The 115,343-nt window shown below is 67.6% G+C and carries 94 protein-coding genes, 2 tRNA genes, 3 pseudogenes and 1 riboswitch (1 of these 100 running past the window's edge); of the genes and pseudogenes, 28 read left to right on the top strand and 71 right to left on the bottom strand.

The window, feature by feature from the left end:
* The 9 genes in view from E0T84_RS11370 to E0T84_RS11330 are tightly spaced (at most 52 nt apart) and all read right to left on the bottom strand, a layout consistent with a single transcriptional unit that may run on beyond the window.
* Window positions 1-114: the 5' portion of an MbtH family protein gene (locus tag E0T84_RS11370; RefSeq protein WP_070943440.1), read on the bottom strand. Its footprint begins 105 nt before the window's first position; only the first 114 of its 219 coding nucleotides appear in the window; the start codon lies at window positions 112-114; its stop codon lies beyond the left edge, outside the window.
* Complete coding sequence (gene mbtG / locus E0T84_RS11365) at window positions 92-1,393, bottom strand: NADPH-dependent L-lysine N(6)-monooxygenase MbtG (RefSeq protein WP_070943441.1); 1,302 nt, start codon at window positions 1,391-1,393, stop codon at window positions 92-94. The genes E0T84_RS11370 and mbtG overlap by 23 nt, the downstream gene beginning before the upstream one ends.
* Window positions 1,390-5,823, bottom strand: coding sequence for a non-ribosomal peptide synthetase (locus tag E0T84_RS11360; protein ID WP_138744502.1), 4,434 nt, complete (start codon window positions 5,821-5,823; stop codon window positions 1,390-1,392). The genes mbtG and E0T84_RS11360 overlap by 4 nt, the downstream gene beginning before the upstream one ends.
* On the bottom strand, window positions 5,820-11,315 hold the full coding sequence (locus tag E0T84_RS11355) for a non-ribosomal peptide synthetase (RefSeq protein ID WP_249383620.1): 5,496 nt from the start codon (window positions 11,313-11,315) through the stop codon (window positions 5,820-5,822). Before E0T84_RS11355 ends, E0T84_RS11360 begins: the two co-directional genes overlap by 4 nt.
* A 1-nt stretch (window position 11,316) precedes the next feature.
* Window positions 11,317-14,313, bottom strand: coding sequence for a mycobactin polyketide synthase MbtD (mbtD, locus tag E0T84_RS11350; RefSeq protein ID WP_138744500.1), 2,997 nt, complete (start codon window positions 14,311-14,313; stop codon window positions 11,317-11,319).
* Window positions 14,310-15,638 (bottom strand): polyketide synthase, encoded by a 1,329-nt coding sequence (locus tag E0T84_RS11345; RefSeq protein ID WP_138744499.1) that lies wholly within the window; start codon window positions 15,636-15,638, stop codon window positions 14,310-14,312. The genes mbtD and E0T84_RS11345 overlap by 4 nt, the downstream gene beginning before the upstream one ends.
* On the bottom strand, window positions 15,628-16,374 hold the full coding sequence (locus E0T84_RS11340) for a thioesterase II family protein (protein ID WP_138744498.1): 747 nt from the start codon (window positions 16,372-16,374) through the stop codon (window positions 15,628-15,630). Before E0T84_RS11340 ends, E0T84_RS11345 begins: the two co-directional genes overlap by 11 nt.
* The gene (locus tag E0T84_RS11335) at window positions 16,371-17,138 is read right to left on the bottom strand and encodes an AMP-binding protein (protein ID WP_138744497.1); all 768 of its coding nucleotides are present in this window, start codon (window positions 17,136-17,138) and stop codon (window positions 16,371-16,373) included. The genes E0T84_RS11340 and E0T84_RS11335 overlap by 4 nt, the downstream gene beginning before the upstream one ends.
* Before the next feature lie 52 nt (window positions 17,139-17,190).
* The gene (locus E0T84_RS11330; protein WP_138744496.1) at window positions 17,191-20,724 is read right to left on the bottom strand and encodes a non-ribosomal peptide synthetase; all 3,534 of its coding nucleotides are present in this window, start codon (window positions 20,722-20,724) and stop codon (window positions 17,191-17,193) included.
* Window positions 20,725-20,826: 102 nt separating this feature from the next.
* On the opposite strand from E0T84_RS11330, the gene E0T84_RS11325 reads away from it, so the two are divergent.
* Window positions 20,827-22,476, top strand: a complete 1,650-nt coding sequence (locus tag E0T84_RS11325; RefSeq protein ID WP_138744495.1) for a (2,3-dihydroxybenzoyl)adenylate synthase — start codon at window positions 20,827-20,829, stop codon at window positions 22,474-22,476.
* Here the strand turns inward: E0T84_RS11325 and E0T84_RS11320 are convergent.
* From E0T84_RS11320 to hemW, 3 genes are all read right to left on the bottom strand, one after another.
* Complete coding sequence (locus E0T84_RS11320; protein WP_138744494.1) at window positions 22,473-27,629, bottom strand: type I polyketide synthase; 5,157 nt, start codon at window positions 27,627-27,629, stop codon at window positions 22,473-22,475. The genes E0T84_RS11325 and E0T84_RS11320 overlap by 4 nt on opposite strands.
* 237 nt (window positions 27,630-27,866) lie before the next feature.
* Window positions 27,867-29,258, bottom strand: a complete 1,392-nt coding sequence (locus E0T84_RS11315) for a salicylate synthase (protein WP_138744493.1) — start codon at window positions 29,256-29,258, stop codon at window positions 27,867-27,869.
* A 152-nt stretch (window positions 29,259-29,410) separates the two neighbouring features.
* Complete coding sequence (gene hemW, locus E0T84_RS11310; protein ID WP_138744492.1) at window positions 29,411-30,583, bottom strand: radical SAM family heme chaperone HemW; 1,173 nt, start codon at window positions 30,581-30,583, stop codon at window positions 29,411-29,413.
* A gap of 93 nt (window positions 30,584-30,676) precedes the next feature.
* Here hemW and E0T84_RS32705 point away from each other — a divergent pair, with 93 nt between their 5' ends.
* From E0T84_RS32705 to E0T84_RS11265, 9 genes are all read left to right on the top strand, one after another.
* The gene (locus tag E0T84_RS32705) at window positions 30,677-30,781 is read left to right on the top strand and encodes an Ms4527A family Cys-rich leader peptide (protein WP_350222970.1); all 105 of its coding nucleotides are present in this window, start codon (window positions 30,677-30,679) and stop codon (window positions 30,779-30,781) included.
* A gap of 124 nt (window positions 30,782-30,905) precedes the next feature.
* A complete protein-coding gene (locus E0T84_RS11300) occupies window positions 30,906-32,594 on the top strand; it encodes a nitrite/sulfite reductase (protein ID WP_070189087.1) in 1,689 nt (562 codons plus the stop codon).
* 8 nt (window positions 32,595-32,602) lie between these two features.
* Window positions 32,603-33,304, top strand: a complete 702-nt coding sequence (locus E0T84_RS11295) for a phosphoadenylyl-sulfate reductase (protein ID WP_138744491.1) — start codon at window positions 32,603-32,605, stop codon at window positions 33,302-33,304.
* 7 nt (window positions 33,305-33,311) lie between these two features.
* Complete coding sequence (locus tag E0T84_RS11290) at window positions 33,312-34,025, top strand: sirohydrochlorin chelatase (RefSeq protein WP_138744490.1); 714 nt, start codon at window positions 33,312-33,314, stop codon at window positions 34,023-34,025.
* A gap of 145 nt (window positions 34,026-34,170) precedes the next feature.
* Window positions 34,171-35,550, top strand: coding sequence for a rhodanese-like domain-containing protein (locus tag E0T84_RS11285; protein ID WP_075909526.1), 1,380 nt, complete (start codon window positions 34,171-34,173; stop codon window positions 35,548-35,550).
* A gap of 39 nt (window positions 35,551-35,589) precedes the next feature.
* The gene (locus E0T84_RS11280) at window positions 35,590-36,810 is read left to right on the top strand and encodes an FAD/NAD(P)-binding oxidoreductase (RefSeq protein WP_138744489.1); all 1,221 of its coding nucleotides are present in this window, start codon (window positions 35,590-35,592) and stop codon (window positions 36,808-36,810) included.
* Entirely contained in the window at window positions 36,810-37,406 is a 597-nt protein-coding gene (locus E0T84_RS11275; protein WP_070189082.1) for a rhodanese-like domain-containing protein, read from the top strand. The genes E0T84_RS11280 and E0T84_RS11275 overlap by 1 nt, the downstream gene beginning before the upstream one ends.
* Window positions 37,403-38,263, top strand: a complete 861-nt coding sequence (locus E0T84_RS11270) for a sulfite exporter TauE/SafE family protein (protein WP_138744488.1) — start codon at window positions 37,403-37,405, stop codon at window positions 38,261-38,263. The genes E0T84_RS11275 and E0T84_RS11270 overlap by 4 nt, the downstream gene beginning before the upstream one ends.
* Window positions 38,264-38,324: 61 nt before the next feature.
* A complete protein-coding gene (locus tag E0T84_RS11265; protein ID WP_036449197.1) occupies window positions 38,325-38,585 on the top strand; it encodes a metal-sensitive transcriptional regulator in 261 nt (86 codons plus the stop codon).
* 18 nt (window positions 38,586-38,603) lie between these two features.
* Here the strand turns inward: E0T84_RS11265 and E0T84_RS11260 are convergent, their stop codons facing one another.
* From E0T84_RS11260 to E0T84_RS11240, 6 genes are all read right to left on the bottom strand, one after another.
* Window positions 38,604-39,653 (bottom strand): sulfate/molybdate ABC transporter ATP-binding protein, encoded by a 1,050-nt coding sequence (locus E0T84_RS11260; protein ID WP_070189080.1) that lies wholly within the window; start codon window positions 39,651-39,653, stop codon window positions 38,604-38,606.
* A gap of 20 nt (window positions 39,654-39,673) precedes the next feature.
* Window positions 39,674-40,495 carry a sulfate ABC transporter permease subunit CysW gene (gene cysW, locus E0T84_RS11255; protein WP_070189079.1) on the bottom strand — a complete coding sequence of 274 codons (822 nt, stop codon included), beginning with the start codon at window positions 40,493-40,495 and terminating at the stop codon, window positions 39,674-39,676.
* The gene (gene cysT, locus E0T84_RS11250) at window positions 40,492-41,370 is read right to left on the bottom strand and encodes a sulfate ABC transporter permease subunit CysT (RefSeq protein WP_070189078.1); all 879 of its coding nucleotides are present in this window, start codon (window positions 41,368-41,370) and stop codon (window positions 40,492-40,494) included. Before cysT ends, cysW begins: the two co-directional genes overlap by 4 nt.
* A complete protein-coding gene (locus E0T84_RS11245; protein ID WP_070189077.1) occupies window positions 41,367-42,410 on the bottom strand; it encodes a sulfate ABC transporter substrate-binding protein in 1,044 nt (347 codons plus the stop codon). Before E0T84_RS11245 ends, cysT begins: the two co-directional genes overlap by 4 nt.
* 122 nt (window positions 42,411-42,532) lie before the next feature.
* Window positions 42,533-42,625: an Ms4533A family Cys-rich leader peptide gene (locus E0T84_RS32700; RefSeq protein WP_358024091.1), complete on the bottom strand. Its 93-nt coding sequence runs from the start codon at window positions 42,623-42,625 to the stop codon at window positions 42,533-42,535.
* 138 nt (window positions 42,626-42,763) lie between these two features.
* Complete coding sequence (locus E0T84_RS11240) at window positions 42,764-42,967, bottom strand: hypothetical protein (protein WP_070189143.1); 204 nt, start codon at window positions 42,965-42,967, stop codon at window positions 42,764-42,766.
* A gap of 115 nt (window positions 42,968-43,082) precedes the next feature.
* Here E0T84_RS11240 and E0T84_RS11235 point away from each other — a divergent pair, with 115 nt between their 5' ends.
* Entirely contained in the window at window positions 43,083-45,113 is a 2,031-nt protein-coding gene (locus tag E0T84_RS11235) for a glycoside hydrolase family 15 protein (RefSeq protein ID WP_070189076.1), read from the top strand.
* A gap of 4 nt (window positions 45,114-45,117) precedes the next feature.
* Here E0T84_RS11235 and E0T84_RS11230 read toward each other — a convergent pair whose 3' ends face one another.
* Window positions 45,118-45,675, bottom strand: coding sequence for a bifunctional 2-polyprenyl-6-hydroxyphenol methylase/3-demethylubiquinol 3-O-methyltransferase UbiG (locus E0T84_RS11230; protein ID WP_070189075.1), 558 nt, complete (start codon window positions 45,673-45,675; stop codon window positions 45,118-45,120).
* 49 nt (window positions 45,676-45,724) lie between these two features.
* Between E0T84_RS11230 and E0T84_RS11225 the strand changes: the two genes are divergently transcribed.
* On the top strand, window positions 45,725-46,639 hold the full coding sequence (locus E0T84_RS11225; RefSeq protein WP_070189074.1) for a zinc-binding dehydrogenase: 915 nt from the start codon (window positions 45,725-45,727) through the stop codon (window positions 46,637-46,639).
* Between the two features lie 12 nt (window positions 46,640-46,651).
* Here E0T84_RS11225 and lepA read toward each other — a convergent pair whose 3' ends face one another.
* Window positions 46,652-48,541: a translation elongation factor 4 gene (gene lepA / locus E0T84_RS11220; protein WP_070189073.1), complete on the bottom strand. Its 1,890-nt coding sequence runs from the start codon at window positions 48,539-48,541 to the stop codon at window positions 46,652-46,654.
* 67 nt (window positions 48,542-48,608) lie between these two features.
* Here lepA and E0T84_RS11215 point away from each other — a divergent pair, with 67 nt between their 5' ends.
* A complete protein-coding gene (locus tag E0T84_RS11215) occupies window positions 48,609-49,256 on the top strand; it encodes a type II toxin-antitoxin system PemK/MazF family toxin (RefSeq protein ID WP_070189072.1) in 648 nt (215 codons plus the stop codon).
* On the opposite strand, the gene E0T84_RS11210 is transcribed toward E0T84_RS11215, so the two are convergent.
* Genes E0T84_RS11210 through E0T84_RS11195 form a run of 4 tightly spaced genes read right to left on the bottom strand, consistent with a single transcriptional unit; the run spans window position 49,238 to window position 53,092 of the window.
* The gene (locus E0T84_RS11210; protein ID WP_070189071.1) at window positions 49,238-50,020 is read right to left on the bottom strand and encodes an ABC transporter ATP-binding protein; all 783 of its coding nucleotides are present in this window, start codon (window positions 50,018-50,020) and stop codon (window positions 49,238-49,240) included. The two genes, E0T84_RS11215 and E0T84_RS11210, sit on opposite strands and share 19 nt — an antisense overlap.
* The gene (locus E0T84_RS11205; protein ID WP_070189070.1) at window positions 50,017-51,042 is read right to left on the bottom strand and encodes an iron ABC transporter permease; all 1,026 of its coding nucleotides are present in this window, start codon (window positions 51,040-51,042) and stop codon (window positions 50,017-50,019) included. The genes E0T84_RS11210 and E0T84_RS11205 overlap by 4 nt, the downstream gene beginning before the upstream one ends.
* On the bottom strand, window positions 51,039-52,040 hold the full coding sequence (locus E0T84_RS11200) for an ABC transporter substrate-binding protein (RefSeq protein WP_070189141.1): 1,002 nt from the start codon (window positions 52,038-52,040) through the stop codon (window positions 51,039-51,041). The genes E0T84_RS11205 and E0T84_RS11200 overlap by 4 nt, the downstream gene beginning before the upstream one ends.
* Window positions 52,041-52,057: 17 nt before the next feature.
* Window positions 52,058-53,092 carry an ABC transporter substrate-binding protein gene (locus E0T84_RS11195; protein ID WP_371725828.1) on the bottom strand — a complete coding sequence of 345 codons (1,035 nt, stop codon included), beginning with the start codon at window positions 53,090-53,092 and terminating at the stop codon, window positions 52,058-52,060.
* 45 nt (window positions 53,093-53,137) lie between these two features.
* A riboswitch (cobalamin riboswitch) is annotated at window positions 53,138-53,270 on the bottom strand.
* Between the two features lie 32 nt (window positions 53,271-53,302).
* Between E0T84_RS11195 and E0T84_RS11190 the strand changes: the two genes are divergently transcribed.
* Window positions 53,303-53,551 (top strand): DUF6480 family protein, encoded by a 249-nt coding sequence (locus E0T84_RS11190; protein ID WP_138744487.1) that lies wholly within the window; start codon window positions 53,303-53,305, stop codon window positions 53,549-53,551.
* 12 nt (window positions 53,552-53,563) lie between these two features.
* On the opposite strand, the gene E0T84_RS11185 is transcribed toward E0T84_RS11190, so the two are convergent.
* Together E0T84_RS11185 and E0T84_RS11180 are read right to left on the bottom strand one after the other, a co-directional pair.
* On the bottom strand, window positions 53,564-54,172 hold the full coding sequence (locus tag E0T84_RS11185) for a GNAT family N-acetyltransferase (RefSeq protein ID WP_138744486.1): 609 nt from the start codon (window positions 54,170-54,172) through the stop codon (window positions 53,564-53,566).
* 51 nt (window positions 54,173-54,223) lie between these two features.
* On the bottom strand, window positions 54,224-54,655 hold the full coding sequence (locus E0T84_RS11180; RefSeq protein WP_070189140.1) for a CBS domain-containing protein: 432 nt from the start codon (window positions 54,653-54,655) through the stop codon (window positions 54,224-54,226).
* A 104-nt stretch (window positions 54,656-54,759) separates the two neighbouring features.
* Between E0T84_RS11180 and E0T84_RS11175 the strand changes: the two genes are divergently transcribed.
* Window positions 54,760-55,620, top strand: coding sequence for a ribonuclease Z (locus E0T84_RS11175; protein ID WP_138744485.1), 861 nt, complete (start codon window positions 54,760-54,762; stop codon window positions 55,618-55,620).
* Here the strand turns inward: E0T84_RS11175 and E0T84_RS11170 are convergent.
* A complete protein-coding gene (locus E0T84_RS11170; protein WP_249383618.1) occupies window positions 55,587-56,456 on the bottom strand; it encodes a TIGR03560 family F420-dependent LLM class oxidoreductase in 870 nt (289 codons plus the stop codon). The two genes, E0T84_RS11175 and E0T84_RS11170, sit on opposite strands and share 34 nt — an antisense overlap.
* An 8-nt stretch (window positions 56,457-56,464) precedes the next feature.
* The gene (locus tag E0T84_RS11165; protein WP_171054985.1) at window positions 56,465-57,172 is read right to left on the bottom strand and encodes a hypothetical protein; all 708 of its coding nucleotides are present in this window, start codon (window positions 57,170-57,172) and stop codon (window positions 56,465-56,467) included.
* An 87-nt stretch (window positions 57,173-57,259) separates the two neighbouring features.
* On the opposite strand from E0T84_RS11165, the gene E0T84_RS11160 reads away from it, so the two are divergent.
* The gene (locus E0T84_RS11160) at window positions 57,260-57,754 is read left to right on the top strand and encodes a MarR family winged helix-turn-helix transcriptional regulator (protein WP_070189065.1); all 495 of its coding nucleotides are present in this window, start codon (window positions 57,260-57,262) and stop codon (window positions 57,752-57,754) included.
* Here the strand turns inward: E0T84_RS11160 and E0T84_RS11155 are convergent.
* Genes E0T84_RS11155 through E0T84_RS11145 form a run of 3 tightly spaced genes read right to left on the bottom strand, consistent with a single transcriptional unit; the run spans window position 57,738 to window position 61,228 of the window.
* Complete coding sequence (locus tag E0T84_RS11155; protein WP_070189064.1) at window positions 57,738-58,577, bottom strand: transglutaminase family protein; 840 nt, start codon at window positions 58,575-58,577, stop codon at window positions 57,738-57,740. The genes E0T84_RS11160 and E0T84_RS11155 overlap by 17 nt on opposite strands.
* Complete coding sequence (locus tag E0T84_RS11150; protein ID WP_070189063.1) at window positions 58,577-59,551, bottom strand: alpha-E domain-containing protein; 975 nt, start codon at window positions 59,549-59,551, stop codon at window positions 58,577-58,579. Before E0T84_RS11150 ends, E0T84_RS11155 begins: the two co-directional genes overlap by 1 nt.
* A 15-nt stretch (window positions 59,552-59,566) precedes the next feature.
* The gene (locus tag E0T84_RS11145) at window positions 59,567-61,228 is read right to left on the bottom strand and encodes a circularly permuted type 2 ATP-grasp protein (RefSeq protein ID WP_171054984.1); all 1,662 of its coding nucleotides are present in this window, start codon (window positions 61,226-61,228) and stop codon (window positions 59,567-59,569) included.
* A gap of 237 nt (window positions 61,229-61,465) precedes the next feature.
* On the opposite strand from E0T84_RS11145, the gene rpsT reads away from it, so the two are divergent.
* A complete protein-coding gene (rpsT, locus tag E0T84_RS11140; protein ID WP_070189062.1) occupies window positions 61,466-61,726 on the top strand; it encodes a 30S ribosomal protein S20 in 261 nt (86 codons plus the stop codon).
* Window positions 61,727-61,759: 33 nt separating this feature from the next.
* Here rpsT and holA read toward each other — a convergent pair whose 3' ends face one another.
* From holA to E0T84_RS11125, 3 genes are read right to left on the bottom strand one after another with little or no spacing between them, the layout of a single operon-like run.
* Window positions 61,760-62,710 (bottom strand): DNA polymerase III subunit delta, encoded by a 951-nt coding sequence (gene holA / locus E0T84_RS11135; RefSeq protein ID WP_171054989.1) that lies wholly within the window; start codon window positions 62,708-62,710, stop codon window positions 61,760-61,762.
* Between the two features lie 25 nt (window positions 62,711-62,735).
* Entirely contained in the window at window positions 62,736-64,295 is a 1,560-nt protein-coding gene (locus tag E0T84_RS11130) for a ComEC/Rec2 family competence protein (RefSeq protein ID WP_070189060.1), read from the bottom strand.
* Window positions 64,276-65,112, bottom strand: coding sequence for a ComEA family DNA-binding protein (locus tag E0T84_RS11125; RefSeq protein ID WP_070189059.1), 837 nt, complete (start codon window positions 65,110-65,112; stop codon window positions 64,276-64,278). The genes E0T84_RS11130 and E0T84_RS11125 overlap by 20 nt, the downstream gene beginning before the upstream one ends.
* A 242-nt stretch (window positions 65,113-65,354) precedes the next feature.
* Here E0T84_RS11125 and E0T84_RS11120 point away from each other — a divergent pair, with 242 nt between their 5' ends.
* Complete coding sequence (locus E0T84_RS11120) at window positions 65,355-66,407, top strand: dihydrodipicolinate reductase (protein ID WP_070189058.1); 1,053 nt, start codon at window positions 65,355-65,357, stop codon at window positions 66,405-66,407.
* A 100-nt stretch (window positions 66,408-66,507) separates the two neighbouring features.
* Here the strand turns inward: E0T84_RS11120 and E0T84_RS11115 are convergent, their stop codons facing one another.
* From E0T84_RS11115 to E0T84_RS11080, 8 genes are read right to left on the bottom strand one after another with little or no spacing between them, the layout of a single operon-like run.
* Window positions 66,508-67,347 carry a DegV family protein gene (locus tag E0T84_RS11115; RefSeq protein ID WP_070189057.1) on the bottom strand — a complete coding sequence of 280 codons (840 nt, stop codon included), beginning with the start codon at window positions 67,345-67,347 and terminating at the stop codon, window positions 66,508-66,510.
* Between the two features lie 2 nt (window positions 67,348-67,349).
* Window positions 67,350-68,099, bottom strand: coding sequence for a diglucosylglycerate octanoyltransferase (gene octT, locus E0T84_RS11110; RefSeq protein WP_070189056.1), 750 nt, complete (start codon window positions 68,097-68,099; stop codon window positions 67,350-67,352).
* Complete coding sequence (gene gpgP, locus E0T84_RS11105) at window positions 68,089-68,769, bottom strand: glucosyl-3-phosphoglycerate phosphatase (RefSeq protein ID WP_070189055.1); 681 nt, start codon at window positions 68,767-68,769, stop codon at window positions 68,089-68,091. The genes octT and gpgP overlap by 11 nt, the downstream gene beginning before the upstream one ends.
* A 7-nt stretch (window positions 68,770-68,776) precedes the next feature.
* Window positions 68,777-69,163, bottom strand: a complete 387-nt coding sequence (rsfS, locus tag E0T84_RS11100) for a ribosome silencing factor (RefSeq protein ID WP_070189054.1) — start codon at window positions 69,161-69,163, stop codon at window positions 68,777-68,779.
* Window positions 69,160-69,807 carry a nicotinate-nucleotide adenylyltransferase gene (gene nadD, locus E0T84_RS11095; RefSeq protein ID WP_075909503.1) on the bottom strand — a complete coding sequence of 216 codons (648 nt, stop codon included), beginning with the start codon at window positions 69,805-69,807 and terminating at the stop codon, window positions 69,160-69,162. The genes rsfS and nadD overlap by 4 nt, the downstream gene beginning before the upstream one ends.
* Window positions 69,808-69,840: 33 nt before the next feature.
* Complete coding sequence (locus E0T84_RS11090) at window positions 69,841-71,292, bottom strand: VWA domain-containing protein (RefSeq protein WP_070943467.1); 1,452 nt, start codon at window positions 71,290-71,292, stop codon at window positions 69,841-69,843.
* The gene (locus tag E0T84_RS11085) at window positions 71,293-72,183 is read right to left on the bottom strand and encodes a MoxR family ATPase (RefSeq protein WP_070189051.1); all 891 of its coding nucleotides are present in this window, start codon (window positions 72,181-72,183) and stop codon (window positions 71,293-71,295) included.
* Window positions 72,184-72,214: 31 nt separating this feature from the next.
* Window positions 72,215-73,480, bottom strand: coding sequence for a glutamate-5-semialdehyde dehydrogenase (locus E0T84_RS11080; protein WP_070189050.1), 1,266 nt, complete (start codon window positions 73,478-73,480; stop codon window positions 72,215-72,217).
* Window positions 73,481-73,553: 73 nt separating this feature from the next.
* On the opposite strand from E0T84_RS11080, the gene E0T84_RS11075 reads away from it, so the two are divergent.
* Entirely contained in the window at window positions 73,554-74,414 is an 861-nt protein-coding gene (locus E0T84_RS11075) for a ribokinase (RefSeq protein ID WP_070189049.1), read from the top strand.
* A gap of 44 nt (window positions 74,415-74,458) precedes the next feature.
* A complete protein-coding gene (locus E0T84_RS11070) occupies window positions 74,459-75,283 on the top strand; it encodes an enoyl-CoA hydratase/isomerase family protein (protein ID WP_070189048.1) in 825 nt (274 codons plus the stop codon).
* Window positions 75,284-75,308: 25 nt separating this feature from the next.
* Here E0T84_RS11070 and E0T84_RS11065 read toward each other — a convergent pair whose 3' ends face one another.
* The gene (locus E0T84_RS11065) at window positions 75,309-77,360 is read right to left on the bottom strand and encodes an NAD(+) synthase (RefSeq protein WP_138744483.1); all 2,052 of its coding nucleotides are present in this window, start codon (window positions 77,358-77,360) and stop codon (window positions 75,309-75,311) included.
* A gap of 57 nt (window positions 77,361-77,417) precedes the next feature.
* Here E0T84_RS11065 and E0T84_RS11060 point away from each other — a divergent pair, with 57 nt between their 5' ends.
* Window positions 77,418-77,957, top strand: a complete 540-nt coding sequence (locus E0T84_RS11060; RefSeq protein WP_070943468.1) for a cysteine hydrolase family protein — start codon at window positions 77,418-77,420, stop codon at window positions 77,955-77,957.
* 3 nt (window positions 77,958-77,960) lie between these two features.
* Here the strand turns inward: E0T84_RS11060 and E0T84_RS11055 are convergent, their stop codons facing one another.
* Window positions 77,961-78,893 (bottom strand): phosphotransferase, encoded by a 933-nt coding sequence (locus tag E0T84_RS11055; protein WP_138744482.1) that lies wholly within the window; start codon window positions 78,891-78,893, stop codon window positions 77,961-77,963.
* A gap of 69 nt (window positions 78,894-78,962) precedes the next feature.
* On the opposite strand from E0T84_RS11055, the gene E0T84_RS11050 reads away from it, so the two are divergent.
* Complete coding sequence (locus E0T84_RS11050; protein WP_070189045.1) at window positions 78,963-79,802, top strand: NAD-dependent protein deacetylase; 840 nt, start codon at window positions 78,963-78,965, stop codon at window positions 79,800-79,802.
* On the opposite strand, the gene E0T84_RS11045 is transcribed toward E0T84_RS11050, so the two are convergent.
* Complete coding sequence (locus tag E0T84_RS11045) at window positions 79,774-81,057, bottom strand: cytochrome P450 (protein WP_138744481.1); 1,284 nt, start codon at window positions 81,055-81,057, stop codon at window positions 79,774-79,776. The two genes, E0T84_RS11050 and E0T84_RS11045, sit on opposite strands and share 29 nt — an antisense overlap.
* A gap of 66 nt (window positions 81,058-81,123) precedes the next feature.
* On the opposite strand from E0T84_RS11045, the gene E0T84_RS11040 reads away from it, so the two are divergent.
* Window positions 81,124-81,759 carry a TetR/AcrR family transcriptional regulator gene (locus tag E0T84_RS11040; RefSeq protein WP_070189043.1) on the top strand — a complete coding sequence of 212 codons (636 nt, stop codon included), beginning with the start codon at window positions 81,124-81,126 and terminating at the stop codon, window positions 81,757-81,759.
* A 48-nt stretch (window positions 81,760-81,807) separates the two neighbouring features.
* Here the strand turns inward: E0T84_RS11040 and proB are convergent, their stop codons facing one another.
* The 13 genes from proB to E0T84_RS10975 form a co-directional block, all read right to left on the bottom strand.
* Complete coding sequence (proB, locus tag E0T84_RS11035) at window positions 81,808-82,908, bottom strand: glutamate 5-kinase (protein ID WP_070189042.1); 1,101 nt, start codon at window positions 82,906-82,908, stop codon at window positions 81,808-81,810.
* A complete protein-coding gene (gene obgE, locus E0T84_RS11030; RefSeq protein ID WP_070189041.1) occupies window positions 82,905-84,353 on the bottom strand; it encodes a GTPase ObgE in 1,449 nt (482 codons plus the stop codon). Before obgE ends, proB begins: the two co-directional genes overlap by 4 nt.
* A 90-nt stretch (window positions 84,354-84,443) precedes the next feature.
* Window positions 84,444-84,710 carry a 50S ribosomal protein L27 gene (gene rpmA, locus E0T84_RS11025; protein ID WP_003879727.1) on the bottom strand — a complete coding sequence of 89 codons (267 nt, stop codon included), beginning with the start codon at window positions 84,708-84,710 and terminating at the stop codon, window positions 84,444-84,446.
* A 47-nt stretch (window positions 84,711-84,757) separates the two neighbouring features.
* Window positions 84,758-85,069: a 50S ribosomal protein L21 gene (rplU, locus tag E0T84_RS11020; protein ID WP_029367319.1), complete on the bottom strand. Its 312-nt coding sequence runs from the start codon at window positions 85,067-85,069 to the stop codon at window positions 84,758-84,760.
* Window positions 85,070-85,234: 165 nt separating this feature from the next.
* Window positions 85,235-88,195, bottom strand: a complete 2,961-nt coding sequence (locus E0T84_RS11015; protein WP_138744480.1) for an Rne/Rng family ribonuclease — start codon at window positions 88,193-88,195, stop codon at window positions 85,235-85,237.
* Between the two features lie 288 nt (window positions 88,196-88,483).
* Complete coding sequence (ndk, locus tag E0T84_RS11010; RefSeq protein ID WP_070189039.1) at window positions 88,484-88,906, bottom strand: nucleoside-diphosphate kinase; 423 nt, start codon at window positions 88,904-88,906, stop codon at window positions 88,484-88,486.
* 84 nt (window positions 88,907-88,990) lie between these two features.
* A complete protein-coding gene (locus tag E0T84_RS11005; RefSeq protein ID WP_083284534.1) occupies window positions 88,991-89,329 on the bottom strand; it encodes a DUF4233 domain-containing protein in 339 nt (112 codons plus the stop codon).
* A gap of 77 nt (window positions 89,330-89,406) precedes the next feature.
* The gene (locus E0T84_RS11000) at window positions 89,407-90,813 is read right to left on the bottom strand and encodes a folylpolyglutamate synthase/dihydrofolate synthase family protein (protein WP_070189037.1); all 1,407 of its coding nucleotides are present in this window, start codon (window positions 90,811-90,813) and stop codon (window positions 89,407-89,409) included.
* Complete coding sequence (locus tag E0T84_RS10995; protein ID WP_171054983.1) at window positions 90,810-93,476, bottom strand: valine--tRNA ligase; 2,667 nt, start codon at window positions 93,474-93,476, stop codon at window positions 90,810-90,812. The genes E0T84_RS11000 and E0T84_RS10995 overlap by 4 nt, the downstream gene beginning before the upstream one ends.
* A 100-nt stretch (window positions 93,477-93,576) precedes the next feature.
* Window positions 93,577-94,197 carry a DUF937 domain-containing protein gene (locus tag E0T84_RS10990; RefSeq protein ID WP_070189035.1) on the bottom strand — a complete coding sequence of 207 codons (621 nt, stop codon included), beginning with the start codon at window positions 94,195-94,197 and terminating at the stop codon, window positions 93,577-93,579.
* A gap of 115 nt (window positions 94,198-94,312) precedes the next feature.
* A complete protein-coding gene (locus E0T84_RS10985) occupies window positions 94,313-95,608 on the bottom strand; it encodes a trans-acting enoyl reductase family protein (RefSeq protein ID WP_165617714.1) in 1,296 nt (431 codons plus the stop codon).
* Window positions 95,574-97,541 carry a S9 family peptidase gene (locus tag E0T84_RS10980; RefSeq protein WP_138744479.1) on the bottom strand — a complete coding sequence of 656 codons (1,968 nt, stop codon included), beginning with the start codon at window positions 97,539-97,541 and terminating at the stop codon, window positions 95,574-95,576. The genes E0T84_RS10985 and E0T84_RS10980 overlap by 35 nt, the downstream gene beginning before the upstream one ends.
* Before the next feature lie 64 nt (window positions 97,542-97,605).
* Window positions 97,606-98,217 (bottom strand): hypothetical protein, encoded by a 612-nt coding sequence (locus E0T84_RS10975; protein WP_070189033.1) that lies wholly within the window; start codon window positions 98,215-98,217, stop codon window positions 97,606-97,608.
* A gap of 134 nt (window positions 98,218-98,351) precedes the next feature.
* On the opposite strand from E0T84_RS10975, the gene E0T84_RS10970 reads away from it, so the two are divergent.
* Window positions 98,352-99,500, top strand: coding sequence for an FAD-dependent oxidoreductase (locus E0T84_RS10970; protein WP_138744478.1), 1,149 nt, complete (start codon window positions 98,352-98,354; stop codon window positions 99,498-99,500).
* Between the two features lie 156 nt (window positions 99,501-99,656).
* On the opposite strand, the pseudogene E0T84_RS32695 reads toward E0T84_RS10970, so the two are convergent.
* The 7 genes and pseudogenes from E0T84_RS32695 to E0T84_RS10935 all read right to left on the bottom strand — a co-directional run.
* Window positions 99,657-99,887 (bottom strand): annotated as a pseudogene (locus tag E0T84_RS32695) (transglycosylase family protein); the annotation flags it as partial.
* A 342-nt stretch (window positions 99,888-100,229) separates the two neighbouring features.
* Window positions 100,230-100,463: pseudogene (locus E0T84_RS10960) on the bottom strand (transglycosylase family protein); the annotation flags it as partial.
* Between the two features lie 349 nt (window positions 100,464-100,812).
* On the bottom strand, window positions 100,813-101,121 hold the full coding sequence (locus E0T84_RS10955) for a hypothetical protein (RefSeq protein ID WP_138744477.1): 309 nt from the start codon (window positions 101,119-101,121) through the stop codon (window positions 100,813-100,815).
* Between the two features lie 478 nt (window positions 101,122-101,599).
* Window positions 101,600-102,169, bottom strand: a complete 570-nt coding sequence (gene mobA / locus E0T84_RS10950) for a molybdenum cofactor guanylyltransferase (protein WP_138744520.1) — start codon at window positions 102,167-102,169, stop codon at window positions 101,600-101,602.
* Window positions 102,170-102,194: 25 nt separating this feature from the next.
* Window positions 102,195-103,280, bottom strand: a complete 1,086-nt coding sequence (locus E0T84_RS10945) for a 2-oxoacid:ferredoxin oxidoreductase subunit beta (RefSeq protein WP_070189029.1) — start codon at window positions 103,278-103,280, stop codon at window positions 102,195-102,197.
* Window positions 103,277-105,223 (bottom strand): 2-oxoacid:acceptor oxidoreductase subunit alpha, encoded by a 1,947-nt coding sequence (locus E0T84_RS10940; RefSeq protein WP_070189028.1) that lies wholly within the window; start codon window positions 105,221-105,223, stop codon window positions 103,277-103,279. Before E0T84_RS10940 ends, E0T84_RS10945 begins: the two co-directional genes overlap by 4 nt.
* Before the next feature lie 342 nt (window positions 105,224-105,565).
* Window positions 105,566-106,414 (bottom strand): carbohydrate kinase family protein, encoded by an 849-nt coding sequence (locus tag E0T84_RS10935; RefSeq protein WP_138744476.1) that lies wholly within the window; start codon window positions 106,412-106,414, stop codon window positions 105,566-105,568.
* 233 nt (window positions 106,415-106,647) lie between these two features.
* Between E0T84_RS10935 and E0T84_RS10930 the strand changes: the two genes are divergently transcribed.
* The 3 genes from E0T84_RS10930 to fdhD all read left to right on the top strand — a co-directional run bounded on the left by E0T84_RS10930 (window position 106,648) and on the right by fdhD (window position 110,036).
* Entirely contained in the window at window positions 106,648-106,833 is a 186-nt protein-coding gene (locus tag E0T84_RS10930; protein WP_131823175.1) for a hypothetical protein, read from the top strand.
* An 87-nt stretch (window positions 106,834-106,920) separates the two neighbouring features.
* Window positions 106,921-109,212, top strand: a complete 2,292-nt coding sequence (locus E0T84_RS10925; protein WP_138744475.1) for an FdhF/YdeP family oxidoreductase — start codon at window positions 106,921-106,923, stop codon at window positions 109,210-109,212.
* Window positions 109,212-110,036: a formate dehydrogenase accessory sulfurtransferase FdhD gene (gene fdhD, locus E0T84_RS10920; protein ID WP_070943484.1), complete on the top strand. Its 825-nt coding sequence runs from the start codon at window positions 109,212-109,214 to the stop codon at window positions 110,034-110,036. The genes E0T84_RS10925 and fdhD overlap by 1 nt, the downstream gene beginning before the upstream one ends.
* A 69-nt stretch (window positions 110,037-110,105) precedes the next feature.
* On the opposite strand, the gene clpX is transcribed toward fdhD, so the two are convergent.
* The 5 genes from clpX to E0T84_RS10895 form a co-directional block, all read right to left on the bottom strand.
* On the bottom strand, window positions 110,106-111,386 hold the full coding sequence (gene clpX / locus E0T84_RS10915) for an ATP-dependent Clp protease ATP-binding subunit ClpX (RefSeq protein WP_070189024.1): 1,281 nt from the start codon (window positions 111,384-111,386) through the stop codon (window positions 110,106-110,108).
* Between the two features lie 406 nt (window positions 111,387-111,792).
* Window positions 111,793-112,440: an ATP-dependent CLP protease proteolytic subunit ClpP2 gene (gene clpP2, locus E0T84_RS10910; RefSeq protein ID WP_070189023.1), complete on the bottom strand. Its 648-nt coding sequence runs from the start codon at window positions 112,438-112,440 to the stop codon at window positions 111,793-111,795.
* The gene (locus tag E0T84_RS10905; protein WP_070189022.1) at window positions 112,437-113,039 is read right to left on the bottom strand and encodes an ATP-dependent Clp protease proteolytic subunit; all 603 of its coding nucleotides are present in this window, start codon (window positions 113,037-113,039) and stop codon (window positions 112,437-112,439) included. The genes clpP2 and E0T84_RS10905 overlap by 4 nt, the downstream gene beginning before the upstream one ends.
* A gap of 106 nt (window positions 113,040-113,145) precedes the next feature.
* On the bottom strand, window positions 113,146-114,540 hold the full coding sequence (gene tig, locus E0T84_RS10900; RefSeq protein ID WP_138744474.1) for a trigger factor: 1,395 nt from the start codon (window positions 114,538-114,540) through the stop codon (window positions 113,146-113,148).
* A gap of 41 nt (window positions 114,541-114,581) precedes the next feature.
* A tRNA-Pro gene (locus E0T84_RS10895) sits at window positions 114,582-114,655 on the bottom strand.
* 127 nt (window positions 114,656-114,782) lie between these two features.
* Between E0T84_RS10895 and E0T84_RS10890 the strand changes: the two genes are divergently transcribed.
* Window positions 114,783-114,856 (top strand) — tRNA-Gly (locus E0T84_RS10890).
* A gap of 28 nt (window positions 114,857-114,884) precedes the next feature.
* Here E0T84_RS10890 and E0T84_RS10885 read toward each other — a convergent pair.
* Window positions 114,885-115,166 (bottom strand): annotated as a pseudogene (locus E0T84_RS10885) (hypothetical protein); the annotation flags it as partial.
* Window positions 115,167-115,343 lie beyond the last annotated feature (177 nt).

Genomic DNA, 115,343 nt, shown 5'->3' with positions numbered 1-115,343 from the left:
CACCCGCCAGCCGGCCGGCAGATCGGCGAACGCCGGCCACAGGCTGTGCTGGTCCTCGGCGTTGACCAGGACATAGAACGTGGCGTTCTCGTCATCGAACGGATTGGTACTCATCGAGTCTCCTCATCGAGGGGTGGGCCAGGTCGGCGCCCAGCACACGGTCGGACAACAGGCCGAGGCAGCTCAGGTTCGGGAAGCCCGGGCCTTGAGTGAGCCCGGCCAGCCCCGGAAGGAACAACTTGGGGAACACATCGGTGAGCGCCAGATCATGGCCGACGTTCTCCTGCAGCGTTTCACTGGTCAGCGGACCGCCGAGGCCCAGCTCGAGCAGGTCCAGCGCGTCCTGGCTGAACAACGGGGCGAACCACAACGCGTCGGCGCCGGACCCGTCGATCACCAGATCGAAGCCGTGCACGGTCTCGACCGCTTCACCCCCGGTGTTGGTAGACAGCGTCAACCGGATCCGCTCGTCACGTGCCACCGCGTGCGCCACCCGGCCACGCAGGTGCCGGATCCGGTCGTCGGCCAGCAAGGCATCCTGCACTCGTGCCGAGAACACACCACGGTCGGTGCGCGCCAGCGCATCCCGGCGCTCGGCCAGCGTCAGCCCGGTCCATCCGGTGGGATCCGAGAACAGGGTGTTCTCGAAGAATCCTTCACCACGGGTGAACAGGGTGACCGTCGGCGAGATCACCGTAATGGTCGAAACCCGGTGGCGGAAAAGCTCGTTGAGCATCGACGCGGCCGTCTCGCCGCCGCCGATCACCGCCACGCGCTCGGCCGTGATGAGCTCATGCTTGCCGGCCTGATGCCAGAACTGCGCGATCGACATCACCCGGGGGTTGCCCGGCAGCACCGAGCGTTCGGCCTGCCCGGGCCCGGTGATCATCAGACCGTCGGCGCTGACTGCGTCCTCTGCGGTGTGCAGGACCCACCGTTGTGCATCCGCGTCGACCGAGATCTGTTCCACCTCACCGGAAACCACGGTCATACCGATGTCGTCGGCCACCCAACCCAAGTACTGACTCCAGCGCTTGTGGGTCGGGGCGGGCCGGCCGCGGTCCACCCATTCGGCAAATCCTCCGGTGGCGATCAGGTAGGCCTGCCAGCTGTGCCGGGTCATCCGCTCGTCGAGTTCGGCATTGCGCCGTGGCACCAGAGACGACCGGTACGGGAAACCGACGTCCTTTTCGGGTCCGGTACCCAGACGATGGTTGCCGTCGGTCCAGCCGCCGACGGCCTGCCAGTTGGCGGCCACCCCGGACCGCTCGACGACGACGACCTCCGGTGCCGGCACGCCCATCGCCCGCAACTCAGCGGCTTTGGCCGCGACAGCGATCGCCTTGGGTCCGGCTCCGATGACGGCCAAGGTGGGGGCCGATGGGGCACTCATGTGGTCACCTCTCGCAACACCTCTCGCAATGCGTCCAGCCACATCGCCTGCATGGCGGCGATGTCATCGGCGGACAGAATGTCGGGCAGGGTCCGCCATTGGGTGCCGAGCACGGCGGACCCGTCGCGGTCGATCACCGCGGCCATGATCGTCAACTCGTGGCGCACAGCGACATTCGGTTCGGGAATCGGGGTCACATCGGTCTGCAGCGACCGGTCCTGCAGCAGCGCATGATCTGATGCATCGAGCTCGATCCGGCCCAGGTAGTTGAGCAGCACCTGCGGATCACGGTGCGCGCTCAGCCGTTCGGCGGTGTCCTCGCGCAGATAACGCAGCAGCCCATAGTCGATCGCATCGCCGGGGATCGTTGCCATCTGCGCGGTCACGCCGCGGGCGTCGTCGGCTTTCAGCCGCAGCGGGTAGATCATGCTGAGCAGACCGGCGGTGTCACCGGTGTCCACCTCGTCGTGCTGTGACACCACGGCGTCGGACCGACCGTGGGTCTCCAGCGCCAGCAGCGCCGCCGGGGTCGGCTGGTTCCGGTGGCGACGCCAATCAGTCAGGGCGCGAGCCGTAGCCGCGGCCAGCACATCGGTCACCGGGACCGGGCCGGTCAGCAGGCGGGCAGTCACCTGGGGATCGGCGAGGGACATCGTGATGGTCACGCCCGCCATCCGGTCGGTGGTGGGATCGATCCGGCGGGCACCGATGTCGGGGTCCTCGCCCTCGAACTGCCGCTCCCAGAAGTCGCAGGTGTCGAGCTCGGCCGCCCGTTCGGCGAGCAGACGCGACCACCGCCGTAACGACGTGTGTTCGCGGACCGGCAACGGAGTGCGTCCGGAAGCCAGGGCATGCCAGGCGTTTTCGAGTTCGCCGACCAGGATCCGCCACGAGGCCGGATCGAGCGCCAGCACGTGGGCGGTCAGGATCAGCAGGCCACCGTGCACCGCAGGGTGGTGCAACCAGACCGCGTCGAGCATCGATCCGTTCTGTGGATCCATGCGCTGCACCGAGAGCTCGGCCTGTTCGGCAACCGCGGCGTTGAGGTCACCGGCGCCGGTCGCTTCCGAGAGCACCTCGCCCGGCGTGTGCGCAACCAACGCACCAGCATCGCGGTCCAGCCGGGTACGCAACACCTCGTGGCCGTCGATCACGTTGCGCAACAGGGCTTCCAGGTGCGGGCGGGTGATGTCGCCCGGCAGCCGGAACACCTCGGTCTGGGCGAGCCGGCGTGGGTCGCCGTATTGGTACAGCCACCGCCCGTTGGGCAGCAGCGGGATGGGGCCCAACGTTTCCGGCGCTTCGTCGGTCGCACCCTCGGAGCGCTCGACGGCCGCCGCGTCGGCGTCGACCGCGGCCGCGAGTTCGCGAATGGTGGCGCAGTCCAGCATCAACCGGGCGCGCAACGCCACACCGCGGCGCCGCACTGCCTGCACGACCGACAGCGCCACGATGCTGTCCAGCCCGAGATCGAGGAAGTCGGCGGTGACATCGACACCGGAACCCTCGGGTGTCCCAAGAACCTCGGCCAGCACCTCGGCGAGCACCCGCTCGGTCTCGGTGGCCGGCTGTTCGGCCCCTTCGGCGGACGTACCGGTGCCGACCGCGGCCAGTGCGGCATCGTCGACTTTGCCGTTGGTGGTCAGCGGAATCTCGTCGACCGCCACGATGTGGTGTGGCACCAGATGCCTTGGCAGCGCGGTGGTCAACATGCGGCGCAGCTCGCCGGGCTGGGTGTCGGTGACCACATAGGCGACCAGTCGCGGCCCGCTGCGGTGGTGCCGTACCGCCACGTGGGCATGCCGAACCCCGGGATGGGCGTGCAGCGTTGCGGCCACCTCGCCGGGTTCCACCCGGAAGCCACGGATCTTGACCTGATCGTCGCTGCGGCCCAGAAATTCGAGGGCATTCGAGTCCGCTCGTCGGCGCACCACATCGCCGGTGCGGTACATGCGCCCGCCCGGCGTGAACGGGTCTGCGACGAACCGCGCGGCTGTCTCTCCAGGCCTACCGAGGTATCCGCGGGTCAATTGCCCACCGGCCAGATACAAGTCGCCGTAGATGCCGTCGGGAACCGGACGCAGCCACCTGTCGAGCACGTAGGCCGCGGTCGACTCAGTGGGATGACCGATGCACGGCTGCCGGTGCTCGGCGATGGTGGCCACGACGGCTTCCACCGTGGTCTCGGTCGGTCCGTAGCAGTTGTGTGCCGACATCCAGGTACGTTCACATTCGGCCTGGATCCCCTGCCAGGTCGCGGTGTCGATGGCTTCGCCGCCGAGCGCGAGCACCGCCAACGGCACGCGGCTGAGCAGGCCGGCGGCCCGCAGCGAGGCGAACATCGACGGGGTGGTGTCGATCATGTCGATCGCGAAGCGCCCGATGGTGTCCACCAGCGCCTCCGCATCGCGCTGCACGTCGTCGGAGACGATGTGCACCGTGTGCCCGGCGAGCAGGGCGGCCAGCGGCTGCCAGGCCGCGTCGAAGGTGAACGACCAGGCGTGCGCCACCCGCAGCGGGCGGCCCAGACGCTTGGCAGCGGGCTGCAACACCTGGTGGGCATGGTCGGCGCAGTAGGCAAGCAGGGCCTGATGGGTTCCGATGACGCCCTTGGGCTTTCCGGTGGTACCCGATGTGAACACTACATACGCGCCCTGCCCGGGACGTACCGGTGCGGGCCGGTAGCCGGCCTCGGGCTCGGAGTCGATGGAGGCCAGCAGCGTCTCGTCGACGACGAGCGCGCGCGGGCCCGCACCGATCTGGCGCAGGATCTCGGCCACCCGCTCATCGGGCATGGCCGGGTCGAGCGGCACGATCATCGCCCCCGCCTTGAGCACCGCGAGCATCGCCACCACGTAGTCGGGCCCGCGGCGCAACCGGATCGGGACCGGGGTCTCGTTGCCCACCCCGCGCCGGATGAGCTCGGCGGCCAGGCGATCGGCGGCGTCATCGAGCTCGCGGTAGCTGAGCTCTCCGCCGTCCCAACTCAGCGCCACCGAGCCGAGCCGCTCCTCGGCGTTCGCGCTGAAGACGGTGTGAAAGCCGGTGTGGGCTCGGTCCTCACCGGCGATGGCCGGTGCGCCGGCCGGTTGCAGATCGTCGTCGAGCGTGACAGCGACCTCGCGCAGCGGACGCTCCCAGCGGTCCAACAGCCGCTGCACCACAGCCAGCACCCGCAGTCCCAGAGCCTGTGGGTCGACCAACCCCAGTGCGCCGTCGAGGGTTTCGACGAGCACCGTGAGCCGGCCGTGGGTCGGATGCGCGGCGATGGTCACCGGGAAGTGCGACAGGCTCTCCAGGGCCGAGGGACGCAGCACCGCCCCGCCGAGCTCGAACTCGTCGCTGCCCACCAGACCGCCGGGCGGGAAGTTCTCGTACACCAGCAGCGTGTCGTACAGCTCGCCGATACCGCCGAGCGAACGCAACTCGGTGTGGCTGAGATAACTGTGCTCACGTAGTTCGGCGGCCTCACGCTGCAGCGCCAGGCATTGGCTGCCGACCGGCACGCCGGGATCCACCCGAACCCGCAACGGCACGGTGTTGATGAACAGACCGACCATCGACTCGACGCCGGCCAGCTCGTCCGGCCGGCCCGACACCGTGACGCCGTACACCACATCGGTACGGTCGGTGAAGACCGAAAGGATGGTGGCCCAAGCCATCTGGAACAGCGTGTTGACGGTGACGCCGCGTTGCCGGGCGGCCTCGAAGATCGCGGCGGACTTTTGCTCGTCGAGGTGCACCTCGGTGCGCGACGGCAGGCCCGGCTGTGTCTCCCGGCCCGCCAGCGCCGGGGACAACATCGTGGGGGCATCCAGGCCGTACAGATGGGCCTGCCAGCGCGCTCGGCTGGCCTGCTGATCGCGGCCGGCCAACCAGCCGATGTAGTCGCGGTACGGACGCACCGCGGCCGGCAATGCGGTCGCGTCGCCGTTGGCCCCGTACAGCGCGAGCAGCTCCCCGACGAAAACCGGAAGCGACCAGCCGTCGATCGCGATGTGATGGGCAACGATCACCAGACGCCAACGCAGCCCCGGCTTCTCGATGAGCAGGAAGCGGATCAGCGGCCCGCGTCCGAGGTCGAACCGCCGGGCCCGTTCCTCGGCTTCGAGGATGAGCGCCTGCTCGTCATCGGCCTGCAACTGCCGCCAGGGCAATTCGGTCGCGGCGGGAACCACCGCGACCGGGCGGCTCAGGTTTCCCTGAAAGAAGCTGGCCCGCAGGTTCGGATGCCGCACCAGCATCGCCTCGGCGCAGGTCCGCAACAGCTCGGCGTCCAACGCGCCGTCGACGTCGGCGGCCATCGCGATGACATATGGATCAGGGCCGCCGTCATCTTCGGTCAGGCCGGCCAGCGAGTAGAGCCCTTGTTGCAGGGGACTGAGCGCCAGCACGTCCTCGACGCCGGGCGGTGTCCCGGTGGTCGTCACGTCGAGGTCCCCTGGCCCTGGCCCCATCCCGCGGTCAGCGCAGCCAGTTCGTCGGGCGACAGACCCGATGCGGACATCGGCTCGTGATGCACATCTGCGGCTGAGGCCTGGGTGCCCGCCGCATCCACCGCAGTGGCCAGGTCCGCCAGCCCCGGGTGCTCGAACACCATGCGGGCCGTCAAGGCCATACCGGCGTCACGCGCCCGCGCGGCCAACTGCACGGCCAGGATGCTGTCGCCGCCCAAGGTGAAGAAGTCGTCGTACCGGCCGACCTCGGTGGCATCGAGCAGGTCGACGAGCATGGCCGCGAGCGTCTGCTCGGTGGCGGTGGCCGGCGGTTCCGACGGTGCCGCCGCGGCCACCCGCGGCCGGGTCAGGGAGGCCGACTCGATGTTGTCGACCACAGTGAGCACGGCGCCGGCGAATTCCTCGCCCAGCGCGGCCCGCACACTCTCCAGAAGAGTTTCGCCGTCGGCGGCCGTCGGCTCGGCCACCAGGTAGCCGGCCAGCGTGGTCGCGCCCCGAATGTCCCAATGCCGGGTCGCCGCGACCGCCACCCCGTCGAGCGCTTCCAGTGCGGCCTGCAGCCGGGGCTCACCGGTGGTGATCGGCTCCAGCCGGCCGTCGGTGGTCCAGCGCCCCCGGTCACCGGTGCGATACACGTGGCCGTCCCCAAAAGGATTGGGCGCGAAGCGCTGCGCGGCGAGTTCACTGGCAGTCCGGGCGGCTCCGGCTGCACGGCCGACCGCACCCCCTGCGTAATAGATGTCCCCCGTGACGCCGATGGCCACCGGCTGGAACCATTCGTCGAGCAGGTAGACGCGGTCGGCGCCCGCGGTCTGCGGCAGTCCGGCCGGCGGCACCGCTTTACGACTCCAGTCGTCGACCAGCAGGTCACGTTCGGACTCATCGATGACCGCGATGTCGCGCACCGTCTGATCGGCGTCAACGGCGAAGGCCTCGACGATGCGTTGCAGCCACTTCACCAGACGCTGCGCGGTGGCCGCCTCGTAGAGCTCGGTGCGGTAGATGACGGTGCCCTTGTAACCGGCGTCGGAGCCGGCTTGCGCGAAGAAGTTGAGCGACAAGTCGGCGTGGGCCACGTCGAAGGTGGGTTCCAGTGCGGTGAAACGGGTTTCACCGTCGGCGCCGGTGTCGATGACCTGCTCGGCCGGCATGTCCTCACGCACGTGCACCACCACACCGAACAGCGGGTTGCGCGCCAGCGAACGCACCGGGCTCACCGCGTCGACGACCCGGTCGAACGGCAGGTCCTGATGCTTGTAGGCGGCCAGCGCCATATCGCGGGACCGCCGCAGCACCTCACGCAAGGTCGGGTTGCCCGACAGGTCGTTGCGCAGCACCACGATGTTGATGAAGAACCCGATCAGCGCATCGAGTTCGGGCGCGGTACGCCCGGCCACCGGGGTGCCCAGCGCGATGTCGGTGCCCTGGCCGGCCTTGTGCAGGGCGATCGCGACGGCTGCCTGCAGCACCATGAACTCGGTGACCCCGAGTTCACGGCTGAGCTCGACGAGCTTGCCGCGCAAAGCCGGATCGATCTTGAAGTCGAGCGCCTTGCCCTCACCGGTCGGCACCGGCGGCCTCGGGAAGTCCGGCTGCAGGCCGTTCTCGACGTCTGTGTCTGCCGACAGCCCGGCGAGTTGCGTTGTCCAGTAGGAACGTTGTTCCTCGACGCGCTCGTCGTCGCCGGAGAGCAGCTGGGCCTGCCAGGCCGCGAAGTCCGCGTACTGTACCGGCAACGGCGCCCACTCGGGTGCGTGTCCGGCGCGGCGGGCATGGTAGGCGGTCAGCAGGTCGGTGAACAGCACCGTGCCGGACCAGTGGTCGGCGGCGATGTGGTGCACCACCAGCGAGAGCACGTGCTGCTCACGCGAGGAGCAAGAATCACGTGAGTATCGGGGCGACAATATCGCCGCGCGGACCGGCCACTCGTTCTCCAGGTCGAAGCAGTGTCGCCGTTCGGCATCGAGCTCGCCCTGCACCCAATCTTCACCGACGCCGTCGGCGCGACGCACCGTCACCGGGGCGACGGGATGGACCACCTGGTATGGCACACCGTCGATTTCGCGGTAGGTGGTGCGCAGGATCTCATGCCGGGCCACGATGTCGCTGACCGCGGCGGTCAGGGCCTCGACATCGCAGGGGCCGGTCAGTCGTGCGGCGAATGGCACGTTGTTGACCGGGTTGGGGCCGTCGATCCGGAACTGGAACCACTGGCGGTGCTGGGCCGCCGACATCTGCGCCGGACCGTCATGGGCGGTGGCGACGATGGCAGGCAGACCGGCGCCCAGACCCGAGTCGCGAAGCTCGTCGACCTTGGCCGCCAGGCCGGCCACCGTGGCGTTCTCGAAGACGTCGGCCACGCCGAGCTCGACGCCGCAACGAGCCCGAACGGCAGCGACAAGTTTGGTGGCCAGCAGTGAGTGACCGCCCAGATCGAAGAACGAATCGTCGGCTCCGACCCCGTCGCGCTCGAGCAACTCACCGAACAGGGCGACGATCGCGTGCTCGGTCTCGGTCTCCGGGGCACGGAATTCGGTGGCCGAACGGATCTCCGGCTCGGGCAGCGCCCGGCGGTCGATCTTGCCGTGCGCGGTGATCGGGATCTCGGCGAGCTCGACGAACGCCGCCGGGATCATGTACTCGGGCAACGCAGCAGTCACCCTGGCCCGGATGCGGTCGATCTCCACTCGCTCGGCGCCGGCGGCGGGCGTGATGTAGGCGACGAGGCTCTTGCCCAGCGACGGCAGGTCGCTGACCACCACCACGGCCTGGCCCACCGATGGGTCGACGGAGATGGCCGCGGAAACCTCACCCAGTTCGATTCGGAAGCCACGGATCTTGACCTGCTCGTCGGCGCGGCCGACAAATTCGATGTCACCGTCGGCGTTGCGCCGGGCCAAGTCACCCGAGCGATACATCCGTCCGCCGGGATTGAACGGGTCGGCGACGAACCGCTCGGCGGTCAGCCGCGGACGGTCGTGGTATCCGTGCGCCACATGTGTTCCGCCGATGTAGATCTCACCGATCACCCCGACCGGCACGGGCTGCAGCGCATCGTCGAGCAGGTGAATCGTGGTGTTGATCTTCGGCGTGCCGATCGGCACGATCCGCGCGCCCTGCTTGCCCTCCACCTTGTAGCGGGTGCAGTTGAGCACTGTTTCGGTGGGTCCGTAGAAGTTGTGCAGCAGGGAGTCGAACGTGGCCAGGAACTTGTCGGCGATCTCGCCGGGCAGTGCCTCTCCACCGATCGGCACGCGCTGCAGCGTGCGCCACTCGTTGACACCCGGCAGCGACAGGAACAGACCGAGCAGAGACGGAACGAAGTGCATCGAGGTGATGCCCTCGTTGCGCAGCAGGTCGGTGAGATATCCGATGTCACCCAGGCCGCCCGGCTTCGGGATCACCAGGCGTGCACCGGCGGCCAGCATGCCGAAGATCTCACCGATCGACACGTCGAAGCTCTGCGAGGCCACCTGCAGCAGGCGCTCGTCCTCGGACACCTGGTAGTCGCCGCCGAACCAGACGAAGTACTCGGCGATCGGCCGGTGCGGCACCGGCACACCCTTGGGCAGACCAGTGGACCCCGACGTGTAGATCAGGTATGCGGTGTTGTCCGGGCGTAGCGGCCGCACCCGCTCGGCGTCGGTGGGATCGGTGGCCGGGTAATTCTCCAGCCCGGTAACCGGCTCGCGCAGGATGGTTTTCGGGTTGGAGTCGGACAGGATGTAGGTGAGCCGGTCCTCGGGGTAGGTCGGGTCGACCGGCAGATACACCGCACCGGCCTTCACGATGCCCAGTGCCGTGACGACCAGTTCGGGCGACTTCTCCAACAGCACCGCCACCCGGTCTTCGGTGCCGATACCTTGTTTGATCAGCCAGTGCGCCAACCGGTTTGCCGACTCGTTGAGCTCGCGATAGGTGTAGTGCCGTCCCTCGTAGACCACCGCGACGGCGTCGGGGGTGCGGACGGCCTGCTCGGTGACCAGCGCCGCCAGGGTGGTCGCCGGCGTCTCGAACTGCTCACCGGTGGACACCGCGCGCAGCCACTCGGCGTCCTGGGCGGTGAACAATTCCAGCCGCGACAGCGGCCGATCGGGCTCGCCGAGTGCGCTGTCGAGCAGTACGGCGAAGTGCCGCAGCATCTGCGCGGCGAGTTCGGCATCGAGCACCTCGGTCAGGTGCTCGGCTTCCACCACCGCGCCGTCTGCGTCGAGCTCGACCATGAAGCCCAGTGGCAGCTGGGTGTGCTGCCCGCGCAGGTCGGCCCGCTCGCTTGTCACACCGTCGGGACTGAACCCGCCGCCGTCGGGCTCGCGGAACCCGAAGCTCACCCGCGTCATCCGCTCGGCGCCGTGGCGCCGGTCCGGGTTGAGCTCGGCCACCACCCGATCGAGATTGACCCGCTGGTGTGCGAACGCACCAATTGCGGTGTCCCTGGTGGCTGCCACCAACTCCCGGAACCCGGCCGAGCCCTGCGGCCGCAGCCGCATCGCCACCGTGTTGCCGTAGTAGCCGATGGTTTCGTCGGTGTCGCGATTCAGGACCGGGGTGGCGATCAGGAAATCGTCGGTGTGGGTGTAGCGGTAGATGAGTGCGCCGAAGGCGGCCAGCAGCACCATGTAGGGCGTGGCACCGGTCTCGCGGGCCAGCGCCGAAACCCGCGCAACCGTCTCGGCAGACAACCGCACGGTGCTGCGTTGTGACCGAAAACCGTTGGGTACCACCGACCCTGCCGGGCCGGGCAACTCCAGCGGCTCCGGCGGGTTCGCCAGTACCTCACGCCAGTACGCCAGATCCTCGTCGTCGTCGCCGGCTGCGGACACCGTCACGCTCGGCGTCTCGGCAAGCTGCTCGCCGGAATAGGCCCGGGTCAAGTCGGCGAAGAACACCCGCCACGATCCGTCGTCCCAGGCGATGTGATGTGCGACGAGCAGCATCACGTGTTCGGCCGGTCCGGTCTTGATCAACGAGATACGTAGCGGGGAATCGCTGCTCAGGTCGAAGGCGGTGCCGAACTCACGCTGGGCCAGCACCTCCAGACGCAGCTTGCGCGCCCGTTCGGATTTGTCGGACAGATCATGAACCGCCCACCCCGGCGCCAGGTCATCGTGGACCGTTGCGGTGGGCTCGCCGTTTTCGTCAGCGCGATAGGTGGTGCGCAGGATCGGGTGCCGCCGCGCCACGGCATTGAGGGCTTCGTGGAGCTTTTCGGGATCGATCACCCCGTGCAGCCGGTAGGACAAAGAGATGTTGAGCAGCACGCCGCTCGGGTCGAATCCCTGCACGAACCACATCCGGCGCTGCCCGTCGGACAGCACGGTCGGGTCGACCGGCGCGCTTTCGGTGCCCGTCGCTGGCCCGGATTCCGCACCCGACGCCGCCAGGCCCCGCTCGGCAAGCCTGCGCCGCATCAGCTCCAGACGCGCATCGGAGGTGCGGGGAGCTGCCGGATCGGCACTAACCATGTCAGTCACGCGAAAATGCTTCCTTTTCAGGTCTTTCCAAATGCTCGATCAATTCGGAGGCGGTGGCGCCACCGAGGATGGTGGCCAGCGGCACTGATCTGCCGGTGGCTTTCTTGAGCTTCTTGCGCAGGTCGATTGCCAGCAGGGAGTCGACCCCCAGATCCAGCAGCGACGTGTCGAGATCCAGTGCGGAGGTGTCGCTGAGCTTCAGCACGGCCCCCAGCGCAATCCACATCGCACCGGTGGCGTCGGCTGCTTCGCTGTCCGGCGCCTCGGGGGCGTCGTCGACTGCCGCAGCGGGTTCTTGCACGCCACCGAGGAAGGTCCGCAGGCGCTCGGCGTCGGCGCTGAACACCAGCGGATCGGCCGGGTAATCCCGCAGCCCGGCCTCGACCGCAAGCTCAGGGACCATGGCCCGCAGGCCGGACCGCTCGACTCGGCTGACCTCGGCCGAGTCGATGATTCCGTCGCCCTGCCACAGGCCCCACCGCACCGCGGTGCAGTGCTTGCCCGAGGCCCGAAGCTGTCCGCCGAGCGCGTCGAGCAGCCGGTTGGCCGCCGAGTACGCGGCGTGGCCGTAGCCGCCCCACAGGCCAGATACCGAGGAACACAACACGATCCGGGCATCTGGGCGCAGCGGCCAGGCCGCGGTGAGATTGGCCAGTCCGGTCACCTTGGCCGCGAACGTATCCCGCACGCTCGCGCCGGTGAGTTCCCCGCCCGGGGCGATCGTGGCCGACGCGGCCGCGTGGATCACCAGCGATGCCGGGCCGATCTCCAGTTCGGCGATGGTCGCGGCGATCTGAGCTGGGTCGGTGAGATCGCACCGGGGTGCGACGATCTCAGTTCCGCCGGCGGTCAGCGCGCAGATTTGCTGGTCGTCGAGTCCGCTGCGGCTGAGCAGCACGATACGTCGTGCGCCCTGCTCGGCCAGCTGGCGGGCAAAGTGCCGGCCCACCGCGCCGGCCCCGCCGGTGATGACCACCTCGTCGAAGATTCCCGAATCCGCGGTCCACGTCCGGGCGTCTGATGTGTCGGCACGCATCTCCCGGCGCCAGGGGGCCGGGCCGGACCCGTTGTCCCGCAGCGCGATATCCTCGGCCGCGGTCAGCATCGTGGTGAGGGCGGCGGCCGCGGTGACCGGATCCGGGACGGCCGGCGGCAGGTCCAGCTGCCGGAACTCCTGGTCGGGGTGTTCGTAGCCGAGGCTTCGGTGCATGGCCGCCAAGGCTGCGGCTTCCGGTCGTGCGGACCGCTCACCGACGACCTGCTCACCACCCACGGTCACCAGCCACACGTCGCGGGTCTCGGTGGTGATCGCATCGAGGTAGCCGAGCAGACCGTCGTCGATACGCCGGCTCAAGGTTTCTGCCGCCGCCACCGGATCGAGATCGTCGGACACCGGCGCCACCACGACCAGCAGGTCGGCGGCGCTGGGAGCGGCGGCGGTGGCACCCGGCACCTCGTCGAGGGCGCTGGTCAACGCGGCAGCCGAGCCGTGTCCGGAGGACAGGTCCAGCACCGCCACACGACGCTGTCCGACCGGCAGGTTCCGCGGCGCAGCCTTCTCCCAGCGCTGCACGCTGACTGTCAGACCGGCGACCGAAGGCAACGGTTGCGGTGTCGCCCACAGATGTTCGGCCCGCATGGGTGCGAACGGGAAATCACGCAACCGGCCGGTCGACTGGTTGGGGAGGTCGCCCCAGCGGTATCCGGCGTCGGCCATCGCCACCGAGACGATGTTGGCACTGAGCCGCTCGGTGATCGGTTCGTCGCGTCGACCCGATCCGACCATGAGCACAGGACCACCGGTGAGGTCGTCGGCGTCGTCGAGCAGGTCCCCCATGGCGAACAGCAATGCCGGGTGCGCGGACAGTTCCACGAAGATCTGCGCGCCGCGCCGCGCCGCGGCCTCGACGGCCCGGTCGAATCGCACGGTGCTGCGCAGGTTGGTGTACCAGTAGTCGGCGAAACCGGTGCCCGCCTCGACCACATCGGCGGTGGCCGAGCCGATGAACTGCACCGGCGATTCAACGAATTGCGCCGCAGGCAGCATCGATTCGAGTTCGTCGCGCGCCGAGTCGAGCGCGGTGGTGTGCGCCGGGAACCACATCTCGATTTCCTTGGCGAACGATCCGCGTCCGGCCACGGCCGCCACGGCCGCCGCCACCGCATCGGTGTCCCCCGACACCGCGACCGACGACCTCGAGTTCACCACCGACACTTCGAGCCAACCCGGCGTCTCGGCAACCACCTTCGACGCCTCGTCGGGCGTGATCCCGAGAACCGCGACCCGGTACGGCCCGGTCAGCCGGTCGAGTACCGTCGCGCGGGCAGTGACCACGGCTACCGCCTCGGACAGGGTGATGCTGCCGGCGACGTAGGCCGCACCGATCTCACCCAGACTGTGGCCCACGGTGATATCGGGCAGCACCCCGCAGGAACGCCACACCGCGGCCAGTGCCACACCGTGGACGAACTGGGCGCCCTGGATCTGCACCTGGGAGAAGTCGTTGGTAACCGCACCCGAATCCGGTTCAGCCAGCAGGTAATCCAGTACTGAGGCGGCACCGGTGGCCGCGAAGAGCGCCGCGCACTTGTCCACCTCGGCCCGGTAGACCGGCAGCCGGTCGTAGGCTTGCACGCCCATCGACGGCCACTGGCTGCCCTGCCCGGGAAACACGAACGCGATGCGGCCACTCGAACCCGATGCCGCCGCGCCGGCCTGAGCGCGGGTGACCAGCGGATGCTCGGCGTCCTCGGCCAGGGCACGCAGACCCGCGGTGAGCTCGTCGCGATCGCCGGCCCGCACCACGGCACGGTGACGACGCAGTCGGCGGGTGGCCAGCAAGGTGGCGGCGACATCGTCGGCGCTCACCGCCGGACGCGAATCCAGGTACCGCAGGATGGCCGCGGCGTCGGTGCCGACCAGTTCCTCGGTGTGTGCGCTGAGCAGGACGGGGGTCCGCGCGTCCGGCAGCTCGTGGGCTTCGGTCACGCGGCCACCTCGGGCACCGAGATGATCGCGTGCGCGTTGGTGCCGCTCATACCGAAAGCCGAAACCGCACCGACGCGCTGTCCGTCGATTGCGGGCCAATGGGTCTGCTTGGTGGCCAACCGCAAACCCTGGGCGTCCCAGTCGATCTCACGGCTGGCTTCGTCGACGTGCAACGTGGCCGGGATGGCCGCATGTTCGGCGGCCAAAATGACCTTGGCCAGGCCGAGACCACCCGCGGCAGCCTGGGAGTGCCCGACGTTGGATTTCACCGACCCCAGCATGGCGCCCGCACCCGGCGCGGTGGCCCCGTAAGTCTGTGCCAGCGAACGCAATTCAGTCCGGTCGCCGAGCCGGGTACCGGTGCCGTGACCCTCGATCATGCCGACGTCCTCCGGCCGTACGCCCGCCTGCTGGATCGCCTTGGCGAACAGCCGCTGCTGGGCATTGCCACTGGGGGCGGTCAGGCCAGTGGTCCGGCCGTCCTGGTTCACCGCGGTGGCGCGGACCTCGGCCAAGATGTCCCGGCGGTTTCGCAGCGCGGCGGATTTGCGTTGGAGCACGAACATCGCGGCACCCTCGGCCCAGACCGTTCCGCTGGCGTGTGCGCTGTAGGGCCGGCAGTGCCCGTCATCGGACAGGGCGTGCTGTTTGGAGAACTCGACGAAGTAGCCGGGTGTGCCCATCACGCAGACGCCGCCGGCCAGTGCCATGTCACAGTCGCCCGCGCGGACCGCCGTGACAGCGGTGTGGAATGCGGTCAGCGCCGACGAACATGACGTGTCGACGGTCAGTGCCGGGCCGCACAGATTCAGCGTGTAGGCGATCCGGCCGGAGATGACGCCCAGCGAGGTGCCGGTGATCAGGTGGCCGCTGTGGTGGGAGAACTCCGACAGGGCGGGCCCGTACTCCAGGCCCGACGCACCGACGTAGCAGCCCACGTCGTGTCCGGCCAGATCGTCCGGGTTGACGCCGCTGTTCTCCAGCGCGCGCCACGCGAGGCGCAAACCGACGCGCTGCTGCGGATCCATCGCCACCGCCTCACGCGGTGAAATACCGAAGAACGCGGGATCGAATGTTGCTGCACTGCTGAGGAACCCACCCAGATCGTGGATACGCTTGAATCCGTCACGGCGCGAGCCGTCGAACAGTTCGCGCAGCGACCAACCCCGGTCACCGGGAAATCGGCCGAGCGCCTCACGCTGCTCGGTCAGCAGCGCCCAGTAGTCGTCGGCGGTCTCGATCCCACCCGGAGCCTCCAGCGCCATTCCCACGATCACCACCGGATCGGCGGCGTCGAACTCGGGTGGCGTCCCGCTAGAGCTCATTGACCAGCTCCGCCACATCCTCGAGCTGGGAATTGAGATAAAAGTGCCCGCCGTCGAACATCGTGCAGGTGAAGGCGCCGCGGGTGTGGGATTCCCAGCGCCGCAACATGTCCTCGCTGATGCGGTGGTCACTCTCGCCGCCCACCGCATAGATGTCGGCCGCGATCGTCACGTCGGCGTCACACGCGTACCGGTTGAAGGCCGCGTAGTCGGCACGTACCGCCAGCAACAGCAGTTCGACGAAGTCCTCGTCGGCGAGCAGGGCTTCGTCGGTGCCACCGAGATCGACCATCTCGGCGAGGATCTCGGACTCGGCCATCGGCAGCGCCGGGGCCGCCGCCACCGCCGACGGGGCCTCGCTCGCCGACACCCAGAGGGCGTCGATCGCCACACCATGACGTTCTGCGATGCGGGCGAATTCGAACGCCACCACCGCGCCCATGCAATGCCCGAACAGCCGGATCGGTCCTACGCTTCCCCAGTCGGCCGCGTCGAACAGGTCCTTGGCGAGTTCGGCCACCGTCGGCGCGGCCGGGTGGGACAGCCTGTCACCGCGTTGCGGGTACTGCATGACGTAGGCATCGGATCCGGCGGCGGCCAGCGCCGTCCCGAACCCGCGGTAGGCCAGCGCCGCTCCCCCGGCATGCGGAAAAACCAATGTGGCTGTTGAGCTTTCGGACCCTGGATAGCGCTTCACCCAGGGCTTGACCGTGATCTGGGTATCCGGGTGCGTCACGACGGCACAGCGGTGTCGCGAGCGGCCACCGCATCCCGATGCCGCACGGCGAGGGCGAAACCGTTCATTCCCCGCTCGGGGTTGCGGCGCGGCGCATCGTCGGCGACGACGATGCGTGCGCCTGCGGTCAGCGCCACCAGCACCATGAGGATCGGCGCGGCCGCACCGGCGGCCGAGAACGCACCGATGCGGTCGTCAGCGGTGATGCCCAGCCGACCGCTGATGTCCACGACCGCCTGCCGCGCGGCGGCGTGTGTCACCACCGCGTAGCCGCTGTCGTCGACTGACCCGAGGAAGGCCGGGTCAGCCGGCCCGGACTGGACCGGGGCCACGTCACCCGTGCGTGCGCCGATCCGCAGCGCCTCGGAGACGGTGAGCGCCGGCAGCCAGTTGGGTGGCCCGTCTCCGGTGAACAACGCCATGCGTACGCCGGTGTGATCCAGGGCCGGCTCAGCCGGATCTGCGGAGTCGATCGGGACGCAGACACCGCCAGCCGCCAGGATCCCCAGCGTGGCGATCACGGTGTCCAGGCCGGTGGGCCCCACGACGGCGACTCGGTCTCCGACCCGGACACCGGCCACCGCGAGCGCACCCGAGACTGCCAGGGCCTGCTCCCGCAACTGCCCGTAGGTCCAGCGGGTGGTCGGGCCGATCACCGCGATGTCGTCGGGCGCGCGGTGTACATGCGCGAAGAACCCCTGGTGCAGCGGTTCGGCCGCCGCTGCCTGCACGGTCTGCGTAGTCGTGCGACTCACTGTGTTCACAACGACCTCCTGACGATAAGCAAAGCCTGCCCTAACTGAAGTAACTCTAACCTTAGTTGCCTAATGCGGGTTCTGGGGACGTGCGTGCCAACTCCTGGGCCACATCGGCACTGTCCATGCCTGTGACCTCGAGATACACCTCGGACACCAGCCGCAAACGGTCCGAGCCGGCCTCCCGGCCGGCCAGCAGCGCGGCCATCTGCGCGACCGTGCGGGACGCGAAGACGTCGGCGACCATGACGGTCGACGTGTCCAGCCAGTCCCGGATCCGCGCCACGAGCTGGGTCGCCAGCACCGAATCCCCGCCGAGGGCGAAGAAATCGTCGTCGACGCCGACGCCGGACTGTCCGAGAACGTCGCCGACTATCGCGCACAGGGCCGTTTCCAGCGGGTCCGACGGTGCGCGGTAGCCGCGGGCCTCAGGGGCGCCGACGGCCGAGAGCATGCGGATCACCGCGGTGCGGTCGGTCTTACCCCGCGCGTAGGGAATCTCGTCGGCGACCAGCAGAACCTGCGGGATCATGTGCGCGGGCACCAGCTCGGCCAGCGCACTGGCCACCGTCGCCGAATCCAATCCAGAATCCAGGCCGGCCTGATCTGCCCGCACCACCGCACCGAGCAGATCGTGACCGCCGTCGACCGGCACCAGGACCGCGACGGCCGCGTCCACGCCGGGTACCCGGCACAGCGCGCCCTCGACCTCGCCCAGCTCGATCCGGAAACCGCTCACCTTGATCCGGTGGTCGGCCCGGCCCACGAACTCGATCGTGCCGTCGGGCCAGCACCGCACCAGGTCTCCGGTGCGGTACCACCGGCGACCGTCGTGCTCGACGAAGCGTTCAGCGGTCAGGTCGGGACGCCCGCGGTATCCGCGGGCGATGCCGCGGCCACCGACCCACAGCTCGCCCGGGACCCAGTCGGGGCAGTCCTCACCGCGAGCGTCGACCACCCGGCAGCAGTTGTTGGTCAGCGGGACCCCGAACGGCACCGAGGTCCAGTGCGCCGGCAACGCGTCGTCGCCGAGTCCGACTTCGAAGATGGTGTTGTGGGTCGCGGTCTCGGTGGCCCCGCCCAGCCCGGCGAAGCGCACCCGCGGCGATGCGGCACGCAATGCCCGCACCAGGTCCGGGCGCACCCAGTCACCTCCGGTGGGCACCACCCGCAGCGAGGACAGCGAACCGCCATCCGCGGCTGTGCCCGATGCGCCGGCTCTGCCGGCTACGAGCATCTCCAGCCAGCCGGTCAGGAAATGCAGGACGCTCACCTGGTGCTCGTCGATCAGCTTGACCCAGACATCCGGATCGCGGCGGTGTTCCTCGTCGACGACCACCATCGACCCACCCGAACGCAGGGTGCCGTAGACGTCGATCACCGACAGGTCGCACTCCAGGTGCGACAACGCCAGACACTTGTCGGCCGGGCCGATCTCGAAGTGGTCGTTGATGAACTCGATGGTGTTCATCGCGGCGTCGTGGGTGATCTCGACGCCCTTGGGCTCGCCGGTGGAACCCGAGGTGAACAAGACGTACGCCAGGTCCGACGGAGCAACCTGGACCGGCTCGAAATGCGCTGGGTCACCGACGATCTCGGCGTCGGCAACGCTCAGGTGCGGCAGGTCGGGATGGTCCGAGCCCGAACCACAGACCAGGGCGAAGTCCACCCCGCCCGTGTGCAGGATGCGTGCGGCCCGGTCGGCCGGCTGATCTACCCCGACCGGCAGATAAGCGGCTCCGACCATCGAGATGGCCAGCAGCGCGACCACCTGGTCGACGCCCTTGGGACCCAGCACCGCGACCACTTCGCCGTGGCACACCCCGCGTGACTGCAGGGCCGCCGCCACCGCCAGCACCTTGTCCCGCAGTTCGCCGTAGGTGAGGTTGCCTGCCCTGCCGAACACCGCGGGTGCGCCCGGATCGGCCGCCGCGTTGGCCAGGAAGCCGGCGTGGAGTACGTCGCCGCTGGGAACCGACGCCGACGCATTCAGCTCGGCGCGCACGCGGCGCTGCGGCTCGGAGATCGCGGGCGGATCGGGAGCGTCCCAGGCGGCGTCGTCAGTGGCCAGCCGGCGCAGCTCGGCCAGATGGTAGGCGAACATGGCCTCGGCCACACCGGGCCGGAACGCCTCGATCCGGACATCCCAGTTGATCATCAGGCCCTCGGCGATCGGGGTCGCCTGAGCGTCGATGAGCACCTGGGGTCCCTGCGAGATGGTCCAGACCGGCGCCCCGAAGTGGTCGGTGACGTCACCGGCGAACAGATCGCCCAACCCGAGCGCGCTGGTGTAGACGATCGTGGCCAGCGTCTGACTGCCGCGATGCCGGCTCATGTCGCGCAGCACGTCGAGCCCGGACACCGAGGAATGGGCGGCGGTGGCGTGCAGCGTCTCCTGCACCACCCGGGCCCTGGCCATGGCCGTATCGGCCCCGGTCAGGTCGATGTCGAGCAACAGCGAGGAGGTGAAGTCACCGACCAACTTGTCCACGTCGGGGTGATACGGCTCCCGCCCGAACATCGGCAGGTTGAGCAGGAACCTGGACTGTGTCGACCAGCGCGCCAGCGCGTTGGCGTACGACGCACCGACCGCCATGGCCGGGGTGACGCCCCGCCGGTGCGCGGCCGCGAACAATGCGTCGCGGGTCGGCACGTCGAGGGTCTCCCACAGCCGGATGCTGCGGTGCGGGTTGCGCTGATCCGACAGCGGAACCAACGGCAGTGCAGGCGGATCCGGCAGATCCGGGACCCGGTCGGCCCACCACTGCAGATCTTCCTGCGATGGCGGTGGCACCGAGGCCGTCAGCTTGGCCCGGTACTCGCGGTAGGTGTAGCCGAGACCCGGCAGGTCGGCGCCGCGGTAGAACGCGGCCAGGTCGGCCATGAAGTTGCGGTAGCTGACCGCATCCGCGCACTGCATGTCCATGTCGACATGCAGCCTGGTGCGGCCGCCGGGCAGCAGCGACAAGCTGAGTTGCAGCACCTCGTCGTGCAGCATCTGATGCGACTTCGATTCCCGCAGCACCTCCAACTCCGCTTGTGCGGCAGCCTCATCCAGCTCGCGGAGGTCGTAGACGGTAACCGGCAACGGCCGGTCACCGATCCGCTGGGTGCCGTCGGGCAGGATCTCGACGCGCAGCATCGGATGCCGCGCGGCCAGTTTGGCCGCCGCTGCCTGTAGCCGCTGCGGATCGACTCCGGCGCCGTCGAATTCGACGTACAGGTGGGCGCCGACACCGCCGAGTTGCTGGTCCTGGTTACGGCCGACCCAGAAGGCGTGCTGGATCGGTGCCAGCGGGAAAGGTTCGCCGTCGACATCGGCGACGGACTCGGTTGCGGGGGCGGGATCGGTGGACGGCGCCTCGGGGGTGTGCTCGGCGACGAGTTCCATCCAGGCGGCAACGGTGGGATTGGCTGCCAGGGCGGCGAATCCGACGTTGATGCCCTGCTTGCGCCACCGGCCGGACAGCGACATCATCCGGATCGAATCGAGACCGGAAGCGATCAGGTCGGCGTTGGGATCGACGTCGTCTGCGCTGACCCCCAGGAGTTCGGCGACCTCGTCGCGGACCGTCCGGGAACTCGTCGCCACCACGCTTCATCCTCCAAACAATTAGTAAAGGCTGCCCTAACTTAGTGGAGGTTACCCTATATTCGATCTGCTGACACAACCACCCGACGGGAGCCGAGAACACCGATGACCACCGGTTTTGACCGCCAACAGGACGAACTGGCAAACGGATTCACCCCGTTCCCCGAGGACCGCGCCGCGGTATACCGCCAGGCCGGGTACTGGCAGGGCAAACCGCTCGACAGCATCCTGCGCGACGCCGCGCAGCGCTGGCCGGACAAGCCCGCCGTGGTCGATGCCACCGGGGCCCACACGTTCGCCGAACTGGACGCGCTCGCCGACCGCATCGGGGCAGCGCTGGCCGCGCGCGGCGTCAGGCCCGGTGACCGCTTCCTGGTGCAGCTGCCGAATACGCGCGAATTCGCGGTGGCAACGTTTGGCCTGCTTCGCGCCGGGGTGGTTCCCGTCCTGTGCCTGCCCGGTCACCGGTCGGCCGAGCTGGGCCATTTCGCCGACCTCAGCGGCGCTGTCGGCTTGGTGATTCCCGATGCCATCGCCGGATTCGACTACCGGGAGCTGGCCACTCAACTCACCTCCGAGCATCCGCGGCTGAGTCACGTCTTTGTCGACGGGAACCCTGGCGACTTCCAATCCTGGTCGGCCCTCGAAGATTTCGATCAGCCCGGGCCGCCGAACGTCACCGTCGACACCACCGGTCCGGCCGTCCTGCTGGTGTCCGGCGGAACCACCGGCCTGCCCAAGCTCATCCCCCGTACCCACGACGACTATCTGTACAACGCCACGGCGTGCGCCCAGGCCTGCGCGATGGTGCACGAGGACGTGTATCTCGCGGTTCTGCCGGCAGGACACAACTTCCCGTTCGCCTGCCCCGGCCTGCTCGGCTCGATGACGGTCGGTGCCACCACCGTCTATACCGACGACCCCAGCCCGGAGTCGGTGTTCCCCCTGATCAACTCCCACGGCGTCACAGTGACCGGGCTCGTCAACGCCCTGGCCAAGCTGTGGACGCAGGCCTGTGACTGGGAGCCGGTCCTGCCCACCTCGTTGCGGGTGGTCCAGGTGGGCGGGTCACGGATGTCCCCGGACGAGGCGCGTTTCATCCGAGAGGGCCTGAGCCCGGGACTACAGCAGATCTTCGGAATGGCCGAAGGGATGCTGAATTTCACCCGGCCGGGCGATCCGGTGGAGGTGGTGGAACACACCCAGGGCCGGCCGATGTCGCCGCACGACGAGATGCGGGTGGTCGACGAGGACGGCCACGAGGTCGCTTCCGGCCAGGAGGGCGAACTGCTGGTGCGCGGGCCCTACACGCTCAACGGCTACTACCGCGCCGAGGAGGCAAACGCCCGGTCGTTCAGCCCCGACGGATTCTTCCGCACCGGGGACCGGGTCCGGATCTTCACCGACGGGCCACGGGCCGGCTACGTCGAGGTGACCGGCCGGATCAAAGACGTCATCCATCGTGGCGGCGAGACGGTCTCGGCCACCGACCTAGAGGACCATCTGCTGGCTCACCCGGCCGTGTATGCGGCTGCGGCGGTGGCACTGCCCGACGACTACCTCGGCGAAAAGATCTGCGCTGCAGTGGTGTTCAAGGGTGCGCCGGTCACCTTGGTCGAGCTCAACGAGTTCCTCGACCAGCGCGGGGCGTCGGCTCACGCCCGGCCCGACGTGCTCGTCCCCGTGCCGAGCTTGCCCTCCACGGCAGTGGGCAAGGTCGACAAGAAGAAGCTGATCGCCACGATCAGCGGTTAATGCCCCACCGGCACCTCACGCTTCGCGGCGGGGTCCAGCAGCTCGATGATCCTGGCAGTCACGGCCGCCGCGGTGGGGTGCTCCCACAGCAGGGTCGGCGGCAGTGACAGCCCGGTCTGCTTCTCCAGCTGACGGCGCAGCCGCACCGTCATGATCGAGTCGACGCCCAATTCCACCAGCGGCAGGTCGATGTTCACGTCGGATTCCGCCAGCCCCAATTGGCCGGCCACCGCGGTCAATACGTGAGACGCGAGCTGCTCGGGATCGAACTCACCCGCGGCCGGCTCCGCTATGTCGTCGGGTTCCTCCTCGGGCGCCACCGCCGCCAAGATCGGCACGGCCGCCGCGGCAGGCAGGACCGGCAGCACCACGACGTTGGCCGTGTCCTCACGCATCGCCAGCTCCAGGGCCCGCATCGCGTCCTCGGCACCGACGGAGCCCATACCGAGCGCGTCGAGCTGCGCCGCGACGAATTCCGACGCCGATCCCATTCCCAACCCGCGCCACGCCGTCCACGCGACGGCGGTGGTGCGGTCACCGAGACTGCGCCGGTGCCGCGCCATTCCGTCGAGGAACGCGTTGGCACAACCGTAGGCGCCCTGTCCGGGGAAACCGGCGAGGTAGCCGCACGAAGAGAACAGCACCATCCAGTCGAGCCGCTCGGGTGGGAACACCTCATGCAGGACGAGCGTGCCCTGCACCTTGGGATGCATGGCGGCGGCGAACTCGTCGGCCGTCGTATTCATCAACAGCGCACCGGCTTCCACCCCCGCCGCGTGGATGACGCCACGCACCGGCGGCAACGGGCGCAGCACGTCCCGCAGGGCATCTGCCGATCCCGGCGCTCCGACGTCCACCGCGGCCACCGTGACCGACACACCCCGTTCCTCGAGCGCGGCGACCGCGCGGATCGACGTCGACTGTGGGTTCTCGGCCCAGACCGAACGGGCGGGCAAGCCCGAGCGCGACAGGAGCACCAGACGGCGCGCTCCGAGATCGGCCAGGTGCTGAGCCATCCGCAGCCCGAGCGCACCGGTGCCGCCGGTGATCAGATACGTGCCGCCCGGCACACACTGCATGGGGCTCGCAGGCGCCGCGGCAGGCGAAGTCGATCCGGAGAGCCGGGCAGCCAGCGCGACCCCGTCGCGGACCACCAGCACACCGTGTCCGGCCAGCGACCCCAGTGCGTCCAGGGGCAGGCGCCCGTCGGCCACGTCGACCACACCGCCCCACAACTGCGGATGCTCCGCGGCCGCGACACGGCCCAGCCCCCACAGCGGCGCGTGGGTGACGTTGGCCCCCTCGTGCACGCCGACAGTGAGCGCCCACAGTCGTGCCGACACCCCCAAGCGCTGCAGCAGAGCCAGCGTTCGGGTGACCAGATCGACGGCGGCCCCGGGCGCGTCGTCATCGCGCGGTAATACCAGCACCACCGCTCGATCGCCGAGACTGCTTGGCAGCGAGCCACATTCGATCACCGAATCCAGCTCCGCGGGGTCTTCCACCGCCACATACGGCACGCCCGCCGCCGTCAGATCGTCAACCGCGGCTTCCAGCCGATCGACGTCGCCGCCGACCAGCACCACCCCGCTGGGAGGCAGCTCACCGCGGGCGGACACCTGCTGCCACGACACCTGGTGCACGATCTTGCGGACGTCGGTCGCCGAGGATTCGCGACCCGGGTTCTCCAGCTCTTCGAAAGTCATCCCGCGGATCGACAACAAGACCGATCCGGTCTCGTCGGTGAGCGCCACGTCGGTGGTGGTGGTACCGAGCCTGCGGCGTACCGACAGCATCGCGGTGGCCGGCGGCTCGCCGTGCACGTCAAGCCGTTCGATCCGGGCCGGCATCCGCAGTCGCGGCGGACCGTCGAAGCTGGTCGAGGCGGCCGAAGTGGCCGCGTCCACCAGCGAGGCCCAGGTGTTCGGCCGCGTGCCGTCCGGCTCGGAACTGACCCGGGCCAGCAGCTCGCCCTCACCGCGGCGCAGATCCGTGATGTCCCAGCCGAATCCCATCGCCGCGACGCCGAGTTCAGCAAGGGTGTCGATGACGTGACGCGGACCCAGCAGCTCGGCGCACCGGCCACGGGCCGCATCCAGGTCGATATCGGCAACTGTGCAACGCTCTCGATCCGCCACCGCGCTGCTGTGCGTCAGCCACCCGCCGTCCTGATCCTCGGCGGCATCAGCCAGCCGTGAGGCCAGGGTCAACTCGCGGTCGACCAGCACCACCTGGAGGTCGCGGGCTCGGGCCGGTGCGACCGGCGTGCGCAGCCACACGTCCGAGAGCGCTGCGCCGGAGCCCGCTGCCGCCAGGAACGTGCTCAACAGCACGGCAGCAGGCACGATTTCGGTGCCCTGCACCGGATGGTCACCAGGGTAGGGCCGGGTGTCGAAGTCCAGCCGGGTCTGCCACATCCGGGTGGCGACCGTCCCGGCCACGTCGGTGCGGCCGCCCAGCAGCGTGTGACCGGTGGTGTCGTGCACCGCCCGGCCGCCGGGGGTCGCGGAGGGGACTCGCCAGAAGTGCCGGTGTTGCCACTGGGTGACCGGGAGGTCGGCGGCCCACGGATCAGCTTCGGCGACACCGTGTTCGACATCGGCACCATGGCAGTACAGCGAGGCGATCGCGGTCATGACGGCGGGCTGCTCGGAGGTTTCTCGACGCAGCAGCGGGACGACGGCATGGTCGTCGATTCCCAGGTGCAGCAGGGTCTCGACGATCGAATGCGCGACCACCGGATGCGCGGACACCTCGAGGAACAGCCGGTGCCCGTCCTCGGCCGCGGCGGTGACGGCCTCGGCGAACCGGACCTGCCCGCGCAGGTTGTGTACCCAGTAGTCGGCGTCGCGCGGCGCGCTGGAGCGGGGGTCGGCCAGCGCGGTGGTGTACAGCGGGATCACCGCGTCCCCAGGCGGATTGAGCCCGGCGACGTTGGACGCCAGAGCACCGGTCAGGTCGTCCATCGCGGGACTGTGGAATGCCACGTCGGTATTGACCCGGCGCACCACGATTCCCTGCTCACCCCAAGACCGGCAGACTTCCTCGACAGCCCCGGTGACTCCCGAGATGACGCAGGATTCGGCCGATGCGCTGATGGCGGCGACCACATCGGTGCGATCCGACAGCCGCTGTGCGGCCTCGGCGAACGGCAACCGCACCAAAGCCATGGCGCCACAACCCATCACGGACCGGAACCCACGGGCTCGGTAGCAGGCCACCGCCGCGCCCTGGCGTAAATCGAACACGCCGGAGACGACGCAGGCCGCCACCTCACCGACCGAGTGTCCGATCACCGCGGCGGGCCGCACACCCCGCTCGCGCAGGACCGCGGCCAGCCCGACTTGCATCGCGAACGTCAGCGCCTGGATCCGGTCGGTGCCGCCGAGCTCACCCGTGCTCAGCGCCTCGCGGGCACAGAACCCGAGCTCACGTCCGAAGACCTCGTCGACCTCGTCGATGACACGGGCGAAAGTTGGCTCCGCTTCGAGCAACTCGCGCCCCATGCCGGCCCAGTGCGAACCATGTCCGGAGAACACCCACACCGCGTCGGCGCCCTGCCCGCCCGGAACCGCGCCGGTGACCAGCCCGGCACCGGGTTCGCCACGGGACAGTGCGTCGAGACCGGCGATCAGCTCGTGCCGGTGTTCGGCGACGACGGCCGCCCGGACCGGCTCGTGGCTGCGCCGGGCCCACAGTGCGGCGGCCACCGGGGCCACCCCGTGATGCCCGGCCCGCAGGTGGTCGGCCAACGCTTCGGCCTGACGGGTCAGGCGCGGCTCGGACCGTGCCGACAGTGGGACGATCATCGGACGGGATGCAGCGGGTGGCGTCGAGTCCTGTTGTGCCGGAGCCTCTTCGAGAAGGATGTGGGCGATCGTGCCGCCGTAGCCGTAGCTGCACACCGCAGCCTGGCGGGGTGTGTCGGTGCGGGGCCAGGGTTCGACCTCGGTGGGCACCCGAAGCCCGCTGCCGGCCCAGTCGACCGCGCCGGTGAGTTCCCGCAGCCCGGCCGTCGGCGGGATCGCCTCATGATGCAGGGCCAGGACCGTCTTGATCAGGCCCATCACCCCGGCCCCGCCCTCGAGGTGGCCGATGTTGGGTTTGACCGACCCGATGCGGCACCGATCCGCCTCGGCCCGCCCCGCGCCGTACACCTGAGCCAGCGCCCCAACCTCAGTGGGATCGCCGGTGGGCGTTCCGGTTCCGTGCGCCTCGACATATCCGACACCAGCCGGGTCGACACCTGACATCCGGCACGCGAGCTGGAACATGTCGGCCTGGGCGGCACCGTTGGGCGACATGATGCCCACGGTGCGCCCGTCCTGTGCAGTGGCACCTCCTCGCACCACTGCCAGGATGCGGTCACCGTCGCGCTCGGCGTCGGCGAGGCGCTTGAGCACCACCACACCCGCACCCTCGCCGCGCCCGTAACCGTCCGCGGCGGCGTCAAAAGTCTTGCAGCGGCCGTCGGGCGCAGTGGCCCCGGCCTCGTCGAGCACCCGGGTCAAACCAGGGCCGATCAGCGCGCTCACCCCACCGGCCAACGCCAGTGAGGTCTCACCGGCGCGCAGCATCTGGCACGCCTGGTGGACCGCGACCAGTGAGGCCGCGCATGCCGCGTCCAGCGCCACACTGGGGCCTCGCAGATCGAGCAGATGCGAGACCCGGTTGGCGATGCCGCACAACGACGTTCCGATACCGGTCCACGCGTCGATGCCTGGCAGGTCCTCCATGATCAACTTGCCGTAATCGTCGGAGTTGACGCCCATCAGTACCGCGGTGTCGCTGCCGGCCAGCGCCCGCGGTGAGACTCCCGCGTGCTCAAGGGCCTCCCAGCTGACCTCGAGCGCGAGCCGCTGCTGAGGATCCATCACCTCGGCCTCGCGCGGTGAGACCCCGAAGAACTCGGCATCGAATCCGGCCAGGTCGTCGAGGAAGGTACCGAGCCGGGTGACCTCGCGCAGGACCGCCGCGTTGCGCGGATCGCGCCTCAGGTAGGGCTCCCACCGCTCCTCGGGCACCTCTGTGACGTTGCTGCGTCCTTCCAGCAGGAAATTCCAGAAGTCCGAAGGCGTGGCAACGCTGCCGGCGACACGGCAGCCCAGTCCGATGACGGCGACAGGTTCCGGGGTCGAGGTCTCGGATGCCATCTCAGCAGGACTCCGAGGAAAGGAGAGGAAGGTAAGTCTGGGTAGGCTTGCCTAAATACGCTGCCGACATGCGGACCATAGTGGCACACCACTCGAATGGGCATGGGCTCTACCTCAGAACCACCTGTGAATCTCCTGGAAAGCCCCCAGGCGGCGATGACGTGCATTTTTCCGGCACGACGCGGCCGTTTCGGCTAACTGTCGGGCATCGCGCGAAGCCACCCGCGACGTGTTAGCTCACTCACATGTCGGCCCGGCCTCCTCGATGAGATACGGCGACAGCGTGCTCAGCTTCTCGCACGTCTCCTCGAACTCGCGGTCGGGCGTGGACTCGGCGATGATGCCGGCCCCGGCCCGCAGCCAGGTGTGCCCGTCGGCCTCGTAGGCCGCCCGCAATGCGAGCGCCGCGTCGAGAGATCCGTCAGCCGAGAACATCGTCACCGCGCCGGAATACAGACCACGGGGCAGCTCGTCGTGGCGCAGTATCGCCTCGACGCCCTCGGCCTTGGGAATTCCCGAAGCCGTCACGGCAGGGAACAGCGCCTCCAACGCATCCATTCGATCCATCGACGGGTCGAGGCGCGCCCCTACGGTGGATCCCAGGTGCTGCACGCTGCCGCGCTCCCGAATGGTCATGAAGTCGGTGACGGTCGCGGTGCCGGGTTCGGCGACTTCGGCGATCTCCTTGAGCGAGCTGCGCACCGAGATCGCGTGTTCGACGATTTCCTTGGAGTTGGACTCGAGATCGTCACGGGCCGCCTGATCGTCGGCCGCGCCGCGACCGAACGCCCTGGTGCCGGCCAGCGGCTCGGTGACCACAAACCCGTCCTGATGCACCGCGGCGACGAGCTCGGGGCTGTAGCCCAGCGCGCGAAGCGCACCGAGCCGCAACAGGAATGAGCGGGCCGGGTTGTTGTGCCGGCGGCCCAGCCGGTAGGTCGACGGAAAGTCGAGCCGGAAGGGCACGTCGAAGCGCCGCGACAGGATCACCTTCTGATACCGGCCCCGGCCGATCTCCTCGATCGCGGACGCCACCCGGTCGCGATAGCCGCTACCGTCCTGGCGGATGTCGACGGCGCGAGGGGCCGCCGTCGACGGGGCACCCTCGGCGATCAGGCGTCGCACGACGCCGTGGTGGCTCACGAGGCCACCGAGGACCGTGACCCGTTCCGCGGTTACCTCGATCTGCGTCAGCGGACTGAACACCCGTGCCAGCGGGGTCTTCGGCGGCAACCGGTCTTCGAGTCCGAACTTGTACGCGCCGAATTCGAATGCGACCCAGCCGAATGCGGTGTCGGCACTGGTCTCGGCGTCGGCGAGCATGAGATCGACCGCTTCGCCGAGCACCGCGCCCGGCCTGCCGGTCCACGGCCGTCGTGCCGCAACCACTCCATCCCGGGTGAGGCGCAGCTCATCGCTGTCCAGTTCGACACCACACTGCGCTCCGCACGCCAGGATCCAGCGGTTCCCTCGCTCGTACACCACGTAATCACTGCCGTCTTCGGACAGCGCGCGGGCAATCTCGGCGACCAAATCGGCCGGGCCGGTCGCCTTGTCACCCACAGGCAGCTCGAATGAGGCGAGCGCGGCCGAAGCATTGCAGTCAGCTTGGTCGTTCTTGGTGAGCATTTGGCAAAGCTTAGCCTCGCCTAACTCATTGCACAGGCCTACGTCCCTGACACGAATTGGCTACGGACTCAATATCTTCCGCACACGTCCCACACATGTGTACACAGCGGACTCACAGGGTTCACACAGAGCATTCGCCCGGATCTCGCTGCTTACGCCAGCAGCTCGCGAACGACCGCGTCCGCGAGTAACCGGCCGCGGTCGGTCAGCACCAGGGCTTCTCCTTGCCGCAGGAGAAGCCCTTCGCCACGCAGATTTTCAGCCCGCTCCTGTTCGCCGGCATCGAGTAGTGCCACGGGCAGGCCGTCGCGGACCCGGACCCGCAACATCACTTCCTCGACATGGCGATCGCGGGCACCAAGTTCTTCGAAATCGGCGACAGGCAACCGATTCTCGGCCAATGCCTGGGCATAAGCGTTGGGGTGCTTGACATTCCACCAGCGGGTAGCCCCCAGGAAACCATGCGCCCCAGGTCCCGCACCCCACCACTCTCCGCCACCCCAATAACCGAGGTTGTGTCGGCACTGCCCGCCCTCGAGGCTCCAGTTCGACACCTCATACCAGCGCAGACCCGCCGCCGACAGCCGGTTGTCCAACAGTTCATAGCGTTGGGCGAGCACGTCGTCATCAGGGCGGGCGATGTCGCCGCGGCGTACCCGGCGGGCCAGGGCGGTGCCGTCCTCGACGATCAGCGAATACGCCGACACGTGGTCGACGCCGGCGCCCACCGCGACGTCGATCGAGCGCCGCAGATCGTCGTCGGTCTCCCCCGGCGTGCCATAGATGAGATCGATGTTGACGTGTTCGAACCCCGCGGCCCTGGCCTCCACCGCGGCCGCGGGCGCGCGCCCCGGAGAGTGTGTCCGGTCCAGCACGGCCAGCACCTGCGGAGCAGCCGATTGCATACCCAGCGATACCCGGGTGTAGCCGGCCTCACGCAGCGTCGCGAACATCTCCGGAGAAGTGGATTCGGGGTTCGCCTCGGTGGTGACCTCAGCGTCGACGGCCAGCTCGAAATTGTCGCGGACCGCGCCGAGCACCGCCGCCAGGCCCACCCCGCCCAGCAACGAGGGCGTGCCACCGCCCACGAACACCGTCTGCACCGGCACCGAACCGACGTTCTCGGCCGCCAGCCGCAGCTCGACGCGCAAGGCGGCCAGCCAGCCGTCGGGATTGGCACCCCCCAATTCAGCCGGCGTGTAGGTGTTGAAGTCGCAGTATCCACAGCGGGTCGCGCAGAACGGAACGTGGATGTAGATGCCGAACGCGCGGCCTGGAACGTGAGCCAACTGGGGTTGGCCGGTGAGTTCGGTGCGCGTGGTCATGGTTTGATTTTCCCAGACTGTCCAGCGACGACTTTTGCTCACCGTGAACACAAATATGGCCCGGTTAGGGCAGGTGGCGACAATCGTGGCAGAATGTCGGGCGTGACTGCCGCCCACAACAGCACCACCCGCATTGCGCTGGTGGCTCGTCGGCATGTCGATTTCAAGCGCGTCTGTAGCTGTTGCTGTCTGCCCTGATCACGCGTTGATTTCGGACCCCGCCCGCCCCATAGTTTCAGCTGGCACCGGATCTGCGCCGCCGGACAGCCACCGGTGATCTGCGCGGTCTACATGCCAGCTCCTTTATCCGAGGAGCACCACAGTGACAACCCCCGAGGCACCTGCCAAGGCCGACCGGCCCGCCAAGAAACCCCGCGACGAAGGCCAGTGGGCGCTGGGCAGCCGTGAGCCGCTCAACCACAACGAGGAGTTCAAGCAGGAGGACGACGCACTCAACGTGCGCGATCGCATCCTCAACGTCTACTCACGCGAGGGCTTCGCCAGCATCGCCAAGGACGACCTGCGCGGACGGTTCCGGTGGATGGGGCTCTACACCCAGCGCACCGAAGGCTACGACGGCACCTTCACCGGTGACGACAACGCCGATCTGCTCGAGGCCGAGTACTTCATGATGCGGGTGCGCACCGACGGCAAGGCGCTCTCCGCGCAGGCCGTCCGCACTCTCGGCGAGATCTCGGTCGACTTCGCCAGGGACAGCGCCGACATCACCGACCGGGAGAACCTGCAGTACCACTGGCTGCGCATCGAGGACATCCCCGAGGTCTGGCGTCGCCTGGACGAGGTCGGCCTGCAGACCATGGAGGCCTGCGGCGACTGCCCGCGCGGCATGCTCGGGTCTCCCCTGGCCGGCGATTCGCTGGTCGAGGTGCTGGACCCCACGCCGGCGTTGAAGGAGATCGAGCGCCTCTACATCGGTAGCCCTGAGTTCTCCAACCTGCCGCGCAAGTTCAAGACCGCGATCTCGGGGTTGCAGGACGTCGCCCACGAGATCAACGACGTGTCGTTCATCGGGGTCAATCACCCCGAGCACGGGCCCGGCCTGGACCTGTGGGTCGGTGGCGGACTGTCCACCAACCCGATGCTGGCCCAGCGCGTCGGCGTCTGGGTCCCGCTGGAAGAGGTCGCCGAAGTGTGGGCCGGCGTGGTCGGGATCTTCCGCGACTACGGCTACCGCCGGCTGCGTTCGAAGGCGCGGCTGAAGTTCCTGATCAAGGACTGGGGTGTCGAGAAATTTAGGAAAGTTCTCGAACAGGAATATCTTGGCCGGGAACTGCATGACGGCCCGGCCCCGGAGCAGGTGCCGCACACCGTCGACCACGTCGGCGTGCAGAAGATCCGCAACGGCCTCAACGCGGTCGGCGTCTCGGCGATCGCCGGACGGGTGTCGGGCACGATCCTGACCAAGGTGGCCGATCTCATGGAGGCCGCCGGTTCCGACCGTGCCCGCCTGACCGCGTACCAGAAGCTGATCATCCTCGACGTCCCCGATGAGAATCTAGCCAAGCTCAGGGAGGGTCTGGACGCCCTCGGCCTGCAGTCGCAGCCGTCGCACTGGCGGCAGAACCTGATGGCCTGCACCGGTATCGAGTACTGCAAGCTGAGCTTCGCCGACACGCGTGGTCGCGCCCAGCACCTGGTTCCCGAGCTGGAAGCCCGGCTGGGTGACCTCAACGCCGAGCTAGACGTGCCGGTCACCGTGAACATCAACGGCTGCCCCAACTCGTGCGCCCGCATCCAGGTCGCCGACATCGGCTTCAAAGGCCAGATGGTGGACGACGGCGACGGCCCGGAGGAGGGCTTCCAGGTTCACCTCGGCGGCAGCCTCGGTCTGGACAGCGGTTTCGGGCGCAAGCTGCGTCAGCACAAGGTGCTGGCCACCGAGCTCGGCGACTACATCGAGCGGATTGTCCGCAATTTTGTGAAACAACGCGAGGGTGGCGAGCGTTTCGCTCAGTGGGCCATCCGGGCCGACGAGGCGGACTTGAGGTAGATCGCGAGATGAGCACATTGACTGAAGCGGAATTGATCGAGCTCGCCGAGCGCGGTGCGGCCGAGCTGGCCGACGCCGGCGCCGAGGAGCTCCTGCGCTGGACGGACGAGCACTTCGGCGGCAACTACGTCGTGGCCTCCAACATGCAGGATGCCGTCCTGGTCGAGATGGCGGCCAAGGTGCGCCCGGGCGTCGACGTACTGTTCCTCGACACCGGCTACCACTTCGCCGAGACCATCGGCACCCGCGACGCCGTCGAGCAGGTTTACGGCGTGAACGTGGTGAACGTCCGTCCCGAGAACACCGTCGCCCAACAGGATGAGCTGCACGGTGTGGACCTGTTCGCCCGCGATGCCGCGGCCTGCTGCCGGATGCGCAAGGTCGAACCGCTGGGCAAGGCCCTGGCGGGCTACAGCGCATGGGTCACCGGTATCCGCCGGGTGGAGGCACCGACGCGCGCCAATGCCCCGCTGATCAGCTGGGATGCCGCCTTCGGCCTGGTGAAGATCAACCCGATCGCAGCCTGGTCCGACGACGAGATGCAGGGCTACATCGAGGCCAACGACATCCTGGTCAATCCGCTTGTGTACGACGGCTATCCGTCCATCGGGTGCGCCCCGTGCACGACCAAGCCGGCCGAAGGCGCCGATCCGCGCAGCGGCCGGTGGGCCGGCCAGGCCAAGACGGAGTGCGGGCTGCACGCCTCGTGAGGATTCTGTGACGCTCGTTCTCACCGCACACGGCAGCGCGGACCCGCGCTCGTCGGCGAACGCGCATGCCATCGGCGGGCATCTGCGCCGTCTGCTGTCCGACACCGAGGTACGGGTCGCGTTCTGTGAACAGAACGCACCCAACCTCACCGAGGTGCTGCCCGACGTGGAGCCGGGTGCCGTGGTGGTGCCACTGCTGCTGGGCAGCGCCTACCACGCCAGGGTCGACATTCCAGAGTTGATCGCCGACTCCGGCGCCGCGGTCACCCAGGCCGGCGTGCTCGGAGACGACCCCCGCCTGCTGCAGGTGGTCCGGGAGCGACTGACCGCGGTGGGTGTTTCCCGATTCGACGCCGATCTGGGCGTCGTCATGGTGGGGGTGGGCTCGTCGCACCCCGCTGCGAATGCGCGCACCGCCGCGCTGGCCGCGGCACTGGCCGAAGGCACCCGCTGGGCCGGCACACACGTGGCGTTCGCCACAGGGCAGACCCCGTCCCTGCCGGAGGCGGTGGATCGGTTGTACGAACGCGGCGCGCGACGCTTGGTGATCGCGCCCTGGTTCCTGGCGCACGGCCGGATCACCGACCGGGTCGCCGAATTCGCTTGCGCTGCAGGTATTCCGATGGCTGAACCGCTCGGAGCGCATCGCCTGGTGGCAGCCACGGTGCTGGATCGATACGAAGAGGCGCTGGCCGCCCGCAGCGCCGGCTTCGCGGCCTGACCCCGTCTCCCCCAGAAGCAATCTCGCCCCCGGGTACCGCCCGGGGGCGTTTTCATGAGCTTGACTCCTATACCCCAAGGGGTATATTCGAGACTATTGAGATACCCCCCTAGGTATACAGCCCGAACCGACAAGGAGCCGAACAATGAAGTTCATCCAGTACTACCTGGACTGTCTGTCGCACGCGTCGTACCTGATCGGTGACGAGTCATCGGGTCACGCCGTCGTCGTCGACCCCCAGCGCGACGTCTCCGAGTACGTCGCCGACGCCGAGCAACTCGGCATGCAGATCACCCATGTGATCGAAACCCATTTTCACGCCGACTTCCTGTCCGGCCACCTCGAGCTGGCCGAGGCCACCGGCGCCTCGATCGTGTACTCCTCGGTCGCCCAGCCGGAGTTCGACCACCTGGGAGTCGAAGACGGCCAACGCATTTCGCTCGGCGAAGTCGTGCTGGAATTCCGCCACACCCCGGGCCATACCCCGGAATCGATGAGCATCGTGGTCTATGAACACGCCGACGACGAGGTGCCCTACGGCGTCCTGACCGGCGACACCCTGTTCATCGGTGACGTCGGCCGGCCCGATCTGCTGGCCTCGATCGGTTTCACCCGCGACGAGCTGGCCGACAAGCTCTACCACTCGCTGCACGAGAAGCTGCTGCCGCTGCCCGATGCCACCCGGGTCTTCCCCGCCCACGGTGCGGGATCGGCCTGCGGCAAGAATCTGTCCACCGAGCTGTCGTCCACCATGGGCGAGCAGAAGCAGACCAACTACGCCCTGCGGGCACCGGACAAGCAGTCCTTCATCGAACTGGTCACCGCAGGACAGCCGCCGGCCCCTGGCTACTTCGTGTACGACGCGATCCTCAACCGCAAGGACCGCGCTCTGCTGGACGAGGACGCGATGCCGGAGGCACTGGATTACCACCGGGCCACCGATGCCGTCGGCAACGGCGCCATGTTGATCGACGGTCGCAGCCCCGAGGACTTCGCCCTGGGCCATCTGCGCAATGCAATCAACATCGGACTGGCCGGGCGCTACGCCGAATTCGCCGGTTCGGTGGTCAAACCCGACGCCGACATCGTGCTGGTGACCGAACCGGGCGAGGAGCGTGAGGGCAAGAACCGGCTGGCACGCATCGGATTCGACCGCGTGCTGGGCTACCTCGCCGATCCGGAGCGCACGATGTTCGAGCACTCCGACGACGTGACGGTCGCCTCGAGGTTGACGGCCACGGCCTTCGGCGAGCGGGCGGACACGGTGCCGGACCTGCAGATCGTCGACGTGCGCAATCCCGGCGAGACCGAGGCAGGCATGGTCCCGGGCGCCGTGAACATTCCGGTGGGCCAGCTGGCGGACCGGACCGACGAACTGGATCCCACCCGCCCGACCGTGGTCTACTGCGCCGGCGGCTACCGCTCTTCGGTGGCGGCCAGCCTGCTGCGCCAGCGCGGCTTCGCCGATGTCAGTGACATCCTGGGCGGCTACGGCGCCTGGGCTGACAGCACCCACGCCGCCTGAACCGCACACCCTCTAAAGAGACAGGAAAACACAACAAGCATGTCGACCCCAGTCAAGCACGAGGTCCTGATCATCGGCGGCGGCACGGCCGGGATCACCGTGGCAGCCCGGTTGCTGCGCAAGCATTACACCGACGTGGCGATCATCGAGCCGTCCGACAAGCACTACTACCAGCCGCTGTGGACCCTGGTGGGCGGCGGCCAGGCCACCGCCGCCGAAACCGAGCGCGCCGAGGCCTCGGTCATGCCGCGCGGCGCCACCTGGATCAAGAGTGCGGTTACGGCCGTCGACCCGGACGCCAACACGGTTACCTGTGCCGACGGCGCGACCTACGGCTACGACGTGCTCGTGGTGGCACCGGGCATCCAGTTGGACTGGCACCGCATCGAGGGCCTGACCGACACCCTGGGCAAGGACGGTGTGTCGTCGAACTACCGCTTCGATCTCGCCCCGCGCACATGGGAATTCATCCGCGACACCCGGTCGGGCACCGCCGTGTTCACCATGCCGTCGGGGCCTATCAAATGCGCCGGGGCACCCCAGAAAATCGCCTACCTGGCCTGCGATCACTGGCGACGTCAGGGCGTGCTCGACAATATCGACGTACACCTGGTGGTCCCGACCCCGCGCATCTTCGGCATCCCGGCCATCGCCGACAACTTGGACAAGGTCATCGCTGACTACGGCATCACGTTGCACGCCGGAAGTGAAGTGCGGGCCGTCGATTCGGCGTCCCGCAAGGTGACGGTGACCAGTGTCGGCAATGACGGCGCAGGTACCGACTCCACGCTCCCCTACGACGTGCTGCACGCGGTCCCGCACCAATCGGCCCCGGACTGGATCAAGGCCAGCCCGCTGTCGACAAGCCATGTCGGTGGAGACGCCAACGGATACGTCGACATCGACAAGCACACCATGCAACACGTGCGCTACCCGAACGTGTTCGGCCTCGGCGATGCCGGATCTTCCCCGAACTCGAAAACCGGTGCGGCCATTCGCAAACAAGCGCCCGTAGTGGTCGAGAACATCGGCGCGCTACTCAGCGGGCGCCCGCTCACCGGATCCTACGACGGCTACGCGTCCTGCCCCATCGTGACCTCCTCACACGACATGCTGCTGGCCGAGTTCGACTACGACTTCGCCCTCAAACCCTCCTTCCCCCTCCTCGATCCGGTCAAGCCGCACCGGCCTTACTGGTACCTGAAGAAGTACGGACTGCCCGCCATGTACTGGAACCTCATGTTGAAAGGTCTCGCCTGATGTCCTCCTCGCCGATCATCGACGCCGTCGAGCTCAACCAGCTCAAGCAAGCCGGCACCGGCCCGCGGCTCATCGATGTCCGCACGCCCGGTGAATTCGAAACCGCCCATATTCCAGGCGCTTACAACGTGCCACTGGATCTGCTACGGGAACACCGTGACGAGATCGCCCAGCACCTCGACGAGGATGTCGTGCTGGTCTGCCGGTCGGGGCAGCGGGCCACCACCGCCGGCCAGACCTTGCGTGAGGCCGGCCTGCCGAACGTCTCGATCCTCGACGGCGGCATGACGGCCTGGCAGGACAAGGGATTCGCGGTGCGCCGCGGCCCGCAGCGCTGGGACCTCGAGCGGCAGGTGCGCCTGGTCGCGGGGTCGATCGTGCTGAGCAGCGTCCTGGGCAGCATCGCCTCCCCCAAGCTCAAGTGGGTCGCCGCGGGGATCGGGGCCGGGTTGACCACCGCGGCGCTGACCAACACCTGCGCGATGGGCATGATGCTGGCCAAGCTGCCGTACAACCGCGGCGCGTCCTGTGATGCGCAGAGCGTCGTCGAGCAGCTGATCGGCTCCAAGCAGTCACTTTCCGGCGCGTTGGCATGATCGCCGTCGCTGTCGCGCTTGCCGTCCTGGTCGGGGTGTCACTCGGACTCCTCGGCGGGGGCGGCTCGATCCTGACCGTTCCGCTGCTGGCCTATGTGGCCGGCATGGAAGCCAAGCAGGCGATCGCCACGTCGCTCGTGGTGGTCGGGGTCACCAGCGCGGTCAGCACCCTCTCCCATGCCCGTGCCGGCCACGTGCAGTGGCGCAGCGGCCTGCTGTTCGGGGCGGCCGGCATGGTCGGGGCATACCTGGGCGGCCTGCTGAGCTACGTCGTCGCCGGATCGGTACTGCTGATCGCCTTCACCGTGGTGATGACTGCCACCGGTATCGCAATGATCAAGGGCCGCAACGCATGCACACCGACCGCGCGGACGATGCCGATCGCCAAGGTTCTGCTGATGGGGCTCGGGGTCGGTGTGGTGACGGGCGCCGTCGGCGCCGGCGGCGGCTTCCTCGTGGTGCCCGCGCTGGCGCTGCTGGGCGGCCTGCCCATGCCCGTCGCGGTGGGCACCTCGCTGCTGGTGATCACGATGAACTCGGCCGCGGGCCTGGCCGGACACCTGAGTACCGTGCCGATCGACTGGACCATCGCCGGAGCGGTTACCGCCGCGGCGGTGTTGGGCAGCCTGCTGGGCACCCGGCTGGCCGCGCACGTCGATCCCGACGTCGTGCGCCGGGGCTTCGGCTGGTTCGTGTTGGTCATGGCCTCGGTCATTCTCGGCCAGGAGCTGCACCCCGTCGTCGGGCTCACCGCCGCGGGCCTGACCGGGCTGGGCGGTCTCGGCAGTCTCAGCTGCGCGCGGCTCGGATGGTGTCCGCTGCGGTGGCTTTTCGGCCCACCGACGGCGACAACCTGACCACCCCATACCCCCGCGGGTATAGTAGAAACCACGAAGCCCAACATGAAAGGGGCACACCATGATCTGCGACGAGGAATCGATCTCCGCAATCCTCAACAGGTTGCGGCGCGCGCAGGGGCAGCTCTCCGGCGTCATCACCATGATCGAGCAGGGTCGTGACTGCAAGGATGTCGTCACCCAGCTCGCCGCGGTGTCGCGAGCCCTGGACCGTGCCGGATTCAAGATCGTCGCCACCGGTCTGCGTGAATGCATCACCGGCGAGAGCGACGAACCCATGGACGTCGCCGAGTTGGAGAAGTTGTTCCTGACCCTGGCCTGACCGCGCGCCGTGACCGTCTCAGCCGGCGGTCACCGCCTCGTCCTCGTCGCTCGCCGGAACCTGCACTCCCCCGGCGATCTGCGGAACACGCGTCGCCCGCACATAGACGGTGTCACCCTCGCGCAGCGCCAGCGCCTCGGCATCACCCCGGGTGATCTGCGCGGTGAACGGCACATGGGTTGCGGCACTGGTCAGCTCCACCCGCACCTCGAAGCCCAGCATCACGATCCGGTCGATGGTGGCCCGCAACACCCCGGTGGCCTCCGCGGTGCCGTCGCCTGCGGCGATGGCCAGTTCCGGGGTGCGGCCGACACGAATGTCATGGGGGCGCACCAAGATTCCGTTCAGCTCCGACACCGCACCCAGGAACGACATCACAAACGCGTTCGCCGGCTCGTCGTACACTTCGGTCGGCGAGCCGATCTGTTCGATACGGCCCTTGTTGAGCACCGCGATCCGATCCGCCACGTCCAGCGCCTCGGCCTGATCGTGCGTCACCAACACCGTGGTGACATGCACCTCGTCGTGCAGGCGACGCAACCAGCTACGCAGGTCGTCGCGCACCTTGGCATCCAGCGCCCCAAACGGCTCGTCGAGCAGCAGCACCTGCGGATCCACCGCCAAAGCCCGCGCCAGCGCCATCCGCTGGCGCTGTCCGCCGGAAAGCTGGTTGGGATAGCGGGTCTGAAAGCCGGCCAGCCCCACCACTTCCAGAAGATTGTCGACCTTCTCCTTGACCTCGGCCTTCGGACGCTTGCGAATCTTGAGGCCGAAGGCGACGTTGTCGCGGACATTCAGGTGTTTGAAGGCCGCATAGTGCTGGAACACGAACCCGATCCCCCGGCGCTGCGGTGGCACCCCGGTGACGTCGCGCCCGTTGATGGTGACGGTTCCGGTATCGGGCTGATCCAGGCCCGCGATGGCACGCAGCAGCGTGGACTTGCCCGAGCCACTGGGACCCAGCAGCGCGGTCAACGAACCTGAGGGCACCTCGAAGTCGATGTTGTCGAGCGCCGCGAATTCGCCGTAATGCTTGTTGGCGCCCCGAACCACGATCGCTTGGGTCATGCTCTTGTCTCCTTATGGGCCTACTGCGCGGCCTTGGTTCGGCGCCGGTCGAGGATCACCTGGACAACCAGCACCACCACGGCAACCGCCATGAGCAATGTCGAGAGGGCATACGCCCCGTACACCGATTCGTCGGTGCCGCGGTTGTAGCGGTCGGCCACCAGCAGCGTGAGCGTCTGGGAGATGCCGGGAAGATTCGAGGACACCATGATCACCGCACCGAACTCACCGAGCGTGCGGGCGATGGTCAGCACGATTCCGTAGGTCAGGCCCCACCGGATCGACGGCAGCGTGATCCGCCAGAACGTCTGCCACCAGGTCGATCCCAGGGTGGCGGCGGCCTCTTCCTGGTCGGTGCCGATCTCGTGCAGCACCGGCTCGACCTCACGGATGACGAATGGGACAGTCACGAAGATGCTGGCGAGCACGATGCCGGGGAACCCGAAGATGATCTTGAAGCCGAGGTTGTTCTCGACAAATCCGAGCAACCCGGCCGAACCCCACAGCAGGATCAGTGCGACACCCACAACCACCGGCGACACCGCGAACGGCAGATCGATGATTGCCTGCAGGGCACTCTTGCCGCGGAACCGGTTGCGCGCCAGCACCAAGGCCGTGGGAACGCCGAACAACACGTTCAGCGGCACCACGATCGCCACGACCAACAGCGAGAGGTTCAGCGCCGAGATGGCCGCGGGCGTGCCCACCGATGCGAAGAACGCGCCGATCCCCGGGCTGAACGTGCGCAGGAGGATCAACCCGACCGGGACCACCACCAGCACCGCCACATAGGCCAGCGCCAGAAAGCGCAACAGGTACCGCGCCGACGGTGAGAGCGTCATGCCGAAAGCTCCTCCCGCTTGGCCGCCCGCGAACCCACTGCGCGCAGCACCAACAACACCGCGAACGAGATCAGCAGCAGCACAACGGAGATCGCGGCAGCACCGGTAGGGTCGTCATTCTCGATCAGAGTCCGGATCCACTGCGAAGACACCTCGGTCTCGCCCGGTATCGCACCACCGATCAGCACCACCGAGCCGAACTCACCGATGGCACGGGAGAACGCGAGGCCCGCTCCCGACAGCAGCGACGGAAGCAAGGCCGGCAGGATCACCTTCAAGAAGATCACCCGGTTGTTGGCGCCCAGCGAGGCGGCCGCCTCCTCGGTCTCCCGGTCGAGCTCGAGCAGCACTGGCTGCACCGAGCGCACCACGAACGGCAGTGTGACGAACAGCAGCGCGACGCCGACGCCCCACTTGGTGTGCTGCAGGTGCAACCCGACCGGACTGGCCGGACCGTACAGCGCCAGCATCACCAGGCTCGCCACGATCGTCGGCAGGGCGAAGGGCAGGTCGATCACCGAGTCGACCAACCGCTTGCCGGGGAAGTCGTCACGGATCAGCACCCAGGCCACGATCAGACCGAAAACAAGGTTCACCACCGTGACTCCGGCCGAGATGGTCAGCGTCACCCGGAACGATTCGACGGCCGCGTTGGAGGTGACAGCCGACCAGAAGGCGTTCCACCCACCGCCGGCGGCCTGCCACAGGATCGCCGCCAAGGGCAGCAGGACGATGAGGCTCAACCAGATCGAGGCCGCACCCACGCGCAGCGAGGTGCTTCCGTAACGGCCGGGCCGCGCGCCGAGGGTGGGATCCGCCGGCGCGGGCACACCCGAATCGGGCTGGGCCGCGTCGTTCTGGGCTGCAGATGTCATCCAGTTGCCTGCTTGTAGATCTTGGTGATCGAGCCGTTGTCCTTGTCGAACAACGCCGGGTCGACCTCGTCCCATCCGCCGAGGTCAGCGATCGTCCACAGCTTCTCCGGAGTCGGGAAGTCCTTGACGAAGTCCGCCGCCACCGCGGGGTTGACCGGACGGAATCCGGCCTCGGCCCACAGCTTCTGTCCCTCGGCGGTGAGCAGGAAGTTCGCCAGGGCCTTGGCCTTGTCGGCGTGCGCGCTGGTCTTGACGACGGCGACGGAGTTCTCGATCTTGAAGGTCTGCGGCGGGTTGACATGCTCGATGTCCTTGCCCTGCCGCTCGACGTAGATCGCCTCGTTCTCATAGCTGATCAGGACGTCGCCGGTGCCCTGCAGGAACACGTCGGTGGCCTCGCGCCCCGAACTCGGGCGGGTCTTGACGTGCTCGGTCACCAGCTTGTCGACGAACTCGAGACCGGCAGCAGAATCCTTGCCGCCGTTGCTTTTTACCGCGTAGGGCGCCAGCAGGTTCCACTTGGCCGAACCCGAACTCAGCGGACTCGGAGTGACCACCTCGAGCCCGGGCTGCAGCAGGTCATCCCAATCTTTGATGCCCTTGGGGTTGCCCTTGCGCACCACCAAGGACACCACAGAACCGAACGGGGTGCCCTTGGTGTTGCCCGCGTTCCAGTCATCGGGCACCTTGTCGGCCTTCACCAGACGGGCGATGTCGGGCTCGACCGAGAAGTTGACGATGTCGGCGGGCTTGCCATCGGCCACGGCCCGGGACTGGTCGCCCGAGGCCCCGTACGACGTCCGCACCGCAACGCCCTTGCCTTCCTCGGTGGCGGCAAACGCCGGGATGATCTTGCTCCAGCCCGGCTCCGGCACTGCGTAGGCGACGAGCGTCAGCGTGGTGTCGGCGTTCGCGGCACCCTGATCGCCACCGACGACATCACTGGCACCGCCGGCGCAGCCGACCGCAAGGACGGCAGTGGCGGCCAGGACGGTGGCAGTACGCCAGAACTTGCTGATCTTGGATTTGTGAACGGGCACTGATGACCTTTCTTACGGGCAGCCGACATTGCGAGGTCCGTCAGTCGGAAAGGCGAGAGAGGCACGCGACGAGCATCCGGGCACAGAACCGCCACCGACACCAATCCGCGGACGGAGTGGAGTCAGCGACAACAGGCGACGTCAGCAACAGCGCACGAACCCACGGCAATGAGAGCCAAGACATGGCTCTCAGTCTTGCCGGACGCTGAATACATGGCGCGAAGAATAACAGAATTGCGGCATCGCGCCCGTCGAGCGCTCGGCGGCTGGCTAGCGGGTCAGCAACCACATCACGATGACCAGCACAACCAGCAGAATCAAGATCAACGTGACACGTGAGCGCGGCATCGGGTTCACTCTGATTCCGCCTCGTCAGCCGGGGCGTGGCGCAGCCGGCGCAGCCCGGCGCTTCCCCGGCCCAGCGCACCGTCGAGGACGACAGCGCTGCCATAGGCCAGGGCCAGCACCACGGGCATCACCACAGCGGTCTGCACGACGAACGGCAGCCCGGTCAGCCACAATTCGACGCCGTCCCACCAGTTCAGGATTGCCGCCATGGGGCAAGCGTAGGCGATCGCCCGGTTCATCCGTTCTCGGTCCCGCCCCACCCGTTACGTTCGACACGTGTGTCTCGGGTAGACGACACCTCTGTCCGCAGATGATGATGTGCGGATGGTCCTGCAACACACCGAGCCCACGGATGTCGTCGCGGCACTCGACAAGACGCCTGCCACTGCCAAGGCGCCCCAGGCGCCGTTGACGGTCACCGCCCCGGTGCCGTACTCCTCGGGCGGGGGCCTACGGAACCCGTTCCCACCGATCGCCGACTACGGCTTCCTGTCCGACTGCGAGAACACCTGCCTGATCTCCTCGGCCGGCTCGGTGGAGTGGCTGTGCGTCCCCAGGCCGGACTCCCCCAGCGTGTTCGGAGCGATCCTGGACCGCAGCGCCGGCCACTTCCGCCTCGGCCCCTACGGCGTGACCGTTCCGGCCGCGCGCCGCTACCTGCCGGGCAGCCTGATCCTGGAAACCACCTGGCAAACCCACACCGGCTGGCTGATCGTGCGCGACGCGCTGGTGATGGGCCCGTGGCACGACATCGACACCCGCTCCCGCACCCATCGGCGCACCCCGATGGACTGGGATGCCGAGCACATCCTGCTGCGCACCGTGCGGTGCGTCAGCGGGACTGTCGAACTGGTGATGAACTGCGAGCCCGCGTTCGACTACCACCGGGTCAGCGCGTCTTGGGAGTACTCGGGTCCGGCATATGGCGAAGCCATCGCCCGCGCCAGCCGCAACCCGGACTCCCACCCCACCCTGCGGCTCACCACCAACCTGCGCATCGGCATCGAGGGCCGCGAGGCCCGCGCCCGTACCAGGCTGACCGAAGGCGACAACGTGTTCGTCGCGCTGAGCTGGTCCAAGCACCCGGCCCCGCAGACCTACGACGAGGCCGCCGAGAAGATGTGGAAGACCAGCGAGTCGTGGCGGCAGTGGATCAACATCGGCGACTTCCCTGACCACCCGTGGCGGTCGTACCTGCAGCGCAGCGCGCTGACGCTCAAGGGGCTGACCTACTCGCCGACCGGAGCCCTGCTGGCCGCGCCGACCACGTCGCTGCCGGAAACCCCGCACGGCGAACGAAACTGGGACTACCGCTATTCGTGGATACGCGACTCCACCTTCGCGCTGTGGGGTTTGTACACGCTCGGCCTGGACCGGGAGGCCGACGATTTCTTCTCGTTCATCGCCGACGTCTCCGGCGCGAACAACGGCGAGCGGCACCCGCTGCAGGTGATGTACGGGGTCGGAGGCGAACGCAGCCTGGTCGAGGAAGAGCTGCCCCACCTGTCGGGTTACGACAACGCCCGGCCCGTGCGCATCGGCAATGGCGCCTACAACCAGATGCAGCACGACATCTGGGGCACCATGCTCGATTCGGTGTACCTGCACGCCAAGTCGCGCGAGCAGATTCCCGAGGCATTGTGGCCCGTGCTGAAGAACCAGGTCGAGGAAGCCATCAAGCACTGGAAGGAGCCCGACCGGGGCATCTGGGAGGTACGTGGCGAACCGCAGCACTTCACCTCAAGCAAGATCATGTGCTGGGTGGCGCTGGACCGCGGTTCGAAGCTGGCCGAACTGCAGGGAGAGAAGAGCTACGCCCAGCAGTGGCGAGCGACCGCCGAAGAGATCAAGGCCGACGTGCTGGCCCGGGGCGTGGACTCCCGTGGCGTTCTCACCCAGCGTTACAACGACGATGCGCTGGACGCCTCGCTGCTGCTGGCGGTGCTGACCCGGTTCCTGCCCTCGGACGATCCACGGGTCCGGGCCACGGTGCTGGCCATCGCCGACGAACTCACCGAGGACGGCCTGGTGCTGCGCTACCGCGTCGAGGAGACCGACGACGGCCTGTCCGGTGAAGAGGGCACCTTCACGATCTGTTCGTTCTGGCTGGTGTCGGCGCTCGTCGAGATCGGCGAGGTGAGCCGGGCCAAGCATCTGTTGGAGCGGTTGTTGTCGTTCGCCAGCCCGCTGCATCTGTACGCCGAGGAGATCGAGCCACGCACGGGTCGTCACCTGGGCAACTTCCCGCAGGCGTTCACGCACCTGGCGCTGATCAACGCCGTGGTGCACGTGATCCGGGCCGAGGAGGAGTCCGACAGTTCCGGGGTGTTCCAGCCCGCCAACGCGCCGATGTAGCCGGTCAACGCTGTGCGCCGGCGGGCGCCCGGGCCACCAACCAGGCCTGACCGTCGCCCTCCGACGCGGCGAGGATCTCAAGGCCGGCGAAGGCCGCCTCGAGCTCTCCCGCGGCGGCCCGGAACCGGCCCGGCTGGGCACCGACTTCGCTCAGCACACAGATGGCCAGCAGGCCGCCGGGCCGCAGGCGGGCCGCCAACGCCGGGTAGAGGCCGGGATCACGGAAGCGATGGCACAGCACCACATCAACCGCTGGGCCCTCCGGCAGGCCCTCGTCGAGATCGGCGGCATCGAAGCGGCAGCGCGCTGCCACCCCCTGACGCACGGCTGAATGTCTCGCCTGGTTGATCGCCACAGCGGACACGTCGAGACCCCACACGTGTAGCCCGCGCCGAGCCAACCACATCGCGGCCCGGCCGGTTCCACACGCGATGTCGAGCGCTGAGCCGGACCGCGGAAACCGGTCCGCGTGGTCGCTGAACACCTCGGGCAGGGCTGCTGTTTCGTCTGGCCCCGAGTCGGTGTAGGCCGCGTCCCAGCGGATGCGGTCCTTCTCGCTCACGCGGGCCAGCCTATGGAATAGCTGCGCACAATTCGGGGTTAGCCCGTTCATGCGAGCCCTCGTCTACGACCCGCACGCGCCCGCCAACCTCCGTTTCGACGAAGTGGCCGAGCCTTCGGCAACCGAATCTCAGGCCCTCATCGACGTCCACGCGATCGCATTGAATTTCGGGGAACTGCACTTCATCGATCAGATGCGCCGCCCCGGCGAAATTCCCGGTTGGGACAGTGCCGGCGTCGTCACCCGGGCTGCGGCCGACGGCTCCGGACCGCCAGTGGGTGCCAGAGTGGTCGGATTCAGTGGTGAGGCCGGCTGGGCTGAACGGCGCGTGGTGTCCACCGACAATCTGGCGGAGTTGCCCGAGTTCGTCGAGTTCGACGAAGCGGCCGCACTGCCCGTTGCCGGGGTGACCGCGCTGCAGGCACTGCGCGCCCTCGGCCCGGTCGTCGGGCGCCGGGTACTGATCACCGGCGCGTCCGGCGGTGTCGGCCGGTTCGCCGTGCAGCTCGCGGCGCGGGCCGGCGCCCACGTGGTGGCCGCCGTCGGCAGCGCCCGGCGCGGTGAAGGCCTGGCGGAACTGGGCGCAGCCGAAGTGGTGGTCGGCCTCGACGCGGTGTCCGAGCCGGTATACGGCGTGCTCGACAATGTCGGCGGGAAGCTTCTGGCCCAGGCCTTCAGCCTGGTGTCCGACGGCGGCTCGGTGCAGTCCATCGGCATGGCCTCCAACGAGCCGACGACGATCAACTTCGAGCAGGAACGGCGCACCGGAATCCGAAAACGGTTGGAGCCGTTCACCGTCCGAGCACCGTTCCAGGACGATCTGCACTACCTGCTGACCCTGTTGGCCGACGGCGAACTGGACCCGCAGATCGGCCTGCGGGATTCGTGGGAGCACACCCCCGAGGCCGCGCGGGCGTTGTTGGGCCGCGAGGTCGCGGGCAAAGCGGTGCTACAGGTCGTCTAGCGCGGCGGACTTTTACTTCTTGGGCTTGTCCGCTGCCGCGTCGGTGGACAGCGCCGCGACGAACGCTTCCTGGGGCACATCCACGCGACCGATGGTCTTCATGCGCTTCTTGCCCTCTTTCTGCTTCTCCAGCAGCTTGCGTTTACGGGTGATGTCACCGCCGTAGCACTTGGACAGCACGTCCTTACGGATCGCCCGGATGTTCTCGCGGGCAATGATTTTCGACCCGATCGCGGCCTGCACCGGCACCTCGAACTGCTGGCGCGGGATGAGCTCCTTGAGTTTCGTGGTCATCTTGTTGCCGTAGGCCGATGCCGAATCCTTGTGGACGATGGCGCTGAACGCGTCCACGGCCTCACCCTGCAGCAGGATGTCGACCTTGACCAGGTCGGCCTGCTGCTCGCCGGCCTCCTCGTAATCCAGGCTGGCGTAGCCACGGGTGCGTGATTTCAGCGAGTCGAAGAAGTCGAAGATGATCTCGCCCAACGGCATGGTGTAGCGCAGCTCGACCCGCTCGGGCGAGAGGTAGTCCATGCCGCCGAGCTCACCGCGCCGTGACTGGCACAGCTCCATGATGGTGCCGATGAACTCGCTGGGCGCAATCACCGTGGTCTTGACCACCGGCTCGTAGACCTCGCGGACCTTGCCCTCGGGCCAGTCCGAAGGGTTGGTCACCGTGATCTCGGTGCCGTCGTCTTTGATCACCCGGTAGACGACGTTCGGTGAGGTGGAGATGAGGTCGAGATTGAACTCGCGCTCCAACCGCTCACGGGTGATCTCCATGTGCAGCAGGCCGAGGAAGCCGCAGCGGAACCCGAATCCCAGCGCCACCGACGTCTCGGGCTCGTAGGTCAGCGCCGCATCGTTGAGCTGCAACTTGTCCAGGGCATCACGCAGATCCGGGTAGTCCGATCCGTCCACCGGATAGAGGCCCGAGTAGACCATCGGCTTGGGTTCGCGGTAACCGGTCAGCGCCTCCGTCGCGCCCTTGCGCGCGGTGGTCACGGTGTCGCCGACCTTGGACTGCCGGACGTCCTTCACCCCGGTGATGAGGTAGCCCACCTCGCCGACGCCCAGGCCCGCACTGGCCTTCGGCTCGGGCGAGACGATGCCGACCTCGAGCAGCTCGTGGGTGGCCCCGGTGGACATCATCGCGATGCGTTCGCGCGGGGTGATCTTGCCGTCCACGACGCGCACATAGGTGACCACACCGCGGTAGATGTCGTAGACCGAATCGAAGATCATGGCCCGCGCGGGAGCGTCGGCGTCGCCGGTGGGCGCCGGCACCTGCCGCACCACCTCGTCGAGCAGCTCGGCAACGCCCACGCCGGTCTTGCCGGATACGCGCAGCACGTCGGACGGCTCGCAGCCGATGATGTGCGCAAGCTCACCGGCGTAACGTTCCGGGTCCGCGGCGGGCAGGTCGATCTTGTTGAGCACCGGGATGATCGTGAGGTCCCGGTCGAGGGCCAGGTACAGGTTCGCCAGCGTCTGCGCCTCGATGCCCTGCGCGGCATCGACCAACAGCACCGCACCCTCGCAGGCCTCCAGAGCACGCGACACCTCGTAGGTGAAGTCGACGTGGCCGGGGGTGTCGATCAGGTGAAGGACATAGTTCTCTTCGGAGCCGTCATCACCGGTGACTTTCCAAGGCAGCCGCACGTTCTGCGCCTTGATGGTGATGCCGCGCTCACGCTCGATGTCCATCCGGTCCAGGTATTGGGCGCGCATCGACCGGTCGTCGACCACCCCGGTGAGCTGCAGCATCCGGTCCGCCAGCGTCGACTTGCCGTGGTCGATGTGGGCGATGATGCAGAAGTTCCTGATCTGCGCCGGCGCAGTGAACGTCTTGTCGGCGAAGCTGCTGATGGGAATCTCCTGGTGAGCGTGGGTGTCCAGCACGTCGTGTGCTTCCTAAGGGTATCGAGCAACCACCGTCGCGACACAATCGCCGGCAGTTCACTCGCATATGCTCGACACCATGGCGTCGCAGTGGAAGGCGTTCCAACAGGTTCTGAGGGGCGTAGTGGATGGCGCCGAGAACCTGGTGTTCAACGAGGCACCGAAGTTCGTGCGCCAGTTACAGACCACGGACAATGTGCCGCGGACCGTGCAGCAGGGCATCCAACAAGGCCTTCAGCAGGGTCTTCGGCTGGGCCTGGGTGTGCTCGCCGGTGCCACCGCCGCGCCACCCCAGGCGATCACCGCCGGCCGGCCGGTGTCGAAGCACAGCGTGCCGACCGCACACCGGGCCCGCAAAGTCGTCTACGCGCCCGATCTGGACGGGCAGGCCGATCCGGGCGAGATCGTGTGGACCTGGGTGGTCTACGAAGACGATCCGACCCAGGGTAAAGACCGCCCCGTCCTGGTGGTGGGTCGCGATCAGCACACCCTGCTCGGGTTGATGCTGTCCAGCCAGGACTACCACCGAGACGATCCGGATTGGATCGGCATCGGCACGGGCACCTGGGACTACGACGGCAGGCCGAGTTGGGTCCGGCTGGACCGGGTGCTCGATGTGCCAGAAGAGGGCATCCGCCGCGAGGGTGCGATCCTGGACCGCACCCGCTTCGAGGCCGTCGCCGTCCGGTTGCGCGCTCAATACTCCTGGAGCTGACCGGCCGCCCCGCCGTGCTCGAAGCGCACGTACGGGCCGCAGTCATCGACGGTGATCCGGCAGCGCACGCCGTAGACACCGGCCACCAGGTCTTCGGTCAGCACCTCGGCCGGGCTGCCGGCAGCCACCACGGTGCCGGCCGACAGCACCACCACGTCGTCGCAGAACATCGCCGCGAGGTTGAGATCGTGCAGCGCCACCACACTGGTGACGTCGAGCGCGCGGACCATCGCCATGATCTCCAGCTGATGAGCGATGTCGAGATGGTTGGTCGGTTCGTCGAGCAACAACTCGCTGGGCTCCTGAGCCAAGGCCCGGGCGATGTGTACGCGCTGACGTTCCCCGCCCGAGAGGGTGTGCCATGCCCGGTCGGCCATCTCGTCGAGGCCGGTGGCGGCGATCGCCGCGGCCACCGCGGCGGTGTCGTCGCCACCGCCGCCGAACAGCGGGGCGTGCGGGATCCGGCCCAACCGCACGATGTCACGCACCGCGATGTCCAGATCGGTGTCCGCGTGCTGGCCGACCACCGCCACGCGCCGCGCCACCGCCCTCCGCGACATCGTGTGCAGCTCACGGCCGTCGAGCTGCACACTGCCCGAGTCGGGCCGGTCGATGCCGGCCAGCAGGCGCAACAGGGACGACTTGCCGGAACCGTTGGGGCCCAACAGTCCCACGGTGCTACCGGGAGCCGGATCCACCGTGACGCCGTCCAGGACGGCCCTTCCCGAACGGGTCCAGCACACCGCGACCGCCCGCAGACTCATCGGCGTACTCCTCTGCGCCGCAACAAGATCAGTGCGAAGGCGGGAACGCCGAGTAGTGCGGTGACCACACCGGTGGGCAATTCCTGCGGGGCGAAGACCGTACGGGCCAGGGTGTCCACCCAGACCATGAAGACCGCGCCGAGGATCACCGCTGTCGGCAACAAGCGCCGATGGCCGGGCCCGACGACAAAGCGCGCGGCGTGCGGCAGCACGAGCCCGACGAAACCGATCGCCCCGGCGGCGCTGACCAGCGCCGCCGTCACCAGTGCGGTCATCACCAGCAACACGACGCGTACCCGGGTCACCGCGACCCCCAGCGTCGCGGCCGCATCCTGCCCGAATGCGAACGCGTCAAGGGTGCGTGCCTGGGCCAGGCACAGCGCCAACCCGACACCGACCACCATCGAGCAGGTGGTCACGTCGGACCAGGACACTCCGGCCAGCGACCCCAACAGCCAGAACAGCACTCCCCTGGTCTGTTCGGCGTCGGCCGACGACAGCACGATGAACGACGTCAGTGCCGAGAACAGCTGGGTGCCGGCCACCCCGGCCAGCACCACCCGATCGGTCCCGCCGCCGGCCGCGTAGGCCAACAGCAGCACCACGGCGAACGACAACACCGCGCCGGCGAAGGCGCCACCGGACAGGCTCAGCGTGCCCGCGCCGACGCCGAGCACCGCGACCAGCACGGCACCGGTAGAGGCACCCGAGGAGATGCCCAGCACGAACGGGTCGGCCAAGGGATTGCGGAGCAGGGACTGCAGTATCGCCCCGCACAAGGCCAACCCGGCCCCGGCGATCGCCGCCAGGACGACCCGCGGCAATCGCAATTGCCAGACGATGCTCTCCTGCAGCCGGGTCGCCCCCGACGGCCCCGCGCCGAGACGGTCGCCGACAATGCGATACACGTCCCCCACCGACAATGCGGCCGGTCCGATCGTGATGGCCACCGCGGCGGAGAACACCACGAGGACCACTCCGGCGGCCCACAGACCGCCGATCCACGTGGTGCGAAGTCTCACGGCGCCGCGCCAAATCCGAGTTCGGCCAGGCCCTTTGCCACTTTCTCAGCGCCGTCGACGGTGCGGATCGACGGGTTGAGGTCCGCCCCGTTCACCACGATGTAGCGACGGTGCCGCACTGCGGTAAGTCCCTGGGTGAGCGGATTCGACTCCAGGAACTCGATTTTGGTCTCCAACGCGTCACCATCGATCGTGCGTCGGCTCAGGTCGGCGAGGACCAGCACGTCCGGGTCGCGGTCGGCCACAGTCTCCCAACTCACCTGCGGCCATTCATCGGTGGTGTCGGCGAACACATTGCGGGCCCCCACCGACCCAGCGATCACGCCGGGAGATCCGCAGCAGCCGGCGAAGTAGGGAGCACGGATGTCGGAGAACCAGAACGCCATGTCGACGCCGAACGGGACCCCGGCGATGCGGTCCAACCGGGCGCGCAGCTGCGCGATGAGCCGGTCGCCGCGATCGGCGACATCGAATATCTTCGCCAGTTCACCGATTTCGGTGTATATCGCCTCCATCTCGAACGGCGTGGTGCGCGCACCGTCGCCATTGACCGCGGTCTTTCCCTCGCAGTCGCTGGGTGCCAGATACGTCGGGACACCGAGGCGTTCGAACTGTTCGCGGTCGGCGACGCCGCCGGGCCCGAGGGTTCCGCCGAAGGAGGCCGACACGAAATCGGGTTCGGCGCCGAGCACGGTCTCCAGCGACGGCTTGTTCACCGCCAATCGCGGTACCCGGGCGTTTTCGCCGTCGAGATCGGCGCGGACGGGGTCCGTCCACGTCGCGGTGCCGACCATGCGGTCCGCCAGGCCCAGCGAAAGCAGTATCTCGGTGGAACCTTGGTTCAGCGAGACAGCACGCCGCGGCGGCGCACCGATCACCACTTCCCGGCCGCAATTCCGCACCGTCAGTGGGTATCCGGGCGATTCGGCCGGATCCGGGACCGCGTGGGTGGACTGAGCGCATCCCACCAACGACCACGCGCTCACCACCCCGACCATCAGGCGGGCCGCGCGGTTCACCGGGCCAACCCGAAGGCCTTGAGACCGGCCGCCAATTTCACCACCGCGTCGACCTCGCGGATCCCGGGATCCAGTTCGGACCCGCTCAGCACGACGTAGCGCTTGTTTCGCACCGCGGTCATGTTCCTGGTCACCGGATTCGACTCCAGGAATGTCATTTTCGACTCCAGTGCGTCCCCGTCGACACGCCTTCGGTTCAAGTCGGCCAGTACCAACACGTCGGGGTCGCGGTCGGCCAGCGCCTCCCAGCTGACCTCCGGCCAGTCCTCGCGGGTATCGGCGAAGACGTTGGTGACGCCGAGTTCGCCGGCATACAGTCCCGGCGCCGAGCAGCAGCCCGCGAGATACGGCGTCCGCAGTCCCGAGAACCAGAACGCCACACTGACATCCGGCTCGGTGGTGGACGGAATGTCGTCGAGCCGCCGGGTGAGCCGGTCGATGAGGTCCTGGCCGCGCTGTTGCACATCGAAGATCTGGGCGAGTTCGCGTATCTCCCGATACAGGGCATCGAGCATCAGCGGTTCGGTGCGGGTGACGGTCTCACCGTCGACACTCGCGCCCGTACACACCGAAGGCGATTGGTACGTAGGGATTCCCAGCTGAGCGAACCGGCTGCGGTCGGCGACCACGGCTGAGGTGTAGGTGTGTGCGCTGGCCGAGGTGACCAGGTCCGGCTCGGCTGCCAGGACCGTCTCCAGTCCAGGATCGTTGTCTGCGAGCCGGGGCACGGTGGCGTTGTCCGCCGCGAGTTCGGGAAGCACCGGATCGAACCACGTCGAGGTGCCGACCATCCGATCGGCCAGCCCGAGCGACAGCAGGATTTCGGTCGACGCCTGGTACAGCGAGACCGCCCGCCGCGGCGGTCCCTCGAAAGTGACGTTCACACCGCAGTTCTCGATGGTGAGCGGATAGCTGGTCGAGTCAGCTGCGGAAGCTTCACCGGCCGTCTGCCCTGCCGCAGACTCTCGATGACCGCAGGCCACCGTGACCGACAACGCGACAGACAACAGGGACAACAGTGCGGTGAGCACGCGCACGGTCAAACTTCCTTTGATCCAGGGCCCAATCGCGGAGCCGTCAACGGTCATTCCGACCCCAGGTGATCGGACTCGAGGCGATGCCTCATACCGTTGCGCGTCAGTTCCGGCTTTTCACCGGATTCCCCTGTTGGTCGGCATTCGCACTGTAACAGCCGCGACGCAGCGTGATTGCCCGCGCTCGACAGCGGGCATCCCTAGGCCATGACCGCGCTACCACCAGATCCCGACCCAGCCGAGACACCGGATCTGCAACCCGGCGGTGGCGTCGCGCCCGGCGCCACCCCACCGGACTCGGCGCAAACCTCGGGACTGGGCGAACCAGAACCGCGGCCCAGGCACAAGTACACCCCCACTTCGGTCACCGCGATCGCCGGTTTGGTGCTGCTGATCGCGGTGTTCGTCGCGGTAGGCGTCCTGCTCATCATGAAGATGACCGGGGTCTTCGGATAGCCGGGCGACAGATCAGCGCGGCGCCCGCCACATTGCCGTCATGATCGGTCCACCGTCGGGAAGGACGATCTCCCCGGTGACCTCGAACCCGAAACGCAGGTAGTAGGGGATGTTGTCGGGGTTGCTCGACTCCAGGTAGGCCGGGGCGTGTTCGGCGTCCACCCGATCGAGGCGCGATTGCATCAGGGCATGTCCGAAACCGCCGCCGCGCACCGTCGGATCGCTGCCGATCACGGCCAGATACCAGTGCGGTTCCTCGGGATGGTGCTGCTTCATGAGCTCGACGACCTGTTGGCCCCGTCGCGTGTCGCGGCCGAACGCACGCACCATCGAGGGCAGCATCCGCAGTTCTTCGCCGGCAGTCTGCTTCCAACAGCCGGGCCCGTCCCACAAGGCGGCCGCGCCGATCTCGCCATCCCGGCCGGCCACCTCGGCACCGCCGCCGGCAAGGAAGTGGTGACGCGTGATCGCTGCGAACATCCGCGGCAGACCTTTGGCCCGGCGGGCATCGTCAGCCAGGATCCACGACATCACCGGGTCATGATGGAAGGCCCGCCCCAGGACGGCGGCAAGCCGCGCCACGTCGGACTTGTTCGGGGGACGGACGTCAACGGCAGCCACACGCCCACCATCGCACAAGATTTGTGGTTTCGGTGCTCAGGAGGCCAGCGGTCAACGCCCCTGGGTGATGTAGGCCTGCAGCTGTTCCTGCTCAGCCTCGAGTTCTTCCATCCGGGTCTTGACGATGTCGCCGATGCTGACGATGCCGGCCAGCCGCCCACCGTCGAGCACGGGAATGTGACGCACCCGGTTCTCGGTCATCAGAGCACTGAGGTGATCCACGGTGTCGCGCGGCGTACAGGTTGCCACCACCGTCGTCATGATCTCCGACACCGGTTGGGCAAGCAGGCTGCTGCCCCGTTCATGCAGATTGCGCACCACATCACGCTCCGAGACGATGCCGGCCAGCCCGCCGGGCCCGATCACCACCATGGCACCGATGTTCAGCTCGGTCAGCCCGGCCAACAGCTCCGTCACGGTAGTCTCCGGCGAAATCGTCACCACCGCCGCGCCCTTGTTTTTCAGCACGTCCGCGATTCGCATCGGCAACCTCCGATCGTGATCCACCTCACACCAGGCTAGGTCGGTGGCGGTCAGTAAGAAAGAAGCCACGCCTGATTGAGCCGGAACGGAGTAGGAATGAGGTCATGATCGAGGTCACGCTGCTCGGCACCGGTAGCCCGATTCCTGATCCGGAGCGGGCCGGACCGTCGACCCTGGCGCGCGCAGGCGACCAGATGTTTCTGATCGACTGCGGCCGCGGGGTGCTGCAGCGCCTGGCCGCGGTCGGCGCGGGTGCCAACCAGCTCAGCGCATTGCTGCTGACCCACCTGCACAGCGATCACATCGCCGACCTGGGCGATGTGATCATCACCCGCTGGGTGAGCACATTCACCCCGGATACACCGCCCCTGCCGATCATCGGCCCGCCCGGGACCGCGGAGGTGGTCGACGCGACGTTGCGCGCGTTCGGCCATGACATCGGCTACCGCATCGCCCACCACGCCGACCTCACCGGTCCACCACAGGTGGACGTTCGTGAATACACCGACGGGATGGTGTGGGATCACGACGGCGTGCAGATCCGTGTCGCCCCCACCGATCATCAGCCGGTGACCCCGACGATCGCGTTCCGATTCGAACACGGCGGGGCCTCGGTGGTGGCAGCCGGCGACACCGTGCCATGTCCCAGCTTGGACGCCCTGGCCAACGGCGCAGGAGCCTTGGTGCACACCGTGATTCGCAAAGACCTGATCGAACTTCTTCCCCAGCAACGGATCCGCGACATCTGCGACTATCACTCCTCGGTGCAGGAGGCGGCGGCCACCGCCGCGCGGGCCGGCGTCGGGATCCTGATCCTCACCCACTATGTGCCCGGCATCGCCGCGGGCACCGAGGACGACTGGCGGGCGCTGGCCGCCTCGATATTCGACCGCCAGATCGAACTGGGCGACGACCTGCACCGGGTCCAGGTTCACCCCGGGGTGTGCACCCGATCGCGCAGCTGATCAGCCGCCTCCGCAACACAGTTCAGGTCGACCTCACCCCACGGGCGGCCGCGGGCGATCACCACGACGTGCTGGATGCCCAGGGACGACAACGCGCGACATCGCTCGACGAGTGCGCCGGAGCGCTCGCCGTCGTCAAGCGCGGTGGTCACGGTCCGCTCGATCTGGTCGGCCGGCCGGCCGACATCGGCGCAGTGCCGGTCGAGCACCTCGAGCTGGCGGCGGACGGCGCGGCCACCGTCAGGAATGTCGAAAAGGTTGCAGGCGTCGCCGTATTGCGCGACCAGACGCAACGTGCGGCGCTCGCCGGTGCCACCGATCAGCACCGGAGGATGCGGGGCCGTGACGGGACGGGGACTGCCCACCGGTCGCTGCAGTGTCAAATATCGACCCACGAAAGAAGTTTCATCGCCGCACCACATGTGCTGGGCCAGCCGCAACAGCTCGGTCATCCGCTCGAACCGTTCCGCGGTGCCCGGCAGGAACAATCCCATCGCGCTCGCTTCCGCCGAGTTGTAGCCGGCGCCCAGCCCGAGCCAGGCGCGGCCGCCGGAGAGAACATCGAGCGTCGTCACGGCCTTGATCAACAACGCGGGCGCGCGGAAGGTGGCCGCACTCACCATGGTGCCCAACCGAATTCGGCTCGTCGCCGCCGCGAGGTGCCCGAGCGCGGTGTAGGCCTCCAGCATCGGTTCGTCGATGGCACTGGCGGGATCGGCCTGAACGAGGTGATCCGGGACCCACAGGGTGTCGACGGCGGTACCGTCGAGAAAACCTGCGAGTGAGGCCAACCGCTGGTGAATCTGCTCCGGCCACGAATAATTCGTGACGCTCACGCTGAGCTTCATGACCGGTTCCGAGCGGCGGGGCGCGCCGGGAGCAGGGCGCCGGCGACGATGAGCCAGATGAATCCGGTGAACCGGGCGATCGGCAGGATCACCGCCGCTTCCGGCCAGATCAGCACGCACGTGGCCAGTTCGGCCAACACCGCGATGGCCAGCCCGGTCCAGGCCACCGGCCGCGGCAACAGTCCGAGGATGAGGCCGGGCACCGCGATCCCGGCAAGTAGCAACCCGAGCGCGACGATGTGGCCGACGCCGCCGGTGAGGAACGCCAGGTAGTACAACGCCCGGATCAGACCGTGGTCGACGACCACCTCGGCCCGCGACATCGTCCAGCAGATCAACCCGGACAACGCCAACGATCCGGCCGCCAGGATGCCGCCGGCCAGCGCGATCGTCGCACCGGGCGCTGTCACCCCGAGCTGGCGCAGCCTGGTGCTGACGGTCGCGGCGTAGATCGCCAGTGGCACCGATGCGGCGAATGTGCCCACCGCGGTGGCCTGTACCGCGAGGTGCCGGTCCTGGATGTAGGCAACCACCGCGGCGGCCTCACCGTATGGCACCGGCATCACCCCACCGAGGGCAACTCCGACGGCGAGGCCGACCAGCAGCAGCGTCAGGGATACCGCCACCACCGGGGCCAAGGGCGGCCCGCCCTGCCTTCCGGCGGCCCGGTCGGCGCGAATTCGATCTGCGGTTGAATCATTCATAGTTTGAACGATATGCCCGACGGCCGCCGAACTCAACCTCGTGAATGTTTTGACTTTTGAACGATTTCTCCGTGATACGGTTTGACCGTGGAGAACGGACGGTCCGACACCGTGGCATTTCTGTTGGCACAGCTCGGCCACCGGGCCGCGACGCAGTTCGCCGAGCAGATGGCGACCCTCGAGCTCACCCCGCCGCATGCCGGAATCCTGCGTGCCATCGGCGCTCAACCGGGGCTCAGCCAGCAGTCCCTGAGCACCCAGCTGAGCCTGTTGCCGAGTCGCGTCGTCAGTTATGTCGACGATCTGGAGGACCGCGGCTACGTCGAGCGGCGCCGCAACCCCGACGACCGCCGTCTGCACGCGTTGTTCCTCAGCACGGCAGGCAAAAAGGCGCTGCGCCGCATCGGCGAGCTTGCGCGCCGGCACGATGACGGCATGACCGCAGGGCTCGACGCCAGACAACGCGACGAGCTACGCGCCCTGCTGGAGAAGCTCGCCGACCGTCAGGGGCTGACACCGCACGTCCACCCCGGCTTCCGCAACCTGGGGCGCCCGGCGGGCCGCGTCAAGCCAGTCGGGTGACCTCCACGACCACGTCGAGATCGGTCGATCCCTCGCCCGAATAGATTCCCTTGAGCGGGGCCACATCCGAGTAGTCCCGGCCCACTCCGACACTGACGTACTGCTCGTTGATCTCGGCGTCATTGGTCGGGTCGTAGTGCCACCAGCCGCCGGTCCACGCCTGGATCCAGGCGTGGCTCTGCCCGTCGATGGTGTCCCCGACCGCAGCCTCGCGCGTCGGATGCAGATATCCCGACACGTAACGAGCTGGAATCCCCATGGACCGCAGCATGATCAACGACAGGTGGGCGAAGTCCTGGCACACCCCCTTGCCCTCCCGCAGGGCATCCAGACCCGAGGAGTGCACGCCCGTGGTACCCGGCACGTAGTCGAGTTCGCTACGCACCCACTGTGCCACCGCCCCGACCGCCTCGAACGGGTCGTGTTCCTTGGCGATCCGCCGGCCCACGCGCGCGATCCGCTTGCTGTCCGGGGTGTAGTGGGTCGAGCTGAGCACCTCATAGAACCGGTCGATCACCGCCTCGGTACCAAGATCATCCCAACCGACCAGTTCCTCGGGTTTTTCCGCGACGTCGGTCTCGACCACCGAGGACCCCGAGACCTCCAACTCGGTGTGCGGAGCATGCAGGTCGAACGCTGTGACCGCCGTACCCCAATAGTCGACATAGCGATACGACCTGGTGGCCGGGATGGTCTCCACCCGGTTGAGGATCACGTTCTGACGTGAATCAGAACGCGGGGTCAGTCGGGCCTCGTTGAACGACGCGGTCACCGCCGACTTGTAGGCGTATCCCGTGGAGTGCACCACCCGTAGCCGCCACATCAAACCTCGCCCTCCTCGATCACGACCGCGTCCCCGTGCCCGGCATCGGTCCAGGCCACCCACGGGGCTGAGTGGAAGTACTGCAGCGCCAACGCTTCTCCGACATCACGGCAGGTTTTCTGCAACCCCGCCAGTCGGCCATCCAGGGATTCGAGAAGCGCGCCAGGCTGCAGAAACTCCAGCTCACTGCGGGCCCGCCCGAGTAGGCGCTGCGCCTCTGCGGTGGCTCCCAACCGGCTGTGCGGCCGGTTGAGCAACTCATCGAGACTGTGTTCGGCCAACCGCAGCGAGTAGAAGACCGACCGCGGGAACAACCGGTCCAGCAACATGAACTCGACCACCCGACCGGCGTCGAGTGCGCCGCGGTAGGTGCGCAGGTACGTGTCGTGAGCGCCGGCCGAGCGCAACAACGTGACCCAGGCCGGCGACGAACCGCTGTCCCCCACCCGCGACAACAGCAGGCGGACCGTCATGTCGACCCGTTCGATCGCGCGGCCGAGCACCATGAACCGGTAGCCGTCGTCGCGGCTCAAGGTCGAGTCGGCCAGCCCGGCGAACATCGCCGCGCGCCCCTCGACGTAGGACAGGAACTCGTGCGGGCCCAGACGTTTGGCGGCACGCTCGCGCTCGGCCAGCGCGTTGTAGGTGGTGTTGAGGCATTCCCAGATCTCTGTCGAGGTGACTTCGCGTGCACCGCGGGCGTTCTCACGCGCGGACGAGATCGAGTCGACGATCGAGTTGCCGCTGCTGTCCCGGCTGAACGCCACGATGTCGGTCAACGACCAGACGTCCAGGGGCTGCCCTGGCGGCTCGATACCGAGCACCCGCAGCAGCGTCCGGGACGCGACATCCGGGTCGACGCTGGAATCCTCCAGCAACTGATGCACCGTAACGTCGAGGATGCGTGCGGTGTCGTCGGCACGTTCCACATAGCGTCCGATCCAGTACAGCGACTCGGCATTGCGTGCCAGCATCTACTCCCACCCCCCCTATTGCTGTTGTTGGGACGACGAACCATCAGGGGCGCCATTGCTTTTCGGCCCCTCGGCGGATTTGGGCAGCGACCGCACCACCTCGGCTGCGGCCAGCTCGCGGTCGGCCGCCGACGTCCGCGACGCCAGCACCCAGGTGTCCTTCGAACCGCCGCCCTGGCTGGAGTTGACCACCAACGACCCTTCCGGCAGCGCCACCCGGGTCAGCCCGCCGGGCAGCACCCAGACGTCGTTGCCATCGTTGACCGCGAACGGGCGCAGATCCACGTGCCGAGGTGCCAGCTTGGTGTCGATCTGAGTGGGCACCGTGGACAGCTGCATCACCGGCTGCGCGATCCAGCCGCGCGGGTCGGCGCGGATCTTCTTGGCGATCGCCCCCAACTCCTTCTCCGAGGCGTCCGGCCCGAACACGATGCCGTAGCCACCCGAACCCTCGACCGGTTTGACGACCAATTCATCGATCCGGTCGAGCACTTCCTCGCGTTCGGCGTCCAGCCAGCAGCGGTAGGTGTCGACGTTGGCCAGGACCGGTTTCTCGCCCAGGTAGTACTCGATGATCGTCGGCACATAGGTGTAGACGAGCTTGTCGTCACCGACCCCGTTTCCCACTGCGCTGGAGATCACCACGTTCCCGGCGCGGGCGGCGTTGAGCAGCCCGGCGACCCCGAGCACCGAGTCCGGGCGGAACTGCATCGGGTCCAGGAACGCGTCATCGATGCGGCGGTAGATGACGTCCACCTGACGCTCGCCTTCGGTGGTGCGCATGTAAACGGCGTTGTCGCGGCAGAACAGGTCGCGGCCCTCGACCAGTTCGACGCCCATCTGCCGGGCCAGCAGCGAGTGCTCGAAGTAGGCCGAGTTGTAGACCCCGGGTGTGAGCACGACGACGGTGGGGTCGGCCACGTTTGTGGGCGCGGCGTTGCGCAGCGCGCGCAGCAGGTGCGCGGAGTAGTCGCCGACGGCACGCACCCGATGGGTGGCGAACAGGTTCGGGAAGACCCGCGCCATGGTGCGCCGGTTCTCCATGACATAGGACACCCCCGACGGCGATCGCAGGTTGTCCTCGAGCACCCGGAAGTCGCCCTTGTCGTCGCGGATCAGGTCGATACCGGCGACGTGGATCCGCACCCCGTTGGGCGGGACGATGCCGGCAGCCTCGCGGTGGAAGTGCTCACACGACGTCACCAACCGGCGCGGGATCACACCGTCACGCAGGATCTCCTGCTCGCCGTAGATGTCGTCGAGGTACATCTCCAGCGCTTTGACCCGCTGGGTGATGCCGCGCTCGAGCCGGGACCATTCGGCCGCAGAGATCACCCGCGGCACCAGATCGAGCGGAAACGGGCGCTCCTGACCGGACAGCGAGAACGTGATGCCCTGATCGATGAAGGCCCGGCCCAGCGCTTCCGAGCGCGACTGCAGCTCGGAGGCATCCGACGGAGCAAGCTCGGCGAAGATGCCCTTGTACGGGCCGCGGACGTTGCCGGCGGCGTCGAACATCTCGTCGAAGGCCTCCGAATATCTGCCCAGCCGGTTGTAGCCGTCGAAGACACCCTGGTGTTTCGCGCGCCGAGCGGTAGCGGCACGTTGACCAGCCGGCTTCGACCCGTTCGAGTCGGCCCCTTGCGTACGGACACTTCTCAGGCTCACCCTCTTCATGCTGCCGCACCCCGCTGGGTTTCGCCGGGTCAATGGCCCAGCCCGTTTCGGCAGGCCAAAGGCCGATTGGCGTGGTATGAACGGGGAATAGCGGGCCCGCTGCGCCCGAGGTTTCGCCTGCACCGCTTTGGGAGTTCAGGCCCCTCGCTGGTACCCTGAACAGTCGCTGCCCGCAGTGCGGGTGTGCGCACCCAGACTTCGGTAACCCCAGCTAGAGAATTACGAAGGAATTTTTACGTGGCCAACATCAAGTCGCAGGAAAAGCGCATCCTCACCAACGAGCGTCGCCGGCTGCGTAACCAGTCCGTGAAGTCGTCGCTGCGTACGGCTGTGCGTAGCTTCCGCGAGGCCGTCGACGCGGGCGAGAAGGACAAGGCCGCCGAGTTGCTGGTATCGACCAGCCGCAAGCTCGACAAGGCCGCCAGCAAGGGCGTGATCCACGCCAACCAGGCCGCCAACAAGAAGTCGGCCCTGGCCCTGGCCTTCAACAAGCTTTGATCCTCCGGCTCCAGCCGCGATAGTTTTCCCGGTTCACCGGGTGGCGAGTTCAGCCACCCGGCGTACCGCTGTCTCAAGGGCGTAGTCGGCATCTGCCGCTGCGCCCTTTACGTCTGCGTTGAGGGCGGCGACCACCCGCATGGCCTCGGCCACCGAGTCACGCGACCATCGGCGCGCCTGCTTCTGCGCCTTCTGCACCCGCCAGGGCGGCATCCCCAGTTCGCCCGCCAGCCGATAGGGGTCCCCCGAGAGCGGGCCCACCCGGGCGATGGTGTGTACCGCCTCGGCCAGCGCATCGGCCAACACCACCTGCGGCTCACCGGCCAGCATCGCCCATCGCAACGCCTCGGCCGCTCCGGCGACGTCTCCGGTGACGGCCTTGTCCGCGATGTCAAAGCCCTTCACCTCGGCCTTGCCGCTGTGATACCGGCGCACCGCGACGGCGTCGACCTGCCCGGCGGTATCGGCCACCAGTTGCGAGCACACCGCGGCGAGCTCACGGATGTTCGACCCGACCGCGTCGAGCACCGCGTTGACCGTGTCGTCGGAAACCTTGGCACGCAACCGACGAAACTCGGCACGCACGAAGTCGGCACGCTCGGCCGGCTTGGTGATCTTTGCGCACGGGTGCACCTGTGCACCAAGCTTTTTCAGCTGATCGGCCAGCGCCTTGGCGCGGCCGCCACCGGTGTGGATGACGACCAGCACCGTGCCGGGAGGCAGATCTGCTGCGGCCGAGGCGATCAGGGCCGCGGCGTCCTTGCCCGCCTCGGCGGCGGACTCCAGCACCACCAAACGCTCCTCGGCGAACAACGACGGACTCAGCAGCTCGGCGAGCTCGCTGGTGCTGACCTCGCCTGCCCGCATCCGGTCCACCGGGACGTCGTCGGACCCTGCCTGCTGGCGCAGTGCCCGCAACACCGCCCCCACGGCTCGCTCGACCAGCAGTTCCTCGTCACCCAGAACCAGGTGCAGACCGTCGATCTGTTCACTCACACCGACGATCGTGTCACGCCGACCCGACAGCTCCGACCACCTGGCCCGCCAGCGCCCAGGCCAGCAACCCGAACACCAGCACGGCCAGCGCCCGCCGCACCCAGCGCAGCCGCCACAACACCGTCACCGCCACACCTGCCAGCGCGACCGACACCACACCGGCCACCCCCGACGGCGACGGCAGCGCGGCCGCGGGCAGCGCCGATGCCCAGCGCGCCACCGACAGCAGCCACCACAACTCGGGTCCGGTGAAGCGGATCAGCAGCTGTGCCCCGCCCGGCCAGATACCCGAGCACACCGCCGCCGCCGTGCCGATCACCGTGATCGGTGGAATCAGCCCTGCCACCGCAAGATTGGCGGCCACTGCCACCAGGCTGACGGTTCCCGAGATCCCGGCCACCAGTGGGGCCGTGACCAACTGAGCCACCACCGCGACACTGACCGCCGCCGCCAACGGGCGCGGCCAGCCTCGCTCCTGCAACCGGCGCATCCACACCGGTGCCACGACGACGATGCCCGCTGTGGCGCACACCGACAATGCGAACCCGACATCGACGGCGAGTTCGGGTGCCGCGATCATCAGCGCGATCACACTGCCGGCCAACGCGGGCACGGCCTGCCGCCGCCGGTGAGTCAGCACCGCCAGCAGCGTCACCGCGCCCATCACCGCGGCCCGCAACACGCTGGCCGACGGCTGCACCACGATGACGAAGCCGACCAGTCCGGCGCCGGCGAGCAACACCGCCACCCTCGGCCCGACCAGCACGGCGCTCAACAACAGCGCGCCACAGACAATCGTGACGTTGGCACCCGACACCGCGGTCAGATGGGTCAGACCGGCTGTGCGGAACTGCGCAGTGGTCGTCGCGGTGACCGCCGAGGTGTCACCGAGTACCAGGGCCGGCAGCATGGCCGCCTGGTCCGCGGGCAGCACCGCCCGTGCCGCATCCGCGAACCGCGAACGTATCTGCGCGGCAACACGTTGCACGGCCGACGCTTCGCCCACCGCCGGGCTGCCCGACGCCGCCAGCACCGCCACACTCAGGTCCCTGCGGTCCGGGCGGCCCACGCCGGCGCGAAAGCGCACCGGGGTTCCTGGGCCGGCGCCACCGAACGACGCCGAGGCGAACACCAGGACTCGACCCGACATCGGAACCTGATCGACCTCACGCAGTGCGGCGCGGAACATCAGCCGCCCTCCGCTGATCACCCGCGGGGTCTCACCGGGAACCACCTCGACCGTCGCACTGCTGCCGTAGAGCCGTGCGATGGGATGATGCTCGACCTGGTGTACGCGGAGTGCGACCGCCATCGCGAACCCGGCAGCCACGGCCGCGACGGCCAGCACCGCTGCCGCGATCGGCCGAGGCTCCCCCGCGTCGGGCCCGGCACCCCATCGCAGCGCCAGCCAGGTCAACCCCACGGCGCCGAGGCCCACCACCGCCGCGGCTCCGAGGTGCCAGACGATTCCGGCCGCCGACACCGACCATGCGGTCAGGGCCGCCGGGACGGTCCGCAGGTCCAGGAGCTGCCGCTCGGCCGTGTCCTGAAGATCACGTCCGGACCAGTTCACGCAGTTTCTCCAGCCGCGCCGGCCCGATCCCGTCGACGTCGCCGAGTTGATCGACGTTGTCGAACCGGCCGTGCGCAGCCCGCCAGGCCACGATCGCCTCGGCAGTCACCGGGCCGACACCTGGCAGCGCATCGAGGTCCGCCACGGTCGCGGTGTTGAGATCCACCGGCCCCGACGGTGCACCCGACGCGGGTACCGAGACACCGCGCGATGGTGACGCCCCGACATCACCGGCGACCGAACTACCCATGGTCACCGGTTGACCCGGTGGCGCCTCGATGCCGACCACGATCTGTTCACCGTCACCGACCCGGCGTGCCATGTTCAATCCGATCAGGTCGGCGCCGTCGAGCGCCCCGCCGGCGGCTTCCAGCGCGTCGGCGATCCTCGCCCCGGGCTGCAGTGTCACCAGGCCTGGCTTGTGTACCAGGCCGACCACGCTGACCACCACCGGCCCTCCCGGCTCAGCGGGGGCGGCCGGCGTCGGCGCGGCCGACGAAACCATCTGTACCGGTGGAAGATTCGCCGAGGCGACCGGTGGCGGCTGCTGGCGGATCAGGGCGAAAACCGTGACCAGGACCGCCAGCACCCCGACACCGGCCAAGGCCAGCGCACCGGCCCGGCCTGGATCGGCGCGCGCAGCCGCCAGCCAACCCCGGCCGTCCCGCGGTGCCGTGTCCGGCAGCCATCTCGACAGTGTGCTCTCGGAGGCCGTGTCCGGATCTGGTTCAGCGCCCTCCCCGGTCTCGGGATCGTCGGCGGTGCCGGAACGGCCACCCAGACGGCGAAGCCGCTCCACTGACAATTCGGTACCCATGCCCGCGACGGTAGGTGCGGGTCACGACGATTCCGGGCTCCCGAACCTCGGGCACCGGCCGGCTGTGGATGAATCTCGCGCTGTGGACTAACTGCCCCAGCGTGAACGGCAACACCAAGGTGGACTTCTCGGCGGCGACTCCGACGACGGTGTGGTTGCCGCCAGGATGGGCGCCTACCGGTGGTGAACACTTCACCGATAGTGTCTAGAGTCCGGCGCAGGGCTCAGCGAGGGAGGCGAACATGACCGCAGCGGGTAAGCCGATTCGGGTCATCCAATGGACCACCGGCAACATCGGCCGACGCTCGCTGCACGCGATCATCGGCCGCGACGACATGGAACTGGTCGGCGTGTACGCGTACGGCGCCGAAAAGGTCGGAGTCGACGCCGCGGAACTGGCCGGATGGCCGGAACCCACCGGCATCAAGGCCACCAACGACATCGAGCAACTGCTCGCCCTCAAACCCGATGCCTGTTGCTACAACCCCATCTGGCCCAAGGTCGACGAACTCGTCGCACTGCTGGAAGCCGGGGTGAACGTGTGTTCCACCGCGGCCTGGATCACCGGGGGCAAGCAGACCCCCGAAGACCTCGAGCGGATCGAAACGGCTTGCCAGACAGGTAATTCCACGATCTTCGGAAGCGGCGCCCATCCCGGCCTGACCAACATGATGGGCATGGTGCTGTCCAGCGCATGCGAGAGCGTCGATGAAATCCGGATCACCGAGTCGGTCGACTGCGGGGTGTACGAATCGGCGGGAACCATGGCCGCGATGGGCTTCGGCAAAGACCCGGAGACGCCGGGGCTGGCCGAGAGCGTGCGCCTGGAAAGCGAGGTGTTCGCCGAGTCCGCGGCGATGATGGCCGACGCCATCGGCGCCAAGCTGGACCGGATCACCTTCGACGTCACGTTCACACCGGCCACCGACGATTCCGATCTTGGGTTCATGCAGATCCCCAAGGGCACGGTGGCCAGCGTGTACGGCTACCACCGTGGTTGGGTGGGCGACAAGAACGTCGTCAGCGTCGGATTCAACTGGATCATGGGCAATCACGTCACGCCCCCGAAGCCGGTGGCGCACGGCCACGTGATCCAGGTGTTCGGCGTGCCCAACATGCGCACCGTGGTGTACTGCCTGCCGTCGAAGGACTGGAGCGAGGTCAGCCTCAACGGGCTCGGGATGATCTACACCGCGCTGCCGGTCACGAATGCGGTGCCCGCCGTGGTGGCCGCGGCACCGGGCATTCTCACCCTCAAGGATCTGCCGCCGGTCACGGGACGGTTCGCCGGCTAGCTCCGTCCGGGCGCTGCCACGCCGGTTTCCACCGGAGGGTTGTGCACACGCCGGATCGACAACGCACTGGTAGAAACCGGCGTCTGCAAGCCCGGACCCGCTAAGTGTCCTCCACCGTGATACACGCACCGACCGCACCGCCACCGACGTGCACCGCGAGCACCGGGCCCATGTCGGTCACCGAGAGCGACAGCAGGTTCGGCAGGCGTTCGGTGAGCACGTCGGCGATGTCCTCGGCGTCCTCCGGGTTGTCGACATGGTGCACGACGACGCGCACGGCGCGGTCGCCGGCGGCCTCGACGATCTGATCGACAAGCGCGGCATGTGCTTTCGATATCGTCCGGATCCGTTGCGAGAGCACCAGCCGCCCGTCCACATCGAGGCGCAAAAGCGGTTTGAGTGACAACGCGGTGCCGAGCCACGACGCGGCCGCCCCGATCCGGCCGCTGCGCCGCAAGTTGTCGAGCCGGTGCACGACGATGAACGCCTGCCCGCGCGGGATCGCGGCCCGCGCCGCCGCCTCAACCGTGTCGAGAGTTCCTCCGCCGCGGGCTGATTCCGCGGCGGCCAGGGCGACGAAGCCCACCCCCATGGCCGCGGCACGTGAGTTCACCACCCGCACGGCAGGCCCGATCTCACGGGCCGTTGCCGCGGCCGTGCTGTAGGTGCCCGACAGCGCCGCTGAAATGTGCACGGCGACAACACCATCACCACCACTGTCGGCCAGTGCCTGCCGGTAGATCTCGGCAAGATCGGCCGGTGACGCCCCTGAGGTGGTGACGCGGGGCCGGTCATAGATGTCCGACGGCATCTCGTCGACACCGTCGCGCAGATCGGCGCCGTCATCGAGGATGTGCAATGGCACCTGCCGAATTCCCCACTGCTCACACAACTCCGGCCGCAACCGCGACGTCGAGTCGGTCACCACCTTGACCGCCATCGTCAGTCGGTGGAATCCAGTTGTGGCACCCCGGCGGCGGCCAGACCCTTGAGCATCAACTCGGCCACAGCACGGTGAGCTTCGAAATTCCAGTGGATGCCGTCGGGATTGCCCCGACCGCTGAGCACCTCGTCGGCGACAGCCGCCTTGAGGTCCACCAGCGGCACATCATGCTCGGCGGCCCAGGCCGTGATCGCCTCGACCGTGGGCTCACGCCCATGGTGGGCCTTGCCGTAGGTGTCGGCAATGTGCACCGACGGCAACGACGCCACCACCGGGATGCCCGGCCGGTTGAAGTCGATGGCGTTGCGCGTCATCTCCAAATATTCGACGGTCAGGTGCGGGGGCAGGGCCGACCGGGCGATCGGCGACAGCCGAGGCTGGATCCAGCCGTAGCCGTCGCGGGTCCAGCGGCGCAGCCACGCCGGGCGCACATAGCGGATCAGCTCACGTACCGCCGTCGGCAGGGGCGAGGGCAGCGAGTCCATACCACTGGTGGCAAAGACGACCGCGCCGGCGCGCGGCAACGCCGCCCAGGACCGGGGATCCTGAGTGGCAGCCCACCAGACGTCGCGGGTGGTCCAACCGATCCGGCCGATCAGCTCGACATCCCAACCCAACTGATGGGCCACGATATTGGGCCAGATTCTCGGATCGTCGGACGGCAGCCCCCCGGTCGGCCCGAAATAGGACAGGGAGTCGGCGAATACCAGCAGCACCGGCCTGCGAGCTGCGCTGCGATCAGAGGACATCGTTGGCCACCTGCGCCGAGGCATTCCAGACATCGAGCCGCCACTTGATGGCGTCGAACGCGTCACCATCTGCCGCGGTGTCGTCCGAATGTCCGGACAGCTGAACCCAGCTGGCGTTGCCCATTCCGCCGAGCACCGGCCAGTTGTCCACCGGGAGACCGAGCAACCCCGCGGTCAGCGCCGCGATCAGCCCGCCGTGCGCCACCAGCACGACCGGACGGTCCGAGCCATCCAGACCCCATTCCGGTTGTCCGGCAACAATTTCAGCCACCACCGGGAGGCTGCGGTCGGCCACATCGACGCGGCTCTCACCGCCATGCGGCGCCCACCGCGCGTCCTCGCGCCACGCCACGCGAGCGCCCGGTGCCATCGTGTCGACTTCGAGGTGGGTCAGACCCTGCCAGTCCCCCAGGTGCGTCTCGCGCAACCGCTTGTCGACCTGCACCGCGACCCCGGCGCGGTCACCCAGGGTCACCGCTGTGTCGAGGGCGCGCGTGAGGTCCGAGGAAACGATCAACAGCGGCTGACGCTTGGCGAGCACCTCGGCGGCCGCCGCCGCCTGATCGCGACCGAGGTCGGACAACTCGGTGTCGAGCTGGCCCTGCATCCGGCTGCCCGCGTTGTATTCGGTCTGGCCGTGCCGCAACAGGACCAGCCGGCGGACCTTCATCGCTGCCTCATTCCGTGAACTCCGGGTCCGCAGGACCACCAAGCTCGACCGGAATCGTCGGGCAGTCTCGCCACAACCGCTCAAGGGCGTAGAACTCCCGCTCGTCCTGGTGCTGGATGTGCACCACGATGTCCACGTAATCGAGCAGCGTCCAGCGTCCCTCGCGGGTGCCCTCGCGGCGCGCGGGCTTGTACCCGGCCAGTCGCATCTTCTCTTCGACCTCGTCGACGATCGCGTTGACCTGTCGCTCGTTGGACGCCGATGCGATCACGAAGCAGTCGGTGATCACCAACTGGCCCGACACATCGATGACCACCACATCGTCGGCCAGCTTGGCCGCGGCAGCCTGGGCGGCCACCGTCGCCATCGCGACGGCCTCATCGGTCGCGCTCATCGAATCGGCTCCATGATGCGTTCACCCTTCCCGTCTGCGGAGTACAACCCGCGTTTGGCCACGTACTGCACCACACCGTCGGGTACCAGGTACCAGATCGGCCGGCCTTCGGCGGCCCGCTTACGGCAGTCACTGGACGAGATCGCCAGCGCGGGCACCTCGACCAACGTCAATGCGTCCGGCGGCAGCTCACGCAGCGCCGCCTCGATATGTTCACCGTCCAACTCGTAACCCGGCCGGCTGACGCCCACGAACCTCGCCATGGAGAACAAATCCTCCCAGTTCTGCCAGGACAGGATCGATGCCAGCGCATCGGCGCCGGTAATGAAGTACAGGTCGGTGTCGTCGTTGAGGTCGCGCAGGTCACGCAAGGTGTCCTTGGTGTAGGTCGCGCCGCCCCGATCGATGTCGACCCGGCTGACCGAGAAGCGCGGGTTGGAGGCGGTCGCGATCACCGTCATCAGATAACGGTCCTCAGCGGCGCTGACCCGCCGATCGTGCTTCTGCCACGGCTGACCGGTCGGGACGAAAACCACCTCGTCGAGTTCGAACAGGTCGGCGACCTCGCTGGCGGCCACCAGGTGGCCGTGGTGGACAGGATCGAACGTCCCGCCCATTACACCCAGCCTGCGCCGTCTTGCCACAAAGAGGCAGCTTACGGCAGCCGCACGCGCGGCTCAGACCGGCAGCAACCCGTCGATCACGGCGGCCAGCTGTTTGGCCGACCGGCACTCGTGCATCGGGATGGTTTCGAGGTACTTCGGTGCCGCGGAGTCCCCGCTACCCCACAGATGCTTGGGCTCGGGGTTGAGCCAGTGCGCGTGCCGACTGGCAGACACCATGTGCGCGAGCAGCTCCGTCTGGGGGTTTCGGTAGTTGTTCCGGCCGTCGCCCAGCACCAGCAGCGAGCTGCGCGGCGACAGCACGTTGGGGTACTTGTCCAGGAAGGACACGAAAGCGTGCCCGTAGTCGGAGTGCCCGTCGCGGGTGTAGACCCCCGCCTCGCGGGTGATGCGCTGTACCGCCACCGCGAGATCGGCCTCGGGCCCGAACATGTCGGTCACCTCGTCGGTGGTGTCGATGAAGGCGAACACACGTACCCGGGAGAACTGCTGGCGCAGCGCCGAAACGAGCATCAGGGTGAAGTGGCTGAACCCGGCCACCGACCCCGACACATCGCAGAGCACCACGAGCTCGGGGCGGGCCGGATGCGGCTTCTTGAGCACGACGTCGATCGGCACACCGCCGGTGGACATCGACTTGCGCAGTGTTTTGCGCAAGTCGATCTCGCCGGACCGGGACCGCCGACGCCGGGCCGCCAGCCGCGTCGCCAGCGTGCGGGCCAGCGGCTGCACGGTCTTGCGCATCTGGCGCAGCTGCTCCCCGGAGGCGCGCAGGAACTCGACGTTCTCGGCCAGCTGCGGCACCCCGTACATCTGCACGTGGTCTCGGCCCAGCTGCTCGGCGGTGCGCCGCTTGGTCTCGGACTCGACCATCTTGCGCAGCTGGGAGACGCGCTGAGCGGCCAGGGCCTTGGCGATCTCCTCCTGGGTCGGCGTCGGCTCCTCGCCATAGGGCGCGAGCAGCCCGGCCAGCAGCCGGCCCTCCAGATCGTCGAGGCTCATGGCCTTGAGTGCCTGATACGACGAGTACGACGGACCGCGGCTGGAGTTGTATCGACCGTAGGCCTCGACGATCCGCGCGATCATCGCTGCCATCCGGTCGTCGAGGTTGGCCAGATCCTCGTTGTCGGCCAGCATCTGCACCAGGGCCTCGCGCATCGCCTCGATGTCCTCGGGCGGCAGCTGGGGCTGACTGTCGCCGTCGGCGGCATCGTCGTCGTCATCCAGCACCGTGCGCGCGCCGAGCGCCGCCGGGAAGAACAGGTCGAACATCGCGTCGTAGGTCTCGCGGTGGTCCGGACGCCGCAGCACCGCGCACGCGATACCCTCCCGCAACGCCTCCCGGTCGCCGAGCCCCAGCACGGTGATCACCCGGCCCGCATCGACCGTCTCCGACGGGCCGACGGAGATCCCTTGCCCGCGAAGGGCTTCTACGAACTCGACAAGGTGCCCGGGCCAACCGTGAGGGGCCAGCGGCTGGGGCGGTCGAACCCGGCGGGGAACCATTTAGTTCAGCCTCAGCTCGCCGGCGGCTCGCACTTGGTCTGACTGGTGTTTGAGCACCACACCCAGGGTGGCGGCGATCATCTCGTCGTCGATGGTGTCCAGTCCCAGGGCCAGGACGGTGCGGCCCCAGTCGATGGTCTCGGCGACCGACGGCAGCTTCTTGAGCTGCATCCCCCGCAGCACGCCGATGATCCGCACCAGTTCGGTGGCGATGTGCTCGGGAAGCTCGGGCACCCGGGACAGCAGGATGCGGCGCTCCAGGTCCGGGTCTGGGAAGTCGATGTGCAGGAACAGGCAGCGACGCTTGAGCGCCTCGGAAAGCTCACGGGTGGCATTGGAGGTGAGCAGCACGAACGGCGGCCGTTCGGCGGTGATGGTGCCGAGTTCCGGGACGGTGACCGCGAAGTCGGAAAGCACCTCCAGCAACAGGCCTTCGATCTCGATGTCGGCCTTGTCGGTCTCGTCGACCAGCAGGACGGTCGGGTCGGTGCGCTTGATCGCGGTCAGCAGCGGACGGGTCAGCAGGAACTCCTCGCTGAACACGTCGTCCTTGGTCTGGTCCCAATCGGTGCCCGACCCGCCGGCCTGTCCGGCCTGGATTCGCAGGATCTGCTTGGCGTGGTTCCACTCGTAGAGTGCGCGGGCTTCGTCCACGCCCTCATAGCACTGCAACCGGACCAGCTCCGAGCCCGTGGTCGCCGCGACCGCGCGGGCCAGTTCGGTCTTGCCGACGCCCGCGGGCCCCTCCACGAGCAACGGTTTGCCGAGCCGGTCGGCGAGGAAAACCGCTGTCGCGGTGGCGGTGTCGGGCAGATATCCGGTCTCCGCCAGGCGCCGCGCGACATCGTCGATGTCGGCGAACAACGGAGCGGGGCGAGCGGGCACGCTCATGTGGTCTCCTGGTCTGTGTCTGGTCGGCGGGTTAGGCCGGGCGGGTCTGACCGTCTCCCCACACGATCCATTTGGTCGAGGTCAGTTCGGGCAGGCCCATGGGTCCGCGGGCATGCAGCTTCTGGGTGGAGATGCCGATCTCGGCGCCGAAACCGAACTGCTCTCCGTCGGTGAACGCGGTGGACGCGTTGACCATCACCGCGGCCGCGTCCACCTGCTCGGTGAATCGTTGGGCCGCAGCAAGATCCGTTGTCACTATGGCCTCGGTGTGCCCGGTGCCGTACGTGTTGATGTGGGCGATCGCCCCGTCGACCCCATCCACCAGGGCCACGGCGATGTCCATCGAGAGGAACTCGGTGTGCAACTCCTCGTCGGTGGGATCGGCGTGCACCGTGACCCCGGCCTCGCGCAGGGCCGCGGTCAGCAGCGGCAGCGCGGTGGCCTCCAGCGCCTTGTCGACCAGCAGGGTCTCGGCGGCGTTACAGACGCTGGGACGGCGGGTCTTGGAGTTCAGCAGGATCTTGCAGGCCAGGTCGATGTCAGCCGAGGAATCAACATAGACATGACAATTGCCGACGCCGGTCTCGATGGTGGGTACCTGCGCATCGCGCACCACGGCCTCGATCAGGCCGGCGCCCCCGCGCGGGATCACCACGTCGACCAGGCCGCGGGCCTGGATCAGATGGGTGACGCTGGCGCGGTCATGGCTGGGCAGCAGTTGCACGGCATCCAGGGGCAGACCGACCGATGCCAGAGCCGAACGCAGCGCGGCCACGAGCGCCTCGTTGGACCGGGCCGCGGACGAACTGCCGCGCAGCAGAGCGGCATTACCCGATTTCAGGGTGAGCCCGAAGGCGTCGACCGTGACGTTGGGCCTGCCCTCGTACACCATTCCGACGACGCCGAGGGGCACCCGCTGCTGACGCAGTTGCAGCCCGTTGGGCAGGGTGCGGCCGCGCAACACCTCGCCGACCGGATCGGGCAGTCCGGCGACCTGACGCAGACCGGCGGCGATGCCGTCGACCCGCTGTGGGTTGAGCGCCAGGCGGTCCAGGATCGACTCGGGGGTCCCGGCCGCCCGCGCGGCCTCGACGTCGGCGGCATTGGCGGCCAGGATCTCGTGGACGTGAGCCAGCACGCTGTCGGCGGCGGCATGCAGCGCGCGGTTCTTCGTCTCGGCGCTCAGGGTGCCCAGGACGCGGGCGGCGACGCGGGCCCGACGCGCGGCCTCGTGCACCTGCCCACGCAGGTCGGCGTCGGGCACGGCAGTCGTCGGAGACTCTGTCTGAACGCTCATCTAGCCAGCGTATCGGAGGAGTTGAGGTGCTTCGACAGGTGTCAGGCGCCGGTAGCAACTAGCCTTTTCATCCATGGCCGCTGCGCGTGTTTGCGTCGTCGGGAGTATCAACGCCGATCTCACGTTCACCGTCGGCGCACTGCCGCGCCCGGGGCAGACGGTGCTCGCCTCCTCGCTGGCTTCGGCGCCCGGCGGCAAGGGCGGAAACCAGGCGGTGGCGGCCGCGCGCGCCGGTGCCGAGGTGGAACTGGTGGCCGCGATCGGTGACGATGCGGCCGCCACGATCCTGCGCCGTCATCTCCAGGCCAACGGGGTCGGCGCCGAGTCCGTGGCCTGTGTGCCCGGTCCGAGCGGATCGGCGGCGATCCTGGTCGACACCGTCGGCGAGAACTGCATCGTGGTGGCACCGGGTGCCAATTCGCGGCTCGAGGTGGATTCCGCGGCGGCCCGTTCCGCCATCGTGTGGAGCGAGGTCACCTTGATCCAGTTGGAGATCCCGGTGACGACGGCGATCGCGGCGGCCAAGCTGGCACGGGCGGCCGGAGCGGTGGTGATGCTCAACGCGTCGCCCGGGGGCACCCCCGCCCATCACCTGCTGGCCCTGTCGGAACTGGTCGACGTGGTGGTGGTGAACGAGACCGAGGCGGCCGAGTGGCATTGGCCGGTGCGGCATCTGGTGATCACCCGAGGCGCACGAGGCGCCAGCTATCTGAGCTCCGACGAGCGCTTCGACGTGCCGGCCCCCACGGTGCAGGCTCTGGACACGGCCGGCGCCGGCGACGTGTTCGCCGGGGTGCTGGCCGCCGGATGGACCGCGGGCCACGAGCAGGCGCTGCGGCGCGCCTGCGCGGCCGGGGCCCTGGCCACCTTGGTGCGCGGGGCCGGCGACTGCGCGCCGTCGGCCGCCGACGTCGACGCCGTCCTGACCCCCTGAGACGGCCAACTGAAGCCGATACCGTTGACGTTATAGTCGCCACCATGACGCAGGGACTCTCCCCACGGCCACCCGACGGCGACTGGCTCGGCACCCCCTATCTCAAATTCGAGCGACGGGGTCCGTTCGGCGTCGTCACCCTCGATCGCCCGGAGGCCCGCAACGCGATGACACCGGCCATGTACTTCGGCATCCGGTACGCGGTCACCCATGTCGAGGCCGACCCGGATCTGGCCGGCCTGCTCATCACCGGGGCCGGGGACGTGTTCGCACCGGGTGGTGACCTCGGTGGCGGCAACGGCGTCGACGACTGGATGAGTTTCGGCGCGGCCCTGTCGATGGATGTCACGCCGTTCGAAACCCTGCGCCAATCGGTCAAGCCGGTGGTCAGCGCGGTCAACGGGTTGTGCCAGGGCGGCGGGTTGCAGATCGCGATCTGCAGCGACATGGCCGTGGTCAGCGACCGCGCCACGTTCCGGGTACCCGAGTTGTACCGCGGCATCGCCGACACCTACTACAGCCAGATGCTCGCGCGCCTCATCGGACCCGTGCGCACCCGCGACCTGATGTTCACCGGCCGCACCCTCACGGCGCAGGAGGCGGTCGACTGGGGCATGGTCGCCCGCGTGGTCCCCCACGACGAACTGCTCTCTGCGGCAACGGAAGTGCTCAGCCAATGCTGCCGGACCGCACCCCGGGCCCGCGGGGTGGTCAAGTCCAGCCTGGACAGCTACATGGGCCTCTACGACCGGATCGGCATGAAGGCCAGCTACAGCGGCGAGGAGGCGATGGAGGGCTTCCGCGCGTTCAAGGCCCGCCGCTCACCGGAGTGGGTACATCCGGACCTGCGGGCACAGGGCCGCCTCTAGACGCTGACCAGGCCCACCTCGGCATCTATTGCTCGGGGATGTTCCGCTCGATCTCGTCGAGCCAGATACGTGCCGACATGTCCGAGGGCGCCCGCCAATCCCCGCGCGGCGAGAGGGATCCGCCGTGCGACACCTTGGGACCATTGGGCAGCGCCGAACGCTTGAACTGGGAGAACGAGTAGAACCGCTGCGCGAACACCTGCAGCCAGTGCCGGATCTCTTTGAGCGAGTACGCCGGGCGCTTGTCCTCGGGGAACCCGGCGGGCCAATCCCCATGGGCCGCGTCATGCCAGGCGTGCCAGGCCAGAAACGCCACCTTGGACGGACGGAACCCGTAGCGCAGCACCTGGAACAACGAAAAGTCCTGCAGCACATACGGACCGACCTTGGCCTCGCTGCTCTGGATCTCCTCGTCCTCCCCGGTGGGGACCAGCTCCGGGGTGATCTCGGTTTCCAGTACCGACTGCAACACCTCGTTGACTTCGGAATCCTCGGAGCCGAACTGCCCCGACGAGATCACCCAGCGGATCAGGTGCTGGATCAGGGTTTTCGGCACACCGCCGTTGACGTTGTAGTGCGACATCTGGTCACCGACCCCATAGGTCGACCAGCCCAGCGCCAGCTCGGACAGGTCGCCGGTGCCCAAGACGATGCCGCCGCGCTGGTTGGCCAACCGGAACAGGTAGTCGGTGCGCAAACCGGCCTGCACGTTCTCGAACGTGACGTCGTAAACCTTCTCGCCCCGGCCGAACGGATGGTCCATCTCGGTGAGCATCAGCTCGGCAGTCTTCTTGATGTCGATCTCTTCGAACGTCACACCCAGGGCACGGCTCAACCGGATGGCGTTGTTCTTGGTCCGGTCACCGGTGGCGAAGCCGGGCAAGGTGAACGCGAGGATGTCGCTGCGTGGCCGGTTTTCCCGGTCCATCGCCCGCGCGGCCACGATCAGGGCATGCGTGGAATCCAAACCACCGGACACCCCGATGACCACCTTGGGGTAGTTCAGCGCCCGCAGCCGTTGCTCCAGCCCGGAAACCTGGATGTTGTAGGCCTCGTAGCAATCCTGTTGCAACCGTGTGGGGTCCGCCGGAACGAACGGAAACCGCTCGACCTCACGCCGCAGCCCGATGTCGTCGGTCGGCGGGTCGAGCTGGAAATCGATGCGGCGGAATGAATCCACTTGGGCGCCATGATGTCTGGCGTTGTCATCGAAAGTGCCCATCCGCAGCCGCTCGGACCGCAGCAACTCCAGGTCCACGTCGGCCACCGAGCGCCGTTCACCCCGCGGAAAGCGCTCGCTCTCGGCGAGCAGCAGCCCGTTCTCCCAGATCATGGTCTGGCCGTCCCAAGCCAGGTCGGTCGTCGACTCCCCCTCGCCGGCCGCAGCGTACACATACGCCGCCAGACACCTCGATGAGGCCGAACGTGCCAGCAGCGCACGATCTTCGGCGCGACCGACCGTGATGGGGCTGCCCGAGAGATTGGCCAGCACCGTGGCGCCGGCCATCGCAGCCTGCGCGCTGGGTGGCACCGGCACGAACATGTCCTCGCAGATCTCGACGTGCAGCACCAGACCGGGAACATCGGAGGCCACGAACAACAAGTCGGGCCCGAACGGCACCTCGGCACCGGCCACGTGGATGGTGCCACGCACATCGTTGCCGGGAGCCATCTGCCTGCGCTCGTAGAACTCGCGGTACGTCGGCAGATAGGACTTGGGTGCCACACCGAGCACCGCGCCCCGGTGGATGACCACCGCCGTGTTGTAGATCCGATGCCGGTACCGCAGGGGCGCGCCCACCACCAGGACCGGCGTCAACACCACCGACGCCGCGACGATTTCGACAAGCGCCTGTTCCACCGATTCCAGCAGCGCATCCTGCATGACGATGTCGTCGATCGAGTACCCCGACAAGGTCAATTCGGGGAACACCGCGACAGCCACACCGTCGTCGTGGCAGGCCTGCGCCAACCGGAGCACCGATTCGGCGTTCGCCGGCGGATCCGCCAGCGCTGTGTGGTGAGTGCAGGCGGCAACCCGCGCGAAACCGTGTCGATAGGCGCTGTAGAAGTCCATCGCGCCCATTGTCACCCGAAAAGTGTCAAGATCGGGCCAGCGGGTACCAATTGACGCATGAGCGATACCGCACTGGTGGTCGTAGACATGCTCAACACCTACCGGCACGAGGATGCCGAATTGCTGGCACCCAATGTGGCAGCGATCATCGATCCGCTGGTCGGGCTGATCGAGACGGCGCGCGGCCGCGACGATGTCGACCTGATCTACGTCAACGACAACTACGGCGATTTCACCGCCCAGTTCAGCGACATCGTCGAGTCCGCCCTGACCGGTGCGCATCCGGACCTGGTGCGCCCGATCGCACCCGCGGACGGCTGCCTGCTGCTGACCAAGGTGCGCCACAGCGTGTTCTATGCGACCGCACTCGATTATCTGCTGGGCCGGCTGGAGACCCGGCGGTTGATCCTGGCGGGCCAGGTCACCGAGCAGTGCATCCTCTACAGCGCCCTGGACGCGTACGTGCGCCATTTCGACGTGGTGATCCCGGCTGACGCGGTGGCGCACATCGATGCCGGCCTGGGCCAGGCCGCGCTGGAGATGATGCGGCGCAACATGAGCGCCGAAGTGATCCCTGCCGCCGAGTGCCTCGGATGAATTTCAGGTCAGGGGCGCAGACTCGCGCCAAGACTCCACCATCGGCAGCACTCCGTCGGCGAGCACCGGTAGCTGAGGTATCAGGGCCACACAGCTGACCATGGTCAACGTCGCGGCGGCATCGACCAAACGCTGCACCTCGGGATTCGTGACTCGCAAGCCCAGTTCCCGCGCCGCCGCGTCGTACTCGGCCACCGCCGCCGGGCCGGCCAGCGCGAGATCCCACTCCACCGGACCACAAGTGACGTCCTCGAAATCGGCGAACCGCACGCCGTCGGTGGTCCGGATGACGTTGAGCGCCGGCCCGTCCCCGTGAATGGTCTGAACACTCACGTCGGGGAACCTGGCCTCGAACGAGGCACGGTCGGCGAGCACCGATCGCAGCGCCGCGTATTCGTCGCGTATTCGGCTGACATCGCTCGGCAGCAACGGCGCCGCATCGTCCAAGTTGTCGATCAAGCCGCCGAGCGACCGGTTGACCGGGGTGAGAAACGGCAATTCGTCCGGATATCGCGCAAGGGCCGCGTGCAGCGTCGCGGTATGAGCCATGGAGACGGCCGAGTACGGCTCATGGTCCGCCGCAACATCGACCAGCTCCCAGAACGTCATCCCGAACCCCTCTCGGCGCACGGGCGACCGGGGCAGCATCGGTGCCGGAACCACGACCGGTAGGCCCTGACTGTCGAGCCAGGCGACCACGTCCAGTTCCCGCTGTTGCCGCTCAGCCTGGGCCTGGGGTGTCATCCCTGGTGGCAGCACAACCTGGACGCGCGCCACCACCGGGGTCGGTTCCAGGCGGACGACGATCGAGAACGCGTCGTGCAGCACCGTCGTGTTCGTAGCAGGCAGGCCCAGCGCACGCCCGGCCTCCAGCGCCACCTCCGCCACCCGCCGGGTACGGTCAGCGAATTCGGGAGAGGCTGTCGAGACCGGCACTCCGCCACTCTCCCACACTCATTGCCGGTGCCCGCTGCCTCCGGTGAGTTCCGATCTACCCTGGACCTCGTGGATGCTCCCGAACTCGTCGCCCTGCTTCAGGGGCGCCGCGTCGCGGTGTTGACCGGGGCCGGGATGTCGACCGATTCGGGCATCCCCGACTACCGCGGGCCCGACTCCCCGCCCAGCAATCCGATGACCATCCGGCAGTTCACCTCCGATCCGCTGTTCCGGCAACGGTACTGGGCCCGCAACCATGTCGGCTGGCGCCACATGGACGAAACCATGCCCAACGCCGGGCACCGGGCCCTGGCCGCATTGGAATCCACCGGTGTGGTGAACGGACTGATCACCCAGAACGTCGATCTGCTGCACAGCAAGGCCGGCAGCCGATCGGTGGTCAACCTGCACGGCACCTACGCGCAGGTGGTCTGCCTGGACTGCGGCGCGACGATGGGTCGCGACGAGTTGGCCACGCTGCTGGAGGCGGCCAATCCCGGATTCATCGAACGCGCCGAGGCGGTCGGTGGGATCGCGGTGGCTCCCGACGCCGACGCCGTGGTGCGCGAAACCGAGTCGTTCGTCATCGTGGGCTGCCAGGCCTGTGCGGGCATGCTCAAACCCGACATCGTCTACTTCGGCGAGAGTGTCCCCAAAGACCGTGTCGAGCAGGCCTATTCGATGGTGGACGAGGCCGAGGCGCTGTTGGTGGCGGGATCCTCTCTTACCGTCTACTCCGGCTACCGGTTCGTCCGGCATGCCGCAGCCCACGGCATCCCGGTCGGCATCATCAACCGCGGCGCCACCCGCGGCGACGACCTGGCGGCGGTGAAGGTCGAAGCGGGCTGTTCGGAGATGCTGGCCCTGTTGGCCGGCGAGCTCAGAACGTGCACGGCATCGACCGGATAGCGTGCACGAAGTTGCCCGCCAGATAGGCCGGTTCGCCCGCCGCGATGTCGGGCAGCTGGTGCAGCAGCTCACCGAAGATCGCCCGTAACTGCGTCCGGGCGACGTGTGCGCCGAGGCAGAAGTGGCGGCCACCGCCCCCGAATCCCAGGTGCGGATTGGGCTTTCGGCTCAGATCGAAGACCTCGGGCCGGTCGAACACCTGGCCATCCCGGTTACCCGAGGAATAGAACATCACCACCTTCTCCCCCGCCGCGATCTGCGCTCCGCCGAGCTCGACATCGACGGCCGCAGTGCGGCGAAACGTCATCACCGGTGTGGCCCAGCGGACGAACTCTTCGACGGCGCCGCCGATCCGGTCGTCGAAATCCGCCATGAGCCAGGCCCTCTGGCCAGGATGGTCGGTGAGCGCTTTGAGGGCGTGGCTGGTGGTCTGGCGGGTGGTGTCGTTGCCTGCCACCGCCAGCAGGACGAAGAACGCCGCGACCTCGGCATCGGTGAGCCGGTCCCCGTCGACCTCGGCGTGGACCAGCGCGCTGATCAGATCGTTGCCCGGGTTCTGCCTGCGTTCTGCGGCAAGCGCATTCGCGACCTGATGCAGGTACATCTGGTTCTGCAGCAGCACCTCGAGCGGGTCGCGCCCGGCGAGGTAGACAGGGTCGGCCCAGGACACCAGCGCATCCGCAGCATGTGCCACCCGCTGACGTTCGGACTCGGGTATCCCGACCATGTCCGACAGCGTGCGAATCGGCAGCTCCTTGGCGCACTGGTCGACGAAGTCCACCCCGCTGCCGACTTCCTTGAGTTCGGCCACGATCTGGCGCGCGTTCTCCTTGATCGAGTCTTCGATGCGGGCCACCTGCCGGGGGGTGAACGCCGCGTGGACCAGTTTGCGGATCAGTGTGTGCCGCGGCGCGTCCATCGCCAGGAAAGACTGTGACGCCTCGAGTAGCTCCTCCGGAATGGATTCGAACAGCACCCCTTTGCCCGACAGGAATGTCTCGCTGTCACGGCTGACCGCGACGATGTCGGCGTGCCGGGTAACCGCCCAGAAGCCGCGATCGGCGGGATCGGGCATCAGGGCGTCTTCGACCGGTGGATGCCAACTCACCGGGCGCGAGGCACGCAGCTCCGCGAAGGCCACCTCGCGATCGGCAGCCGTGGTGGCCCAGAACACCCGTGACGACAGGTCGATCGGGTCGTAGGGGCGAGCGGCAGGGGGCCAGGACGGGGCTGATGTGATAGGCGACACACTCATGTCGGTGACAATAAGTCTAGACATTGTGTCTAGTCAAGGTGTGACGCGTTCCGATACGCTGGGGACATGCCATCGGTAACGCGAAAACCGCAGGCCAAAAGGGAGGAACGGCGCGAGCGGATCGAACGCCAGTTGCTCGATGCCACCGACCGACTGATGGCCGACGGCACCAGCTTCACCGAGCTCAGCGTCGACAAACTGGCCACCGAGGCCGGGATCTCCCGCGCCAGCTTCTACATCTACTTCGAAGACAAGGGCCATCTGCTGCGCCGGCTAGCCAGCCAGGTGTTCGGCGATCTGACCCAGGCCGCCGAACGGTGGTGGGGCGTGGCCGGACAACGCGACCCTGCCGACGTCCACGCCGCCATGGCCGGCATCATCGCCAGCTACCGGCGCCACCAGCCGATCCTGATCGCGCTCAACGAGATGTCGGGCTACGACCCACTCGTCGGGCAGACGTACCGTGAGTTGCTGACCGGGATCACCGACCAGCTCACGGAAGTCATCGAGGGCGGGCAGGCCGACGGGTCGATCCGGCCGCAACTGCCTGCCGCGACGACCGCGAGCGCGCTGACCTGGATGGTGGAGCGCACCTGCCACCAGAATCTGCCGTCACAGCCGGCGTCCTACGACGCCGAGCTGGCCGCCACCCTCACCCAGATCATCTGGGGTGCGCTCTATCTGGAGTGCCCACCCCAGTGATTTGTGCACCGCCCGTAACGGTCAGCGTTACCAGAGGTGCACAAATCGCTAGATGGCGACCAGATCGTCGGCGTGCACCGCGGGCCGGCGCAGCTCGGCCGGCAGATCCGGCGTGGAACGGCCGATGATCGCGGCCAGCTCCGAGGCCTCGTAGGCCACCACGCCGCGCGCGACGGTTTGCCCGTCAAGCCCCCGGAGATCCACCACGTCGCCGCCGTGGAACTGTCCGGCGACCTCGGTGATCCCCGCCGGCAGCAGCGAGCGCCGCTGCTTGACCACCGCCCGCACCGCGCCGTCGTCGAGGGTCAACGCCCCGTGCGACTCCGCGGCATGGCGAACCCAGAAGCGCCGCGCCGACATCCGCTCGGGCCGCGGTGCGAACACGGTGCCCACCGAGGCATCGCTCAGGGCTGCACCGGCATCCGCAGCGGCGGCCAGCAGCACCGGCACGCCGGCATCGGCGGCCAGCAGCGCCGACGACAGCTTCGAGGCCATCCCGCCGGTACCCAGGTGGCTGCCGGCGCCGGCCACCACCCCGTCAAGATCCACTTGGGCGGCCACCTCGGGAATGAAGCGCGCGTTACCTTTTCGGGGGTCAGAGTCGTACAGGCCGTCGATATCGGACAGCAGGATCAGCGCATCGGCACCGACCAGCTGCGCCACCAGCGCCGAAAGCCGGTCATTGTCACCGAACCTGATCTCGTTGGTGGCCACGGTGTCGTTCTCGTTGACGATCGCCACCGCGTGCAGGGCACGCAACCGGTCCAGCGTGCGTTGAGCATTGTTGTGCTGCACCCGCATGGCGATGTCGTGGGCAGTCAGCAGAACCTGGCCGACTGTGCGGCTGTAGACGGCGAACGCCGAACTCCATGCATTGACCAGGGCCACCTGCCCCACACTGGCGGCGGCCTGCTTGGTGGCCAGATCCGTTGGGCGCCTCGAAAGTCCGAGCGGCTCAATTCCGGCCGCGATGGCACCCGAGGACACGATCACCAGGTCGGAGCCGGCTCTCATCCGGTCTTCGATCGCCTCGACCAGGACCGCGAGCCGACCTGCGTCGAAGACCCCTGACGGGGTGGTGAGTGCGGTGGTACCGACCTTGACGACTACCCTGCGCGCGGTGCGAATCGCCTGGCGATGAGCGCTCACGCGTCCTCGCTACCGGGCTGGCGGCGCTCCCGTCGGGCAGCCTTGCGCTCGGCGGCACCGGTCCGGTCGGTCTGCTCGAGCCGAATGTCGGTGCCTCGGCCGGTCATCGGCATGTCGACACCGGCCGGGGTCTGCGGCTCCCAGTCGAAGGTCATGTCACCGATGGTCACCGCGCAGCCGGGCTTGGCGCCCAACTTCAACAGCTCATCCTCGACTCCCAGACGCGCCAACCGGTCACCGAGGTAGCCGACGGCCTCGTCGTTGTCGAAGTTGGTCTGGGCGATCCAGCGCTCGGGACGCGTGCCACGCACGATGAACCCGCCGTACCCGTCGGTCTCGACGGTGAATCCGCTCTCGTCGACGGCGATCGGCCGAATCACCGGACGGCGCGGCACCACGGCCGGCTGCGCGTCACGATAGGCCTTGACCAGCTCCCAGAGCGCAAAGATCAACGGGCGCAACCCGTCACGGCTGACCGTCGAGATCTCGTACACCGGCCAGCCGAACCGTTCGGCAACCTCTTCGCGCACGAAGTCGGCCAGCTCCCGGGCATCGGGCACGTCGATCTTGTTGAGCACCACCGCCCGTGGGCGTGACGCCAGATCACCGAGGGTGGAATCGCCTTGCAGGGTCGGCGTGTATGCCGCGAGTTCGGCTTCCAGTGCCTCGATGTCGGAGATCGGGTCGCGGCCGGGCTCCATGGTGGCGCAATCCACGACATGCACGAGCACCGCGCAGCGCTCGAGGTGCCGCAGGAAGTCCAGGCCGAGACCCCGGCCCTCGGACGCACCGGGAATCAGGCCGGGAACGTCGGCGACGGTGAAGGTGTTGTCGCCGGCCGACACCACACCGAGGTTGGGCACCAGCGTGGTGAACGGGTAGTCGGCGATTTTGGGTTTGGCTGCCGAGATGGTCGACACCAGAGACGATTTGCCCGCCGAAGGGAAGCCGATCAGGCCGACATCGGCGACGGTCTTGAGCTCCAGGGTGAGGTCGCGGGTCTGGCCCTTCTCACCGAGCAGGGCGAAGCCGGGGGCCCTTCGCGCCCGCGAGGCCAAGGCGGCATTGCCCAAGCCGCCACGACCACCTTGCGCGGCTTCGAATCGGGTACCGGCACCGACCATGTCGGCCAGCATCCGGCCGTTCTCGTCGAGCACCACCGTGCCGTCCGGCACGCGCACGATCAGATCTTCACCGGCGGCGCCATCCCGGTTGCTGCCCGCCCCCTGCTTACCCGAGGGTGCAACGACATGGGGATGGAAGTGGAAGTCCAGCAGCGTGTGGACCTGTGGATCCACGACGAGCACGATGCTGCCGCCGCGGCCACCGTTGCCGCCGTCAGGACCGCCGAGGGGTTTGAATTTCTCGCGGTGCACCGATGCGCAGCCGTGGCCGCCGTTCCCTGCACTCGCGTGGATGACGACGCGGTCGACAAACCGGGGCATCGGACATCCTCTCCGTCGAATGTGAAGCTATCGCGATAGTCCTATCGAGAACTCGCAGCTGCTTCACATTCGCGGAGAATCCTCTTTGTCTCAGGCCTCCGGGCGCGGCACGGGAACAATGTTCACGTGCTTGCGGCCACGCTTGGAACCGAACTCCACGGAGCCCGGGGCCAGCGCGAACAGGGTGTCGTCGCCGCCACGGCCGACGTTCACGCCGGGGTGGAAGTGGGTGCCGCGCTGCCGCACCAAAATCTCGCCGGCCTTGACGACCTGACCACCGAAGCGCTTGACGCCGAGCCGCTGTGCTGCGGATTCACGACCGTTGCGCGAGCTGGAAGCGCCCTTCTTGTGTGCCATTTATATGTCCCTCGCCCTCTGCTGCCTGTTCTTCGCCTGACGGCTCATCACTTGATGCCGGTGACCTTGAGCACGGTCAGCTGCTGACGGTGCCCCTGGCGCTTGTGGTAGCCGGTCTTGTTCTTGAACTTGTGGATGCGGATCTTGGGGCCCTTGGTGTGCTCCAGCACCTCGCCGGTCACGGCGACCTTGGCCAGGTCATCGGCCTTGCTGGTGACCTTGGCGCCGTCGACCACGAGGGCCACGGGCAGCGACACCGAGGCGCCGGGCTCGGCGTCGAGCTTCTCAACCTTCACCACGTCACCGGCGGCAACCTTGTACTGCTTGCCACCGGTCTTGACGATTGCGTATGTCGCCATCGTGTCCTCTGCTCTGCTGCTCTCTGCGGGCGCGCGCTACCGGTCGGTGCGTGCGCGGGTCTTGGGTGGCGGGATGCCCCGCCGTCACCGGCCTGCGACTACCGCAGGCACTGGAGACAACTGGTCAAGGGTACTTGACCAGCTGGTAGAGGGTCAAACCGCCCGCTACTCGTGGCTGGGCGGCCCCGCCGGCCTGGCTGCGGCGCGCCGACGGGTGCGGCCCCGGCTCGGCGGTGCCTCGACGACCACGGGCTCCGACACCTGGTAGGTCTCCTGGTCGGGATCGTCTGAGTCTTCGGCATAGTCGAACTCGTCGGAGTCGTCCTCGTCCGAGTCGTCATCCTCGTCCGAATCGTCGTCGATCTCGTCCAGGTCGTCATCGTCGTCGTCGTCGAGGTCCTCGTCGTCGAGGTCGATCTCGCCCTCGTCCTCGTCGTCAGATACGTCTTCGGACTCCTCGGACTCGTCGGTGTCCTGCGTGCCGAACTCGCCGTCGGTGGATTCGTCGGGCACGTCCACGAGCTCGGCCGTGACCTGCTCGTCGCTCTCGTCCTTGCCGGTCTTGCCGGCGGTGCCCTCTTCGACCGACTCGTCGAGCGATTCGTCGTCGTCGTGGTGCCGGCCGTTGGCCTCGGCCATCGCCTTGAACATCGGGTGTTCGCCGGCCGGATGGTCGGGCACCTTGACGACTGGTACCTCTTCGGGCTCGGGACGGGCGTTGCCCCGCTTGCCGCGCTTGCTGCGGCGACCGCCGCCGCTGGCTTCGGCCTTGCGACCGGCGTTCGACGATGAGGCGGTGTCGACCGGATCACCGTGCAACACGATGCCGCGGCCGCCGCAATGCGTGCATGAGGTCGAGAACGCCTCGACCAGTCCGGTACCCAACCGCTTCCGGGTCAGCTGCACCAACCCCAGTGAGGTCACTTCCGACACCTGATGACGGGTACGGTCCCGGCCGAGTGCCTCGGTGAGGCGGCGCAGCACCAGATCCCGGTTCGATTCGAGAACCATGTCGATGAAGTCGATGACCACGATGCCGCCGATATCGCGCAAACGCAGTTGCCGCACGATCTCCTCGGCGGCTTCGAGGTTGTTGCGGGTGACGGTCTGCTCGAGGTTGCCGCCGGCGCCGGTGAACTTGCCCGTGTTGACGTCGACGACGGTCATCGCCTCGGTGCGGTCGATGACGAGAGTTCCGCCGGAAGGCAGCCACACCTTGCGGTCCATGGCCTTGGCCAGTTGCTCATCGATGCGGTGCACGGCGAAGACATCGGGAGCATCGGCGCCACCGGCGGGTTCGTACTTCGTCAGCCGCCCAACCAGGTCGGGGGCGACGGTGCTCACGTACTTGTTGATCGTGTCCCACGCCTCGTCACCGGAAACGATCAGACCCGAGAAATCCTCGTTGAACAGGTCGCGGATGACCTTGACCAGGACGTCGGGCTCTTCGTAGAGCGCGACGGCCGAGCCGGCCTTCTTCTCGGTGACCTCGGCGGCCTTGGCCTCGATTTCGGTCCAGCGCTGCTGCAGCCGCTCGACATCGGAGCGGATGTCGGACTCCTTCACGCCCTCGGAGGCGGTGCGGATGATCACGCCGGCATCGGCGGGCACGACCTCTTTGAGGATCTCCTTGAGCCGCTGGCGTTCGGTGTCGGGCAGCTTGCGACTGATCCCTGTCGACGACGCCCCCGGCACGTAGACCAGGTAACGGCCGGCCAGTGACACCTGGGTGGTGAGGCGGGCGCCCTTGTGCCCCACCGGGTCCTTGCTGACCTGGACCACCACGTAGTCGCCCGGCTTGAGTGCCTGCTCGATCTTGCGGTTCGAGCCGCCGAGCCCGGCGGCCTCCCAGTTCACCTCACCGGCGTAGAGCACACCGTTGCGGCCGCGGCCGATGTCGACGAATGCGGCCTCCATGGAAGGCAACACGTTCTGCACGATGCCCAGATAGATATTGCCCACCAGGGAAGCCGATGCGGCCGAGGTCACGAAATGCTCGACGACCACGCCGTCTTCGAGCACCGCGATCTGGGTGTAGCGAGCACCCTCGTGGGGCGGTTCGGTGCGGACCTTGTCGCGCACGATCATGGTGCGTTCGACAGCCTCGCGGCGGGCCAGGAACTCGGCCTCGCTCAGGATGGGCGGGCGACGGCGACCCGCGTCGCGGCCGTCACGGCGGCGCTGGCGTTTGGCTTCCAGGCGGGTCGATCCGCTGATCCCCTGGATCTCCGAATCATCGCTGCCCTTGCCGGACCGCTCGGCGCGCGGGGCGCGCTCGTGCACGACGGTGTTGGGCGGGTCATCCGGCGAGCCGGCGTCATCGTTGTCACCCGAGCCCGACTTGCGTCGCCGGCGACGACGCCGACGGCGACTGCTGCCGTCGCCGCCGGTGGTGTCCTCGTCGTTGCCGTCGTCCGACTCGTCGGAGTCATCGGAATCCTGGTCGGATTCGCTCTGGTCGTCGGCGCTGTCGGAATCGGAATCCGGACCCGATTCGGGTGCGTTGTCGTCGGACTGCTCGCCGCGCCCACGACCACGCCCCCGGCGACCGCGCCGGCGCCGGCGCGCGGCGGGACGATCCGCCTGTTCGTCATCGCCGTCGGAGTCGGTGTCGGTGTCAGTGGTGTCGTCGTCGTCCTCGTCGTCCTCGTCGACGTGTACCTGAATGAAGCTGACGGGCTGCGGGGCCACGAACAGCGGCAGGTAATCGGCCCGCTCGGTGTGCGCCTCCCGTTCCGTGGGAATGTTCGCCGTCTCCAGGATCAACCGGGACTCTGGCTCGTCGCCGACCAGGACGGGGTCGGCCTGCTGCTCGCCACCGGCCGAGCCCTCGACCGCGGTCACCACAGACTCGGTGACCGTGACGGCCTCGACCTGGACCGACTCCGCTTCCACAGGTTCTGCCGGTTCGGCCGCCAGCGCCTCACGGACCCGCTCGGCGTCGACCTTGTCGATTGTGGAGTGCGCGCTGCGCTGACGCCCGTCGAACTCTGCCAGCGCATCGAGCACGCGCCTGCTGGTGGTGCCGAGGACCCGCGCCAGCGAGTGGACTCTCAGGCGCTCGGGCAGTCCCTCCTGTTGCGGAGTCTGGGTTGATAGGTCGTCATTCTGGGCGTCTTCGGCCACGAATTCTCCTCAAGCCCCCGGGCGCGTCAGATGACGCGGCCACGCGAGGGCTTCCGCTATTGGCCCGGGACACTTTCCCCGGACTTGTTGTGGTCTCGCTCCGGGCGGCTCGCTACCGAACCCACCCGGTGCCTGGCTGAATGATGGCTGGACGGCCCGCGCCGCACCGGATTGCGGTGGTCGCGCTCGTCGAAGTCTTCATTCGGGTTTTCAGCCTCGGTTGAGGCCGGCTACCCGCACCCAGTATCCCACATCACTGACGCGGTACTGACCAGACTGCGAGAAGGTTTATCCGGCGGAGGCTTCGCCAGGGAACCACAGGGCGATCTCGCGGGCCGCAGACTCCGGAGAATCCGAACCGTGGACGAGGTTGTCCTGGGTCACAAGTGCCAGGTCACCACGGATGGTGCCGGGCACAGCCTTCTCCACCGGGTCGGTGCCGCCGGCGATCTGACGGAACGCCGCGATGGCACGCGGGCCTTCCACGATGGCCGCGACAACGGGACCGGAGGTGATGAACTCCAGCAGCGAATCGAAGAACGGCTTGCCGTCATGCTCGGCATAGTGCTTCTTGGCCAGCTCAACGCTGACGTTCTTCAGTTCGAGCGCTGCCAGGGTCAGACCCTTCCGCTCGATCCGGCCGAGGATCTCCCCGACCAGGTGGCGCTGCACGCCGTCGGGCTTGATCAGGACAAGGGTCTGCTCAGTCACGGCAGGAAGCGTACCGGTCGGTAACCGCGCCGCGCCATTTCGGGGGCCCGACCGGGCCCGCCCTGTGGCGCAGCTATCTCCGCCCTATTCGCTGGGCGGTTGCTGCCCCGGCAGCAGACCACGATCCTGCCGGCGTTTGACCTCGCCGCGCAGATACACGATCAGTAGCCAGACCACGGCGAATATCACCCCGATGAAACCGATGGCCCCATGGATGAGCGCTCCGGCGATCACCACCAGCTGAATACCCAGGTTCGCCCAGATGGCCCACGAGCGGCCCTGGATCCCCGACATCAAAATCAGCACTACGGCCAGCCCGACCACGAATCCGCCCGAGGTCCAGGTCAGTCCGGTGGCGCTGACTCCCACCACCGGCAGGGCCAGCAACACCACGATGGCCTCCAGGATCAGTGTCCCCGCCATCACCCCGCGGAAACTCTTCCACGGGTCCGGCGGGGCCGGCTTGTCGCTCGGCGTCTGATCGCCAGGGGTTTGATCGCTCACTGTGGGTCCCGTCCGAACAGGGTCCGGGCCGCGCCGGCAGTCACCACCGAGCCAGTGATCACCATGCCGGCCCCGGACAGGCCTTCGTCGGCCCCGGCCTCCTCGACCAGGGCGGTGGCGGTCTCGATGGCATCCGCCAACGTCGTGGCGGTGATCACCCGGTCCTGCCCGAAGCGCTCCTCGGCCAGCGATGCCAGCGACTCGACGTCCATCGCCCGCGGCGAGCCGTTGTGGGTGACCACGATCTGATCGAACACCGGCTCCAACGCGGTCAGGATGCCACCGGCGTCCTTGTCCGCCATCACCGACACCACACCGACCAGGTTGCGGAAATCGAACTCCTGCTGCAGGGTCTGCGCCAGCGCCGCGGCGCCGGCCGGATTGTGTGCGGCGTCGATGAAAACAGTTGGTGCACTTCGCATTCGCTCCATGCGCCCGGGGCTTCGCACCTCCGCGAAGCCGGCCCGGATCGCCTCGACATCGAGCTGACGGTCGGCGCCGGCACCGAAGAACGCCTCGACCGCGGCCAGCGCGAGAACCGCGTTGTGGGCCTGATGCTCGCCGTGCAGCGGCAGGAAGATGTCGGAGTACGCCCCGCCCAGCCCCTGCAGTTCCAGCAGCTGCCCGCCGATGGCAACCTGCCGGCTGAGGACCGCGAATTCGGAGTCCTCGCGGGCCACGGCCGCGTCGGCGCGCACCGTCTCTGCCAGCAGCACTTCCATGGCCTCCGGCACCTGCTTGCCGATGACCGCCACGGTGTCGGTCGGCACCAGGTCATCGGGTTGCCGCGTGATGATGCCGGCCTTCTCCCCCGCGATCTCGGCGATCGTCTCACCCAGATAGTCGGTGTGGTCGATGCCGATCGGGGTGATCACCGCGACCGGGGCATTGACGACGTTGGTGGCATCCCAGCGTCCACCCATCCCGACCTCGATGACCCCGACGTCGATGGGCACGTCGGCGAAGGCGGCGAAGGCCATCGCGGTGAGGACCTCGAACTTGCTCATCTTGGGGCCACCGGCAGCTTCGGACTGTCGGTCCACCAACTCCACGAACGGTTCGATCTCGGTGTAGGCGTTCACGTATTGCGCTGGGGTGATGGGCTTTCCGTCGATCGAGATGCGCTCCACCGCCGACTGCAGATGCGGGCTGGTGGTCCGTCCCGTGCGCCGGTGCAGCGCGACCAGCAACGCATCGATGATGCGTGCCACCGACGTCTTACCGTTGGTTCCCGCGACGTGGATCGACGGGTAGGCCCGCTGCGGCGAGCCCAGCAACTCCAGCAGGGCGGAGATCCGTGCCGTGCTGGGATCCAGCTTGGTCTCGGGCCACCGCTGATCGAGCAAATGCTCGACCTGCAGCAGCGCGGCGATCTCGTCCGGCGAAGGGACCGGATCGGTCATTGGGGCAGCCCGGCCAGGCGTGCGGTGATCCGTTCGACCTCTTCGGAGGCCAGCTGTTGGCGTCCGCGGATCTTGTCGACGACGTTCTCGGGTGCCTTGGCCAGGAACGCCTCGTTGCCGAGCTTGGCCGTCGTGGTGGCCAGTTCCTTCTGCGCAGCGGCCAGATCCTTTTCCAACCGCCGCCGCTCGGCGGCGACGTCGACGGTGCCCGAGGTGTCCACCTCGACGAGCACCGTGGCCTGCGTCAGGCGCACCTCGACCGAGGCCGACGGGGTGAAACCGTCACCGGCGTCGGTCAGCCAGGCCAACGCTGTCACCGCGGGCAGGTGCTCGGTCAGACCGGCCTCGGTGACCGCCGACAGTCGGGCCGGGACCCGCTGCCGATCGGCCAAGCCTTGGTCGCTGCGGAAGCGACGCACCTCGGTGATCAGCTTCTGCATGTCGGCAATGTGTTGTGTTGCAACAGGATCGAGCGCGATACCCGAGGGCTGCGGCCACGCTGCGATGACGATCGACTCGCCGTCGGTGAGCGCCTTCCACAGCGTCTCGGTGACGAACGGCATGACCGGGTGCAGCAGCTTGAGCAGCGCGTCGAGGACGGCCGCCAAGACGGCGGTCGTATGCGCGACGGCTTGATCTTTTTCGGAACCGAGCTGCACCTTGGCCAATTCGACGTACCAGTCACAGAATTCGTCCCAGGCGAAGTGGTACAGCGATTCGCAGGCCCGGCTGAACTCATAGCTGTCCAGTGCCGCATCCACTTCGGCGCGAACCTCTTCGAGTCGACCGAGGATCCAGCGGTCGGCGTCGGTGAGATCACTCGCGGCGGGCAGCGGAGCGGGCGCCGCACCGTTCATCAACGCAAAGCGGGTCGCGTTGAACAGCTTGGTGGCGAAGTTGCGGGAGGCCCTGGCGTGGTCCTCGCCGATAGACAGGTCACCCCCGGGGCTGGCGCCGCGGGCCAGGGTGAATCGCAGCGCGTCGGCGCCGAACTTCTCCACCCAGTCCAGCGGGTCGATGCCGTTGCCCCGCGACTTGCTCATCTTGCGGCCGAACTCGTCGCGGATCAGGCCGTGCAGGAAGACGTTCTCGAAGGGGACCTGCGGACCGCGGGCGCCGTCGAACGTGATGGCCGGATCGTCACCGACGAACGTGCCGAACATCATCATCCGGGCCACCCAGAAGAACAGGATGTCGTAGCCGGTGACCAGCACCGAGGTCGGATAGAACTTGGCCAGGTCCGGGGTGTGCTCGGGCCAGCCCATGGTGGAGAACGGCCACAGTGCCGACGAGAACCAGGTGTCGAGCACATCGGGATCCTGGACCCAGCCCTCCGGCGGGGTCTCGTCGGGGCCGACGCACACCGTCTCGCCGTTGGGGCCGTGCCAGATCGGGATGCGGTGTCCCCACCACAGCTGCCGGGAAATGCACCAGTCGTGCATGTTGTCCACCCAGGCGAACCATCGCGGCTCCAGGCTGGGCGGATGAATCACGGTGTCGCCGTTGCGCACCGCGTCGCCGGCGGCCTTGGCCAGGCCGTCCACCTTGACCCACCACTGCAGGGACAGCCGGGGCTCGATGGGCTCGCCGCTGCGCTCGGAGTGCCCGACACTGTGCAGGTAGGGCCGCTTCTCTGCGACGATCCGACCCTGTTCGGTCAGCGCCTCTCGGACCTTGATCCGGGCCTCGAACCGGTCCATGCCGTCGAATTGCGTTCCGGTGTCGGCGATCCGGCCCTTGGCGTCCATGATCGTCGGCATCGGCAGCTGATGGCGCAACCCGATCTCGAAGTCGTTCGGGTCGTGCGCCGGGGTGACTTTGACTGCGCCGGTACCGAATTCGGGGTCGACGTGAGTGTCGGCGACCACGATCATCTCGTGATCGACGAACGGGTGCGGCAGGGTTTTGCCGACCAGGTGGCGGTAGCGCTCATCGTCGGGGTGCACCGCGATCGCGGTGTCACCGAGCATGGTCTCGACGCGGGTGGTGGCCACGACGATGTGGGGCTCGTCGTCGTTCATCGAGCCGTAGCGGAACGAAACCAGCTCGCCCTCGACGTCGGAATACTTGACCTCGAGGTCGCTGATCGCGGTCTCCAGCACCGGTGACCAGTTGACCAACCGCTCGGCCTGGTAGATCAGACCCGCATCGAACAGCCGCTTGAAGATGGTGCGCACCGCGCGCGACAGGCCCTCGTCCATGGTGAAACGGTCGCGGCTCCAGTCCACACCGTCACCGAGGCGACGCATCTGCCCGCCGATGGTGCCGCCGGATTCGCGCTTCCAGTCCCAGACCTTCTCGACGAACGACTCGCGGCCCATGCCTTGCCGGCTCAGCCCCTCAGCGGCGAGCTGCTTTTCCACCACAGTCTGGGTTGCGATGCCGGCATGATCCATCCCGGGCAGCCACAGCACCTCATATCCCTGCATCCGCTTACGCCGGGTGAGGGCATCCATCAGGGTGTGGTCGAGCGCGTGGCCCATGTGCAGGCTGCCGGTCACGTTGGGCGGCGGCAAGACGATCGAGTACGGCGGCTTTTCGCTGGCCGGGTCGGCGGTGAAGTATCCGGCATCCACCCAGCCCTGGTAGAGGTCGGCTTCTACCGCAGCGGGATCCCAGGATTTGGGGAGGGCATCGGCGCGATTGTCAGGGCTGGGGGTCACCGAGCCATTCTAAGAAGGACGGGTCCGAATACGCGAAAGCCCCCGATGCCCGGTGCGTTCGCTGGGCTTCGGAGGCTTTCGAGCCGGCTTGCGGGCGGGGCTACTTCCTGCCGCCGAGCAGGCCACCGAGGATCTCACCGATGGCATTGTTCTGGCCGCCACCGCCGCCGAGAACACTGCCCAGGATGCTGCCGAGCGGGTTGTTTGCGGCCGCACCACCGCCGCCGACCGCACCGCCCAGGATGCTGCCGAGGACGTCCCCGAGCCCGCCACCGGAAGCCTGGGGCTGCGGGGCCGACTGTGCCGGCGCATTCTTCTGGGCGAACTGCTTGCCGATGTAGGCCAGCACGATCGGCGCCAGGATCGGCAGCAGCTGCTTGATCAACCCACTGCCGCCGGCGTCGGTACCGGCCAGCGCGGACGCGACCTGATTGCTGTCGTTGCCACCGAAGATCTTCGAGACGATCTGGTTGCCCTCGTTGGCGTCGACCTGATCGACGCTCACACCGCCGTCGAGCAGGCCACTGGCGCCCTTTGCGGTGACCGTCGACTCAAGGTCACTCGAATCGATGTTGTCCGCCTGGACATTCTCCGCGACGCCGCCGACCAGGGCCGGAACCAGGGTCTTGATGGCAGCGTCCACCTCGCCTTCATCTGCGCCGAGCTTGTTGGCGATATCCGCCACGGGGATCTGAGCGAAAAGTTCGTCGAGACCGGCCATTGTTCATCCCATCTTCGTTGCTGGCGTACTGGAAGTCCTCGGCATCGACACTAGTCGAATGTGATCTTGTCCCACAGGTCTTCGACGCAGGCCGATCCATTCATGTTGCGGCAGCTCAGGTCAGCGCGGTGGTCTCCAGCGACACGCCCGCGGCCGGTAGCCGGGTGAGGAGCACATCCCCCATCGCGGCCACCGGTGTCAGCACGCCGCGCCGGTCCGACAGGGCGTCGCGGTCGGTTGCCAGCGCGAGCCCGCACTCGCCGAGCAACACCGCGGTCGACTTGTATCCGGGATCACCTTGCTGAGCCATGCTCGTCACGTACCGTGCGCCCGATGCCGTGGTGGTGTATGTCTCGACGCGGTAGTGCCCACGCTCGCGGGCACGTTCGCTGGGGCCGGTTCCCGGTTTGGGCGCCAGCTTCGAGACGAAACCGCCGGGCAACCGGTTGAAGTACCGGCCGCCCACCCCGAGCGTGAAGGCGTTCGCACCCGTCACCGCTGCGGCAGCCAATGGCGCGGCAACCGAGCGTCCCAGACTCATCTGCTCGGCGTATTCGAAGCGGCGTCCGTAGGCATAGTTCAGTAATGCGTTGCTACGGCGCACGATTCGGGTGTTCGGGGCGGCCATGGCAAACGCGCCGGTCCAGTAGCCGGCCAGCTCGGGGGCGATCTCACCGCCGCGGCGCCACCGCACGTCGGGCTGAGCGCCGAGTTCGGGCTCGGCCCCGCGGTCGGGGCTCAGGGTGTACGGATCATTCATCAGGGCGCGGGCCTCGGGATCCGACGACAGCGTGTCGAGCAGTTCGAGCATCGAGGCGACGGTGCCGCCAGACACGCCACCGGCGAAGCTGCGTACCACCAGGTTGGTGTCGCCGAGCTCTCCGGCACCGTCTGCGACGGCTTGCCGATGGAGCGCGTACACCGTGAGATCGGATGGCACCGAATCGAATCCGCACGAATGCACGATGCGCGCGCCCGTGTCGACCGCCTGCTTGTGATGCAGGTCGATGCTGTCGCGGATGAACGTCGTCTCACCGGTGAGATCGGCGTAGTCGGTTCCGGCGGCGGCGCAGGCCGCGACCAACGGCATGCCGTAGCGGGCGTAGGGGCCCACCGTCGTCACCACGACCTGGGTGCGGGCCGCCATCGCATCGAGCGAGGCCTGGGAGGTGGCGTCGGCGGTCACCAGCGGCCACGACTGCGCGCCGGCCCCCAGCCCGTCACGGACCGCCCGCAACCGCTCCTCGGAACGGCCGGCCAGGGCGATCCGGGCCGCTCCCCCGGCTCTGGCCAGGTATTCGGCGGTCAGTTTTCCGGCGAAACCAGTGGCGCCGTACAGCACCAGATCAAACTCACGCTGCGTCACGATCTCGACGCTACCCGAGCAGTTCGGGCAGCTGCACCGGTTCATCCCTCAGGTGCTCACCCAGGAATGCGGTCACCACCTGGTACCAGAGCTTGGCGTGCTGGGGCGAGAGCACCCAGTGGTTCTCCGTCGGGTAATACAGGAACCGGTGCGGGCTCTCGCCGTTCTCGTCGGCGGGCAACCCCGAGTACGTCAGTAGTTCGAACCACAGCCGCAATGCCTCCCCGATCGGCACGCGATAATCCTTGTCCCCGTGGATCACCAACATCGGGGTGGTGATCTCACCGACGAACCGGTGCGGTGAATTGTGCTGGGCCATCTCAGGTGTCATCTCGCGGGCCCACCAGTACGCGCCGTCGGTGGTGGGGCCGAACTGGTCCAGTGCCCACAGGCTGGCATGCGTGACGATGGCATCGAATCGATCGGTGTGTCCGGCGATCCAATTGGCCATGTAGCCGCCGAACGATCCACCCATCGCAGCGGTGCGCGACGCATCGATGCGCGGATGTTCGCCTGCGGCATCCGTCGCCGCCATCAGGTCGGTATAGGGGTCGTCACCCCAGGCACCCCAACCCCGTGCGATGAAGTCCTGGCCGTATCCGGTGGACAGTCCCGGATCCGGCATCAGTACCGCGTAGCCCTGGGCGGTGAGCAGCCACGGATTCCACCGCCAGTGCCAGCTGTTCCAGCTTCCCAGCGGCCCGCCGTGGATCCACAACACCAACGGAGCCGCTTCGTCACCGTCGGGCAAGGTGAGCCAAGACCGGACCGGCGTGCCGTCGGCGGCGGTCGCGGTCACCTCGGTGAGGGTGCCCGGCAGCTCGGGCATCTCCAGGCACGGCAGCGCGGTGACGGTGCCGTCCCGATCGATGCGGACCGGATGCGGTGGCGCGGAGTACGAGCTGCGCAACGCATAGATCACCCCGCCGGGTGCGGGGCGCACGTCGGTGTAGGCGAAGTCGTCATCGGTCAACCGGGTGACCGTGCCGGAGGCGGGATCGACGGAGAAGATCGGGCCACGGCCACCGTCGTCGGCCGTCACGATCAGCGCCGACGAATCCGCCGCCCAGGCCACCGATGAGGGCCAGCGGTCCCAGCCGCCGGTCAGCTCCACCGGTTCGGCTCCGAACCGCATGCAGCACAGTGTGATCCGGGGCGGCGAGGTCGGAGTGGAGTGGGTTTCCCTCGTGAAGGCCACGGCATGGCCGTCGGGGGCGATGGCCGGGTGCTCCAAATCCGCCCCGGGTTCCTCGGCGATCGTGGCACGCTCCCCGGTCGCCCGGTCGATTCGTACCAGGGCCACCCGCACCGCTGCGCCGGGGCCCGAGACCCGCCAGGAGGTCACCACGAAGTCACCGTCGGCACTGAGGTCGAATGAGGTCTCACACAACGCCGCACCCGGGCCTGTGGTCAGATCCCTTGTGGCGTCGGCATCGAAGAGGTGGAGTTGGTCGGGGCCGAGGTCGTGGTCCCAGTATCGGACCGGATAGCCGGTGTGCAGGATCGCCGACACCTTGTTCTGCTTGCGGGCCTCGCGCCGCGTCTTGTCGTCATCGATGTCCGATGACGACGACAGCAGCGGCGCGGCCACCACGGTGACCTCGGCGGCCCGGGCACTGGACATACGGGTGACACCGCCGGGCATCGTCAGTACCTCGAATGCCTCTCCGCCGGTGGCGGGTAGGCGCCACAGGGCGGTCGGCGGTTTGTCGCCGTCCTCGCCGGGGCGCGCCGCGAGGAACAACACGTCGCCCCCGGCGGTGAACACCGGCGCCGACTCCCCCGTGGCCCCATGGGTCAGCCGGCGCGCGGGTTCGACGCCGGCGGGATCCAATTCCCATATGGCGCTGAGGAACTCATTTCGCTTTTCGTTGAGTGTGCTGACCGTCGTGACCAGCCGCGAGCCATCTGGGGACATCGCCAGACCTGACACCCGGGGCAATGCGAGGTAGTCATCGAGATCATCGAACACCGTCATGGCTCCCCACCGTAACGGCGCGGCCCGCACCGGAGTCCGGTACGGGCCGCAGGACGTCGGTCAGTTACACCACTTCGGTGACCTGCCCGCTGACGTCGGCCCGCACCTGCTTGCTGCTGCGCTCTCCCTGGACGTTGATGAACAGGATCACGTTCTCGTCGAACGGGATGTTGCGCTTGATACTCACCGTCTGGACCTTGCCGTCGGGAATCTCGCTGGCCGCCACGGCGCCGTCGATCGCCGCGGCGATCGCACTGCTGGGCACGTCGGAGGTGGAGAACAGATTCTGCTGCAGCGCCTCGGTGTCGTCGTCATAGTCGATCGGGCGAGATGGTGCGACGGCGCCCGAGGTGTAACTCCATTCGTTCAACTCGGTCGGGGCGTTCGGGTCGATGGCCTCCACCTTGAGCACTCCCGGCGTGATCACGATGTCGACCACCTGCATCGGGTTGGCGCCGACCTTTTCCGCGATGGCCGCACAGGCGTTGTCGATACCCTCTGCGGTGAACAGGTTGCCCGAGACCGCTTCGGTGATCTTCTCGGTCCCCGACGTCACGACCTTCTCGGCTGCCCCGGCGGCCGCGTCCCTGATCTCGGTCACCTTCGAACAGCCACTCAATGCGGATGCAGCCAAGGCGGCTGCGCCGAGCGCAGCACCGAAGCGGGTGAGTTTCATCGGGTCCTCTCCATCGTTGTATCCCGACCATTCGGCGGGGGGAGTCTGTGCAATCACTGTGCAGACGCTGGAAGGCTACCGATCCCGAGTCTGGTTGCGGTGAGTCACCTCAGCGGCCCGACTAGATTCGAATGATGGCAACGTCCGTACTGGTCATCGGCGCGGGTATCACCGGCCTGGCGACCGCAGTCGCACTGCAGCAGCAGGGGTTCGACGTAGGCGTGGTCGAGGCTCGCCGCGCTGTCGCCCTCGGCGCCGGGATCAGCCTTTGGCCCAACGCGCTGGCCGCCCTCGATGAGATCGGCCTCGGCGATCAGGTGCGCGGTGCGGGCGGCCGGGTCGCCACCGGTGCGCTGCGTCGTGCAGGCGGGGCGTGGTTGCGTCGGCCGGCACCGCAACGGTTCACGCACGCGCTGGGCGAACCGCTGGTGGTGATCAGACGCGCCACCCTGACCGAAATCCTCACCGGCGCACTCGCACCCGGCACCGTGCAGTACGAACTCACGGCCGACAAGGTCGACATCGGCACCTCGGACGTGCGGGTCACGTTCACCGACGGCAGCATCCGCGAAGCGGCCGGCCTGGTCGGCGCCGACGGTGTCGACTCCGTCGTGGCACGGCACCTGAATGGTCCACTGTCTCGCCGCTACACGGGCTACACGGCTTGGCGCGCGGTCGCCGCATGCCCGCTCGATCCAGATCTGTCGGGTGAAACCCTGGGCGCCGGCTCCCAGGTCGGACACGTACCGCTCGGCTCCGACCACACATATTGGTTCGCCACCCAGCGTGCGCCACGGGGCCAGACCAGTCCCGACGGCGAGCTGGCGCACCTCAAGAGGCGCTTTTCCGAATGGTCGGAACCGATCCCGACACTGCTGGCCACGACCGATCCCGATCAGGTACTCCGGAACGATCTCTACGACCGTGCGCCCGCCCGCGTCTGGGCCCGCGGTCCCGCGGTGATCGCCGGCGATGCCGCCCACCCCATGCGCCCACATCTGGGCCAGGGCGGTTGCCAGGGGCTGGAGGACGCCGCCATCCTGGCGGCTCTCGCGGCCAGAGGGCCGGATCTGGGTAGCGCGTTCTCCCGGTTCGCGGCGATACGTCGCCGGCGGGTCAAAAAGATCGTCCAGGAGGCGGAATTGATCGGCCGGCTGGTGAACCTGCGTCCGTCGGCACTGAGCGCCGCGGCCACCCGAGCTTCCGTGCTGATGCCCGAGTGGGTGTTGACCCGGCACCTGGCCTCGATCGCCGGCCGCGGGGCATTCACCCCGGTGCGCTGACTCGGTGCGGACTCAGCGCGGAACGCCGAAAGCTCCCAGGGGGTCCAGGAACGTCGAGCAGATCCGGCGCAAGTCGAAGATGCCGAGCACCGCGCCCGGGCGCACGGCCTGGCAACCTGTCGGTGCACTCGGCGCGGCCCAGCCCGCCGGCATTCCGCCACGGGCCCCGCACTTGGGCCAGGCCCTGATCCCCTGGCTGGCCAAGACGTTCTCGGCCACCCGTATCTGCTCCTCACGGGACGCGGAAGCGGGCGATCCGACGCCGCCGTGCGAGGCCCAGGTGGTGGGCTTGAACTGTAGGCCGCCGTAGTGCCCGTTACCGGTGTCGGTGGACCAATTGCCGCCTGATTCGCAGGCTGCGATCGCATCCCAGTTCACCGTGTCGGCACCAGCCGTCGCCGAGGTGGCGAGCGCGGGTGCCAGCATGAGCCCCGCCGACATCGCCGATAGCCAGAAAGCCCTGGTCAACGCCTTTCGTTTGGTCATCTCGTGGTCCTTCCCCGACCTTTGACACCAAGGACCACGGCAGATGCCGATCACGTTCGTGCAACTGTGCGGTCACTAATGGGTTCGTGTGACCCACGTCACCCGTTACAGACGGGACGGAAGTTTTTTTCGGAGGTTCCCGGGACTGGAGTAACCGGAGGGCTCTCTGATGAAACAGAAGCGGTGCCGGGCCGAAGGCCCGACACCGCTTCATATCAAGTTGTGGTTGGCTCTGCGCCAGTCCTAGCCGCGCTTGCCGCACACCGGCCAGGCGCCGATGCCCTGGCTGCGCAGCACGTTCTCGGCGACGCGGATCTGCTCGGCACGCGAGGCCTGGTGCGGCGAGCCGGAGCCGCCGTTGGAGCGCCAGGTGCCCATCGTGAACTGCAGGCCACCGTAGTAGCCGTTACCGGTGTTGATCGCCCAGTTGCCACCCGACTCGCAGGCAGCGACGGCGTCCCAGTTGACGCTGTCCGCATTGGCGGTACCGGCACCCAATGCCACGGGAGCCACAGTGAGCGCTCCGGCGATGATGCCCAGCCCAAACGTCTTGCGGATGTTCTTCACTTCTTTCCTTTCGCCAAGCGCGCGCCATCGGCACCCGCCTAGGCGGGTGCCGAAGCCTGAATCAGGCCGGAGGGGTTGGTTCGTGCCGTCTCGGTCAGGCACGAAAGGGAGGGCCACAGTGCCTGGCCCGGGCTCAGGCCCAGGCCCCCGCGTCGGGCGTAATCGCCACCGCGGCCCCACTCACACGCAGGTTCTTGGTGTTGAAATTATTTGCTCCCTGTGGAGTCGCTTTGGACCGTACAAAGGTCTCAGGGAGAAGTCATATCGGCGTCGGAGCGATAGCGGAAAGATCACGAGCAGATAACGGGACGTCGTTCGAATCGTTTATGCAGGTCAGCGACCAGCCGCCGGCGTTACCGTTTCGTGATCGGCGCAAACGGATCGTGAGGCAGATCACGTGCTTTTTGTGAGCTGGCGCACTTACTTGGTGCGCGATGCGTGAGGCAAACAACGCTTGAGACAACGAAAGGCCCAGGTAGATGCCATCGGCGAGTGTCACTACGCACCGCTCCACCGGAATCTGTTCGCTGCCGTCTGGCAGGCCCGCAGCATCGCGCAGAATCTTCAATCACCTTGGAGCACAAGGGATATAACACCCCCTGGGCCACTCCCGCGGATCCCGCCCCTACCCGATGGTCACGCTCGAGCTCGTTAGCTGGCCAGGCAAACATGCTGCGCCACAACATATCTGGACGATTGAAACAGAATCGTCGGCCCGCCTGGCCAACTCTACGGCAAGCCGTGGGATCGCCCTGGTCCGACAAACAGAACGGTCAGCGGCATTTTGACACAAAATTAGAAGCACTCAACACCTGCGCCGGCCAATAGCGGGAAGGACTTCGCTGCAGCGAAACAAGGCGAATGATATTGGACAGCAGTCACTTTCGCGTACGGGCACGGTCCCCCCGGGTATGACGTGGACCGAATTCACTCAGCTTCCCGGGGCCCAAATCGCGCTCAAAAGGAGCTCAATTATTTCGAAACGGTAAATTGCGCTCAGTTTAAAAGCGAATTCGCAATTTGCTGAGCATCGTCGGGCCCGTAGTTCACGCTCCGGCCAGATCGGCGGCGGTATTGACGTTGGTCAGTGCGCGCTGCGGTGCCATCACGATCCGTTGCGTATCCACGGACTCGGCCAACGCCCGCATGCTGCGCCGCCCGTCTCGCACCAGCTCGGCGATCTGGCCGGTGAGCGAACTGCGGTAGATCCCCGCCAGGTAGTGGTCCCTGCCGTCCCACGGCAGCACGATATCGGCAGGTAACCGCTCGGCATGGCTCGCCAGCGTGTCGATCAGGTCCGCCGACAGGTACGGCATGTCCACCGCGCACACGAAGGCGCGGTCCAACCCGGCCTCGGCGACGGCACGCAACCCGCGGCCGGTCGCCACCAGCGGCCCGACGCCGCGCACCTCGTCACGCAGTACCTCGGCGCCCAGTGCCGGCAGCGGCTGGCCGGGTGCCGCGATGACGAAAACCGGTGAACAGCGCGCACTTACCGCGGCCACCACGTGCTCCACCATCGTCGAGCCGTCGAACGGCAACGTCGCCTTGTCGCGCCCCATACGGCGCGAAGCCCCGCCCGCCAGAACTACCGCAGCGAGCGGGGCTGTGCCCAGATTCGGTTCGGTCGGGTCAGCGCTACTAGTCCACTGTCCAGGTGTCTTTGCCACGCAGCAAGGATTGCAGAGCCGCGGTGTCATGGGGCCGTGATTCGATCGCCGTGTTGACCTGCTGGCGCGCGGCGTCGTCGTAGGTGGGCCGATTGACCTTGCGGAAGATGCCCATCACCATGTGGTCGAGGTTCTGCTCACTGAGCCGCGACAGTGCGAAAGCATAGGCAGGATCGTCGATCTCGGCGTTGTGCACCACGATGTCCTCGGCTGCGACGTCGGCGGTCTTGGCGACCTCCAAGCCGTACCCGGACTTGACCACGCAGTACTCGTCATCGGTGCCGAACTTGATCGGCTCCCCGTGGCTGACGTTGATCAGCCGCTCCTCGGCGCCTTCCTTGCGGAGCGCATCGAACGACCCGTCGTTGAAGATCGGGCAGTCCTGCATGATCTCCACCAGCGCGGCACCGCGGTGCTCTGCCGCGCCGCGCAGCACCTCGGAGAGGCCCTTGCGATCGGAGTCCAGAGCTCGGCCGACGAATGTGGCCTCGGCACCCAGCGCCAACGACACCGGGTTGAACGGGTAGTCCAGCGAGCCCATCGGAGTCGACTTGGTAACCTTGCCGACCTCGGAGGTTGGCGAGTACTGGCCCTTGGTGAGGCCGTAGATCCGGTTGTTGAACAGCAGGATCGTGATGTTGATGTTGCGGCGCAGAGCATGGATCAGGTGGTTGCCACCGATCGACAGCGAGTCCCCGTCACCAGTGACGACCCACACCGACAGATCGGGCCGGGCCAGCGCCAGGCCGGTGGCGATAGTCGGGGCGCGACCGTGGATCGAGTGGAAGCCGTAGGTCTCCAGGTAATACGGGAACCGGCTGGAGCAGCCGATACCGCTGATGAACGCGATGTTCTCGCGCTTCAGGCCGAGCTCCGGCAGGAAGTTGCGGATGGTGTTGAGGATGACGTAGTCACCGCAACCCGGGCACCAGCGAACCTCCTGGTCGCTGGTGAAATCCTTGCCTTTCTGCGGTTGGTCGGTGGTGGGCACCAGGGCGTTCTTGTTCAGGGGCGTCAGCCCCAGGTCGTGGTGCTCTGTGCCGATCAGGTCAGTCATGCGTTCGCTCCCACACCGCTCGCCTCAACCTCAATGGTGGCCGCCGCCAACCGGGCGAACTTCGCCTTGTCGTTTTCCTTCTCACCGAGCGTGCCGTCCAGGGCCGCGTCGATGATGCCCTCGACCTCGTCGGCGAGGAAGGCCATGCCCTCCACCTTGGTCACCGACTGGACGTCGACCAGGTACTTACCGCGCAGCAGCAGCGCCAACTGGCCGAGGTTCATCTCCGGCACCACCACCTTCGGATAGCGGCGCAGCACCTCCCCGAGGTTGGCCGGGAAGGGGTTGAGGTGGCGCAGATGGGTCTGGGCCACCTTGATGCCCTTGCGGCGGGCCCGTCGGCACGCCTCACCGATCGGCCCATAGCTGCTGCCCCAGCCCAGCATGAGTAGTTCGGCATCGCCGGTGGGGTCGTCGACCTCCAGGTCCGGCACCGTGATGCCGGCGATCTTCTCCTGACGTAGCCGCACCATGAGGTCGTGGTTCTTCGGCTCGTACGAGATGTTGCCCGAGCCGTTGGCGGCCTCGAGTCCACCGATCCGGTGCTCCAGCCCCGGGGTGCCGGGCACCGCGAACTGGCGGGCCAGGGTCTCGGGATCGCGCGCGTAAGGAGCGAACGGTTCGCCCGACTTGGCGAAGTTGTGCTCAATCGGCGGATAGGTACTGATGTCCGGGATCTGCCAGGGCTCAGAGCCGTTGGCCACAGCTCCGTCGGACAGGATGATGACCGGGGTGTGGTAATCGACTGCGATGCGCGAGGCCTCCACGGCGATGTCGAAGCAATCCGACGGCGACTTCGGGGCCAGGATCGCGACCGGCGACTCGCCGTTGCGGCCGAACAGCGCCTGCAGCAGGTCGGCTTGCTCGGTCTTGGTCGGCAGACCTGTCGACGGGCCGCCACGCTGCACGTCGATGATGATCAGCGGCAGCTCGGTCATCACGGCCAGGCCGATGGCCTCGGACTTGAGCGAGACACCGGGGCCCGAGGTGCTGGTGACACCGAGCGCGCCGCCGTAGGACGCGCCGATGGCGGCGCCGATGCCGGCGATCTCGTCTTCGGCCTGGAACGTCAGCACGTTGAAGTTCTTGTGCTTCGACAGTTCGTGCAGGATGTCGGAGGCCGGGGTGATCGGGTAGGTACCCAGCACCACCTGGATCTGGGCCAGATGTCCGGCGGCCACGATGCCGTAGGCCAGCGCGGTGTTACCCGAGATCTGCCGGTATTCACCGGACTTCAGCTTGGCCGGCGACACCTCATAGGTCGTGGCGAATGCCTCGGTGGTCTCGCCGTAGTTCCAGCCGGCCTTCAGCGCCAGAACGTTGGCCTCGGCCACGTCGGGCTTGCGGGAGAACTTCTCCCGGATGAAGGCCTCGCTGTGCTCGAGTTCGCGGCCGTACATCCACGAGAGCAAGCCGAGGGCGAACATGTTCTTGGCGCGCTGGCCGTCCTTCTTCGTGGCCCCGATCGCCTCGACGGCGCCCAGGGTGAGCGTCGTCATCGCGACGGACGTCACCACGTAGTCGGACAACGTGTCATCCTCTAGCGGATTGCTGTCGTATCCGACCTTGGCGAGGTTGCGCTTGGTGAACTCATCGGAGTTGGCGATGATCAGGCCGCCGCGGGGCAGATCCGACACGTTGGCCTTGAGTGCGGCCGGGTTCATCGCGACGAGCACGTCGGGACGGTCACCGGCAGTAAGGATGTCGTAGTCGGCGATCTGGATCTGGAACGACGACACACCGGGCAGGGTGCCCTGTGGCGCGCGGATCTCGGCCGGGTAATTCGGCTGGGTCGCCAAGTCATTGCCGAACAGTGCTGCTTCAGAAGTGAAGCGGTCACCGGTCAGCTGCATACCGTCGCCGGAGTCGCCGGCGAAGCGGATGACGACCTTCTCGAGCTTCTGCCGCGGCGCGGCGCCATTGCCGTTGCCGTTCTCACCCACGGCTACCGCCTTTCACACGTTCTTTGACCACGTCTTTCCGGGCCGCTGTCACGTGACGCGCCGCCGGATCAAACGTCCACACGAATTTTGATGTCACTACCAGTACCGATTATTGCACTGCTCTTAGGCTGCACTTCACCGCGTCGCCCCCCGACACGCGGGTGGGTTCTCGACGAAGGTGCTGTTCGCGGGCGTGAAGAAGCCGGTTTTGAGACACAACTGTGGTTTTCGTCACGTTTAGGAGAATGTCATTCTCTAAGGAAAAGCTACCGACCGGTAGCTGTCCGCTAGCACCAGCAAGCAGCTTCTTGACACCTGTCGAGTTTAGCCGCCGACCTGCGGCTACCTCCGGTCGGGTGCTCCGGTGTGCAACCGCCTGTCCAACTCCCCCGCCACCAGCTCACTGGCTGCCTCGGCGGCACGCCGCGGATCGTGGCCGACCGCGCGGTGTGCGACGTAGCAGGCGGTGAACATGTCGCCTGCCCCGGTGGTCTGGACATCCAGCACCCGCCATGCGGCCGGTACGCGTTCCACCGCACCTTCGACATAGATGTCACACCCCTCGGAGCCGTATGTCACCAGAATTTCCGCGACGCCGAGTTGCCGGGCGATCGAGGTGTCGAAAGGACCGTCGGCCACGATCACCGCCTCATCCTCGGCCAGCTTGAGGATGTCGACATCGTCGAGCAGGTCGGCGGGAAAACGACGATCCTCGACCAGTGGCCCCAAACGGTCCGCACGTACCAAACCCTGCCCGTCATAGGACACCCGATGGCCACGCGCCGCCAGCGCGGCCAGGGTCTCGGCCGGGAAGTCAGTGCGGAGCAACGGGGCGAGGTGCACCCAGGTGGTCGCCGGATCCGCCGCCTCGATGTCCTCGGCAGTCCACACCGGGCCGATCGCACGCACGCCCATGTGCCGGTGGTCGGTGTCGTCGTAGTCGAGACTGAACGAACTCGTCCGTTCCGAGGGCAGGATCTGGAGCAACGACCCGAACTGTGTCCGCAGCCCGTCGAAAAGGGCGTGGTCGCGTTCGGCGCCCATCGCGATGATCCGGCCCGGCCCGCCCGCGGCCTGCAGCGCCACTCCGGCGAAGGACGCGCATCCTCCCGGGCTCGGCGGCGCCCCGTTGATGATGTCGATCGCGAGGTTGCCGAGCACGGTGACCCCAGGGACTACCTCTCGTGGCATGGATGAAGTGTCCCGGTCAGGGCGATCACCGCACGCCCCGACCCCGCGCAATTCCCCAGCCGTCTCAGAACTGTGATCCACATCACACACATGCGTGGGTGGAATGCCACGCGCCCGATCCGCATTCAAATCACATAGATAGCCAATGTAGTGACGAAGGGGTTTCCGAGATGCGCATCGATTCGAGGACAAAACGGCTCCTCTGTGCCGCCGGCGTGGCAGCTGCCGCAGTCATGACAGTGCTGGGGCTCCAGGCCGCCCAGGCCGGCAACACCTCCCAGACGCCCGTGCCGGCGGCCGAACCCACCATGCACTTCGGCGAGACGATGACTCAATCCGTGCCACCGTCAGCGCCCGGCACCCCTGCCGCCACACCCCCGGTCAAGGCCGAGCCGGCCCCGACCGCAGAGCCGGGCTGAGCCGGAAGGCCCAGAGCTCGAGATGGGCGGCCACCAGCGCCCGCCAAGCGGCGGGGCGCGGCGGTTTTCGAGGACTAGATTGGGTTTATGACCAGCGCCAAGGACATCGACGCCGATTACGACGAGCACCACGTCATCAGCACCGGCGCAGAAGACGAGGCCGCCGGTGTCAAGGCAGTCCTGGTCAGCATGCAGCGCGGGTTCGAGCAGATGGGTCCGCTACGCACCGCCGCGGCGTTGGCCAAACTCAACCAGCGCCACGGGTTCGACTGCCCGGGTTGCGCCTGGCCCGAGGAGCATGGTGGCCGCAAGCTGGCCGAGTTCTGCGAGAACGGCGCGAAGGCGGTCGCCGAGGAAGCCACCAAACGCGTGGTGACACCCGAGTTCTTCGCCCGGCACACCATCGCCGAACTCGAGACCAAACCCGAATACTGGCTGTCTCAGCAGGGCCGACTGACCCAGCCGGTGATGCTCGCTCCGGGCGAAGCGCATTACCGACCCATCGATTGGGACGACGCCTACCGGTTGATCGCCGAACATCTCAATGCGTTGGCCTCCTCCGACGAGGCACTGTTCTACACCTCGGGACGCACCAGCAACGAAGCGGCTTTCCTCTACCAGCTCATGGTTCGCAGCTTCGGGACCAACAATCTGCCGGACTGTTCCAACATGTGCCACGAGTCCTCGGGCACCGCGCTGACCGAGTCGATCGGCATCGGCAAAGGCTCGGTCACCGTCGAGGATGTCACCGAGGCGGATCTGATCCTGATCGCCGGGCAGAATCCCGGCACCAACCACCCCCGCATGCTGTCGGTGCTGGAGAAGGCAAAAGCCAACGGCGCCAAGATTATTGCGATCAATCCGCTACCCGAGGCCGGATTGATCCGGTTCAAGGATCCGCAGAAGGTACGCGGTGTGGTGGGGCACGGAATCCCGATCGCCGACGAGTTCGTGCAGATCCGTCTCGGCGGGGACATGGCGCTGTTCGCCGGGCTGGGCCGGCTGCTGCTGGAAGCCGAGGACGCGGCCCCGGGCACGGTGCTGGACCGGGAGTTCATCGAGGCCCATTGCGCGGGCTTCGACGACTACGCCCGTCAGACGCGCGCAGTCGACCTGGCCACGGTGACCGAGGCCAGCGGTATCGACGAAACCCAGCTGCGCCGGGTCGCCGACATGCTGATCGCCTCGCAGCGCACGGTGATCTGCTGGGCCATGGGCCTGACGCAACACCACCACGCCGTGGCCACCATCGGCGAGGCCACCAACCTCCTGTTCATGCGCGGCATGATCGGCAAACCGGGAGCGGGCGTGTGCCCGGTGCGTGGGCACTCCAACGTGCAGGGCGACCGCACCATGGGCATCTGGGAGAAGATGCCGGAGAAGTTTCTCGATGCGCTCGACAACCGGTTCGGCATCGTCAGCCCCCGCAAGCACGGTTACGACACCGTCGATGCGATCCGCGCCATGCGCGACGGCCGCGCGAAGGTGTTCATCGGCATGGGTGGCAACTTCGTCTCGGCCACCCCTGATACCGAGGTGACCGAGGCTGGACTGCGCAGTTGCGCTCTGACCGTTCAGATTTCGACGAAGCTGAACCGCAGTCACCTGGTACACGGCCGCACCGCGCTCATCCTGCCCACGCTGGGCCGCACCGACAAGGATTTCCAGGCCGGCGGCAAACAGATGGTGTCTGTCGAGGATTCGATGTCGATGGTGCACCTGTCCCGTGGCAGCCTGACCCCACCGAGCGAGCACCTGCGCAGCGAGGTGGCGATCGTCTGCCAGCTGGCTCGGATACTACTGGGCCCAGACCATCCGGTGCCGTGGGAACAGTTCAACGCCGACTACGACCGCATCCGTGACGCCATCGCCGACGTGGTGCCCGGCTGCGAGGACTACAACCGCAAGGTGCGCCTGCCCGACGGGTTCCAGCTGCCGCACCCACCGCGTGATTCCCGCGAATTCCGCACCACCACAGGTAAAGCCAACTTCTCGGTCCAGCCGCTGGAATGGGTGCCGGTGCCGCCGGGCCGGCTGGTGCTGCAGACGCTACGCAGCCATGATCAGTACAACACCACCATCTACGGCCTCGATGACCGCTACCGCGGCGTGAAGGGGGGTCGCCGGGTGGTGTTCGTCAACCCCGCGGATCTCGACGCGTTGGGCTTGGCCGCCGGCGACCGGGTCGATCTCGTCTCGGAATTCGACGGGCAGGAGCGCCGCGCGAAGGACTTCCTGATCGTCGAGTACTCCACCCCGAAGGGCAACGCCGCGGCTTACTACCCGGAGACCAATCCGCTGGTGCCGCTTGATCACACGGCGAAGAAATCGAACACACCGGTGTCGAAGGCCGTCGTCATCCGGTTGGAGCGGGCCTAGTGGGCCGCGTCACCGCCCGCCGGCGCGCCCATCACCTGACCGGTGGCACCGCCGAAGCCCGCCCGGAAACTCTGGTGGTCGAGGAGCCGCTGGAGATCCGGGTCGACGGCACGCCGATCACCGTCACGATGCGGACCCCGGGCGCCGATATCGAACTGGCCCAAGGCTTTCTGCTGACCGAAGGACTGATCGCGCAACGTGAGGACCTGGTCACGGTGCGCTACTGCCGGGGCGCAGATGACGACGGGGTCAACACCTACAACGTCCTCGACGTGACCTTGGCCTCGCATGTCCCGAAGCCCGAAGTGGACGTGACCCGCAATTTCTACAGCACCTCGTCGTGCGGGGTGTGTGGCAAGGCCTCGCTGGAAGCGGTGCGGTTGACCAGCAAGCACTGCCCCGGCGACGACCCGTCGACCGTTGCCGCCACTGTGCTCTCGGCGATGCCCGCGCAACTGCGGGATGCGCAAAAGGTCTTCAACAGCACCGGCGGCCTGCACGCCGCCGCACTGTTCACCGTCGACGGCGACATGCTCGTGGTCCGGGAGGACATCGGTAGGCACAACGCCGTCGACAAGGTGATCGGCTGGGCACTGGAGCACAACCGGATTCCGTCGACCGCCACGGTCCTTCTGGTCAGCGGCCGGGCCTCGTTCGAGCTCACCCAGAAGGCCGTGATGGCCGGCATTCCGATTCTGGCCGCGGTGTCGGCGCCGTCGTCGTTGGCGGTCGATCTGGCCAGTCAATCCGGCCTGACCCTGGTGGCCTTCCTGCGCGGCGACTCGATGAACATCTACGCCCGTCCCGATCGGGTCACCAACTAACCGCCGCGCAGACACAAAACTGCCCCTTTTCGAGTGAAAAGGGGCAGTTTGCGTCTGCTCGCGAGGGGCTCAGGCGCTCTTGTCGCGGCGCTCCGAACGCGACGGCTTACGCGGCACGATGGTCGGCAGCACGTTGTCCTGCACGGTTTCCTTGGTGACGACCACCTTGGCGACGTCGTCACGGCTGGGGATGTCGTACATCACCGGCAGCAGGACTTCTTCCATGATGGCGCGCAGGCCACGGGCACCGGTGCCGCGGTGGATGGCCTGGTCGGCGATCGCCTCCAACGCCTCGTCGGTGAACTCCAGCTCCACGCCGTCCATCTCGAACAGCCGGACGTACTGCTTGACCAGGGCATTCTTCGGCTCGGAGAGAATCTTGACCAAGGACTCCTTGTCCAGGTTGGTCACCGAGGCCACGACCGGCAGGCGGCCGATGAACTCGGGGATCAGACCGAACTTGATCAGGTCCTCGGGCATCACCTCGGCGAAGTGGTCCTGGGTGTCGATCTCGGCCTTGGACCGCACCTCGGCGCCGAAGCCCAGACCGCGCTTGCCGACCCGGTCGGAGACGATCTTCTCCAGGCCCGCGAACGCACCCGCCACGATGAACAGCACGTTGGTGGTGTCGATCTGGATGAATTCCTGGTGCGGATGCTTGCGGCCGCCCTGCGGCGGAACCGAGGCCTGCGTGCCTTCCAGGATCTTCAGCAGGGCCTGCTGCACGCCCTCACCGGAGACGTCGCGGGTGATCGACGGGTTCTCGCTCTTGCGGGCGATCTTGTCGACCTCGTCGATGTAGATGATGCCCGTCTCGGCACGCTTTACGTCGTAGTCGGCGGCCTGGATCAGCTTGAGCAGGATGTTCTCGACGTCCTCGCCCACGTAGCCGGCCTCGGTCAGCGCGGTGGCATCGGCGATGGCGAACGGCACGTTGAGCATCTTGGCCAGGGTCTGGGCCAGATAGGTCTTGCCGCAGCCGGTGGGGCCGAGCATCAGGATGTTGGACTTGGTCAGCTCAACCGGCTCAGTGCGGGAATCGCGTGACTTCTCCCCCGCCTGGATCCGCTTGTAGTGGTTGTAGACGGCCACTGCCAGCGTCCGTTTCGCGGTGTCCTGACCGATGACGTAACCCTCGAGGAAGTCCCGGATCTCCGCGGGTTTGGGCAGCTCGTCGAGCTTGACGTCGTCAGCGTCGGCGAGTTCCTCCTCGATGATCTCGTTGCACAGATCGATGCACTCGTCGCAGATGTACACGCCCGGGCCGGCAATGAGCTTTTTGACCTGCTTTTGACTCTTGCCGCAGAACGAGCACTTCAGCAGGTCACCGCCGTCTCCAATGCGCGCCATGTGGGGGGGTCCTACTTCCTGTTAGCAGTCTGTCGTTACGCCAGTTGCTGGGTCACCTCGGGCGTAAACCCGACGCTACCCGTTCGTTCCGTCGCGGTGCGACCGATAAGGCCGAATCGCTCCGGTGGTATTTGTTCATGTGCAGGAGAACATATCTCTCCTGGCGGCTCCGCACCCGTCGGCACGCTGACTGTGACCTTGGCGTGTCGTCGCGAAGCGAGGACGAATAGCCGAGCGAGGTGGTCGGTACGTGGCTTTCGCCGCGGTCGACGATACCGGGAGCACGGTCACGCCGACGCAGACGCAGGTCAGCGGGGTGACCGCCCTCCCTCTTGACGACATACGCCCCGCACCGGGGTTGCCGGGCAGGGCGTGTGTCATCGTGCGGAGGTTGTCGCTGGTGGCGCTAGCTGCTCTGCGCAGACAGCTTGCGGTATTCCAGGACCGTATCGATGATCCCGTAATCCTTGGCCTCTTCTGCGGTCAGGATCTTGTCGCGGTCGGTGTCCTTGCGGATGACCTCGGGATCCTTGCCGGTGTGGCGGGCCAGCGTGGTCTCCATCAGGGTGCGCATCCGCTCGATCTCGGCGGCCTGAATCTCCAGGTCAGAGAACTGGCCCTGGATCACCCCGGACAGCGACGGCTGATGGATCAGCACCCGGGCGTTCGGCAGGGCCAGGCGCTTGCCGGGGGTACCGGCGGCCAGCAGGACCGCGGCCGCCGAGGCGGCCTGCCCGAGGCACACCGTCTGGATGTCGGCGCGCACGTACTGCATGGTGTCGTAGATCGCCATCAGCGAGGTGAACGAGCCACCGGGCGAATTGATGTACATGGTGATGTCGCGGTCGGGATCCAGCGACTCCAGCACGAGCAACTGGGCCATGATGTCGTTGGCCGACGCATCGTCCACCTGCACGCCGAGGAAGATGATGCGTTCCTCGAACAGCTTGTTGTACGGGTTGGATTCCTTGACGCCGAAGCTGCTGTGCTCGATGAACGACGGCAGGATGTAGCGAGCCTGCGGCTGAAGGCGGGGATCAGTGTGGTCGGTCATTTGTCTAGTCCTGCTCCCGGTCCGGTGCCGTTGACGTTGGCGCTGGTGATGATGTGGTCGACAAACCCGTATTCCAAGGCTTCCGGAGCGGTGAACCAGCGGTCGCGGTCGGAGTCGGCCTCGATACGCTCGATCGTCTGCCCGGTGAACTCCGCGTTGAGCCGGAACATTTCCTTCTTGATGACGTGGAACTGTTCGGCCTGGATGGCGATGTCCGCGGCGCTACCGGTGACCCCGCCCAGAGGCTGGTGCATCAGGACCCGGGCGTGCGGCAGGGCGTAACGCTTGCCCTTGGTGCCGGCAGCCAGCAGGAACTCACCCATCGAGGCCGCCATGCCCATCGCGTAGGTGGCGATGTCGCACGGGGCCAGCACCATCGTGTCGTAGATGGCCATACCGGCGCTGATCGAACCGCCCGGCGAGTTGATGTAAAGGTGGATGTCCTTGGTCGGATCCTCCGCCGAAAGCAACAGGATCTGCGCGCACAGCTTGTTGGCGATGTCGTCGTCCACTTGGGAACCCAGGAAAATGATCCGCTCGGCAAGCAAGCGCTCATAGACGGAGTCGACGAGGCTGAACCCGCTCCCGTTCGAACGCATGTCAGTCACGACTGGATACCTGCTTTCTCTCACGCGTTGGTACTGACGACACTAACGAAACTGGCGAGCCACGCACTCCCGTACGGGGGCGCGTTCGCTCACAGCGTCATTCGGCGGCGTCGGTGTCAGTTTCGGCTGACTCGTCAGTCTGCCCGCCCTCGGCCCCGGCTTCGGCAGCCTCGGCGGGACCGAAGAACTCCGTGGTGTCGATCACGGTGCCGTCGGTGTCGGTCACGGTCGCCGCATGCACCACGGCGGCGATCGTCAGACCGCGACGCACGTCGGCGAACATGGCCGGCAGCTGGTTGTTCTGCTGCAGGATCTGGATCAGCTGCTGCGGCTCGATCCCGTACTGACGCGACATCAGCACGAGGCGCTCGGTGAGATCGTTCTGGCCGACCTCGATATCGAGCTTGTCGGCGACAGCGTCCATCAAAAGCTGGGTCTTGACGGCTTTTTCGGCGTTCGACTTGTTCTCGGCGTCGAATTCCTCACGGCTGCTGCCCTGTTCGGCCAATTTCTCGGCGAACTTGTCCTCGTCGTGGTCGAGGCTGTGGATCGCGTTGTGCAGCGTGTCGTCGATCTGGGCCTGAACGATCTTCTCCGGCAACGGAACTTCGGTCTGCTCCAGCAGCGCCTCGATCGCCTTGTCGCGGATCTGCTCGGCCTGCTGCACGCTCTGGACCCGGCGCACCTGGTCGGTCAGGCTCTCCTTGAGCTCGTCGATGGTGTCGAATTCGCTTGCCAGCTGGGCGAAATCGTCATCGGCCTCGGGCAGCTCGCGCTCCTTGACCGATTTCACGGTCACCGTCACCTCGGCGTCCTTGCCGGCGTGCTCGCCCGCGGCCAGCTTGGTGGTGAAGACCTTGGACTCGCCGGCCTTGAGGCCGGTGATCGCCTCGTCGAGGCCCTCGATCAGCTGACCGGAACCGACCTCGTGCGACAGGCCCTCGGTAGCGGCCTCGGGCACCTCGGTGCCGTCGACGGTGGCCGACAGGTCGATCGAGACGAAGTCGCCTTCCTGCGCGCCACGGTCGACGCCGGTCAGGGTGCCGAAACGGGCACGCAGCGACTGCAGCTCGGCATCGACGGCCTCATCATCGACCTCGATCGGATCGACGGTGATCTTGAGCGCGTCGAACTCGGGCAGGGTGATCTCGGGGCGCACGTCGACCTCGGCGGTGAACGCCAGCTCCTGGCCGTCCTCCAGCTTGGTCACCTCGATCTCAGGCTGACCCAGCGGCTTGACGTCAGAGGCCGTGACGGCCTCGCTGTAGCGGCTCGGCAGCGCGTCGTTGACGACCTGCTCCAGCACGGCGCCGCGGCCGACGCGGGCTTCCAGCAACTTGCGCGGGGCCTTGCCCGGGCGGAAGCCGGGCAGACGGACCTGCTGGGCCAGCGCCTTGAAGGCGCGATCGAAATCGGGTTCAAGCTCGGTGAAGGGCACCTCCACATTGATGCGCACCCGGGTGGGGCTCAACTGCTCGACCGTGCTCTTCACTGTTCTGTGCTCCTAGGTAGTTCTTCGTACTCGCGGGCGAGTCGGGGTGACAGGATTTGAACCTGCGGCCTTCCGCTCCCAAAGCGGATGCGCTACCAAGCTGCGCTACACCCCGTGGTGGTGATCGATCCCGCTGCGGTAAAACCCACGAACGGACCACGCGAGATACTACGTGGTCACAGCACGGAGCATTCAATTGGCTTTGATCGGGGGCACACCGGTACAGTGCTGGTGCTGCACATGCGGGCGTAGCTCAATGGTAGAGCCCTAGTCTTCCAAACTAGCTACGCGGGTTCGATTCCCGTCGCCCGCTCCAAAAACCGCCCTCACGGGCGGTTTTTTGTTTATCGGGTGCCCTCGTGCCCGTCCAACGGTCGGTCGACGGGCGTCAGCGAGATCGGCAAACGATGGGTGCCCGGCCCCTCTCCCGGGCACCCTGCTCCCCCGATGACGAGGGTGCGCTCGCCGAAGAAGCTGCCGTCGGGGTTCGGGATCCAGTAATCCGACCGCCTCGCCGGTACCGCGCTGCCAGGGTCGTTGCGATCACAGAAGTACGGATATTCGCCGCTCGTTTCCCAGCGGTCTGCGTTCCACCGGTACTCATAAACCGGCGGGGCGCTTGGGTTGCGGGCGTGATCGTCGGCGTTGTCCATCCGCGCGCGACGCATCCGTTGACTTGACGTGCTCCCCGCCATGAATGGCGGGGATTCCCGTGCGGCTATGCCGCGGTTGGGGTGCTTCCTGCTTCATCGCCTCGCGCATCCCGTGTGTTGGGAGGACTTACCGAGGCTCCACAGGCGTTT

This window comes from Mycobacterium sp. DBP42, from assembly GCF_005924235.1.
GTDB lineage: Bacteria > Actinomycetota > Actinomycetes > Mycobacteriales > Mycobacteriaceae > Mycobacterium > Mycobacterium syngnathidarum.
The sequence above is the reverse complement of the archived record's forward strand: the minus strand, read 5'-3'. Positions and strand labels throughout refer to the sequence as shown.

Coding starts and splice junctions, on each gene's coding strand:
- E0T84_RS10905 (WP_070189022.1), bottom strand. CDS start 113,039: ATGCGTTCGAACGGGAGCGGGTTCAGCCTCGTCGACTCCGTCTATGAG.
- E0T84_RS10990 (WP_070189035.1), bottom strand. CDS start 94,197: ATGGCCGGTCTCGACGAACTTTTCGCTCAGATCCCCGTGGCGGATATC.
- E0T84_RS10980 (WP_138744479.1), bottom strand. CDS start 97,541: ATGACGGTGTTCGATGATCTCGATGACTACCTCGCATTGCCCCGGGTG.
- cysT (WP_070189078.1), bottom strand. CDS start 41,370: ATGACATCTGCAGCCCAGAACGACGCGGCCCAGCCCGATTCGGGTGTG.
- E0T84_RS11145 (WP_171054984.1), bottom strand. CDS start 61,228: ATGAAGAGGGTGAGCCTGAGAAGTGTCCGTACGCAAGGGGCCGACTCG.
- mbtG (WP_070943441.1), bottom strand. CDS start 1,393: ATGAGTGCCCCATCGGCCCCCACCTTGGCCGTCATCGGAGCCGGACCC.
- rsfS (WP_070189054.1), bottom strand. CDS start 69,163: ATGAGCGCGACCGATGAGGCCGTCGCGATGGCGACGGTGGCCGCCCAG.
- clpP2 (WP_070189023.1), bottom strand. CDS start 112,440: ATGACCGACCACACTGATCCCCGCCTTCAGCCGCAGGCTCGCTACATC.
- obgE (WP_070189041.1), bottom strand. CDS start 84,353: ATGCCCCGGTTTGTCGACCGCGTCGTCATCCACGCGAGTGCAGGGAAC.
- E0T84_RS11260 (WP_070189080.1), bottom strand. CDS start 39,653: ATGACCCAAGCGATCGTGGTTCGGGGCGCCAACAAGCATTACGGCGAA.
- E0T84_RS11120 (WP_070189058.1), top strand. CDS start 65,355: ATGACCGCAGCGGGTAAGCCGATTCGGGTCATCCAATGGACCACCGGC.
- rplU (WP_029367319.1), bottom strand. CDS start 85,069: ATGGCGACATACGCAATCGTCAAGACCGGTGGCAAGCAGTACAAGGTT.
- E0T84_RS11270 (WP_138744488.1), top strand. CDS start 37,403: ATGATCGCCGTCGCTGTCGCGCTTGCCGTCCTGGTCGGGGTGTCACTC.
- E0T84_RS11345 (WP_138744499.1), bottom strand. CDS start 15,638: ATGAGCTCTAGCGGGACGCCACCCGAGTTCGACGCCGCCGATCCGGTG.
- E0T84_RS11200 (WP_070189141.1), bottom strand. CDS start 52,040: ATGGTCGGGGTGGTGAGCGCGTGGTCGTTGGTGGGATGCGCTCAGTCC.
- E0T84_RS11150 (WP_070189063.1), bottom strand. CDS start 59,551: ATGCTGGCACGCAATGCCGAGTCGCTGTACTGGATCGGACGCTATGTG.
- E0T84_RS10935 (WP_138744476.1), bottom strand. CDS start 106,414: ATGCCACGAGAGGTAGTCCCTGGGGTCACCGTGCTCGGCAACCTCGCG.
- E0T84_RS11070 (WP_070189048.1), top strand. CDS start 74,459: ATGACGCAGGGACTCTCCCCACGGCCACCCGACGGCGACTGGCTCGGC.
- E0T84_RS11165 (WP_171054985.1), bottom strand. CDS start 57,172: ATGAATGATTCAACCGCAGATCGAATTCGCGCCGACCGGGCCGCCGGA.
- cysW (WP_070189079.1), bottom strand. CDS start 40,495: ATGACGCTCTCACCGTCGGCGCGGTACCTGTTGCGCTTTCTGGCGCTG.
- rpmA (WP_003879727.1), bottom strand. CDS start 84,710: ATGGCACACAAGAAGGGCGCTTCCAGCTCGCGCAACGGTCGTGAATCC.
- E0T84_RS11210 (WP_070189071.1), bottom strand. CDS start 50,020: ATGAGTCTGCGGGCGGTCGCGGTGTGCTGGACCCGTTCGGGAAGGGCC.
- E0T84_RS11065 (WP_138744483.1), bottom strand. CDS start 77,360: ATGGACTTCTACAGCGCCTATCGACACGGTTTCGCGCGGGTTGCCGCC.
- clpX (WP_070189024.1), bottom strand. CDS start 111,386: ATGGCGCGCATTGGAGACGGCGGTGACCTGCTGAAGTGCTCGTTCTGC.
- E0T84_RS10985 (WP_165617714.1), bottom strand. CDS start 95,608: ATGAACCGGTGCAGCTGCCCGAACTGCTCGGGTAGCGTCGAGATCGTG.
- E0T84_RS11315 (WP_138744493.1), bottom strand. CDS start 29,258: ATGCTCACCAAGAACGACCAAGCTGACTGCAATGCTTCGGCCGCGCTC.
- E0T84_RS10930 (WP_131823175.1), top strand. CDS start 106,648: ATGACAGTGCTGGGGCTCCAGGCCGCCCAGGCCGGCAACACCTCCCAG.
- E0T84_RS11355 (WP_249383620.1), bottom strand. CDS start 11,315: ATGGTTAGTGCCGATCCGGCAGCTCCCCGCACCTCCGATGCGCGTCTG.
- octT (WP_070189056.1), bottom strand. CDS start 68,099: ATGTCCTCTGATCGCAGCGCAGCTCGCAGGCCGGTGCTGCTGGTATTC.
- E0T84_RS11115 (WP_070189057.1), bottom strand. CDS start 67,347: ATGGCGGTCAAGGTGGTGACCGACTCGACGTCGCGGTTGCGGCCGGAG.
- E0T84_RS10975 (WP_070189033.1), bottom strand. CDS start 98,217: ATGAAACTCACCCGCTTCGGTGCTGCGCTCGGCGCAGCCGCCTTGGCT.
- E0T84_RS11045 (WP_138744481.1), bottom strand. CDS start 81,057: ATGAGTGTGTCGCCTATCACATCAGCCCCGTCCTGGCCCCCTGCCGCT.
- E0T84_RS11235 (WP_070189076.1), top strand. CDS start 43,083: ATGGTCCTGCAACACACCGAGCCCACGGATGTCGTCGCGGCACTCGAC.
- E0T84_RS11155 (WP_070189064.1), bottom strand. CDS start 58,577: ATGTGGCGGCTACGGGTGGTGCACTCCACGGGATACGCCTACAAGTCG.
- E0T84_RS11225 (WP_070189074.1), top strand. CDS start 45,725: ATGCGAGCCCTCGTCTACGACCCGCACGCGCCCGCCAACCTCCGTTTC.
- E0T84_RS11215 (WP_070189072.1), top strand. CDS start 48,609: ATGCTCGACACCATGGCGTCGCAGTGGAAGGCGTTCCAACAGGTTCTG.
- hemW (WP_138744492.1), bottom strand. CDS start 30,583: ATGACCACGCGCACCGAACTCACCGGCCAACCCCAGTTGGCTCACGTT.
- E0T84_RS32705 (WP_350222970.1), top strand. CDS start 30,677: ATGTCGGGCGTGACTGCCGCCCACAACAGCACCACCCGCATTGCGCTG.
- E0T84_RS10925 (WP_138744475.1), top strand. CDS start 106,921: ATGACCAGCGCCAAGGACATCGACGCCGATTACGACGAGCACCACGTC.
- E0T84_RS11295 (WP_138744491.1), top strand. CDS start 32,603: ATGAGCACATTGACTGAAGCGGAATTGATCGAGCTCGCCGAGCGCGGT.
- E0T84_RS11265 (WP_036449197.1), top strand. CDS start 38,325: ATGATCTGCGACGAGGAATCGATCTCCGCAATCCTCAACAGGTTGCGG.
- E0T84_RS11175 (WP_138744485.1), top strand. CDS start 54,760: ATGATCGAGGTCACGCTGCTCGGCACCGGTAGCCCGATTCCTGATCCG.
- gpgP (WP_070189055.1), bottom strand. CDS start 68,769: ATGAAGGTCCGCCGGCTGGTCCTGTTGCGGCACGGCCAGACCGAATAC.
- E0T84_RS32700 (WP_358024091.1), bottom strand. CDS start 42,625: ATGTATTCAGCGTCCGGCAAGACTGAGAGCCATGTCTTGGCTCTCATT.
- E0T84_RS11040 (WP_070189043.1), top strand. CDS start 81,124: ATGCCATCGGTAACGCGAAAACCGCAGGCCAAAAGGGAGGAACGGCGC.
- E0T84_RS11060 (WP_070943468.1), top strand. CDS start 77,418: ATGAGCGATACCGCACTGGTGGTCGTAGACATGCTCAACACCTACCGG.
- E0T84_RS11280 (WP_138744489.1), top strand. CDS start 35,590: ATGTCGACCCCAGTCAAGCACGAGGTCCTGATCATCGGCGGCGGCACG.
- E0T84_RS10945 (WP_070189029.1), bottom strand. CDS start 103,280: ATGACTGACCTGATCGGCACAGAGCACCACGACCTGGGGCTGACGCCC.
- E0T84_RS11000 (WP_070189037.1), bottom strand. CDS start 90,813: ATGACCGATCCGGTCCCTTCGCCGGACGAGATCGCCGCGCTGCTGCAG.
- E0T84_RS11075 (WP_070189049.1), top strand. CDS start 73,554: ATGGCCGCTGCGCGTGTTTGCGTCGTCGGGAGTATCAACGCCGATCTC.
- E0T84_RS11180 (WP_070189140.1), bottom strand. CDS start 54,655: ATGCGAATCGCGGACGTGCTGAAAAACAAGGGCGCGGCGGTGGTGACG.
- E0T84_RS11005 (WP_083284534.1), bottom strand. CDS start 89,329: ATGGCGGGGACACTGATCCTGGAGGCCATCGTGGTGTTGCTGGCCCTG.
- E0T84_RS11125 (WP_070189059.1), bottom strand. CDS start 65,112: ATGGGTACCGAATTGTCAGTGGAGCGGCTTCGCCGTCTGGGTGGCCGT.
- E0T84_RS11320 (WP_138744494.1), bottom strand. CDS start 27,629: ATGGCATCCGAGACCTCGACCCCGGAACCTGTCGCCGTCATCGGACTG.
- E0T84_RS11325 (WP_138744495.1), top strand. CDS start 20,827: ATGACCACCGGTTTTGACCGCCAACAGGACGAACTGGCAAACGGATTC.
- E0T84_RS11190 (WP_138744487.1), top strand. CDS start 53,303: ATGACCGCGCTACCACCAGATCCCGACCCAGCCGAGACACCGGATCTG.
- E0T84_RS11275 (WP_070189082.1), top strand. CDS start 36,810: ATGTCCTCCTCGCCGATCATCGACGCCGTCGAGCTCAACCAGCTCAAG.
- E0T84_RS11240 (WP_070189143.1), bottom strand. CDS start 42,967: ATGGCGGCAATCCTGAACTGGTGGGACGGCGTCGAATTGTGGCTGACC.
- E0T84_RS11090 (WP_070943467.1), bottom strand. CDS start 71,292: ATGGTTCCCCGCCGGGTTCGACCGCCCCAGCCGCTGGCCCCTCACGGT.
- E0T84_RS11285 (WP_075909526.1), top strand. CDS start 34,171: ATGAAGTTCATCCAGTACTACCTGGACTGTCTGTCGCACGCGTCGTAC.
- E0T84_RS11085 (WP_070189051.1), bottom strand. CDS start 72,183: ATGAGCGTGCCCGCTCGCCCCGCTCCGTTGTTCGCCGACATCGACGAT.
- E0T84_RS11080 (WP_070189050.1), bottom strand. CDS start 73,480: ATGAGCGTTCAGACAGAGTCTCCGACGACTGCCGTGCCCGACGCCGAC.
- E0T84_RS10970 (WP_138744478.1), top strand. CDS start 98,352: ATGGCAACGTCCGTACTGGTCATCGGCGCGGGTATCACCGGCCTGGCG.